We start from the raw sequence: 99,826 nt of genomic DNA, 5'->3' as shown, positions 1-99,826 counted from the left end.
AGATGCCGAAATGGGTCTGCAACCCGAAATAGGGTGAAGTGAGACACAAATACGGGGGTTTAGGTTCACTCTGACCCAAACAGAACAGCAAAACCCCTAGTCAACGCAGGATAAGCCTTCCAAAAGTTCTTCAAAAAAAGTTTAAAAACCTTCAAAAGACCTCGAAAACCTGCAGAAGCTCCCTATAGAGCCCATATAGAAGGGCAGAAGAGCCTCTCAGCATCAAGAAGATGGGAAGAGGGACTCCGCCCCTCCCCCCATCTCTGGAATCTTTGCATCACCTGCATTTCTGTACCGCTGCACTTCCCCGTTCTGCACCTCCCCCTCTGCAGCCTCCCTATATATGAGCCCCTACATATGGGGGAGAGCGCAGAAGAGCACAGAAAAGGAGGGCACCCCCTCACGGGGGCGCCCTCCTTATTCAAGCTATAGGGTTCAAGCTACAGCCCGTAGCTCGCAAGCTTCAAAACTCTAGTTCGCGGAAGCGCGACGACGAGAAACATCGTACAGAGTGATGCCCACAGCCATCGCTGCGTTCAAAGACTCCATCGCAGAATCAATCGGAATCGACACAATCTGATCGCAGTTCTCAGTCACCAGGCGGGACAGGCCCTTACCCTCAGAACCAACCACCACGCACAGCGGCTCATTCGCAAGCTCCAGAGCCGGCAACTCAATATCGCCACCGCCATCCAGACCAATCACGAAAATACCCTGCTCCTTAGCCTGCTGAATCACGCGAGTCAGATTAGTCGCCATCGCAACAGGAATACGAGCAGCCGCACCAGCACTAGTCTTCCACGCACCAGCAGTCACAGCAGCCGAACGACGCTCAGGAATAATCACGCCATCACCGCTAAACGCGGACACGCTACGAATAATCGCACCCAAGTTACGCGGATCAGTAATACCGTCCAAAGCAACAAACAGCGGCGGAGTCGACAGCTTACCCGAGTGCCAACGCTCCATAGTATCCAGCACCAGGTCAGTCGCATCCGGGTACTTGTACGGCGGAATCTGCATCGCAACACCCTGATGCACAGAACCATCAGTCAAACGATCCAGCTCGCTACGCGGAATCTCCAGCATCGGAATATTGCGCTTATTCGCAATAGTCATGATCTCGCGAACGCGGTCATCAACCTCAACACGACTCATGATGTACAAGTGCTTCGAGGGAATCTCAGTACGCAGAGCCTCAAGCACCGCATTACGACCAGTCACCAGCTCATCGCTAGCACGCTTACCGCCCAGACGAGTCTGGAACTTACGGTTCGTACCGGTAGCAGCACGACGCTCCGCCGCGCGCTTCATCTTATACGCCTTGTGATAAACGCGGTCCTCAGCCTTCGGAGTAGGGCCCTTACCCTCAAGCGCCTTACGGCCGTGACCACCAGTGCCCTTAGTAGCACCCTTCTTCTTGCTGGTAGCGCCCGGGCGCGAACCTGCCTTAGCCATTCTTCTCTTCCTTCGTCAAAGTAATGAATACGAGTCTACGCGAGAGAAACCCGCACGACCTAAGCCTTACGCACAAACGCGGGGCACATCACCCTCTAGCCAACGCTCCAGCTCGAACCATTCGCGCCATCCTTCACCTGCACACCAGCAGACGCCAACAGATCACGCATCGCATCAGCCTTCGCCCAATCCTTCTGAGCACGAGCATCAGCACGCTCCGCCAACACAGCCTGAATCAGCGCATCCAGAGCCTCATGCTCAGCACCCGAAGTGCCCTCAGCATTAAAGCTCATCAGCTGCGCCAGACCCAGAACCTCAGCCATAGCCATCACAGCATTCGCCGCCTCCGAAGCATCCTCACCAGCAGCAAGCGCCGCATTACCCGCACGAGTCTGCTCATGCAGAACCGCCAAAGCACGCGGAATATTCACGTCATCATCCATAGCCTCAGCAAAAGCCTCCGGAACCTCACGGCCCGGCTTCAGCACATCCTGAGTTGCAGCAAGGAACGCCTCAACACGCTCAATAGCGGTTGCCGCCTCCTGCAAAGACGACGGACGGTAATCAAGAATCGAACGATAATGCGCACTACCCAGGTAATAACGAACCACCAGCGGACGAGCCATCTGCAGCATCTGCGCCGGCGAAATCGTATTACCGATAGACTTCGACATCTTCTCACCCTCATAGGTGACCATGCCGTTATGCATCCAGAAATTCGCGAAATCATCGCCAGCAGCAGTCGACTGCGCCAGCTCATTCTCATGGTGCGGGAAACGCAAATCCAAACCGCCACCGTGAATATCGAAACGCGAACCCAAATACTTACCAGCCATCGCCGAGCACTCCAGGTGCCAGCCCGGACGGCCGCGACCCCACGGAGACTCCCACGAAGCAGTCAGCGGCTCACCCTCCTTATAACCCTTCCACAGGGCAAAATCGCGAGGGTCACGCTTACCGCGCGGATCAGCATCCGCAGAATCCTGCATATCCTCAACGCTCTGATTCGTCAGCGCACCATACTTACCCCACGAACGCACGTCAAAATACACGTCACCAGAATCATCCAGCGCAGGATACGCGTGGCCACGATCAATCAGACGCTGAATCAGAGCAAACATCTCCGGAATATGACCGGTCGCACGCGGCTCATACGTCGGCGGATCAATACCCAACGCCGCATACGCCTGAGCAAAAACCTTCTCAAAACGGTACGCGAGCGCCCACCACTGCTCATTCGGGAACTCACCCTCAAAACCGGGCTCCATAGAATCAGCAGACTTCGCCAAAATCTTGTCATCAATATCAGTGACATTGCGGACCGTCGTCACCTTCAAACCGCGGTAACGCATCCAACGGCTCAACTGGTCAAAAACCAACGCCGAACGGATGTGGCCCAGATGCGGTTCACCCTGCACCGTAGCACCACAATAATAGATACGCGCCTCACCGGGCACGACGGGCTCAAACTCGCGAATAGTCGCGGAAGCTGAATCATAAAAACGCATAGTCACACTCTCATTCTACGGGGTCGGCTCAGACGCCGGGGCGGTAAATCAGCGATAGGTTACAGAATGGCTCGAAGCAGCCAAACACCTACGAACGCGGGTACACCAGCGCCGTCGCAATAGCAGCCACACCCTCGCCGCGGCCCGTCAAACCCAGACCGTCAGTAGTCGTCGCAATCACCGTCACCGGAGCACCCGCCGCCTCGCTCAGCACACGGTTCGCCTCATCACGGCGCGGAGAGAACTTCGGGCGGTTACCCACCAGCTGAACACTCACATTACCAATCTCAAAACCAGCAGCACGCACAATCGCCGCAGCCTCAGAAAGAATACGAACACCAGAAGCGCCCTTCATATCCGGGCGGTCCACACCAAAATTAGAGCCCAAATCCCCCGTGCCGGAGGCAGCAAAAAGAGCATCAGCGGCAGCATGAGCCACCACATCACCATCAGAATGGCCGCTCAAACCACGCTCACCCGGCCAATGCAGACCAGCAATATACAGAGGAGTGCCCTCCTCACCAAAAGCGTGGACATCAACACCGGTACCAACACGAGGAATAACAGTCATCACAGGACCCTTCAATCGATCAAAAATCTTCTCAGCAGCAGTGCCTCCGCAAAAGAGGCATTAGGCGGCAGGGTTAAGCAACAGAAACACCAAACAGCGCGCGAGCAACCCGCAAATCCATCGGAGTCGTCACCTTAAACGCATCCGCATCACCGGCAACCGTCAACACCGGCTCACCCGCCGCCTCCATCGCCATCGCATCATCAGTCAACAGCTCAGCCTCCTCAGCAGGCAGGGAACGGCTACGCTCATGTGCCGCCAACAGGGCAGCCACCTCAAAACCCTGAGGAGTCTGCACCGCACGCATCTGCGCACGCGAAGGAGTACCCGTCACCAAACCAGCAGAATCCACAGTCTTCACCGTATCCACCACCGGCAACACAGGAATCACCGCACGCACAACACCCTGCGGGCTCGCAGAACCCAAACCCTCAAGCACGCGGTGATACACCTGCGGCGGAGTAAAAGCACGAGCGCAATCATGAATCAGCACATAATCCACCGGAACCTGCGCATCCTTCAAAGCATCCAACGCCGCAACCACCGAAGCAGTACGCGTATCACCACCGGCAGTAATCAACGCACCGGCACGGCGGGCATCCTCCAAAAGCTCCGGGCAACTCGCCGAACAATCAGCAGGAACAGTCACCACCACATGCTCAGCAACACCCGAAGCGAGCGCACCCTCCAACGCATAATCCAGCAGGGTACGACCATGCACACGCACAGCGGCCTTCGGGATCGGCTCACCCAGGCGAGTACCCGAACCAGCCGCCAAAACAATCACAGCAGTATTCGCCGCAGAAGCAGAACTCATCAGTCTCAAGCCCGCCTACGCCTCGAACTTATAGCCCAAGCCGCGAACCGTCACCACATACTGCGGGGCAGAAGAATCCGGCTCAATCTTCGAACGCAGACGCTTAATATGCACATCCAGGGTCTTCGTATCACCCACATAGTCGGCGCCCCACACACGCTCAATCAGCTGGCCACGAGTCATCACACGACCCACATTGCGCAGCAGAATCTCCAGGAGCTCAAACTCCTTCAGCGGCATAGAAATCTCTTCACCATTAACCGTCACCACATGGCGGTCAATATCCATACGCACCGGGCCGCCCTGCAGCACCGACTCAGTAGCAGAATCAGTCTCCGCCGAACGACGACGCAACACCGCGCGGATACGAGCAATCAGCTCACGCGCAGAATACGGCTTCGTCACATAGTCATCAGCGCCCAGCTCCAGACCCAGCACCTTATCCAGCTCAGAGTCCTTAGCGGTCAACATGATAATCGGGACCGAAGACACCTCACGCAGCTTACGGCACACCTCCATACCGGACATGCCCGGAAGCATCACATCCAGAAGCACCAAATCCGCGCCCTCGCGGTCAAACACCGGCAGAGCGTCCAGACCGTTGTCCACAACAATCGTCTGGAAACCCTCACGACCCAGCAAAAACGCAAGGGGATCCGAGAGGGCCTCTTCGTCCTCAACAATCAGAATTTTAGACATCAATAACTTCCTTCGATTCCATAAAACCTATACCGCTAACACTACACTGCGGCCGGAGGCTCATTCAGCGGCAACGCCAACGTAAACGTCGAACCTTCCTGCGGCATCGACCGAACCGTCACGCTACCACCGTGCTGAGTCATCACATGCTTCACAATGCTCAAGCCCAAACCAGTGCCGCCCGTCTGACGCGAACGAGCCGGATCAACCCGGTAAAAACGCTCAAAAATACGCTTCTGCTCGTCCTCCGGAATACCCACGCCCTGATCAGCAACCTCAACCAGCAGCTGATCAGCCACACGGTGCACCCAAATATCCACCTTCGTATGCTCCGGCGAATAACGCACCGCGTTCTCCACCAGGTTCTGCACAGCAATACCGAGCAGCTCGGCGTCACCGTACACCTCGGGCACCTCCTCGATGCGGGTAGAAATCTGAATGTCCTTCTCCTCCGCCACAATATGCGAACGGTCCACCGCATCAGTAACCAAAGAAGGCACCGACACCGGACCACCACGCGCAATCACATCGGTCGACTGCAGACGCGAAAGCTCAATAATGTCACGCACCAGCGCAGACAGGCGGCGCGTCTCCTTATGAAGACGCCCCACAAAATACTCAATCGCCTCCGGGTCATCACTCGCCTGCTCAATAGCCTCAGCCAACAGACTCACCGCACCCACCGGAGTCTTCAACTCATGCGACACATTCGCCACAAAATCATTACGCATACGCTGCACACGAGAAATCTCAGTGCGGTCATCCGCGAGCACCAAAATGTACTCGTCCCCCAGCGAAGCAACACGCACATCCAAGACCAGCGCCTCACCCTCACCGCGGTCAATCTCAAAAGTACGCTCCGCAAAAATACCGCGATGACGCACCGTGCGAATCATATCCGCCAACTCATCAGACGCCACCGTATGACCACGCACCAGACCCATCGCGTACGCACCCGGAGAAGCCTGAACCACGCCGCCCACCTCATCAATCACCAGGTAGGCGCGACCAATCACAGCAAGTACCTGAGCGGCACCATCACGCAGCGCCGGCGCCGACACCAAACTACGCTCCTGCTCCCGCTCACTACGCGCCACCGCATTCATGCTCAGGACGCCCACCAGCAGACCTATCATGCCCGCAATAAAGGCGATCAGACCGGCATCCATGTACTTCCCTTCCATTCGGGTACCCCATAAGTATAAATGTGGCCGATACCCAGCACTCAGGCGAATGCTCTTCTTCTCAGGCACGCTCCCCGTACAGAAACCTTGCAGACAACGCAATGAGCCGCCCACCTTACCGGTGAACGGCTCATCACAATGACAGGGGTGAAACCCTGCCGGAGGTATTACTTACCCTGGTTTGCTACGGCAGCAATAGCGTCCTTAGCAGCCTCGGGGTCCAGGTACTCGCCGGGCTTGACGGGCTGGAAGTTCTCATCCAGTTCGTAGTACAGCGGAATACCGGTGGGGATGTTCAGGCCAGCAATGTCCTCGTCGGAAATGCCCTCGAGGTGCTTGACCAGCGAACGCAGGGAGTTACCGTGTGCAGCAACCAGAACGGTCTTGCCTGCTGCGAGGTCGGGCTTGATGTCCGACTCCCAGTAGGGAAGCATACGGCCCAGAACGTCCTTCAGGCACTCGGTGCGAGGAGCGTTCTCGACATCCGCGTAGCGGGGGTCGTGTGCCTGCGAGTAGGGGTCGTTGTCATCCAGCGGGGGCGGCGGAACGTCGTAGGAACGACGCCAAGTCATGAACTTCTCGTCGCCGTATTCCTCGCGAATCTCGGACTTGTTCTTACCCTGCAGAGCGCCGTAGTGACGCTCGTTCAGGCGCCAGGTGCGCTTGACAGGAATCCACAGACGGTCTGCTGCATCCAGTGCAAGGTTTGCGGTGTTGATTGCGCGACGCTGCAGGGAGGTGTGAACAACATCGGGGAGGATGTTGCGCTCTGCCAGCAGCTCGCCGCCGCGCTTAGCCTCAGCGCGGCCCTTATCGGTCAGGTTAACGTCCACCCAGCCGGTGAACAGGTTCTTCTCGTTCCACTCGGACTGGCCGTGGCGCAGGAGTACTAGTTTGTAAGTCATACCTCTATTTTTTCATTTACCCGCCGGTTTGTCATGCCTTAGAGCCTAGAAAATATGCATTCTCCCAAAAATTTATAAGGGTCTTTTCTACCAGAACGAAAGGCTCAAAAACCCCGCCAGAAATAGGGAAAAGCCCCGCACACCATCCGACCGGGACAAACCCGTCAGACAGCGCACGAGGCTTCACCATCTATCGCACAAAGCGAGCGCACAAGCTAACGCTAGAAACGGCGGCGACCCACCGAAGGCCACACACCAGCCAAGAACACACAGCTAATCACAGCAGCAATCAGCTGAAGAATCAGTACAGTATTACCGCCGCCAGTCACCGCAGCAAAAACGCTAAACAGCGACACCGCAGCAGAACCACCGGTCAAAGCCAGCCACGTGTTCTTCGGGCGCTTACCGGCAAAATCGTACGCGTTCGCCGGAGACATCCACGCACGCACAAAAGCCAGCACACCAACCACAGCGCCGGCAACAGCCAGTAGCACATCGATAAGAGTGGTCACATAGATGACCAACAGAATAGGAGACATAGTATTCCTTAGAATCAGCAGCTTCTCTAGACAACCCTAGCAAAGTGCCTAGCGGACAACCTTAAAGGCCTCAACCAAGTCATTGTAAAGGTCATCCACGTTCTCAATACCTACCGACAGGCGCAGCAGGGATTCGGGAATCGAATCCGGCTCGTTACCGTGGCGACGACGACGCTCCACGAGAGACTCCACGCCGCCCAGAGAGGTTGCCGGGGTCCACAGCTTCAACGCCTCCACGACGTTACGGGCACCAGCCGCATCGGTATCCAGGGTGACGCACAAAATCGCACCGAAACCGTCCATCTGCTTCTTCGCAACCTCGTGGCCGCGGTCGCTCTCCAGACCCGGGTAACGCACCTCAGTCACGAAGGGGTGCTCGCTCAGACGCTCCGCCAGCACCTGTGCGTTCTGCACAGCACGTTCCACGCGCAGTGCCAGGGTGCGCAGGCCGCGCAGACCAAGCCATGCCTCCACGGGGCCGGGGATTGCGCCGTTGGTGATGCGGTGGTGCAGCATCGCCTTGTACAGTTCCTCATTCGAGGTGAGGGTCATGCCCAGCAGAACATCAGAGTGACCCGCCAGGAACTTCGTTGCAGAGTGAACCACAACGTCAGCACCCAAATCCAGGGGACGCTGCAGAATCGGGGTCGCGAAGGTGTTGTCCACCGCGGTCACAATGCCCAGGCGGCGAGCAGCAGAAAGCAGGGCAGGCAGGTCAGCGACCTCAAGCATCGGGTTCGTGGGGCTTTCCAGCCACGCCAGGACCTTCGGTGCCGAGTAGTTCACGTTCTCGGGAGTCACGCCGGCGCGGGATGCGGCATCCTCCATAGCGACGATAACGCTCTCGGTGTCTTCAATGTCCACACGAACGAGCTCAATGATGCCGCGGCGTTCCAAATCCTTGCACAGGGTCACCGATGCCATGTATGCGTGCTTCGGAATCAGCACAATGGAACCAACCGGCACCAGGTCGATGACGGCAGCAACGGCAGCCATGCCGGAGGGGAACAGCAGACCCGGCTGGGTAGCGTTCTCCAGCTTGGCAACAACCTCTTCCATGCCCTCCCAAGTGGGGTTCGAGAAGCGGGCGTACACGCGGTCCTGCTCAATGTTCACGGCGTCCACGCCGCGGTAGGTGGAAGAAAGAACAATCGGAGGGTTCACCGGCGCGTCATGCTCGTGTGCCGGGCGGCCGCCAGAGACGACGAAAGTCTCTGCGGAGTAATTCATGTCGTGGTTATCTGCACTCATGTCTTTAAGCCTGGCACACCCGCGCCCAGAACGCACGCCCGCACGGGTGACGGTACGCAGGATTTACATGTTTTTTACCTTGATACGCGCTCAATCCCACGCGGAGGTATCACCAAAACCGCACCGGTGCTGCTAAGAGACCCGGTACCCTTAAAGGTGATGGATACTCTCAGCTACACCCCCGATGCACAGAATCTTCCCGACGACCCGACCGGTCGCCGCGGGCTTTTTATCGTGGTCGAAGGAGGCGACGGCGCCGGCAAAACCACCCAGCTCGCCCTGCTGAATGAAGCACTCAGCGCCCGCGGATACCGTGTCATCACCACCCGCGAACCCGGCGGCACCGAGATCGGCGAGAAGCTGCGAGCCCTCGTCCTGGAAGCAGGTCAGGGCACCATTGACGACCGCACCGAGGCGCTAATCTTTGCGGCATCCCGCGCGGCTCACGCCTCCCAGCTGATTCGCCCGGCGCTCGCTGAGGGCGCCATCGTGCTCAGTGACCGCTATATTGATTCTTCCGCCGCGTACCAGGGTGTTGGCCGTGATCTGGGTATTGAAACCATCGTCGATTTGAGCCGCTGGGCTACCGCCGATCTGGTACCCGATGCAACCCTATTGCTGAGCGTGCCGCTGAGCGCCGAGCAGGAACGCATGGACCAGCGCGGCACCGTCGACCGTATTGAGGCTGAAGGCGCCGCGTTCAAGGCACGTATCCACGGTGCCTTCGAGCAGATTGCCCGCGAGGACGCTAACGGTTCACACCGCCTTATTGATGGTGTGGGAACGATTGAGCAGGTACACGCGCGCGTGCTCGAGGTGATTGAGCCTCTACTTGCCGCTCGCGAGCTGGTCCGCACCGGTAAGGAGGACTCATGAGCCTCTGGGATACCCTGCTGATTCCCGCCGATAAGCTCCAGCAACTACACACGGATGCCGCCGCCGCCCGCCCCACGCACGCTTGGCTTTTCACGGGCGCGACCGGTGCGCCTCACCGTGAGGCTGCAAAAATTTTCGCTGCCGCGCTACTGTGCGAGCAGCCCGACCCGCAGAACCGCGGATGCGGCCAGTGCAAGGGCTGCGTGACCGTCATGAACGGTTCGCACGCAGATTTTACGCACTTTAGTACCGAGGCGACGTACATCAGCATTGATGAGGCGCGCGAGCTGGTCATGAAGGCTCAGGACCGCCCGACCGTGGGTCGCTGGCGCGTGATTCTGGTGGAGGACACCGAGCGCATGCCGGAGCGTACCTCCAATGTGTTGTTGAAGGCGATTGAGGAGCCGCCGCCGCATACGATTTGGTTGTTGACGGCGCCCTCCCCCACCGATGTGCTGGTGACGATTCGTTCGCGGTGCCGTCCGGTGCAGTTGCCGGTTCCTACCGATGCGCAGGTGCACGAGTATTTGTTGGCGCACGGTGTGGTGGATCCTTTGGCGCAGCGTGCGGCGCGTCTGGCTCTGGGTGATGCGCAGGAGGGGTACCGTTTGGCGACCGATGAGCAGGCGATGGCTCGTCGGGAATTGATTACCTCCCTGATTCTGAATGTTCGTTCTATTTCTTCGGCTTTCAACGCAGCAGAGAAGCTCACCGACCTTGCCGACCAGGACGCACAGGCTGTCTCTGCTCTCAAGGATGAGCAGGAACGCCAGGAGCTTCTGGCTCTGCTGGGTATTCGCGAGGGTGAGCGTGTTTCTCCGTCCTTGCGAGCGCAGGTTCGCCGCCTGGAGGAGCAACAGAAGCGCCGCGCTAAGCGTGTTTCCTCCGATACGCTGTTGCGTTCTGTGGCTCAGGTTCAGACGGTTCTGCGTGATGCGTTGACGGTGGCTCTGTCTGCGCAGGCTCCGCTGGTCAATGAGCATTTGCGAGAGCCTCTGGAGGCGTTCTGCACCCGCCGTTCCGCCCAGCAACTGCTGGAGGATGTGCAGGCGGTCGAGCTGACTCTGCGTCGCCTGAAGACAAATGCGAATGCGCGTCTGGCGCTTGAGGCGTTGATGAGCCGCTTCGTGTACTAGAAACGCTCGAACAAGCGTCTTTGGATCTTCAATACAACACAAAATGGGGAGGCACCGAAGAGATGATCTTCGGTTCCTCCCCATTTCTATTGGTTCGCAGTGCCCTTAGAGGTTAGTTGCGGAAACCGTGAACCGGCGACGGAATACGACCGCAGCGGGCGATGAACGCCTCCGCGCTGGGGGTGTGGGTGGGCATGACGGGTGCTCGACCGAGCAGGCCGCCGAACTCAACCATGTCGCCTACGCCCAGACCAACCGCCGGGATGACGCGGACCGCGGTGGTCTTGTGGTTCATCACACCGATTGCTGCTTCGTCGGCAATCATTGCTGCGAGGGTGGCGGCGGGGGTATCGCCGGGAACCGCGACCATGTCCAGACCCACCGAGCAGATGGCGGTCATCGCTTCAAGCTTGTCGAGGCTGATGTGTCCGGCGGCTGCGGATTCAATCATGCCGATGTCCTCAGAGATCGGGATGAAGGACCCGGAGAGGCCACCGACGTTCGAGCACGCCATGAGGCCGCCCTTCTTCACCGCGTCGTTGAGCAACGCGAGGGCCGCAACAGTGCCGTGGGTACCGACGGTTTCCAGACCCATCTCTTCGAGGATGTGTGCGACCGAGTCGCCAATCTCTGCGGTGGGTGCCAGAGAGAGGTCGATAATGTTGAACTGCACGCCAAGGCGTTCAGCGGCGAGGGTACCGACCAGTTGACCGACGCGGGTAATCTTGAAGGCTGCCTTCTTGATTTCTTCGGCGCAGGTGTCAAAGGATTCGCCGCGGACCTTCAGCAGGGCGCGGTGTACCACGCCGGGGCCAGAGACACCTACGGAGATGGTGGTGTCTGCCTCCTGCACGCCGTGGAATGCGCCCGCCATGAAGGGGTTGTCGCTGACGGCGTTCGCGAAGACGACGAGCTTGGCGCAGCCGAAGCCGTGTGCGTCCGCGGTCAGGTCTGCGGTGGCGCGGATGGTTTCACCCATGAGCTTGACGGCGCTCATGTTAATGCCGGCGCGGGAAGATCCAATGTCTACGGAGGAGCAGACCACATCGGTTTCTGCGAGCGCTCGCGGGATGGAGCGAATCAGCTTTTCATCGGCGGGGGTCATGCCCTTGTCGACGAGAGCGCTGAAGCCACCGACGAAGTTCACGCCGACTGCCTTAGCAGCTGCGTCGAGGGTGCGGGCGAACTCCACGTAGTCCTCATCGTTGGAGGCGCCTGCCACCAGTGCGATGGGGGTGACGGCGATGCGCTTGTTGACAATCGGGATGCCGAGTTCGGCTTCGATACCTTCGCAAACGCTGACGAGGTTTGCCGCGCGGCTGGTGATCTTGTCGTAAATCTTGCGGCGGGCTACCTCGCCGTCGGAGTCGGCGCAGTCGAGCAGGGAGATGCCCATGGTGACGGTGCGAATGTCGAGCTTCTGCTCCTCGATCATTCGGATGGTTTCAAGAATATTGTCATTCATCATGGTGGCCACCTAGATGGTGTGCATTGCCTTGAAGATGGATTCTGCCTGGATGCGAATCTGGACCTTCTGTTCGTGTTCGACACCAACCATGGCTTCCTGCAGGTCGATGAGGTTCTGCTGCTCTTCGTCGAAGGAGCAGTGCATAATCATGGTGAAGTATTCGCCCATGATGGTCTGGGAGACGTCGAGGACGTTGACCTTGCGCTCGGCGAGGGTTGCGGTCACGGCGGCAATAATGCCTTCGTGGTCGATGCCTGTGACGGTGAGGATGATCTTCACGGTGTTCTCCTAGTGGTTTGGGGCTGCGCACCCAATGAAGAGGTGCATAAAGGCACAGGTACACGCATATTTATAAGAGCAATTATAGGTTACCCAGAACACACTGTGCAGGGTAGACACAAAAATATCCCCTGCATCCCATATTCGGGGCATAAAAAATCCACGTCTCCCCCGGCCTGAATAGATACAGGGAAGAACGTGGATTCTTTATTATGTGCCAGTCTTGAAGTATCTTTCGACACTCCTTATATCTGGCTAGTTATAACTGTCTAGAAGTTTTAGTTATCGAGGATTATTTCCTAAACATAAGAAGCGATGTACAGCTCGCCATTACCGCTCAGAGTTGCCGCCGAGGGCTCACCCACGTGCAGTACCGACTCGGTGGCGCCCAGAACGAACTCTTCGGTGCCGTTGCCATCTGCTGCGTGAATAGTGATTTTGCCGGATACGCTCAGCGCGGCGCTAATGCCCTCGAAGGTGTATTCCTGCGGCTTGCCCTCTTCAACGCGGATGCGGGTCACGCTCATGCGCTCGTCCCACATGGCGTAGGTGCCGACGGGTGCATTCTCGGGGGTGGGACGCTGAATAACGGGTGCATCCTGGCCCTCGCCGAGCACCTTGATGAGCTCCTCGGTGTCGATGTGCTTTGCGGTCAGGCCCGCGCGCATCACGTTATCGGATGGGTTCATCAGCTCAATGGCGGTACCGGAGACGTAGGCGTGCACCTGACCGTCGGGGGTGAAGGCGGATTCGCCCGGTGCCAGGTGAACCAGGTTCATGACGAAGGCGACGAGCAGACCGCGGTCACCGGGGTACTTGCCGGCAACGATCTGCACGAGCTCAGCTGCGTCAGCGATGCGTGCGTTGTCGGAGCCGGTCAGCTGTGCCGCCGCCTCAACGAGCTGCTCAACAGCCGCGGTGGCGGTCTCTTCGGGCATGCGAATAATCTCAGTCAGCAGCTGCTTGGGGGTTAGCTCCACACGCTCTGCCAGCCAGTCCGCTTTGAACGCCTCGGCAAGTTCTGCCAGCTGCTCGGAGGTGCGCACACCGGTGAGCACGCGCATCTGGGTCAGGGCGATGACGGTTTCAGGCTTGGAGTAGCGGTCCTTGTAGTTGCGGTGCGGCGCGTCAATCGCGATGCCGCGTGCCTGCTCATCCTCGAAGCCGGCAATAGCCTGCTCGGGGGTGGGGTGCACCTGAATGGACAGCGGCGCATCAATCGCAAGAATCTTAAAGAGGAAGGGGAACCAGTCGGAGGTACGGTCCGGGCGCAGGAAACGGGAGGGGTTCTCCACAATCAGCTCGTTGAGCGGGGATTCAGTGCCATCAACGGTGGCACGGGAAGGTGCAGCCGGATGCGCGCCAACCCACACCTCAGCCTCAGGCTGTTCGGTGGGGACAGGCACGCCACGCATGCGTCCGAGAATTTCGCGGGAGCCCCACGCATAATTCTGAATCTGGTTTTTTAGGGAAAAAATCTCACCCATGGGGGAAAATACCTCTCGACGTGAGTTGTTTGAAGCAAGTGACGTGATAAAAAACCCATACATTCAGCAGAATTTATAAGGTTTTACCTGCCCATTATAGAGGCTAATTACACTTCTTTACCGCTAAAATAAAAGGCGTGACTACTATTAATCTACATGACTCATTCAAAGCGTACGACGTGCGTGGCATTGTCGGCGAGACCATTACCGCAGAGACTGTTCGTGCCACTGGCGCGGCTTTCGTAGATATTCTGGGCCTGGAGGGCCAGACCATCCTGGTCGGTGGCGACATGCGCCCCTCCTCCCCCGAATTCATGGATGCATTCGCCCAGGGTGCAACCGCTCGCGGTGCAAATGTTGAGAAGATCGGCCTGATCTCCACTGACGTTCTGTACTTCGCATGTGGCGTTGAGAACGCTGCCGGTGTTACCTTCACCGCTAGCCACAACCCCGCAGAGTACAACGGCATGAAGATGGCTAAGGCTGGCGCTGTTCCCCTGTCTTCCGAGTCCGGTCTGTTCGATATTCGCGATCTGGCTCAGAAGTACCTGGATTCGGGCGAGATTCCTTCGGTGGAGAAGGTCGGCACCGTTTCTGAGAAGGACATTCTCAAGCCTTACGCAGAGTACCTGCGCAAGCTGGTTGATCTGTCTTCCATCCGCCCCCTGAAGGTTGTTGTTGACGCTGGTAACGGCATGGGTGGTATGACCACTCCCGCTGTTCTGGGCGACACCATCCTGCCGGGCCTGCCCCTGGAAATTGTTCCCCTGTACTTCGAGCTGGACGGTACCTTCCCGAACCACCCGGCTAACCCGCTGGAGCCGGCTAACCTGGTTGACCTGCAGAAGGCTGTTGTTGAGCACGGTGCCGACATTGGTCTGGCATTCGACGGCGACGCTGACCGCTGCTTCGTCATCGACGAGAAGGGCGAGCCCGTTACTCCTTCGGCTGTGACCGCTCTGGTTGCTGAGCGCGAGATTGCTCGTGCGAAGGCTGAGGGCAATGAAGAGCCCGTCATCATTTACAACCTGATTACTTCGAAGGCTGTTCCTGAGCTGGTTGAGAAGCTGGGCGGCCGCGCAGTGAAGACCCGCGTGGGCCACTCCTTCATCAAGGCTGTCATGGCTGAGGAGAACGGCGTTTTCGGTGGCGAGCACTCCGCTCACTACTACTTCAAGGACTTCTTCAACGCAGACACCGGCATGCTCGCTGCAATGCACGTGCTGGCTGCTCTGGGTGGCGGCGACAAGCCCCTCTCCGAGATCAGCGCGAAGTACTCCCCGTACGTTGCTTCCGGTGAGATTAACTCCGAGCTGGAAGACAAGGCTGCAGCTGTGGACCGCGTTCGTGCACACTACGCTAACGCTCCCGTGGTTGTTGAGGACTCTGACGGCACCACCTTCACCAACACCGAAGAGGGTTGGTGGGTTAACCTGCGTCCTTCGAACACCGAGCCTTTCCTGCGCCTGAACCTTGAGGCACCGGATGTTGCGACTATGGAGCGCGTCCGTGACGAGGTTCTGGCTCTGGTTCGCCAGGGCTAAGCGCTAGCTAGCTACTAAAAAGTCCCGCCCCGCAGATTCGTCTGCGGGGCGGGACTTTTTAGTTTGAGTTCTAAAAACCCGGCTAGGTTCTTCTGTCTAAGAGGAGAACCTAGCCGGGTTTAAGGAACCTAGCGGACGAGCCGGCTTACGGGGTTTTTACGCTTCGCGAGCCTGGTCGTGGAGCATCCACTGGTCGGGGCCGAAGATCTCGTAGTTGATGTTCTTGCCGGGGACGCCTGCCTCCACCAGTGCGGAGCGTACGCCCTGCATGAAGGGCAGCGGGCCGCAGAGGTAAACGTTAGCGTCGGAGGGCACGTCCAGCTTGGACACGTCGACACGGCCGGCGAAGTCGCCGCCCTCACCCTCGATGAACGAGATGAGGCGTGCGTTGGGCAGCTTGTTGACGAGCTCGGTGAGCTCTTCGCGCAGGGGCCAGGTGTCCAGGCTACGGTCCGCGTGAACTACGGTTACGGGGCGCTGGGAGCCCTTCTCAATCAGCTCGGAGAGGAAGCTGAGCATGGGGGTGGTGCCGATACCTGCGGAGAAGAGGTACAGGGGTGCCTCGGGGTTGCCGAAGCCTTCCAGGGTCAGGTCACCGTAGGGGTTGGAGATCTCGACGACGTCGCCGATCTTCAGTTCGTGCAGGATGGAGGTCATCTCGCCGTTGGGGTCGAGCTTCACACCGATGCGGCGCTGGTTCTTTTCGCTGGGCAGCAGGGTGTACTGGCGTGCCTGGCGCAGACCGTCACGTGCGGGAACTACGATGGAGATGTACTGGCCGCCCTTGGACTCGGTCATGGGGGTTTCGTCGGCGGGCTCGAAGGTCAGCACGACGACGTTCTCGCCGGTCTCCTTGCGGTCAACGAGCTTGAAGGGTGCGAACATGACGTCGTTTGCCTGGGAAGCGTACAGGCCCTTCTCCAGCTTGATGAGGGCGTTGCCCATGAGCCAGTAGACCTCGGTCCATGCCTCAACGATTTCGGGGGTTGCCAGATCGCCGAGGTTAGCGGCGATTGCCTCGAAGAGGTACTTGTAGACGGTGGGGTACTCTTCTTCCTTCAGGCCCAGGGAGGCGTGCTTGTGAGCAACGCGGGAGAGGACTTCGTCGGGGTAGGAGTCCGGGTGCTCAACGATGTAGGAAGCGAACACAGCGATGGAGCCTGCAAGTGCGCGGGGCTGGGTGCCTTCGAGCTGGGAGGAGCGGGAGAACATGCCGTCCATCAGGTCGGGGCGAGCGGCGAACATTCGACGGTAGAAGTCGGGGGTGATGTCGTTGATGCGCTCAGCAATGATGGGCAGCGTTGCCTCAATAATGGGGCGGGACTTCTCGGAGAGCATGTCTTGCCTTCTTCCTGTGTGGTCACCTGGTCGTTGTGATGATGCCCTTGATATGTGTGATGCTGGGGCGTTCACTCGGACAGCTCAGTTGGTGACGAAGTGTTTATAAAGCACCCTTACCGTAGCATTTTGCGGGGTGCTTGCGCTGTGTGCAGGTCATGCTCTGAGGGTTATTTGGCACTGTGGATGCGACTTATGGTTCACCCTGACTCAAAGATAGAGTTGCGCGTCACACTATATATTTTCAGCCGCACTTCTACAATCGGCGAGTGACCAGCCTGGAAACATGTATAAAAATACCGGAGTGAAAATATATTTACCCAGGAAAGTATGCAGTGTGGTGCAAAAATGAATATGGTCACATTTTCTGCATTTGAAAAGCAAATTTGCAATATTCTGCATTTACTGCACAAATTTTAGATTCAACCGAACACTGCTCGCTGTACGTCAAGAGGTAAAAAGACCCTCCCAAAAGGACCCCGCAAGCACACCGCACACAGCAATCCACCCCCATACCGGCAGATAAAGCGCCATAAAAAATAGGGTGGAGCCTCCTATTAGAAAGCTCCACACATACTAAAAAGTTATCGGGTCAACGATTTAGCGCACAGTCAGCGCATTCTCCGGAGGCGCGAAGCCTAGCTCCACAAATACCGGACCAACAGGGCGCGCACCAGCGGTCAACTCGCTAATGATGACCGAATCAACCGATGCGTAGAACGCCTCACGAGCCTTCGCCAAAACATTGCGCAGGCGGCAGAACTTATCGAGGGGACAGTGACCGTTCTCATCCTCGCACTCAATCATGGGGATATCGCCCTCAGTAGCACGAAGAACAGTGCCGACGGTCGCAGAGCGGCCCGCATCCGAGAGCATAACGCCGCCGGAACGACCGCGGGTCGAATCCAAATAACCCATGTTCACGAGGAAGGCCACAGCCTTCGCCACATGGTTGTAGGGGGTATCCACTCCCTCAGCAATCTTCTGGGTAGAAAGCTTCTGACCGGGCTCCAGGGCAGACAGGAGCATCAGAACGCGGAGCGAGACATCCGAGAATGCTGTCAAACGCATGGATACTCCTTCTATCTTTCTCGTGATACCGCCGCTTCTACATCAACGGCAACAAATGCTCCGAACCAGCCAAGGCACAGAGCGCTCAAAATCTTACATTGGCATTGTATCGGTGCAGTGAGAGTGCAAGAAATCAGGATTACCCACTATCGTATTCTCGCCACCCTCCCAATGTCTTTAGAGTATTTCTCAAGAACAAGTAGACTGCATAGCCTTACACTCATAGCTCCAAGAGAAACTCGGCGGTTCCCATCTGACGGGGATTCAAAACCTTCCCATAAAAGGAAGGAAGGAGCGGAACCTCACAGTGAGATTCCACCCCTTCCAAACGCTCAACCATACGGCTCAGCGAAGAGTTTTAGTTCCTTCGAAGGATTAGTCCTCCAGGGCCTTTGCCAGAGCATCGCGCTGCTCGCGAACCTCGGCGGGAAGCTTGTCGCCGAACTTAGCCAGCCACTCGTCGATGCCGGGCAGCTCAGCAGCCCACTCGTCCTTCGAGACAGCCAGAGCAGCCTTCAGCTCCTCCTCGGAGATCTCCAGACCGGTCAGGTCCAGGTCTTCCTTGGCGGGAACGGTGCCCAGGAAGGTCTCCTCGCCGCCAGCCTTGCCGTCCAGGCGGTCGAAGATCCACTTCACAACGCGAGAGTTCTCGCCGAAGCCGGGCCATGCGAAGCCACCGTCGGGGGTGCGGCGGAACCAGTTGACGTAGTAGACCTTCGGCATGTTCTCAGCGCCGTGCTTCTTGCCCAGGTCAATCCAGTGCTTGAAGTAGTCACCAGCGTTGTAACCGATGAAGGGCAGCATAGCCATCGGGTCGCGGCGAATCACGCCGACGGCACCCTTAGCAGCCGCAGTGGTCTCAGAGGACAGAGTGACAGCGCGGAACACGCCCTGCTCCCAGCTCTCAGACTCAGAAACCAGCGGGATGGTGGTCTTGCGGCGACCACCCAGAACGATAGCGCTCAACGGCACACCCTCGGGGTCGTAGTACTCGGGAGCGAGCATGTCGACCTGGGATGCGGGGGTGCAGAAGCGGGAGTTCGGGTGAGCTGCCGGGCGGCCAGACTCGGGGGTCCAGTCCTTACCGGTCCAGTCAATCAGGTGAGCGGGAGCCTCGTCGGTCTTGCCCTCCCACCAGACGGAGCCGTCGTCAGTCAGTGCAACGTTGGTGAAGATGGTGTTGCCCTTAGCAATAGCCTTCATAGCATTCGGGTTGGTGGAGTAACCGGTACCCGGTGCCACACCGAACAGGCCAGCCTCGGGGTTGACCACGCGTGCCTGGTGGTTCTCGTCGAACTCAATCCATGCGATGTCGTCGCCGACCATCTCAGCCTTCCAGCCGTCGATGGTGGGCTCCATCATTGCGAAGTTGGTCTTGCCACATGCGGAGGGGAACGCTGCGGAGATGTAGCGAACCTTGCCCTCGGGGTTGGTGACCTTCAGGATGAGCATGTGCTCTGCCATCCAGCCCTCGTCGCGGCCGATGACGGATGCGATACGCAGTGCGTAGCACTTCTTACCGAGCAGTGCGTTACCGCCGTAACCGGAGCCGAAGGACCAGATTTCGCGGGTCTCGGGGAACTGGACGATGTACTTCTCGGGGTTGCAAGGCCAGGGAACATCTTCCTGACCGGGCTCCAGGGGTGCACCGACAGAGTGCAGAGCCTTGACGAAGAAGCCGTTGGTCTCGTTCAGCTTGGCAAGAACGTCCTTACCGATGGTTGCCATGATGCGCATGGAGCAGACAACGTATGCGGAGTCGCTGAGCTCAACAGCAATCTTGGGGTTCTTAGCCTTCAGGGAGCCCATGACGAAGGGAATGACGTACATGGTACGACCGCGCATGGAGCCCTCGAACAGACCGGTCAGGGTCTGCTTCATTTCGACGGGGTCGCGCCAGTTGTTGGTCGGGCCTGCGCCTTCTTCAGTCTCGGAGCAGATGAAGGTGCGCTCCTCGACACGTGCAACGTCGTCAGGATCGGAGAAAGCTGCGTAAGAGTTCGGGAATTCGTGATCGCTCAGGCGAACAAAGGTGCCAGCGTCGACCAGTTCCTGAGCGAGGCGGTCGTATTCTTCCTGGGTGCCATCGACCCAGTAGATGTGTGCGGGCTGGGTCAGGGCCGCAACTTCGCGAACCCAGTCCAGAAGGCCCTGGTGGGTAGTGGGTGCGCTCTGCAGCTCCTTTTCGAGCTCAGCAGAGAGAGTACGAGTTGAGGTGTCAGCCATTGACGTTTTCCCCTTCGATTGGTGGCCCGGATACTACGTTGATCCGGATAGGTCTGCGGTAACAAAGAAGCAGTTAAACACTACAAGCGTGCAAATAATGGTAAATATGCACGCTTGGACAGTCTCCACTTCCTCGTGATGCTTACAGAATAACGCATTAATGGTCTGCAGAGCTTTCTATGACGCCATTTCTTACGTTCTGCGCATCACATTCTTAGAGTACGAGAGGATTTCTGTAAAGGATTTTTAGGGCGCACGGCGGAATCCTTCGGGGATTTCAGGGACCTGCAGCGCCAGTTTTGGGTCGGAACAAAAATATTTTGAAAAAATTTTGCGAGCACAAAAACCCCGGAATCATGCGGTAAAACGGGGTGCTTTCGATCCCTGCGGAGGGGATTTTGGGTAAATTTCGAGTTTTTCGGCTTGCACACATCCAAGGACATCCGTATAGTAGTACCTGTTGCCGCGACGGGTTGAAGAAATCCGAAGCGAGGAACATGCGCCTGTAGCTCAACGGATAGAGCATCTGACTACGGATCAGAAGGTTGGGGGTTCGAATCCCTTCGGGCGCACCAACAATCCCCGGTTCTTCGGAACCGGGGATTTTTTGTATCCCCATAAATCAGAAAATGCCCCGCCGAAAGCGCCGGACCCAGCACAGGCGACCACGCACACGGCAGACGTTATCTAGAAACTACGACGTATAGAAGCTACAGCACGCAGTGATACCTGTATAAAGGTGGAGCAAGGACGCTCCACCGACTAACGCCGCGCCCAAAAGTGCGCCTCAACCTGTGAATCCACAGATTTACGCTCCCAGATGACGTGCTCCGGGGCACACCCGCCAAAAAAACGCCTAGGATGGAAAGAAGACCCTCCACACATAGGCTGGAGAGCATACAACGCGAAGGAGCACTATGGCACAGCTATCCATTCCGCAGTCCCTGATAGGTGCGCTCATCGATATAGCCGACCTGGGAACACTCGACTACTTCCCGCCCACCGAACGATGCGCCCACTGGTCCCTCTACGACGCGCAGCGCCAGGAGATCCTCTGCCCCTGCGCACCCGCCACCAACACCACCGCGGAGAAGCTCTTTGAGGCCGCGGCGAAGATTCTCTACGAGAATTTCCCCCGATATATCGACTCTCCCGAGGAAATCATTCCTTATACTTCCCGTCAGGAACTCGTTGCCGCCCTACGCCGCGGTGAGGAAGAGCCTGTTGATGAGGAACAGGGCGAGTTGCAAGAGCAGTCAGCTGAAAATACTGTAGAGCCTACGGCTGATGTTGAAACTAGCCCCGCCAAACCTGCAGTAGTTGAGGGTACGGAAGTGAGTGCTTCTGTTGCGCCCAAGCCTGCAGCCCCGAAGCCCGCGCCTTCCCCCGCGCTCTTTGCCGCCCGCGCGGCACAGGCACCCGCCCCGGCTCCCGCCCCGGCTCCCGCATCGGCTCCCAGCGTGCCGGAAGAAGCGCCCGTGGAGGCACCCGCAGAGGCGACTACAGAAGAGACGGTTCCGACGCCCACCACGGTTGCTCCCGTAGCGCCCAAGCCCGCTGTGCCGAAACCTGCAGCACCCAAGCCCGCTGTGCCGAAGCCTGCGGCCCCGACTCCCGGTGCTCCCTCCCCCGGTATGTTCCGCAAGTCCACGCTAACCTACCGACCGCCGCGCATCGAAGAGTACCTGGAGGGTCTGCGTGCCCGCCAACAAGCTGCCGAAGCCGCAGAAGCTACCCATACGGCAGTATCTAGCGAGCAGGCACCTGTTGAAGAGTCGCCCGTACTCAGCCAGTCCCTACCGGGCGCACCCGCAACTCCCAAGCCGAGCGCGCCGAAGCCCGCTGCGCTGAAACCCGTTGCACCGGAACCGGGTGCACCGATGCCTGCCGCACCCACCCCGAGCACTCCGGCAGCAGAACCGGTAGCCGCCGTACCTCGCGCCATTACCGCCGAGGACCGCGAACGCAGCTACCGTCTGCGCCCGAGCCTACGCGCCCGCCTCGAACGAGAAAATATCAGCGAAGAGCTCGTGCGCACCATCCTGCGTGAAGGCGCGGCAGAACGCCTCAACGACTGGACGATTCGCTTCACCCACGACGACTACCGAGTGGACGTAAACACCGCCTCCGCCGAAGTTATCACCGTCATTGACGAATACGACGCCGAATACAACGAAGCGGTACAGGCATCCCTGGCTCAGGGCGAATACACCTCGCTCAACGCCTTGGAGCTCGAATTCAGCGAGCGCGCCCGGACCTTCCTGAAGAAGAACCCGCCGTTCGTTTTCGACCTGATGCTTCAGGCACTGAGCAGCCCCGAGAGCGTGCGCATGGCTGAAGGCTGGACCCGCATCTACGCGGCGCAGGGTCTGGAAATTGCGGTTTCGCCCGATGAGCGGACCGTTCTTGCCCTGGCGAAGACCCCGGATTTCCATGTTCTGCACGCGGAGAACCTGCGCAAGGCACAGCTCGAAGAGCTCAGCAACACCCTGGCGAAACAGGCAGAAGATAAGGCAGCCCAGGCAGAAAACACCACCGAGGAGGAGAAATAATGTCCGCTAAGCAGATCACTATTCCTCTCGAGGTGTACGTTCGTCTGCAGGAGCTTGCCTCCCTCGCCGCCTATAGCTACCGCGATGAGCAGGGCTCCGAAGAGAACACTGCAAGCGATAAGCCGTGGGATTTGCTCTCCAAGGATGGCGCCTCCCTACTCGATGAGAACGGCGCGCTCAAGCCCGAAGCGGCAGAGCTCTACTTCACCCTCCTACCGCTCATTGCCCAGGAATTCATGGAGCAGCAGCAGGCACTCGTGGACGCATACCGTCAGGCGCCCAAGCCCGCCGCCGCACGCGCCAAGATTCGCCCCTCCAATCAGCGCCTCATTCCGCTGACCGAGGTGCCGCTGGAGAACCAGCGTATTGCCGCGCGCATCGAGAAGGAATTCTACGGTGACGTGCCGCCGCGCCGCCGCATCTACGGCGTGCTCCCCGGCGTCATGGATTACATGATGCGCCACGGGCTCACCTACGAGCTGCTGCTGGACATCATCGAATCCCCTGTAAGCACGGTGGTTCAAGAAAGCGCGCAGGAGAACCGTTACGGCCGCGAAGTCACCCTCTACACGCATGAAGAGGAAGGCTACCAGGTGGTGCTCAACCCCCTGACCGCCGAAGTTCTCGCGCTACGCCCGCTGCAGGCTCTCGCTGGAGGCTACCAGCTCTCCCCCGATGCTCAGGCACAGCTGAAGGCGCTCGGCCTGACCGGCGAGTACATTGCCCGCATCCTGGATGAGGCCGAGGACCGCCGCCCGATTCCCGGCAGTAGCCGCACCGTGTACTCGCTCAACGGCTACCAGGTGGAGTTCTCGCACTCCGACCAGCAGGTAATCCGTATTAGCCGCGGCACCGCGCCCAGCCGCAACCCCTTCGAGTCGCAGCCGAGGATGAGCGGCACAAAGAGGCAGCGCGGCCGCAAGATCCCGCACGATGTGGATGCGTTCGTGCAGCTGTTGCAGGAGCACGGCTTCACCATCACCATGGGCGGTAAGCACTACGATATTCGCCACGAGAAGCTGGCTCCGGGTCAGAAGGCGGTCACCTCGGTGACTCCGTCGGATTCGCAGCGTTGGCACCTGAACTCGGCACGCCAAATCCGCAATACCTTCGGTATCGACCTGCGCTACGCCGATCCGCGCGATAGTGTACGCGGTATTGTGCGCGGCCCCGGAGGAAGCGTCCAGAACGCCGATAACCACAGCGCAGAAAAGCAGGACACCGAGAAGACTGCGGAGAAGGAATCAAAGTAGGTCTTCGTCACCGTTAAAGCGCCCCTGCGTGCCGGTTCTTTATACTGCCCCCAGCATGTCTTTGCATCTGGGGGCAGTATTCATTAGCACCAATATCCCGCATTGTCAGGGCAATACGGGGTAGACTGGGGGCAATACATACATGCTATTCAGCATAAAAATTAATATGCGTTCCCGTGATATGCGTGACGGTAGGGTTGGGGATGCGCCACAAAGTACGGTGATTAACAGCCCCTACCTCTACAATAGAAACGCATCACTACAGAAGAAGGAGAACGCATGGGCGTAACGATTAAGGTCACTGACGAAGCAGGCGTAAACTACGACATTCAGTGGGAAGACCACCACACCCTCCTGGAAACCCTCCAGGCTAACGGTGTGCCGGTCCTCGCAACCTGCGGTGGTAACGCATCCTGCGCTACCTGCCACGGCTTCATCGACCCCGAGCACTTCGAAGCTTCCGGTGAGCGCACCGAAGCTGAGCAGGACCTGCTCGACATGGTCGATGACGTCGCCAACGAGTACTCCCGCCTGTGCTGCCAGGTCGAGTACGCCCCCGGTATGGACGGAGCAGAAATCCAAATGCAGGCGGCGATGTAATCATGTTTAAATCGGCTCAGGTACTCGCATCAACCACCCTCCTCTGCGGCGTGCTAGCGCTCAGCGGATGCGGCGCGTCCCAGGCCGGTCAGGAAGCTGAAGGCACCTCGGCGCAGCCGAGTGCTTCGGCTTCGGTCAAGCCCGGCACGATTCGAGTAGCTTCTGACGGGGCTACCTCTTCGGTGACCCCGGGCTCTATTACCGTGGTGAACTCTCCCGATGCGGAGAACCACGGCTCTTCCTCTGAGCACTCCGAGTCTTCTTCCCATGCTGAGACTCACGAGTCGAAGCAGAACTCGGACTCTCACTCTTCTGGGTCCTCCCACGAGGGTTCCGAGCAGAACAAGTCAGACGACTCTGCAGATTCTCAGCAGGATTCCCAGAAGAGCTCAAACTCGTCTTCACAGTCGGGTTCTCATTCGTCGAACGGATCCTCCCATTCTTCGGAGTCTTCACGTTCGTCGAGCTCATCGAATTCGTCAAACTCGTCGAATTCCTCGGATCGTTCTTCGAACTCCTCCAACAACACTGCTGAAGGCCCCGGCCAGTGCGATCTGGACGACCTGAACATTTCGGTGTCCATTGGAGATGGCTCCCCCGGCGCCCGAAACTACACCCTGTACTTCCAGAATTCTTCGGATTCTTCCTGCACCCTGCGCGGCTACCCGCGCGTGGTGCATGCGGGTCCTTCGGGCACCTGGATCGGTCGTGAGGCTTCCACCTCTGATGAGTACATGAACTCTGCGGGCGTGACCCTCAACCCCGGCGATAGCACCACCGCGGTGTTGCGTTCGGTGTACCCGGCACGCTTCGGTGACGCATGTGGTAGCCGCCCGGTTCAGGGCTTCCTGGTGGGTCTTCCCTCCGGTTCCGGTGGCGTGATTGTTCCGCTGGATACGACCGCGTGTTCCTCGTCTGTTCCGCAGCTGTCGGTGGGTCAGTTTGGTGCCCGCTAACGCGGCATTTCAGGGTTAAGAAACCGGCGCGTATAACGCACATATAGTTCAAGGGCGGTTCCCCGTGATGGGGAACCGCCCTTGAGCTGTCTATAAGTCTGAATCTAGGGTTTAGCTTTAGTCATACCATAGCTGCGCGCTCTTAGAGGGAGCGAGTAACCTCATCGTGGCTGAAGCGTGCACCGCGCGGGTATGCGGGAGCCTCGCCGTGGCCGAGGTTGACGATCAGGAAGGGGATCTCTGCGTTGTCCGCGAAGAATTCCTTTTTGATGCCGGCGAAGTCTGCGCCGGTCATGGGGCCGGCATCCAGGCCGAGGGCGCGGATTGCGGTAATGAAGTAGCCTGCCTGCAGGTGAGCGCTCAGCTCAGCGGCGGGGGTGGCGAGCTCCTCGGTGGTGTAGAAGCCCTTGATGAAGCCGGCAGCGTTGGGGTTGAAGGTGTCGGCGTGCTCTACCCAGTTTGCGTCTGCGGAGAGGATTGCGGTCACCGGTGCCGCCTGGGTCTTTGCCTTGTTGCCGTCTGCCAGGTGTGCGACGAGGCGCTCGCGTGCCTCAGGGCTCTTGACCCAGGTGATGCGCAGGGGCTGGCTGTTGAAGGCGGTGGGGCCGTAGTAGGTCAGTTCCTGGATGCGGCGCAGCTGCTCGTCGGTGACGGGTTCCTCGGTGAAGGAGGAGACGGTGCGCGGCTCGTGGAAGAGGCTGATGAGCTGTTCTTCAGTCAGGCGGGTCATGGTGGTGCTCCTTTGTGTTGTTCTCTCAGTCGATTACTTTACGGGTAAAACATTACATACTCTGTAGAGACACTGTCAAGCACATCTTCCTCCCCCAACCCCCAACAATTCAAGAGGCGCACACCATAAACCCCGCCATAATAGATACATGACCGACGCACTCTCCCACTTCTCCACCCCCGTACGCGACTGGTTCCGCGCTACCTTCAGCGCACCCACCGCCGCCCAAGAAGGCGCCTGGGAGAGCATCCGCAACGGCAACAACACCCTCATCATCGCCCCCACCGGCTCCGGCAAAACCCTCGCCGCCTTCCTCTGGGCACTCGACGCCCTGCACCGCGAACACGAAGCCGGAACCGCAGGCGGCACGCGCATCCTCTACATCTCACCCCTCAAAGCACTCGGCGCCGACGTCGAACGCAACCTACGCGCACCACTGACTGGAATCACGCGCCTGAGCGGAAACAACACGGGCGAACCGAACATCAGCGTGGGTGTGCGCAGCGGCGACACCCCCGCACGCGAACGCCGCCAACTCATCAGCAACCCGCCCGACATTCTCATCACCACCCCCGAATCCCTCTACCTCATGCTCACCAGCGCCGTCCGCAACACCCTCGCGGGCGTCACCACCGTGATCGTGGACGAGATTCACAACCTCGCCGCCACCAAACGCGGCGCACACCTGGCGGTCTCCCTCGAACGCCTCGACGCGCTCCTCGAAAAGCCTGCACAGCGCATTGGGCTCTCCGCAACCGTCGAAAACCCGGAGGCGGTCGCCCGCTTCCTCGGCGGCATTCAGCCGGTAACCATCATGAGCCGCCCGGTCGCCAAAGAATGGGACCTGCGCCTGAGCGTGCCCGTACCCGATATGGCGGCACTCGGAGGTGCCAACGACTACGGGCAGGGGCTCTACGCGCCCTCAGAGATGCAGGGAGGCGGAGGCTCAGCTTCTACGAGCTCGCCGGTAAGTGCGGCGCAGCCTATCTCTAGTGCCGTAGACATCCCGGCAAGCGCTCCCTACACGCTCGAAGACGCCATTGGCGTGTTCCCCGGGCAGGAAATCGAGCAAGCAAACCCAGTGCAGGAACCCGCGCAAGAAACCGGGCAGACAAACCCGGCGCGACAGGGCGATACCGCCGCGCCCAAAAATACGCTCACCATCTCGGAAGAGGCATTGCGAGAAGGGGCACTGCACGAAAAGGCGCTGCGAGACACCCCCGATAGCGAGCGCCCCGAGACCTCCATCTGGCCGCGCGTGCAGGAGCGCATCGTAGACCATATCGAGAACAACCGTTCTACGATTGTTTTCGTTAACTCGCGCGGACTAGCAGAAAAGCTCACCGCGGCACTCAACGATATTCACCTACACCGCGTGCTCGCAAAGCAGGGCATCAGCCCCGAAGACTACGCGGCAGGCATCTGCGACATCGCCGAGGTGCCACCGCTCGCCCGCGCGCACCACGGCTCCGTGTCCAAGGAACAGCGCACCCTCATCGAGGAAGCGCTCAAGGGCGGAACCCTACGCTGCGTGGTCGCCACCAGCTCCCTGGAGCTGGGCATCGACATGGGCCACGTGGACCTCGTGGTTCAGGTGGCGACGCCTCCATCGGTTGCCTCCGCACTGCAGCGCGTGGGCCGCGCCGGACACCGCGTGGGCGAAATTTCGCGCGGATTCTTCTACCCCAAGCACCGCGGCGACCTGCTCGGCGCAACCGTCACCCTCGCCGGAATGCGCAGCGGAACCCTCGAGCCGCTTGCCATCCCCACCAACCCCCTGGACGTACTCGCACAGCAGACCGTCGCCGCCTGCGCGTTGGGCCCCATCAGCGTGGACTCCTGGTACGAGGCGCTACGCCGCAGCGCACCCTACGCCGAGTTGCCGCGCGCCCTCTTCGACTCCGTGCTCGAAATGCTCGCCGGACGCTACCCCTCCGACGAGTTCGCCGAACTGCGCCCGCGCATCATCTGGGACCGCACCCCCACCGAGGAAGCCCCCTCCGGCAGTATTGAGGGCCGCCCCGGTGCTCAACGCCTCGCCGTCACCAGCGGCGGCACGATTCCCGACCGCGGCCTCTTCCCCGTCTACCTGGTCAGCGGCGATGAAGAGCGCGGCCCCAAGCGCGTGGGTGAGCTCGACGAGGAAATGGTGTACGAATCCCGCGCCGGCGAGGTCATCACCCTCGGCGCGAGCAGTTGGCGCATCGAAGAAATTACGCACGACGCGGTGCGGGTCTCCCCCGCACCCGGTCAGCCCGCGCGCCTGCCCTTCTGGCACGGCGACCGCATGGGCCGCCCCTACGCCCTGGGCATGCAGACGGGTGCGTTCACGCGCGCCCTCTCCAGCCTGGACGCCACCGATAGCGCCGCCGCCCGCCAGCAACTCGAACAGCTCGGACTGGACACCTGGGCGGTCGATAACCTGCTCGCCTACCTGCGTGAGCAGCGCGAATCCACCGGGGCGGTCCCCTCCGACACCCGCATGATTGTAGAGCGGCACCGCGACGAACTGGGCGATTGGCGCGTGGTCCTGCACTCGCCACTCGGCTACGGGGTGCACGCGCCCTGGGCGCTGGCGGTGCGCGCCCGCATTGAGGAGCAGTACGGGGTGGACGCCTCCGTCATGGCGAGCGATGACGGCTTGATTCTGCGCCTGCCCGCCGTGGAGGATGTGCCGCCCGGCGCTGACCTGTTCCTTTTCGACCCGGACGAGCTGGAGGCGATTGTCACCGAACGCGTGGGCGATTCGGCGCTTTTTGCGTCTCGGTTCCGTGAGAATGCGGCGCGTGCCCTGCTGTTGCCGCGCCGTGATCCGGGCAAGCGCACCCCGCTGTGGCAGCAGCGTCAGCGTGCGGCGCAGCTGTTGGATGTGGCGCGTAAGTACCCTGATTTTCCGGTGCTTTTGGAGACGGCGCGCGAGTGTCTGCAGGATGTGTACGATGTTCCGGCGCTGGTTCAGGTGCACCGTTCGTTGCAGTCTCGGACGGTGTCCATGCTGGAGGTTGAGACGAACGACCCTTCGCCTTTTGCGCGCACTCTGCTCTTTGAGTACGTTGCCGAGCACCTCTACGACGGCGATGCGCCCGCCGCCGAACGTCGCGCCGCCGCGCTGTCGCTGGATCCGGCGTTGCTGGCTGAGTTGCTGGGGTCGAGCGGTCTGCGTGACCTGCTGGATCCGGCGGTTCTGGTGCAGACTCAGCAGCGTCTGCAGCGCACGGGTGAGCGTTACCGCGCCTGCGGTGTGGAGGGCGTGGCGGATCTTTTGCGTCAGCTGGGCCCGTTGAGCGCGCGGGAGTTGAGCCTGCGCTTGCGGGCTGACAACCCGCGGACTGAATCTGCGGCACACGGTTCTCAAGATTTCGGCGAGTCCGAGGATTCTGAAAACTACGGCGAAGAGTCCGGCGAGGAGTACGGCGCGCACGCCAGCACGACTGAGGCGCGTGAGCTGGCGGAAGAGCTGGTGCGCTCGCGCCGCGCGTTCTCGTTCATGGGAGCTGCCGACATGGGAGCCGCCGATGGTTCCGCCGAGCCGCAGCTGTACTATGCGGTGGTTGAGGATGCCGCGCGTCTGCGCGATGGGCTGGGCATTATGCCCGCCGCGGCGCTTCCTGTAGCCCTTCTGGAGCCGGTCGCGGAGCCTTTGGAGGATCTGGTTTCTCGCTATGCGCGCACCCATATTCCCTTCACGGCGCAGCAGGCGGCGGAGCATTTTTCGCGCCTGACCCCGGTGGGTGTGGGCGTGCTGACTCCGGTGTTGCAGCGTCTTCAGCAGCAACGCCGCCTGAGCTCCGGCGAGTTCCTGCCCGAGGTGCTGCGCACTCCCGGGTCTGCCGGTGTTGAGTGGGTGGATGCGCAGGTTTTGCGCACGATTCGTGCCCGTTCTCTGGCGGCGTTGCGTGAGGAGATTGAGCCGGTATCGGCACAGGTCTATGGCGTTTTCCTACCTTCCTGGCAGAACGTTCGTTCTTTATCCGTGCGGGTTGCTCAGACCCTGCCGGAGGCGAGCGCCTACGGTGCGTTCATGCCCTCCCGCCGCGCCACCACTGTGGTGGGCGAGAGGGTGGCGCCCCTCAGCACAGCGGCACCCAACCCGTTGGCTGAGCACGGCGCAGAACATGCGGCTCAAGATTCCGCCTCCGCCACGGAGGATCTGCTCACCGCCATCGACCAGCTGGCAGGTGTGCGCGTACCGGCTTCCGCGCTGGAGACGCTGATTCTTCCGGCGCGCGTGCCCGGCTACCAGCCGCACATGCTGGACGAGCTTATGGCGAGCGGCAGGGTGTTCTTCACCGGAGCCGGGCAGCTCGGCGGCGGTAGCGCGCAGAAGTCTGACGGCTGGATTCGCCTGCATTTGAGCGAGAGTTCCTCGCTGACTCTGGGTGAGGACTACCCGGAGCAACTGTTGCGCGCGGAGAACCCCGAGCTTTGGGAGGCGCTGCAGGCTCCGGGCACGCTGGAGCACGCCATCCATGAGGCGCTGGCTCACGGCGGCCTGTTCGTGCCGGCGCTGCGTGAGCGGGTGGCGCAGCTGATGAGCGCTGCGGCACCTGCCGGTCAGGTGGTGACTTTCCCGGATGCGGCGGAGGTTTCGGCGGCGCTGTGGCGCTTGGTGTGGGCTGGTGCGGTGACGAACGATAGTTTCGCGCCGGTTCGGGCGATGCTGGCGGGCGTCCGCAGTGCGCATCCGACTCCGGCGGCCCCTGCGCGTCTGTCGCGGGTGGGTCGCCGCGGTGCGGGTCGTATTGCGGCGGCGCGCGCCTCCATGGGTAACGGCTTGGCGGGCGGCTACGGCGCTGATAGTTATGGTTCCAGCGGCTACTCTGCACCTGCCGCCGGGCGCGGTCTGCGGTCTTTGCGCAACAGTTCCCTGCGCGGCGGGCTCCATGCCGTCGCTCCCGCCGTTGCCCCGCAGGACAGCGGCCGCTTCTCGCGCGTGGACACACTGTTGCAGGAGCCGGTGGAGGCGACGGTTACGGCGCTCGCACGCGCCGACCTGCTGCTGGACCGCTACGGTGTACTGACTCGCGGGTGTCTGCAGGTGGAGGATTCTGTCGGCGGGTTCTCGCAGCTGTACCGGATCTATTCGGCGGCTGAGGATCGTGCGCTGGTGCGTCGCGGCTACTTTATTGAGGGTTTGGGCGCGGCGCAGTTTGCCGCCCCCGCGACGGTGGACCTGCTACGTTCTACCGCTGATAGCCTCAGTGTTCCCGCAGGTCCACAGGGTTTTGGTGCAACACAGGGTTTTGGTGCGAGCGCCTACACCCCGCAGCGTACCGATACCGAGCAGGTGTACGGCACATTCACGGTGACCCTACTGGCGGCGACCGACCCGGCGAACCCGTACGGTGCGGCGCTGAGCTGGCCCGCGATTCCCTCCTTTGCACACGAGGGGACTGTGAAGCACCGTCCGGCACGCAAGGCGGGCGCCTGCGTGGTGCTGGTGGATGGCGCCCCGGTGCTGTATGTGGAGCGTGGCGCGAAGACCCTGCTGGCGTTCACAACCGACCCGATACTTCTGGAGGCGGCAGCCCCCGCCCTGGCGCGCCTGGTCTCTGCCGGTGGTACGGAGAAGATTTCGGTGGAGAAGGTCAACGATGTGGAGCTTTTGGGCACCCATACTTTGAGCGCCTCCGGTAGCGAAATTGTGGAGCATCCGGTGGAGGCTCTGCGTGCGGCACTGCAGGCGCAGGGGTTCTACGCGACGGTTCGCGGACTGTCGCTGCGCCGTTCCATTTAGGCTGCGCCGTTCCATTTAGACTGGGCAGAACCTCAAGCTTAGCCTCAGGGTAAAACTATTTTCTTCAACCTCAACCTGAGCATCATAATGCCCCGCACCCTCACGGAAGGGGGTGCGGGGCATTATGTTTCCCTACTCACGAACCGGGTGGTGTTCCCGGATTCCGCCACGTCGCAAGCGGCGTAGCGGAGGAGTAACCGCCCGGATGTCCACGTCGCCTTTGCCGTGGAGCACATAACCAAACATCGGAGCGGGAAGTCCTACGCTGACCTGTTACCTCTTAGGGTGACAGGTGGCTAGTAACCGCCGGTGAGGGTGTCAACGGCACCCAGGCACAGGTCGATAGCTTCTTCGAGCCCGAGCCCGCGGGAGCGAACGGTGCGCTGATCGCGGGGGTTGAGCTGCACGACGTGCATGGCGAAGTAGTCGACGAGCTGCAACCAGCCTCCGAGGATGACGCGAGTGCGGTCATTAATCGGCATGCCGGTGCGTTCAAGCATCCATTCGAGGTAGTCGGTAGGGTTGTTCGGGAAGTCCTCCCCACCGGGGGTGGGAACGCCGGCTACAACGAGAAAGTACGTGCGTAGCGCATTGCGTAACGCCTCTTCGGGGTTTTCGTGATGCTCGCCCAGGGCCTCAAGGACTGCGTTGGCTTCGCGTCGGGTGACAGCGGCCGCCAGGGAGTCCTTGCCGGGGAAGTAGTGGTAGAGCAGGGCGCGGGTAATGCCTGCATCGCGGGCGATAGCGCTCATGGAGGCACCGAGCACGCCGCGGCGAGCGAAATGTTCTGCAGCGATTTTCAGAATTTGCTCTTCGCGTTCGTGCGGCTCCATACGCAGGGCACCGGTGCGAGGCTCCGCATTCTTTTGTGAATGTTCCATAACCTCTCCTATCGCATTTTCCGGTGCTTTGGAATTGTCCGATTGCACCGCTGTCATCGGGGGTGTTCCTTTAACCTCTGCATCCTTGCGCTGTTTCTGTCCCATTTCGACCCCTTCGTTCGAAATATCGAACTTCTGTGTCTTAATCGTACCGCTTTAAGGCTACTTTCGGCCTTTATTAAGGCGTTTATGACGTAGGGTGCCCAGGTTAGCATGTCTTTAATTGCTTTACATCTTTTATACTTAGAAAAACCAAAGGGGCTAAATTGAGGGTTATTGATTTATGATTTGACAGCATTTTCGAAAATACCGCACTTAAACGCTGTTTTTTGTAAAATTAATGTAGTTTTTTTAAATTAAATGTCCAATAATTTCAAAAATTTGTGAAGTTTTCGTTTTCTATTCCACATATTCACACAAACATTCATGAGTGTCAGACAAAACTGTCTTCTGCAACCCCACACCCAAGCCCACGGTAATATTTCCACCCGCACGTAGCTCAGCCCAACTCACTCAGTACGCCTCCAGCTTGCCTCCGAACCTACCCCGCCCAGGCGGTAGAGTAGAGCCATGCCCGCACAGAACACCGCACGCCCGCAGCCTATCGCACACCCCGATACACAGCAGGGAATACAGCCCGCCTATCAGGCAAAGCCTGCACGCCGCACGCATCGCCGTCTGCTGACCCCTCCGCTGGCTCAGAAGAACGGTATCGACCCGATTCAGCTGATCCTGCCGCGCGTGGAGGAGCTCCCCGCCGAGCTCGCCCCGAACAATACGGCTCCGGCGACCATTGCGGATTACCTGATTACGCGCTTCTACCCGAACGACCCGCAGATTATTTACGCCCGCTTTAATACCGGTGAGGTGCGCCTGGACGACGGCACGATTCTGACCGGCGATAGCCCGTATATGCCGGGTGAGCGCATCTGGTATTTCCGTGAGCTTGCGGATGAGCCGCAGCTACCCTCCGACATGCCGGTGCTCTACGAGGATGAGCACGTGCTGGCGATTGATAAGCCGCATTTTCTGCCGACCACCCCGCGCGGTTCCTATATTGCGCAGACCGCGCTGACCAAGCTGCGGGTGCGTGAGCAGAACCCGCTGCTGATTCCGATTCACCGCCTGGATCGCCCAACCGCGGGCGTGCTGCTTTTTGCCAAGACCGTGGAGGCGCGCCGCCCCTTCCAGATGATGTTTCAGCACCGTCAGGTGTCGAAGACTTACCGTGCCGTGGCGCCGGTTCCCGCCGATGCTGCCGCCGCCGAGCAGGCGTTGAGTGCGGAGGGCCTGCAGGTGCGTTCGCATATTCAGAAGATTCGTGATCAGCTGCAGGTTCAGCAGCTTTCTGAGCAAGAGTGCGCGGCGCAGGGTGTGGAGCCGAATACGCTGACGACCGCGAAGATTCTGCGGACTTTTACCCCGAGCGCGCAGGCGGTTGCTGGTTGGCGCGCGGAACCGAATAGAGAATGGGCGCTCTATGATTTGGCGCCTCACACCGGCAAAACGCACCAGCTGCGGGCGCACCTGAATATGCTCAGCTCCCCCATTCTGGGCGATGTGCTCTATCCGCAGGTGCTACCCGACGCGCCAGACCGCCCCGAGTACCCACTGCAACTACTGGCGTACAGTCTGCATTTTGAGCATCCCATCACCGGCGAGCGAGTGGATCTGTACAGCGGGCGTTCGCTGACTGCCGCCTCCTAACCGGTTTTTGAGTGGCGTTCACTCCGTTCCCTGCGGTGCATGTTCTCGGCGGGCTCTTGAAAAGGAATCACACCCGAGAGCCCGCCCACAGTATTCGGGCGTTCAGAGGGCAAAAAGTGGGATAATTTCAGACGTAATACTTCACCGCAACTACAGAGGGTCCATGAATTCCCAGCCGTCTTCCCACAACGCGCAGTCTCTGGAGTCGATTAGCGAGTACGCCGAGCGCACCTCCTCGCATGCCGCTGCCGCAGCCGCCAGCGTCACCGACACCTTCGTGCACCGTATTCTTGGCGTTCCCGGCGCCCTCATCGGTTCGGTGCAGGTGCCCGACCCGCGACCGCTGAGCCAGCGCCTGAACGCTTGGCACTACTGGTGGCAGGCGCACCTGCTGGATTGTGTGATTGATGCCGGTCAGCGTCACCTGCGCGAGGGCGATATTACTGCCGCCCAGGAGGAGCTACACCGTGCCCGCGCGCTGTTGCGCGGCATTAACGTGCGTAATTACGGCCGCTTCGCGAACGACTACTTTGACGATATGGCGTGGCTGACCCTCGCGGTGGGCCGCATGAACTCCTTCTGCATTGAGCTGACCGGCGCGAATGATGTTGCCGCCCAGGATGCTGGCGCGGCCCTCTTTGAGCAGTTGGCGAAGGGTTTCTCCCCGGTGGGTGGCATGAGTTGGCGCAAGTCCAAGCGTGATTTTGTGAATGCTGCGGCGACCGCGCCGACTGCTCTGGCGTATGTGCGGGCGGGCGACCCGAAGACTGCCGCAGCGCTGATGGACTGGATGAACGAAACTCTCTGGGATGCAGAACGTTCGCTCTATATTGACGGCGTGAACGTGCGCGGCGACGAGTACGAGTACGAGCGCGGCGAATTCACCTACAACCAGGGAACCGCCCTGGGTGCGCTGCTGAGTTTGGCGGCATCCGGTGTGCCCTGCGAGGTGGATCCTGCCGAGCGCGCCGAGCGCCTCATCGTCGGTATCGTCAAGCACATGACCGAAGAGGTGGAGTTCCTCTCCGGTGCTCGCCGCCGCATCCTCGTCTCTCACGGTGACGGCGACGGCGGCCTGTTCACCGGCATTCTCGTGCGCTACCTGGGCATGGCGGCATCCTCGCCGCTGCTCAGTGATGAGGCGCGAGCGCTCGCCTCGACCCTGGTGTACTCGACCGCACGCGCCCTGTGGGAGGGTCGCCGCGAGTTTGACCCCGACCTGCCGATGAATGAGTACGGCATTGACCCGAATGAGATTCGCGGTAAGGCGCTCGTGCAGTTCTCCCCGCGATTCACCGAGCCGATGAGCAAGGTTGTGAAGCCCGGCGCGCCGGTGGAGCTGTCCGCTCAGGTGCAGGCGTGGACTATTTTTGAGACGGCGGCGCGTCTGGCGCATGCGCGGTACCTCGCCTCCCACAGTTTCTAAAGTACGGCTTCTAAAACCCTGCTGTTCTTTATCCCCAGCCCTAATCTTCTCCCAGCGGTGCGTTCTCCCAGCAGCGCAGAAGGTTAGGGCTGGATTCATTGCGGGGGCGTACACACGGGCGTACGGTGAGTTTTATGTTTGCACCAGAATCACAACAGGTCACTGCCAGCCCGAACGCTAACACCATTTTCATGGTGTGGAAGTTCAAGGAAGACATCAGCCAGGATGCGCTCATTGAGGGGTTCCAGAACCTCTGCGGGCTCGTTATTAACCTCAACCACACCGCCGCGAACCGCTACTCTCCCGAGAACGCCAGCGTTGTGCTGGGTATCAGCCACAGCGCGTGGCTGACCCTGGATCTGCCCAAGCCGCTGCCGCAAGAGCTCGTGGAGTTCGAGGAGATTAGGGGCCCTAAGCACACCGCGGTGTCCACTCCCGGCGATCTGCACTTCCACATCCGCGCGACCCAGCCGTCCGTCGCCTACGATATGGCGTCCGCTATTACCGCGGCTCTGCGCGATGTTGCCGAGGTACTGGATGAGGTGCACGGCTTCCGCTACTGGGACGGCCGCTCCATCATCGGTTTTGTGGACGGCACCGAGAACCCGCAGACCCCCGCGGCACGCGAATACTTTGGCGTCATCGGTGACAGCGACCCCATGTACAGGGGCGGCAGCTACCAGTTCGTGCAGAAGTACATCCACGACATGACCGCGTGGAACGCCCTGCCCGTCTCCGAGCAGGAGAAGGTCATTGGCCGCTCCAAGCACGACGACATCGAGATGAGCGAGGACGAGAAGCCCGCCAACTCGCACTCCGCTATTGCCAATATCGGTGACGATTTCAAGGTTATTCGCGACAACATGCCCTTCGGCACCGTGGGTAACAACGAGCTGGGCACCTACTTCATCTGCTACGCCAGCACCTTCTCGACCGTCCGGAAGATGCTCATGAACATGTTCACCGGCGTGGATGGCGCCAACTACGACCGTCTGCTGGATTTCAGCACTGCGGTGACCGGCACCCTCTTCTTCGTGCCGACTGTGGATATGCTCGGCGACTTCGCCGGCTAAGGCGAGCTAAACCCAGCTACCCTCAGCTAAATTCTCGTGAACCCCGCCTCCGGCAAGAGAGGCGGGGTTTTCCGGTAGGCTAGGGTGTAGACATTCAGACGGAAAGCAAACAATCGAGAGAAGAATGAGCGTTCTAGATAACTCTTTCCCCACCGAGGACTTTGGCTTCACCATCACCAGCCGCCTGGCGGACACCGCCTCCCCCAGCGCTGAACGTGTAGAAGCCAACGGCGGACAGTTCCGCGGACGCACCGGTGTCATCACCACCCCGCACGGACAGATCCAGACCCCCGCCTTCACCCCCGTGGGCACCAAGGCAACCGTCAAGGCGGTCCTGCCCGAATCCATGAAGGAGCTCGGCGCTCAGGCTCTGCTCTCCAACGCCTACCACCTGTACCTGCAGCCCGGCCCCGAAATCCTCGACGCGGCAGGCGGCCTGGGCGCATTCATGAACTGGGACGGACCCACCTTCACCGACTCCGGCGGATTCCAGGTCATGAGCCTGGGCTCCGGCTTCAAGAAGGTAATCGACATGGGTACCGTCGCGGACGCTAAGGGCGCCGACGGCCGCCCCCTCGGCGACGACGACGTGGCGAAGGGCAAGGAACGCCTCGCCCACATTGACGACGACGGCGTGAACTTCAAGTCGCATATTGACGGCTCGATTCACCGCTTCACTCCCGAGGTGTCCATGCAGGTTCAGCACCAGATTGGTGCCGACGTCATGTTCGCCTTCGACGAGCTGACCACCCTCTACAACTCCCGCGGCTACCAGGAGGAGGCGCTCGAACGCACCCGTCTGTGGGCGCTGCGCTGCATCGCTGAGCACCAGCGTCTCACCGCAGAGCGCGTGGGCAAGCCCTACCAGGCACTGTTCGGCGTGATTCAGGGCGCCCAGTACGAAGACCTGCGCCGCAAGGCATGCCAGGATCTCGGCTCCATGCCCTTCGACGGCTTCGGCATCGGTGGTGCACTCGAGAAGGAAAACCTCGGTACCATCGTGCGCTGGTGCGCCGAAGAGCTGCCCGAATCCAAGCCCCGCCACCTGCTCGGCATCTCCGAACCCGACGACATCTTCGTCGGCATCGAGAACGGCGTGGACACCTTCGACTGCGTCTCCCCCACCCGCGTGGCACGCAACGCAGCCGTCTACTCCCCCACCGGCCGCTACAACATCACCAACGCGCGCTTCAAGGCGGACTTCTCGCCCATCTACGAGGGCTGCGACTGCTACACCTGCACCCACTACACCCGCGCCTACCTGCGTCACCTCTTCAAGGCGGACGAGCGTCTGGCGGCGACCCTCGCCTCCATCCACAATGAGCGTTTCATCGTGCGCATGGTGGACGACGCCCGCGAAGCCATCAAGGACGGCACCTACTTCGAGTACCGTGACGAGTTCCTCGGCAACTACTACTCCGGCAAGAAGCCCTAAACCCGCTCTTCAACCCGTTTAAGGAGAACCCTATGAGCATCACTCATGTTCCCGATGAGGAGCTTCTCGTCTTCGACCACGAGATCGCAGCCCCGGTCGAGGACGTCTTCGGCGCCTACCTGGACCCCGAACTGCTGGTCCGCTGGTACGGCCCCGCCGGCTGGCACGTGCGCCCCACCGACGTTGTCGTGGAGCCTGTCGTCGGCGGCATGCAGCGCCTGTCCATGATTAACGAGGTTGACCCCTCGGTGTCCTGCATTCTGCAGAGCCGCTTTCTGAGCATTGAACCGTTCAAGGAGCTCGAATACGCCGAGCAGCTGCCCGACCACCTGGGCAACCCCGGTAGCGTGCTGGTGTACCAGCGTCACCGTTTCTTCCCCGAAACCGTGATTACCGCCGACGGCGTGGGTTCCGGTACCCGCATCGTCATTGAGATTGGTCCCATGCCCGCCTCGGTCCACGAGGAGGTGCGCACCACCTGGCGTTCGACCTTCGCCCGCCTGGATGACGTGCTCGCCACCCGCGCACACGGGGAGCTCTAAAACCCGCCGCGCCAGCTGCTTGAGATAGCTTCGAGACACGAAAGCGCCGCGTTGACGAATGATTCGTCAACGCGGCGCTTGTGATTACTGCCTAAAACTTTGCCGAGGTTGAGCCGCAGGCTAGTTGGTCAGCTTCACGGTAATGACGGTGCTGCCACCATCCAGCGACACGCACTCAGGGGTCGCACGATCCGCGCCGTCGCCCGGCTTCCAGTAGCAGCGCGCCGACATGACGGTACGCTCACCATTCGCCTTATCGGTCACCTCGGCGGGGTTCTGCACCACAAACTGGCGGATCAACTCACGCGCAAACAGGCAATCCACCGCACCCGAGGCCACCTGAACCGTAGCATTGTGCTTCAGGTAGCCGGTAGCGTCCATACTGCCGCAGCTACCGCCCGCAGACTGAACATCCGAGCTAGACAGGCTCGCGGTGCTCGACGCCTTCGCCACCGCACTCGCCGAAGTATTCGCCTTAGCCGATGCGGAAGGGCTCGACGCCGCGCTCGCCTGCGCGGTCGCCGTGGGGCTTGCGGTGGTGATGGTTCCGGGGCTCACGGTAGCCGCCGCGGTGGGGGTGTGCACGGTACCGGCAGTCGGGGTGCTTTCAGTGACCGTTGCGGTGCGGGTGGGGCTGGCGGTTGCCTTCGCGCTCGTAGCGCTGGGGCTAGGGACTACGGTAGCGTTCGGAGAGGCGGTGGTAGCGCCTCCGGAGCATGCCGACAGCGCCAGCAGCAGCGTGGCACCGAGTGCTACGGGGCTGTAGCGCTTAGCGGTGCGGAGCGTAGTAGAACGAGCCTGGGTAGAGTGCTTCTGTGCCGGATGCATGGTGACCTTTCTGCGTCATCGGTTCGGGTTCCTAACCAGTATTCTAAAGACGCTACCTGTGAGCTAGCTATATGGATATGACATCTCAAGAACTCGCGAGGTAGCCCCAAGAGCACGAAAGGAGGGGCGCCCCGGGATTGCGGGGAGCCCCTCCTTAGCTCTTCACAACTCATTGATAGCTCGTTAGCAACTCAATAATTCTGACGCGGGCGCTTAGCCTTCGTGCCTGCCACGCACCAGAATAGTGTGGCCGTTTCCGTCATGGCAGGTCATCGAGCCAGTCTCACTCTCACCGAAGCAGGTCAGCTGCTTACCCTCAGCAGCGGGCACAGTCACCACATCCAAGGCGTGCATCATCTTCGTGTTTGCGGTGGTGGTTTCCGCATGCAGAGCCGAGGACTCATTCACGGTATTCACCTCGCTGGCGCCGGTCTTGAAGTTCATGCGAGTTACCTCCACCGGGCCGGCAAACGTACGACCGACCGCGCCGTTACCGTTGCCGGTCTGCTCACCGGTGCGGCGCTCGCACACCAGGGTTCCGTCCGCGGGATTCAGCTCGCAGAGGGTGCGCTCGTCATCGCTCTTGAAACGGTAATAGCCAGCGCCAGAATCATAGTAGGAGGGCTCCATGAGGAACGGAATCTCGGGGGCGTCCGGATTCTGCAGGCGCGCCACGAAAGCGACATCCTCGCCAATGGTGCATTCGGGGGCACCGCGATCCTCGCGACGGTTCTCAGCCATCTCGTACTGCGGGTTCCAGTAGCAGGTGGCATCCTGAACCTTCGCCACCTGGTGCTGGGTCAGGTTGTCGTCGGCACGCGGGGTGGTGACGTATTCGGTCAGCACGTCCAGGGCGTGGGCGCAGTCCACGGTACCGCGCAGCACCATGATTTCCGCGCCGGTCTTCAGGTAGCCCTTGCGTCCGATGTGTCCGCAGCGCTCGCCGGCGGAGGCGCGCTCAGCCTCCACCTTCTCGGGCGCACGGGGAGTGTCACCGGTGGGGGTTGCTGCCGCGACGGGGGTTGCCTTTGCATCAGCGAGTGCGGAGGATTCGGACGCCTTCGCCTCGGCGCTCTCGCTGGGGGCGGGTGCCTGAGTCTCGGTGACGGTCGGCTCGGTCTTCTTCGTCGGCGTCGGGGACGCCGTGGAGGAAGGAAGCGGGTACTTCGAGTGGTTAGCCGTGCTGGAGGGGCTGGGGGTCGACGAGGAGTTTTCGCTCTGAGAACCGCCGAAGCAGCCGGTCAGAGCGAGGAGCAGGGCGGCGGCGCATCCAGTGGCGCGCATCGTGCGGCGACCCCAATCGGCGGAGCCTACCTGAGTGTGGTGAAACGACATTGTTATCTCCTGGAGATGAACCTTTTGCACCCTTTGCAGAAGGTAGTTAAAGCATACGCTTATCCCCGTTCAATGCCGTTTTATTACAGCGGAGCGCCGGTATCTACCCCTACTTCTGCGGCAGGTAGGAGCTCAGCAGTTCACGCTGCTCGGGGCTCAGACGGGTCAAACGCCCCGCCACGGAATCCCAGAACGCCAGCACGGTGAAGGCACGCACGCATTCGCGGCCGTCCACCGGGGAGAGAATCGAGTAGCCAATACGCACGGATGCGGCGCTGACCTTCTCCACGCTCAGGCGCACCGGCACGGGCTCACCGGTGTAGGGCAGCTGAGCCAGGTAGCGGATGCCGTGCTCGGCAATAAGCGCCTGCACGCCCTCGGCAACCAGGTCGAAAAGCGGAATCGGAGGCTGCGGTGCCACAGCAGGCTTCTGACCGGAAGACGGCGGCGGACCGAAGAGCGCCACACGGGCTTCTTCCATGATGGAGAGGATGGCGACGTTGTTGACGTGGCCGTAGGCGTCCATATCGCCCCAGCGTGCGGGTACGTGCACCAGCAGTTCGTCGGTGGTACCGGCCTCAGAGGCGGAGGTCTTTTCGGGGGTGTTTTCGCGGTTCTTTTCGTGGCTTTGCATGGTTTTAACTCTACTCCCCCCACCGCTGTGAGGCGTCCATTCGTACGAATCCGCAAGGTACAGCAAATGAATCAGCTGATAATGATTCGGGGGCTAGAAATATATTTGATAGTTAAAGCGATGAGGCTCGAAAGCTACGATGCTTTCGAGCCTCATCCAACACACAGACATTTGAACGCATACAAGATCATACGGTTCACTGTCCATGATAGACCCGCCCTGAGGGCCAACTGCATTTTTACGGTTTTATTACGAGGAATTCCAGAAATTTTCCGTATTTTTCGTTTATTACCTTCTTGGAGTCTCTACAGACCCCAACGCCGGCCCTCCCGGCAGCTACAGAACCTTAACGGCCCAGCTTTGCCGCAGTCTCCAGGGCATGATCAGCGTCGTACTTCATGGCGTCATACTCGGCAGTTGCCTGCTGAGCCTCCACGAAGGTCTGCTCATCAATCACGTGAGTGTGGCGGATACGAGCAAAGTACAGCAGGCTCAGCACCACAAAGTAGCCCACGCCCACAATTGCCGGAACCATGGAACCGCGCACCATGAAGAGCGCAACCCATACCGCGAAGAGCACCAGAACGCCAACCGCCGCGGTGAACTGGCCACCCCACAGGCGGAAACCATTGGTTGCAGGCTCAACACGCTTGTACACGATGTAAGCAAACAGAATCAGAACCCATACGGTCAGCGCGCACACCATAATCACAAAAATCATGGAGAGGAACGCTTCCTTCGGGCTGTACAGAGCCAGCAGAATAGCAATGACCATGCCGCTGGTCGACAGCCACACCGCACGAGCCGGAACGCCGGCACGGTTCACCTGAGCCAGCTGGCGAGGCGCCATACCGTCAGCCGCCAACGAGTGCAGCAGACGCGCGCCCGCGTACAGGTTCGCGTTCGCACTCGACAGTGCCGCAATCAGCACCACAAAGTTCACGAAGTGTGCCACACCGTGAATGCCAAGCTGTTCAAAGACCAGAACGAACGGGGATGCCTCCACAGCGTCGCCCAGACCTGATGCCGAACGCCACGGAATAACAGCCACAACAATTAGAACCGCCAGCACGTAGAAGGTCGCCAAACGAACCATCATCGCCTTCGCCGAGGAACGCACCGAACGGGAGGGGTCCTTCGCCTCCGCAGCAGAGATTGAAATCATCTCAATGCCGCCGAATGAGAACATCACCACAGCCAGCGACAGCCACACCGACTGGAGGCCGTTCGGCATGAAGCCGCCGTCGTTGAAGAGGTTCGCGGTACCCACCGCAGCGTGGCCGGGCAGACCGAAGAAAATCAGGCACAGGCCCACCAGCAGGAAGGCAATAATCGAAATGACCTTAATCGAAGACAGGAAGAACTCCAGCATGCCAAAAGACTTCACGCTGGTCAGGTTCAGCACGATCAGCGCCACACCAAACGCGGCAATACCCGCCCACAGCGGAAGCTGCGGCCACCAATAATTCAGGTAAGTCGCCACCGACACCAGCTCAACGCCAGCAATCAGAACAGTCGCCGTCCAGTATGCGATGCGAGTCAAAAAGCCCGCGAAGGGGCCCAGGTAGCGGGTAGCGATAGTGCCAAAACCGCCGCGGACAGGGTAGCGAACCGCCATTTCACCGGTTGCCGCGCCAATCACCGAAGCGAGCGCAGAACCAATAGCGTAGGTGAGAATGACTGCGGGACCAGCCATCGCAATGGCGGTGCCCGAACCCAAGAAGAGGCCCGTACCGAGCGCGGAACCCATCACGATCATGGTCATCTGTCCGTGGGACAGAGAACGCTTCAGGGTGCGCGATCCGGCGGTCCCCGCTGCAGCGTGGCTGCGGGTATCGTCGTTGTGGGACACGAAGGTGCCTTCCGTCAGTACGCCTTAGGGGCGTGATGTGCAATGTGTGCTCGCACCCGGCTTCTGCGGCTTCTAGCCTCGTTGACGGGTACGAATAGTTAACTATTCTACGGGCACACTCACATCGCTCAGAACGGCGCCGTCTAGAGTACAGAAGCGAAAAGGCACCGAACGGGGGTGCTCCCCAATCCGGCGCCTTTTATGTTTTAGCCTCGCGAGGCTTTCACGCTATTTAGTGCTGTGCCGCGTTGGTGTTCTCGTCGGCGTGCATAGCGTCCAGGTCGGGGCGCTCATAACCGCCCTGAACCTTCGACGAGATGGCGTAGCCAATAGAAATCAGCACGAAGAAGATGATACCGACCATGATGGATTCCTGGACGCCCGAGCCGGGCAGCATGAACATTGCCGCCAGGGTCGCCAGGACACCCGCCAGAGCCAGACCTGCGGTGACGCGGCCACCCAGCACGGTGAAGGAGGAGGCGTCCTTTTGGTCCTTCTTGTACGCCTGGTAGGTCAGCAGAATCATGATCCACACAATCAGGATGCACAGGGTCACCAGCGCCATGAGCAGGGCGAAGATGTCGCCAATCTTGGCAACAGCCATCACGGTTGCCACGACAACGCCGGTGAAGGAGATGAGCAGAGCCATGACCGGCACGCCGCGCGAGGAGGTGCGGGCAGCCACTGCGGGAGCCATACGGTCAGAGCCCAGGGCGTGAAGCAGGCGGGTTGCCGCGTACAGGGAGGCGTTAGCGCCAGAGAGCGCAGCAACGAGCACCACGAAGTTCATGATGTCCGCCGCGAAGGGGATACCCAGTTCAGAGAAGACCAGCACGAACGGCGACTCGGTCAGCTCCGAGTTCTGTGCGGCGGTCTGCCAGGGCACCAGGCACAGAATAATTGCCATGGACACCACGTAGAAGGTGGACAGGCGCCAAATCATTGCCTTCACGCTGGTTGCCACCGAGCGTGCCGGGTCCTTCGCCTCCGCGGCGGAGAGGGAAATCATTTCCACACCGCCGAAGGAGAACATGACAACAGCCATCGAAATCCAGATGGATGCGGGGCCGTTGGGCAGGAAGCCGCCGTCGTTCACGAGGTTTGCGGTACCCGCAGCGGTGTGACCGGGCAGACCCACGAACACCAGCAGTACACCAATCACCATGAACACGATGACGGCAGAAACCTTAATCGAAGAGAGCAGGAACTCCAGGGCGCCGAAGGACTTCACGCTCACCAGGTTCAGCACCAGAATAATCGCGCCGAAGAGAGCAACGAACACAGCCAGGGGAACGTCCGGGAACCAGTACGCCATGTAGTGACCAACCGCCACCAGCTCAGCGCCAGCCAGCGGCACGGTGCACGCCCAATACGCCCAGCGAGTCAGGTAGCCGCTAAAGGGGTTCAGGTATCGGCTCGCAATGGTGCCGAAACCGCCCTGGACGGGGTGACGCACGGACATTTCACCCGCACACGCAGCAATGGTTGCCGCAATCATCGAACCAATAGCGTAAGAGAGGATTGCGCCGGGGCCCGCAATTTTAATGGCGGAGGAGGAGCCCAGGAACAGGCCCGTACCCAGCGCCAAGCCCATCGCAATCATGGTCAACTGGCCGTGGGAGAGGGAACGATTCAACGAGTCGTTCTTCTCCGACTGCTCGGGGGTGTTCCCCTGCAGTTTAGACATAACGTATCTCTTTCTTAGACATGCTGTGTATTGAATAAAGCTGAAATGGCAATGCCGCCCAGGCGTTAGGCCGGGCGGCTCTGCACATCAGCTGTCAGGAGGTTAGCTTATGACACGTACTCGAGTTCGTGACGCTTGAACCAACCAATAATCGGGTAGCTGATCGGCATGAGGATCACCTCGACCAGGCACTTATAGATATAGCCGATCAGTACGTAGTTGATGAATGCTTCCATGGTGTCGATACCGAGCACCGGTGCCGCAATGGAGCAGAAGATGACGGTATCGAGCAGCTCACCGACCAGGGTGGAGACGATCATACGCAGCCACAGGAAACGGCCCTTGCTTGCCTTCTTCATCACCACCATGACCCAGGCGTTCAGGGTCTGACCGAAGAGGTAACCGAGCAGGGAGCCCGTAAAAATCTGCCAGACCGGGCCGAGAACCTGCGCGAACGCCTCCTGGCCGGTGTAGAAGCTCGCAGCGGGCAGGTGCACGATCAGCAGGAAGCACAGGGCAGCAAAAGCGGCTGAGGCGAAGGAGGCCACAATCGCGCGGCGGGCACGCTTGAAGCCGTACACCTCAGAAAGAAGGTCGCCAATAACGTAGGCGAGAGGGAAAAGGAAGAAACCACCGTCGGTGACGATGGTGTTACCAATGAGGGGCAGTTCGAAGGGCAGCGGACCGAACTCCACGCCCTTAGTTGCACCAATATTCGAAATGATCAGGATGACGCAGGATGCGCCCAGCAGCAGATCAAAGTAGCCGCGGCGACCAGCCCAGGGCACCTTGACGGTGCTCGTCTGAGCCTTAGATTCGCTAACGGGTTTAGCCATTACTTTCCCCAAGTCTTTCTTCATGCGATGTGTTTCTTCACGCAAGGTACGAGCCCTCACGTGTGGTGGGTGAGTGCGCTATGCAGGGCGCTACTCACTGGCTCGTCTGCCACCCGAGCCTATCTAATAGTACCTATATGCCGTGGCAGCGGCAGGTTTACGGGCTTCGTTCAAGAGTGTGGACGCTCATGACCACCCCGCCAGCCTTCCTGACCGCACATTTACAATAAATGTATGAAGAATCTGGGCCACGGAATTCACCGCACTGAGCAGGTGGTATCCCTGCTGGGGGCGGGGCGTGCGCTACGCGCCTCGCTTCGGCGGTCGGTACGGGGTTCTTCACAGCAGGTGCGGAGGCGGCGGCACCGTAACCAGCGGCGGCTGAGCGCGCATATTCCGCGTCTGCATCCGCTGTTCACCTATGCGGCGCAGGCTGTGCGCACCGGTCTTTCCCTGCTGGAGCCGATGTTTCTGGCTTCGTCTGAGCTGCTCGGTTACCGATCGTTTACGCATCGCGGGCGCAATATCTACTATCGGGTCGATAACCTGTATCTTCTGACCGATTCTGAGTCTGCGCCCGGTGTGCTGTTCTATTTTGATGGTGATCATCTCTCGCGTGCCGGTAGCCGCCTGTTGCGCCGAACTTCCCCCCTGCGTGCCGAGCTGGCGCAGGTGGCGGCTGAGTTCAACTTGCTGTCGGTGCCGGTGCTGTCGCCGGGTAGTCTGCGGGAGCCGCGCCTGACCGATGGTGATTCTTATGCGCCTCCGCTGACCTACAACTGGTGGGTTCGTGCCCGCTCGAACGGCAGGATGGTTCGCGCCCTCATTGAGGAGATTGCCCTGGCGTACAAGGTGGATACGAGCCGTGTCTGGCTTGCGGGCTATTCAGGTGGTGCGGAGTTTCTCAGCTACGAGCTGCTGTCGCACGATATTGACTGGATTCGCGGAGGCGGCGCGACTTTCATCGGTGGCGGCGGCGCTGACGGCGTGCCGGCTCGGGTGCGTGAACAGGCTGCGCTGAATCTTTCCTCGCATGAGCATCTGTTGATGAGCTGGCATGTGGGTGTGCTGGATGGGCGTTCGCCGTCGGGTCGTCGGCGTATGGCGACAAGTTCTGAGGGGAGTTGGTCGGCGCGTATCGCGGTGCAGGAGGGTAGTGCGTTCTACGAGGGTTTGGGTGCACGGACTGTGTTGCAGGTGACTCCGGGGCGCGGCCATACGGGGTATCCGATTGCGTCGTTGGTGGGTGCTGATTTGGCGGCGGCTACGCGTTTAGGCTTCTTGTAGTGCCGGTTGTTCTGTCATATTTGTGAAAATTCGCATGGATTACGCAAATTTCTTGGTGACACATTCAATAAATTCGTCATTTGCTGACGATTTGGGGTAGAGTGTCACTATGCCTCGTATTTCTGCAGCAACCAACGCCGCCCAGCGCGAAAACACCAAGCGCGCCATCCTCAACTCCTTCGGCGAGATCCTTTACGCCCGCGGCCTGTCCGGCCTAACCATGACCGACGTCGCCAAGAACGCCGGCATCGGCCGCACCGCAGTCTACAACTACTTCGCCGACATGGGCGAACTGCTGGTCGCCTACGCCCTGGACGAGACCGAACGCTTCCTCAACGAGCTGCGCGTCGGCCTGGAGGGCATCGAAAACCCGATCGACCAGCTCGCGGTCTATATTCGCTTGCAGATCAACGACCTGGCGCGCCGCCACCTGCCTCCGGGCCCTGCGATGCGCTCCATGCTCTCCCCCGAGTCCTACGCGAAGCTCGGCAAGCACGTTCACGAGCTGCAGATGGTGCTCGCGCATATTCTTTCTGCCGCCATTGCCGAGAACTACATTCCGAAGAACGACATTCGCGAACTGGCGATGCTCGTGCACGGTTCCCTCTCCTCAAGCGCCGGTCGTGCCGAGGATGCACCGGATGAGGAGACCCGCGAGCGTCAGATTCTGAATACTATCCGTTTTATTCAGATGGGCCTGGGCGCGCGTTTTGACGCCGAGGGCAACCCGGTTCGCCTGGATTCCGAGGAGTCCCTGCCGGAGCAATCCCCGGTGCAGGAGGCGGGCCTGAAGGTCGCATCCTAAGCGTGGCACCTCTGAACCGTGGAACCTGAACCGCGGAACGTAGCTCAGTTATACGTCACAAAAATGCCGCGGACCTGATGCTTCTTTGCATCGGTCCGCGGCTTTTTCTGTATTCGGGTGGGTTTTTACGCGCCGGGCAGTAGCGCCGGTGAGATGGAGTCCAGGTCCAGTACACGCGCGTACATGACGGCGCGGCGGTGCAGGGCGTTACGTAGCGCGCGGTGCACGCCGTCTTCGAGGTAGAGTTCGCCGCCCCATTTGACCACGTGCGGGAAGAGGTCGCCGTAGAAGGTGGAGTCTTCGGCGAGTAGGGTCTCAAGGTTGAGGGTTTTTTGGGTGGTGATGAGGGTGTCGAGGCGTACCTGCTGCGGCGGGATTCCTCCCCAGTCGGCGTGGGTCATGCCGTGCTGGGGGTAGGGGCGGCTGTCGCCTACTTTTTTGAAGATCATGGTGGTGCTTTCTGCAGGTATGGGGCGCCTCGGCGGCACGTGTAACCGTGGGGTTCTGAAGAAATAGTACCAAGGGGCATAAAAAATCCCCGGTCTTAGAATCTAAGACCGGGGATCGGTGGCGGAGGATGGGGGATTTGAACCCCCGAGGGCTGTTAACCCAACACGCGTTCCAGGCGTGCGCCATAGGCCGCTAGGCGAATCCTCCAGCTATGTTTTCTACGCATTGCGTAGGCAACGAATAAAACTTTACTACGCTTTTGCGAAGCACGCAAGCCCTGGATGGAAAAAGTAACAGAAAGCACATTTGTGGATGCTTGTGCCCCTGTTTTTGGGCGGAGCGCCAGAGGAGCGGGCACGCGGTGCATATGACGGGTGCAAGCTACCCAGGTACCCGTTTTTGAGCATGAAAAAAACCTCCTACGCAACCGCTGAAACCCAGGATTCTGAGCGAGCGAACTGAGGCGCAGGATTCCGAGCGCGCGAGGTAATAAATCCTGCGTCGAAGCCGCCGAGCCCTAACGAGGCGGAATCCTGGGTTGAAGCCGTCGAACGACAGTGAGGCGGACATGACGGGTGCATGACTATGTAGTTACCCGTTTTTGGGCATGAAAAAAACCTCCTACGCACCCGTCATAGCTCGAATACCCTTGCTACCTTCCGGTCCTGGGGGAGTTTTCCAAGATAACGCCACGTAAGAGGCAAGAACCAGTGTACCGGATTTTTGAGTTCTTGGGAATTCGGCGCGTCTGCAGTATTTCTGTGGGCGTACATGCCACTCGGGTAAGCGTCCGGGTGAGCGCCCATAGTAGGTGTCACGGTGGCGGTGTTGTGCTGGGGTGCTGTAGCAGCGTGTTCGCCGGTGACTGTCAGCCGCTCGGACCGAGGGTAAAGCGTCTAAAATGGTAGGGATTGTCCTATCCGCACCCCGAGTTGAAGAGGTTGCCGTGAGCACTGCCCTTTATCGTCGTTATCGCCCCGAGACCTTTGCTGAGGTTATTGGGCAGGAGCACGTGACCGAACCTCTTATGGTCGCCCTGGAGAAGAACCGTGTGAATCACGCGTACCTGTTTTCGGGTCCGCGTGGTTGCGGTAAGACCACGTCGGCGCGTATTTTGGCGCGTTGCTTGAACTGTGCGCAGGGTCCGACTCCTACTCCGTGTGGTGTGTGCGATTCGTGCCGTGAGCTGTCACGTGATGGTGGCGGTTCTCTTGACGTGATTGAGATGGATGCGGCGAGCCACGGCGGCGTGGATCATGCCCGTGATTTGCGTGAGCGCGCTACTTTGGCACCGGTGCGTGACCGTTACAAGATCTTCATTATTGATGAGGCACATATGGTGACCCGTGAGGGTTTCAATGCGCTGCTGAAGATTGTGGAGGAACCGCCGGAGCACGTGAAGTTTATCTTCGCGACGACTGAGCCGAATAAGGTGCTGGGTACGATTCGTTCGCGTACTCACCATTACCCGTTCCGTTTGGTTCCGCCGGAGGTTCTTCTGCCGTTCCTGCAGGGCCTGTGCGATCAGGAACAGGTGCCGGTTGAGCCTGGTGTGTTACAGCTGGTGATTCGTGCTGGTGGCGGTTCGGTGCGTGATTCGCTGTCGATTCTTGATCAGCTGATGGCTGGTGCGTCTTCGCAGAACGGTATTGAGTATGACCGTGCGGTGGCGCTGCTGGGTTATACCCACGCGCAGCTTCTGGATGAGGTCATTGAGGCGTTGGGTGCGAAGGATGCGCCGACTCTCTTTGGTGCGGTGTCTCGTGTGGTGGCTACCGGTCAGGATCCTCGCCGTTTTGTGGAGGATCTGCTGGAGCGTCTGCGTGATTTGATTGTGGTGAAGGCTGTTCCGCAGGCTGCGGGTCAGATTTTGCAGGGTGTTCCGCAGGATCAGTTGGAGCGTTTGGCTCAGCAGGCTCAGGCTCTGGGTGAGCGTGAGCTGACGGTTGCTGCGGGTACGGTCAATGAGACTCTGAATGGTATGACGGGTGCGGCGAATCCGCAGCTTCAGCTGGAGTTGCTGTGTGCTCGTCTGCTTCTGCCTGCGGCGGAGGGTTCTGCCGGTGGCGCTGAGGTTGCGGCGTTGGCTTCTCGCCTGCAGGTTTTGGAGCGCCGCGTGGCTTCTGGTACTGCTGGTTCCTCGGGTTCCGCTGGTTCTGCCCCGGCGCAGGGCGGCATGTCTGCGGCTCGTGCGGCGGGTATGGCGGCGGCTGGCCTGACTCCTAAGACTCAGGCACCTAATGCGCAGACTCCTAGCGCCTCTGTTCAGGAGGCGGCTGCCCCGCACTCTGCCCCTCAGCAGAGCGGCTCTCAGCAGGGCGGTTCTCAGCATGCCAGCGCGGGTGCTCCCCCGCTGGCTGGCGCACCCCTTAGCGCCGCCCCCTTGGCACAGACCGCGCAGGAGTCTGCGGCTGGTGCTCCCCTAGCGGGTAACACCCCGGCGACACCGGATACCCCCGCTTCTTCTGTAGCTGATGCCGCTGCGGCGGGTGCCCCCTCCGCGCCTCTGAAGCTTGACCCGAACGATCCGCTGGCTGCGGTTCAGGGTAATTGGCGTGCCATTCTTAACCGAATGAGCGTTCCCGGTGCGGCGGAGCAGCTGATGAAGGTTCGCCCCGCCCGCATGGACGGCGCAACCCTGTACGTGAGCGGCGACATTGCGACTTTGCGCGCGGTCAAGGGTTTTGTGCCCGAGCTGACCGCCCGTGTGAGTGAGTTCCTGCGCCGCCAGGTGACCATTCACGCTCAGGTGGCGAAGCCCGGTGAGCAGGTCAAGCCTGCAGCGCCCAGTGCTCCCGCTGCGCAGCCTGCAGTTCCGGCGGCTGTTGCCCAGCAGGCGCCTCAGCAGCCCGTTCAGCAGACTCCCCCGCAGCCCGTTCAGCCGGCGCCTCTGGCTGATGGTCCGCGCGGCGGTGAGGATGCGTGGCGTCGCCACGGTCAGCCGCTGACCGGCGCAAACGCCCCCGAGTCTACGAGCGTGGATGCGCCCCTGGGTGCGTGGGAGGTTGCCCCGATTCCGCAGAGCGCCCCCGAGGAGGCACCTCAGCAGGCTGTCCAGGCGGCAGTGCAGGCACCGGTTCAGGAAGCCCCGGCTGGCCCGCTTGCGCCTGAACCTCCGGTTGCTCCGCAGGTTCCGGCAGCTCAGCAGGTTCCGACTGCTCCGGCGGGTGGTTTTGGTGAGCGTGATTCCTTTGCCGCATCCGGTAGCGGAGTTCCGCAGCAGGAGAGCGCTCCTGAACCCCAGCAAGCACAGGAACCCCAGTACGCGCAAGAGCCTCCGTTCTCGCAGGAGCCCCCTCACGTAGAGGAACCTCCGTATGAGGAGGAGCCCCCTTTTGAGGATGAGCCTGCCTACGCTGAACCGGTTGAGGCACCCGCTGCACCCGCAATGCCGACTGCGCCTGTAGCACCGGCAGGCCCGCTCGCTACTCCGGTTGAGCCTGCTGGTCCCCTCGTTACTCCGGTTGCACCGGCGGGACCCCTCGCGCCGGCAGGTCCGTTGGCGGAGGCACCGCAGGCGGCTGCGGCTGATAACGCTCCGGCAAGCGATGAGAAGCCCGCAGCGCAGGCTTCTAACGCACCTGCCACACCGACTCCTAACGCGCCGACTCCTAACGCACCGGCGGCACCGGCTCGCCCGGCACGCGCCGCATCCGATGAGGACTACGTCTCTGAGGATGACGAGAAGGTCGAAAATAGCACCTTCATCGGTCTGCGCGCTATCGAAAAAATTATTGGTGGCACCGTCATTGACGAACGCCCCTTGCACCAGCCCTAATCCGGGGTTGTAGGTGCCGCGCCCGCCATTGCACCGATGGCGGGCGCACTCATTCCAGCCGCATACTCGCTATGCGAAACGCCCCTAAACTGTCAGGGGTTGGGTGCATACTCATAACGTCGCCCAAGAACAGCGCACCAGCACAAAGCACCAGCACAGCACACCGCATCTGAAGGAGAAGCCATGTACGAGGGAGCAGTTCAAAACCTCATTGACGAGCTCGGCCGCCTGCCGGGTGTGGGCCCCAAGTCGGCTCAGCGCATCGCTTTTCACATTCTGAATGCGGATGCTGCCGATATGGCGCGCCTAGCCAACGCCATTTCCACGGTGAAGACCAGCGTGAGCTTCTGTGAGGAGTGCGGTAACGTCTCCGAGACGAAGCTGTGCACAATCTGTCGTGATGAGCGCCGCGACCCGTCCGTGCTGTGTGTGGTCGAGGAGTCGAAGGACGTGGTGGCGATTGAGCGCACCCGTTCCTTTACCGGCCGCTACCATGTGCTTGGCGGTGCCATTAACCCGCTGGCGGGTGTGGGCCCGGAGCAGCTGCGTATTCGTGAGCTGGTGTCCCGCCTGGCGGATGAGCGTATCCAGGAGATTATTCTGGCGATGGACCCGAACCTTGAGGGCGAGGCAACCGCAACCTACCTCTCGCGTATGCTCGTGCCGCTGGGTGTGCGTCTGTCGCGCCTGGCGTCGGGTCTTCCGGTCGGTGGCGACCTGGAGTACGCGGACGAGATTACCCTGGGCCGTGCGTTGGAGGGCCGCCGCGTCATTAGCGAGGGCACGGCGGTGGCTCATACTGCCGCCGAGGATTTTGAGCGCGTGAACCGCGAGGAGGAGCAGGAGCGTGAGCAGGCGGCTCAGGTTCAGGCTCAGGAGGCAAAGCAGAGTCGTCGCCGCTGGAATTCGAGCATGTTTGATGACCTGGATTCTGCCGTTTCTGCCCCGGAGGCGCCCGCCGGCGTGCAGGGCACCGTGGATGAGCAGCTGATTGAGCAGGTTCTGCAGGAAGCTGAGGAATCCGGCAACAAGGAATCCGGCGAGGAAGAATCCGGTGACGAGGAATCCCGCCCTGAGGGCTCCCCTGCCAATTCTGGTGCGGTCTCTACGTCTGAAGCCACAGAAGCAGAATCCGCCCCTGACCTGGGCGAAGACTCCGGCGAGGAGGCTCCGGCGAGCGCCGCCTCCGAACCCGCTTCCGAACCCACTGAGGCACCCGTAACCGAGCAGGCGGAGGATGCTCCGGAAGTGTTCCGCACCCCCGACTATGAGGAGAAGATCCGCTCGATTCAGAACGCCCCGTTGCGCACCCCGAAGCCGGATGTTCCGCCACTGCCGGGTGTCACTTATGTGAACCCGTGGACCTAGAAACCAGCCCTCTCAGGCTTGCTGTGCCCGCCTCCGCGCCTTCGCCTCCATACCCTGCATCGCCACCGTGTAACACTACGTAATATTTCACGGGGCAATACATACGGGTGCACAGTTCGCCGCTTGTACTGAACGCCGTCTACTATAAATGAGGAGCCGGCGTCTGCCGGTGGCACACAAGTAACTGACCTGGAGAATTCTATGAGCCTGATCGTCCAAAAGTTCGGCGGTTCCTCCGTAGCTGATGCGGAGGGCGTAAAGCGCGTTGCCCGCCGCGTCGTGGACACTCAGAAGGCAGGTAACGATGTGGTCGTCGTGGTGTCCGCTATGGGCGACACCACCGATGAGTTGCTCGACCTTGCCGCAGAGGTCACCAGCAATGTCGTTCCCTCGCGTGAGCTGGACATGCTGCTGACCGCCGGTGAACGCATTTCGACCGCCGTCCTGTCGATGGCCATTAACGACCTGGGCGCTAAGGCGCAGTCCTTCACCGGTTCGCAGGCTGGCATGATTACCGACGGCGTGCACGGTTCGGCGCGCCTCGTGGAGGTTCGCCCCGATCGCATCCGTGAGTCCGTCGAGGCCGGAAATATCGCGATTGTTGCTGGTTTCCAGGGCATGAACCGTCAGAGTGGCGACATTACGACCCTGGGCCGCGGCGGTTCCGATACGACCGCCGTTGCGCTGGCCGCCGCGCTGAACGCCGATGTGTGCGAGATTTACTCGGACGTGGACGGCGTGTTCACCGCCGACCCGCGCATCGTGCCGACCGCGCACAAGCTGGATACCATCACCAGCGAGGAAATGCTGGAGATGGCGGCGAACGGTGCAAAGATTCTGCACCTGCGTAGCGTCGAGTATGCTCGTCGTTTTAACTTGAAGCTTCACGTGCGTTCTTCGTTCTCGGACCTTGAAGGCACTATCGTGGTTCCGGAGGAGTCCGCGGAACTGACCCCCATTCATCTGAAGGAGATTCCCTTGGAGCAGCCCCTGATTTCCGGTGTCGCGCACGATCGCACCCGCGCAAAGATTACCGTTGTTGGCGTTCCGGACGTTCCCGGTTCGGCCGCTAAGGTGTTCGGCCTGATTAACGAGGCGAAGGTGAACCTGGACATGATCGTTCAGAACGTTCCCACCGACCGCCCCGGCGTGACCGATATTTCCTTCACTCTGGATCAGGCTCAGGGCGATGCTGCGCTGAAGGCGCTGAAGGCTGCGCAGGCTGAGTTGGGTTTCCAGGAGGTTATTTACAACGAGTCGGTTGGTAAGCTGTCGCTGGTTGGCGCGGGCATGAAGACTAACACGGGTGTTTCGTTCACTTTCTTTGAGGCGCTGTCTAACGCTGGCGTGAACATTGACATGATTTCGACTTCTGAGATCCGTATTTCGGTGATTACTGAGCTGAGCAAGCTGGATGAGGCTGTTCGCGCGGTGCACACTGCGTTCGGTCTGGACGCTGAGGGCGAGGCTACTGTTTACGGTGGTACTGGCCGCTAGGGTTTAGCTCGTTTGTGAGCTGTACGCTTCGGGAGGGGCGGTGCTGGTTTGATCCGGCGCCGCCCCTCCCTTTTGTCTGTGTATAGGTGAAATAACTGAAACGCTTTACAGTTATTTCAGATAGGGGTAGGGTTGTATCAACCACAATGAGCCTCCAACCGAATGATATGCACCCCACCGACGTGGCATCTTCGGACGTTGACTCTGCCGGCAACAGCACCAAGGAGAAGATAATGACCACCACCCTAACCAACCCCCTGGAGGAAGATACCCTCAGTCAGGCTCGCGCAGAGGCGCGGGAGATTCTCAAGAATTCTGAAGAAACCACCATTGAGCTGACCGTTTCGGGTCGAGAAAGCCAGCAGCTTGGCGATGCCCTCAACCAGGTCATTCAGCACGTCCTGCATGCCTTGGCTAACGGGCAGAGTATTGATGTTCAGCCTGTCCCCCAAGATTTGACGACGACCGTTGCGGCGCAGCGTATCGGTATTTCCCGCCCCACGCTCATGAAGGCTATTCGCTCTGGTGACCTCCCGGCGCATAAGGTGGGTAGCCACTTCCGTATCCGCACCGAGGATGCTGATGCTTTCCGTAAGGGACTTCTCAAGAAGACCGTTGCTCAGAAGGAGCAAGCTCTCAAAGAGCTCTGGGAACTCGAGGATGAACACGGTCTTGTTGATACCCTCGGAGGGCCCGCATGGTAGCCTCCAAATATTCTGTTCTGCTGGATACAAATATTCTGATGTCCAAAACTCTTCGGGATTGGATTTTATTGTTGGCGGTGAAGAGTGAATACGAGTTCTTTACGCCTCACGTCTCCAGTGGAATTATGGATGAGTTCGGCTACCATGTTCGTCGAGCCAATCCATCGATAAGCGATGTTGTCCTTGAAAACTGGAAGCAACAAATCATCAGGTCCTGCATCTCGTGCATCTCCGGGTTTCCTGTCGAAGCTCCTGTTTCCTTCCCCGATACGGATGATCTTCACGTACATGCCGCTGCCCAACATGGCGCCATGCACGCATTAGTCACTGATGACCGCAAACTGCTCGATTATGCTTCCACGGAAGAAGCTCAGAATATTCAAAATTATGAGACGCTCAGCGCGGATGATTTTCTGATGCAGCTCACCGAATACGCTCATCCCTCCTTATTTGCGGAGGTCTATCTTTTCCAGGAATCCTACGCTCGCTCTAAGGGGTTCACGGAGATTGATATTCCTCGCGCACTTGAACGAGCAGGGGCGGGTCAATTTGCCCGATATCTTCGGACAGTGGTGATTAATAGCCCACAGTTTGTCGATTTTGAACGTGAGTTTAAAGCCCGGTCTTCTAATAAATAGATAGACATTGCTACGTCCGCTACCTCGTCGCGGCATCGTTTAGGCTAGAAGCATGAGTAGTGTTGTTTTTTCCCAGGTGATGGATGCCCGCCATTGGCGTGCCGCAGAGGCGGCGCATGAGGCGCGTGCCGGCCGATACGCCGACCCGTTTGCGCAGCGTCGCGCCCGCCACGAAGTGCACCCCGTGGAAGACTTCCTCTTCACCTACTACACGCTCAAGCCCGGCCAGTTCAAGCGCTGGCACCCCGGCGCCGGCGTCATTCTGCTGGATGCGCCCGAGCGCGCCTCCTGGCGTTTCTACCGGCCCGCAACCGAGCAGGAGCTCCTTGACGCTGGCTGCACCCCGCAGGTGGCGCGTGCCCAGGCGGATGCCGCCTCCGCCGTCACGGTGGACGTCACCGATTTTGTGGAGCGCCGCGCTACCGCCCTCGCCTTCACCCACGAGATCCTGCGCAACACTACCACGAAGAAGGGGCAATTCGGTTGCTTCGGCATGCACGAGTGGGCGATGGCGTACAAGTCGGTGGAGAACAACATCCGCCACGACTACCTGGAACTGCGCCTGGGCGCGGAGGGTACGGACCGCGTGGTGGAGGAGCACCGCATCCGCTGCTCGCACTTTGATGCGTTCCGTTTCTTCATGCCGCAGGCAGCACCGATGAACGAGCTGCAGCCGACCCGCGAATCCCAGCGTTTTCTGGAGCAGCCCGCCTGCCTGCACGCGAATATGGACGTGTACAAGTGGGCGTATAAGTTGCTGCCGCTGGTTGATTCGGCCCTGGTCATGGATTGTTTCGACCTAGCGTGGGATGCGCGCGAACTGGATATGCGCGCAGCCCCCTACGATATTCGTGACTGGGGGTACGAACCGATTCCGGTGGAGACGACCGAGGGTAAGGCCGAATACGTGCGGATTCAGCGTGAGCTGTCGGAGCGTTCGATTGAGCTGCGTGAGCGCCTGCTGCAGGTGTGCGAGCGTTACCTGCCGCCGCTGAGTAGTGAGTAGGCTGAGCGGCGAGTAGACCGTGCGGTGAGTAGCTGGTTGGTGGCGCGGGCTAGTTGCGTTTTTGGCGCTGTGGCCTGTGGGTTTGGTGCCCAGCGCGTGAGAAAAGGGTGACTTGGGGCTCTCTATTTGGTAATTGGTGGTCTCGTCATCTCACTTTCCGCTGTACTGGGGTAGAATGAGATACGGCTCATACAGAACCCACGCACCCAAGGAGTGCCCACACATGGCCCGTATTGTTGTTGATGTTATGCTCAAGCCCGAAATTCTTGACCCGCAGGGCAAGGCTATTTCTCACGAGCTGCCCCGTATCGGCGTTGATTCTTTCGTCGATGTTCGCCAGGGTAAGCGCTTCGAGCTGACCGTCGAGGGTGAGGCAACCGAGGAGCACCTCGCGGCTGCCCGCAAGGCTGCTGAAGAGTTGCTCTCGAACCCCGTCATCGAAGACGTTGTGAACGTTTCGGTTCTGGAGGACTAATACCTATGGCAGAGTCCCTCGCACCCACTGAAGTCCCCCTGGTTGGCGACTTCTCTAGCTACTCCCCGAACCCCGCCTTCGCTGATGCACGCGTTGGCGTGGTGACTTTCCCCGGCACCCTGGATGACCGTGACGCTGCGCGCGCTGTCCGTCTGGCTGGCGGTACCGTCGTTGAGCTGTGGCACGACGACGCTGATTTGAAGAACGTTGATGCCGTCATTATTCCTGGCGGTTTCTCCTACGGTGACTACCTGCGTGCTGGCGCTATTGCTGCGAAGGCTCCCGTGATGCGTTCGGTGATTGATGCCGCTAACGCTGCTGGTACCTCCGGTTCCGCTCCCCTGCCTGTTCTGGGTATTTGCAATGGTTTCCAGATTCTGACTGAGTCTCACCTGCTGCCCGGTTCGATGATTAAGAACGATCACCGCAAGTTCATTTGCCGTGACCAGGTTCTGCGCATTGAGAATAACTCCACCTCCTGGACGAGCGATTACGCTGCTGGCCAGGAGATTGTTGTCCCTCTGAAGAACCAGGATGGTCAGTACGTTGCTGACGCGAAGACCCTGGAGGCGCTGGAGGCTGAGGGTCGCGTGGTGTTCCGCTACGTTGGTTTCAACCCGAACGGTTCCCGTAATGACATTGCTGGTATCAGCAATGAGCGCGGTAACGTGGTCGGTCTGATGCCGCACCCGGAGCACGCTGTGGAGCCTGGCTTCGGTCCTTCCTCTTCCGGTTTTGGTGAGGTTTCTCTGCGCGGTGGCGCCGATGGTCTCGGCGTGTTCACCTCCGTTCTTGCCAACCTGATTAACGCCCGCTAACGCACGACAAGGATTCTAAGAAGTTATGAGCGAAAAGCAGTTTAACCTCGACACCGTCGAGCACGCGGCGGCAACCCCGGACACCGAACTCCCCTGGGCTGAACTGGGTCTGAAGGAGAACGAGTTCGAGGATATTAAGGAGATTCTTGGTCGCCGTCCTACCGCGGCTGAGCTGGCAATGTACTCGGTCATGTGGTCCGAGCACTGCTCCTACAAGTCTTCTAAGGTTCATCTGAAGCAGTTCGGTGCGAAGGTCACCGATGAGATGAAGAAGGACCTGATGGTCGGTATCGGTGAGAACGCCGGTGTGACCGATATTGGTGACGGCTGGGCTGTTACCTTCAAGATTGAGTCCCACAACCACCCCTCGTACGTGGAGCCCTACCAGGGTGCTGCGACCGGTGTGGGCGGTATTGTGCGTGACATTATTTCCATGGGTGCACGCCCGATTGCTGTGATGGATCCGCTGCGTTTCGGCGCGATTGATCACCCGGACACCGCCCGCGTTATTGGCGGCGTGGTTGCCGGTATTGGTGGTTACGGTAACTCCCTGGGCCTGCCGAACATCGGCGGCGAGGTTGAGTTCGATTCCTGCTACCAGGCAAACCCGCTGGTCAACGCACTGGCTGTGGGCATTATGCGTCACGAGGACATCCGCCTGGCGAACGCATCGGGCGTGGGCAACAAGGTTGTCCTCTTCGGTGCACGCACCGGTGGCGACGGCATCGGCGGTGCGTCGGTGCTGGCGTCCGAGTCTTTCGATGACACCAAGCCCTCGAAGCGTCCTGCCGTTCAGGTGGGCGACCCCTTCGCTGAGAAGGTTCTGATTGAGTGCTGCCTGGAGCTGTTCAAGGGCTCCGTGGTTGAGGGTATTCAGGACCTGGGTGCTGCGGGTATTTCCTGCGCAACCAGCGAGCTGGCTTCTAACGGTGAGGGCGGCATGCACGTCGACCTGACCAAGGTTCTGCTGCGTGACCCCACCCTGACCCCGGGCGAGATCCTAATGTCTGAGTCTCAGGAACGCATGATGGCTGTTGTCTCCCCCGAGAACGTGGAGCGCTTCGAAGCGATCATGAACAAGTGGGGCGTGGAGTACTCCTTCCTCGGTGAGGTCACCAACTCTGGCCGCCTGGTCATCGAGTGGGACGGCGAGGTCATCGTGGATGTTGACCCCCGCACCGTTGCGCACGACGGCCCGACCTACGAGCGTCCTTACGCACGCCCCGAGTGGCAGGATGACGTTCAGGCTAACCACTTCACCGGTTCGGCTGCCGACGATTCCCGCCCGCGCGGTAAGGAGCTGGGCGAGGCAATCAAGGCGTTCATGGCGTCCCCGAACATGTGCTCCAAGTCCTGGATCACCAACCAGTACGACCGCTACGTTCAGGGCAACACCGCCCTGTCCATGCCGGACGACGGCGGCGTGGTGCGCGTGGACGAGAACACCAACCTCGGTGTTGCTCTGGCGACCGACGCCTCCCCGCGTTTCACCTACCTGGATCCGTACGAGGGTGCTCGCGCGTCCTTGGCTGAGGCGTACCGTAACGTTGCGACCGTTGGTGCACGCCCCGTGGCTGTGTCTGACTGCCTGAACTTCGGTTCTCCCGAGGATCCGGACGTCATGTGGCAGTTCGCTGAGGCTGTTCGCGGCCTGGCTGATGGCTGCATGGAGCTGGGTGTTCCGGTGACCGGCGGTAACGTGTCCCTGTACAACCAGACCGGTGGTAAAGCTATTAACCCGACCCCCGTGGTGGCGATGATGGGCGTGATGGATGACGTCACCCGCCGCACCCCTTCGGGTTGGGCTCCTGAGCATGACGGTCAGGCTATCTACCTGCTGGGTACCACTCGCGATGAGCTGGACGGCTCCGAGTGGGCTCGTTTCAAGGGCCACCTGGGCGGTCAGCCGCCGAAGGTTGATCTGGCTCTGGAGCGTCAGCTGGGTGACATGCTGGTGAACATGTCTCGTGACGGCATGATTGATGCCGCGCACGACGTGTCTGCTGGTGGTCTGGCTGCGGCTCTGTCGGAGGCTTGCCTGCGTTTCAACACCGGTGCCCGCATTGGTCTGGGTGAGGTTGCTGAGCGTGACGGCCTGGACCTGTTCACCCTGCTGTTCTCGGAGTCCCTGGGCCGCGTTGTGGTTTCGGTTCCGCGTTCTGAGGAGGTGCGCTTCAAGGATATGTGCACCGCTCGCCAGTTCCCCTTCGCACGTATTGGTGTGGTGGATGCTGCGTCGAACGCTCTGGACTTCCAGGATGAGGTTTCCATTGACCTGGATGAGCTGCGTGCAGCTCACGAGGGTACTCTCGCTTCTTACTTCGGTGAGGTTGCGAAGGGCTAGTCTTCGACTAGTTTGAGACGAACGCCGAAAGGGGCGGATGCTTGTGAAAGCATCCGCCCCTTTTGTTATGCCCGCGGGCTTGTGTATTGAGCGTTTAGGCGTTGTGCGTTGAGGTGTTCGGTGTTTATGCGCGTTCTGGGTTTATGCCTCGGCGACCTTGCGGCCCAGCTGCGCGAACAGGGAGGCGTTGATGCGGAAGCCTTCGATGCACTCTTCGATGAGGGCTTCGCGCTGTTCATCGGTCAGGGGTGCGTTGTCGAGCAGTTCGCGGTAGCCGTCCTTGAAGACCTTAGGCTTGGGCAGTTCGGTGAAGCGGTACATGCTCAGCGCTTCGGCGGGGATGCCGTAGTGGCGGGTGACGAGCGCTGCGACTGCCTGGCCGCCGGAGAGGTCGCCGAGATAGCGCAGGTAGTGGTGTGCGAGGTAGCGTTCGGGGGAGTTGATGGTGGCGCGGATGCGCTCTACGTATTCTGCGGTTGCGGGCAGGGGCGCGTCGATGTCGCCTTCCTGGCCGAGTGCGCGGATGTCTGCACGGATGTATTCTGCGCGGTCGAGGCCGGGGTGGGTGAAGGGTTCGGTGATGGGGCTGGGTTCTGCGCGGTAGTGTTCGGAGACTGCTTCGAGTGTTTCGTAGATGTGCACGTACTGGTTGATGAGGCGCAGGTATGCCTCGGTGTTGAGGGAGCCGCCCATGAGATCTTCCATGAAGGTGGAGTGTTCGGCGTTGTCGTGGACGTGCTTGGTGCTTTCCTTCAGGCGTGCGGAGAAGCGTTCCTGGGTGGTTTCGGGGGCGGTAATAGTCATGGTGAGTTCCTAAAGTGGCTTGTGGGTGAACAATAAATGTTTTAGTGACACGATGTCACCAAAACCTGTTAATGACATATTGTCACCAAAAACCGGTTTTGGCAATAGCTCTCACAAAAAATTTGCTAAGGTAAACCTCATACACAAGTCACCCTAGGCATTAAGTTACACAAACATAGGCTAATAGGGCTAGACTTGATACGAACACCACAATCACAAAATTCAAGGAGACACCGAATGTCTACCCCTTCTCTCACCAAGCGCACTTGGGCGTTCTTGGCTTCGGCAACCATCGGCCTCAGCGGCGTCGCCGGCGTACCCGCAGCCTTCGCAACTGAAACCAACTCCCACGTCAGCGCCGGTGAGGTAACCGCAGCCTCAGAGCAGAGCCTGCAGGACGTCACCGTCAACTGGGGCCTGAAGAAGTCCTTCCGCTCTTACATCAACGGCGCCTTCTCCCAGGGCTCCCAGGAACTGACCGGCGTCACCACCAACGAAGACGGCTCCTACCACTTCACCTCCGCCGAAGGCACCGTAGCCAACGGCGAATACTCGGTCACCTTCACCGGCTCCTCGATTCACTACACCGCACACCACGGCCTGCTGGAAGTCATCATCTCCGACCTCTCCGTCACCATTAAGGACGGCGTGGGCACCGTGCGCGCCAACGTTCAGTCGCGCCCCTACAACGGCAACACCACCCCGAACGACCTGGTCGAAACCAAGAACATGACCATCGGTACTTTCAACGCCTCCGGCCTGAAGGTTGAGGGTAACACCATCACCCTGCCCAGCGTTGACGAGGAAAACGGCACCCGCGTCAAGCTTTCCGAAGAGGCAACCGGCGCCTTCGCGGGCTTCTACAAGGCAGGTCAGGAGCTGGATGCACTCGGCTTCTCCGCAACCATCGTGACCAAGGAAGCACCCGCGCCGAGCCCTGAGCCCAGCACTGAACCCAGCGCCGAGCCGACTGCTGCGCCGACCGCAGAGCCCAGCAGCGAGCCTTCCTCCGCACCGACCAGCGAGGCGCCCAAGCCCGCAGAGCCCACTTCTGCAGCGCCGAGCGCAGCCCCCACCTCCGCTGCACCCTCTTCCCCCGCCGCAACCACCGAGCCCAAGCGTGAAGAAAAGGTCACCGGCAACGTCGTCGAGTCCGGCACCCTCAGCTGGGATATCCGCGAGTCCTTCCTGAAGTACCTGACCGGCTTCGCGCACGGCTCCGTGAACGTTGAGGGCATGGAGAAGACCGCGGCTGGCGGCTTCAAGTACACTCAGGCATCCGGCGTGTACAACCCCGAGACCAAGACCGGTCAAATCAACTTCGCGGGCACCGCAGAGTTCACCGGCCACAACGGTCAGCTCAAGAGCACCATCAAGAACATGCGCCTGGTCGTCGTCAACGGCAAGGGCACCCTGGTCGCTGATGTTGACGCGCTGACCCGCGACGGCAAGTCCGTTTCTAAGACCGGCCTGGCTATCGCCGAGGTAGACCTCTCCGGCGCGAGCGTAAAGGACGGTGTCTTCTCGGCGCAGAACGCGGCAGTCGCGCTCACCGCTGAAGGTTCCGAGGTGCTCTTCGCGGGCCAGTACCGCGGTGCCGACAACGCCATGGCACCGCTGAGCTTCTCTGTAAAGCTCAGCGAGCAGACCGCGGAGAACACCGTTGAGGTTCCCCGCGTCTCTGAGAGCAAGTCCTCCGATAACAAGGGTTCTGAGAACGGCTCTTCCGATAACAGCTCCTCGAACTCCTCCGGTAACTCCGGCGCTAACGGCTCCGGTTCTAACGGTTCGGCAGGCACCTCCGGCAGCGTCTCTAACGGCGGTTCTTCCTCGAACGGCTCTGTCAGCAACAACCCGGCACAGCCGGTCTGCGTACCCGTCACCCGCACCCGCGAGGTGCAGGAGCAGGGCGCGTCCGACGGCACCATTAAGAGCGCAAACCTTGGCTGGGGCGTGCGTGATTCCTTCCGCAACTACGTGCGCGGCGGCATCGCGAACGGTAGCTGGGAGCTGAACGGCACCTCCTACTCTTCGGATGCGTTCAACTGGTCTAACGGTACCGGCACTTTCAAGGGCGGTAAGGGTTCCATCTCCTTCAGCGGTTCGGTTCGTTTCACCGGTCACCACGGCATTCTGGACACCACCATTGCGAACCCGCGCCTTGAGATTAACGGCAATTCCGGCACTCTCTACGCAACCATGAACAGCAATGACCCCTCCGGCAAGGCAACTAACTACGGTGAGGTGGCACTGCTGAAGGTGGATCTTTCGGGTCTGCAGAGCTCCTCTGACGCTGTGAGCGTCAACGGTGCGGCAACCACCCTGACCGCTGAGGGCGCGAAGGCGTTCGCTGGCTTCTACGATGCCGGTAAGGACATGGCTCCGCTGAGCTTCTCCGCGGCGATTAACGGCGCGAAGACCACCACCAAGACCGTGTCCGAGACCGTCTACGAGGGTGAGGGTTGCGACCCGGTCACCGGCAAGCCTCTGGCTTCCACCGGCGCCTCCGGTGTTGAGGGCACCCTAGTTGCAGGCTTCATCGCTGTTGCAGCCGGCGCGGGTACCGTCGTGTACACTCGCCGCCGCAAGAAGGCATAACGGTACCTCACGAGGATGCCCACACTGTCGGCTCGCCCGTGAGACTCAACCATGAGGTTCACCGGTAAGCCGACACGGCCCGTGCGGGGGTGCAGATTTTCACTGCACCCCCGCTTCAGGTGCCAGGTTTTACCCCGGCGCCTACCCCAGTTTTTCTAACTCCCTTTTTTCTGTGAGACGACGATGTTTTCTTCCCTTTCTTCTTCTGCCCTGAACCGCCGCGATGCAATGAAGTATGCAGCGTTCTCCATCACTTCCGCTTTTCTGCTGAGCTCTTGCGGTGTGGGTACTCAGAACCCGGCCGCTTCTTCAAGCACTTCGCAGGCTGTGGTGGATGAGCAGAGCACCCGCACCGTTTTGGAGAACCTTGCCGATCAGCTGCGTTCTTCTATTGCCCCTGATCAGAAGGCTCTGCGCGGCCCCAATAGCGCCGCAGATACCCCCGAAATTCAGCCGATGGTCGATACCCCCACCCCGGCTTTCCCCGTGACGTTCAAGGATTTCAACGGCACCGAGGTGACCGTTAAGTCCGCTGACCGTGTGCTGGCGCTGGACCTGTACGGCACTCTGGCTCAGCAGATGATTGCGCTGGGTCTGGGCAGTCGCCTGGTCGGTCGTGTCACCTCCTCGACGGAGCAGTCGCTGGCTCATCTGCCGCTGGTGACCCAGAACGGTCACGACCTGAACGCTGAGGCGATTCTGGCGACCTCCCCGGACCTGGTGCTGTGGGATAAGAGCAACGGCCCGATTGAGATTGTGGATCAGCTGCGCGCAGCGGGCGTGACCGTGGTGGTCTTCGATCATGAGCGTCGTATGGATAAGATCATTCCGCAGCTCAAGGCTGTTGCGCAGGCGCTGGGTGTTCCGGAGGCGGGCGAGCAGGTTGCTGCTCGCGTGCAGAAGGACCTGGATTATGCCCTGCAGGTACTCAAGGACGTCGCCCCGAAGGGTGCACAGCAGGTGTCGTTCGCGTTCCTGTACGTGCGCGGTACCGCTGGCGTGTTCTTCGTGCTCGGCAAGGGTTCGGGCGCTGACGATTTGATTCAGGCTATTGGCGGCAAAGATGTGGCGTCTGAGCAGAACGCGACGAATATTATTCCGGCGACCAGTGAAGCGCTGGTGAAGCTGAACCCGGACGTCATTCTGACCATGAGCGGCGGTATTAAGTCCACCGGCGGTTTGGATGGTTTCTTGGCTCGCCCGGGTGTGGGTGAGACGACTGCCGGTAAGAATAAGCGCATTATCGATATGGGTGACGGCCAGATTCTGTCCTATGGACCGAATACTCCGGCGGTGCTTTTGTCGCTGGCTAAGGCTGCGTACTCGACTCCTGCGGGGGGTCAGTAGTGGCTGCCGTGAAAAGTGCGGCGGGTGCGCGGGGTTATCGTGCTTCGCGTCGGCGTCGTGCCGGTCTGACGTTTACGTTTTTGGCGGTGGCACTGTGCGTTGTGATGGTTCTGTCTGCGGGTTTGGGTCAGTACAACATCCCGATTGATCAGGTGGTTGCTTCTGTGGGCCGCCGTCTGGGTCTTGCGCCGGAGAACCCGGCGATGCAGCTGGCGGATAGCACTCTGTGGAATATCCGTTTCCCGCGTGTGCTGTTGGGTGTGCTGGTGGGTGCCGCTTTGGGTACTTCCGGTGCGGTGATGCAGTCGGTGTTTGGTAACCCGTTGGCTGAGCCGGGCGTGATTGGTGTTTCCTCGGGTGCGGCAGTTGGCGCGTGTTTGTCGATTGTGTTGAACCTGCAGTTCTTCGGTATTTTCACGACTCCTGCATTCGCGTTTGTGGGTGCGTTGGCGGCTACTGCGCTGGTGTATTTCCTGTCGCGTTCTTCGGGTCGTGCGAAGGTCCTGTCGATGATTTTGACGGGTATTGCGGTGACTGCGGTGGCGAATGCAATTATTGCGTTCCTCATGTTTATTGCTGATACGACGAGCCGCGATCAGATTGTGTTCTGGCAGATGGGTTCGCTGAACGGTTCCACGTGGAAGGCTGTGGCGAGCGTGTGGCCGGTTATTCTGATCGGCTTGGTGGCGTGTTTTGTGATGGCTTCTTCGCTGGATGTTCTGGCGTTGGGTGAGCGTGCGGCGCAGCATTCGGGCGTGAACGTGGAGCGTCTGCGTGCGGTGTCTATTGCGGCGACGGCTTTGTTGACGGGTGCTGCGGTGGCGTATGCGGGCATTATTGCGTTTATTGGTCTGATTATTCCTCACCTGTTGCGCATGATTTTGGGTCCGTCGAATCGTGTGTTGTTGCCGGCTTCGGCATTGGGTGGCGCGCTGTTGATTGCGCTGTCTGATTTGGGTGCGCGTACGCTGGTGCCTTTTGCTGATTTGCCGATTGGTATTTTTACGGCTTTGGTGGGCGGCCCGACGTTCTTCGTGTTGTTGCGTCGTTCCCTGGGTCAGGGCGGAGGTGCTTCGTGAGTGAGTTGTTGAGCCTGTCCGGTGTGTGTTTTAACGCTGGTGGGCGTCAGATTTTGAATGATGTGTCTCTGTCGGTTGCTGCGGGCGAGGTTGTGTCGCTGATTGGTCCTAATGGTGCCGGTAAGTCGACTCTGTTGGGTGTGATTGCTGGTGATATTGCGCCCAGTAGCGGTGAGATTCTGTTGGATGGCACCCCTCTGGGTTCGATTCCTGCCCGCCAGATGGCGCGTCAGCGTGCGATGCTGTTGCAGAAGTTGAACGTGGCGTTTTCGTACACGGTGCATGAGGTGGTTCAGATGGGCCGCACCCCGTGGAAGGGCACGGAGCGCGCTGAAGAGGATGACGCCGTGGTTGTTTCGATGATGGAGCGTACGTCGGTGACTCACTTGTCGGATCGCGATATTACAACTCTGTCCGGTGGTGAGAGTGGCCGTGCGCATTTGGCGCGTGTGTTCGCTCAGCAGACTCCGCTGATTCTTTTGGATGAGCCGACTGCGGCGTTGGATATTACGCATCAGGAGCAGACGTTGCGGGTGAACCGCGAGTTGGCTGCTGAGGGTGCTGCGGTGTTGACGGTGCTTCATGACTTGGATGTTGCGGCTGCGTATTCTGACCGTATGGTGTTGTTGCGTGGTGGCGAGGTGGTTGCTTCGGGCGCCCCTGAGCAGGTGTGTTCGGCGGAGTTGTTGTCTGAGGTGTATCAGCATCCGATTGAGGTGTTGAGGCATCCGGTGACGAATCGTTTGTTGATTCTGCCAGAACGCTGAGTCTGCTGGTGCGTTGAGTTTGCTGGCGCGCTGATTTTACGGGGCGTTAGCGAAGCATCCCGCAAACACTTTCCATCTCAAAATATGCCAGTATTCGCATATATTAAATCTCCGTTCTGGAATGGCTGTAAATATCAGTTCATTACAGGGCGGAGATTATCTTTATCCCCTCCTGCACGGATACACTGAAAGGTAGTGTCCGCAATACTGAACTCTATTCAGTTCAGCATTCCATCCATTCGAGAAAGAGACCCCCGCATGGATCCTCAGCAGAAAACGGCAGCGCCTGCCATTGCCGGCTACATTCCCGAATATTCTGAAACACCGCATAGCGGATCTTTCGATATTGCCCAGCACGGTTTGAGCAGCGATGATGTTGCTCGCCTGACTGCTGAGGGTAGGGTCAATACCCAGAACAATAAGTCTTCTCGCACGCTGTGGAGCATTATGCGTGCGCACCTGTTCACGGTCTTCAACTTTGTGTTGGGTGCCTGTGGTGCCGTGGTGATCATGTACCAGCGTTGGGCTGATCTGCTCTTCCTGGGGGCTGTTATCGCTAACGTGGTGATTGGTTTTGTGCAGGAGTACAAGGCGAAGCTTGAGCTGGACCGCATCTCCCTACTGGACCGCTCCCCCGCTACTGCCGTGCGTGACGGTAAGAGCGTTGAGGTTCCGATGGAGCAGCTGGTTGAGGGTGACGTTGTCATCCTCAAGCGCGGCGATCAGGTTCCCGCGGACGCTATTGTGCTCACCTCCGATTCTTTGGAGCTGGACGAGTCCCTGCTCACCGGTGAGAACGACCCGATTGCTAAGCGCCCCGGCGATATGGTGCTGTCGGCGTCGAGTGTGCTGGGTGGTACCGGCCGCGTCCTGCTCTCTCACGTGGGTGCGAATTCTCGTGCAAGCAAGATTTCTGATGAGGCACGTCAGTTCTCGCGTATTCAGTCTGAGCTGCGTGATGCGCTGAACCGTGTGGTCCGCTGGATTACGGTGGGTCTTGCGGTCATTATTCCTGTGGTGTCGTGGGGTCAGATTCAGGCTGCTGGCGGTCTGGAGACTGTGCAGCAGAACCACCTGTGGGAGCAGGTTTCTATTGCTGTGGTGTCTTCGGTTGCTTCGATGATTCCGCAGGGTCTGGCGCTGATGACTACTCTGGCGTTTGCGGCGGCGGCTGTGGCGCTGGGCCGTAAGCACAACATTCTGGTGCAGGAGCAGCCTGCGGTTGAGGTGCTGGCTCGTGTGGATGTGGTCTGCTTCGATAAGACCGGCACCCTGACTGAGGGTGGCGTGATTTTTGATTCGGTGCGCCCGCTGGACACCGTTGCTGAGGCTGAGGGCCCCGACGCTGACTCGGCGGAGCACACTTCTTGGCGTGCTTCTCTGCCCGCCGGCTGGAATGAGGCGCTGGCGTGGTTTGGTCACGATGAGAACGCGAACCCGACCGCGGCGGCTCTGACCGGCGGTTTCCCGGATGCTTTTTCGGCGTCGGTGAGCGGTATCGTGCCGTTCTCGTCGGCTCTGCGTTTTAGCGCGATTGAGTTTAAGGATTCGGGTGCGTGGCTTCTGGGTGCTCCGGAGGCGCTTCTCGCCAAGGGCACCGCTGAGCGTGAGCGTGCGGCCGAACTGGCGGCTCTGGGCCTGCGTACGATGGTTTTGGCGCATGCTTCTGCGGTGGTCCGCAATGAGAAGGATGAGCCGATCCAGAAGATCCCGTCGGATGCTACCCCGGTTCTGTTCGTGATTTTCCGTGAGAACGTGCGTGCGGATGCGCCTGAAATTGTGGAGTATTTCCACCGTCAGGGCGTGACCCTGAAGGTCTTCTCGGGTGATAACCCGTTCACTGTGGCTGCGGCTGCGAAGACTGCGGGCATGGATACTTCCGCGGGCGCGGTTGACGCTTCGACTCTGCCTGAGGACGGTCCGGAGCTTGCTGAGGCTGCGGCTACTCACAATATTTTCGGTCGCGTGTCGCCCGAGCAGAAGAAGAACATGGTGATTGCTCTGAAGGAGCGCGGCCATGTGGTTGCGATGACCGGTGACGGTATTAACGATGCTCTGGCGCTCAAGCATGCAAGCTTGGGTATTGCGATGGGTAACGCAGCTCCTGCGACGAAGGCTGTTTCTCGCCTGGTTCTGCTGGACGGTAAGTTCTCATCCCTGCCGGCTGCCCTGGAGCAGGGCCGCCAGGTCATTACGAACATTGAGATGGTGGCGAACCTGTTCTTGACGAAGACCGGTTTCGCGATTCTGCTGGGTGTTCTGTTCAGCCTCTTCGGTTTGACCTTCCCGTTCTTGCCGCGTCAGTACTCGACTGCGGACTTCTTGATTGTGGGCGCGTCGTCCTTCGCGTTGACCCTGCTGCCGAACTCGCGCCGTTACGTGCCGGGCTTCCTGCGTCGCGTGCTGAATTACACGGTTCCGAACTCGATTATTGTGGTTGCGATGCTGCTGGCGGTGACGTTCACGGCTCGCGGCATGGGCGTTGAGGATATCCGCCAGATTCAGACGGCTTCGTTTATCACCCTGGTGATGATGGGTCTGTGGAACTTGGCTGCGGTGGCTCGCCCGTTCAACCGTGCTCGTGTTCTGCTGTTTGGTGCGTTGCTTGCGGTGTTCTTCGCGGCGTTGTTCGTGCCGATTCTGGTGGAGTACCACCAGTTCGTTACTGTGCTTCCGCACCTGCTGTGGACGGCTCTGGGTGCCGGTGCTCTGGGTGCCGCGCTGATTGAGGTGAATGCGCATCGTAACCGCCGTTGGCAGAAGCGTAATTACCCTGAGTTGGAGGTTGCTCCGCTGAATTTCTTCCCGACTAAGTAGCTAGTCGGAAAGGTAGCTGCTTCGGTAGCGTGTGGGCCCCGTATCCTGTGGATGCGGGGCCCTTTCGTGTCTTCGCAAGCATCCCCTCCGTAGTGTTCCGGAATCAGCCGGAGTACTCCTACTAGCAGCACCGAGGGTGTGTCTCAGCTATCACTTGGGTGAAACATTTAACAGCTTCTGATAGCTTTTGCCTCTCACCTTGCTCTTAACCTGGGAAAACCCTTAGAGTTACAGGGAACTATTTGAGAAGGGAAACCTTCTTCAGGGTTGTTACTGGTTTGGCAGGCAAGACCTGAGTTACTCAACACCGTATGGGACGGCAGCATATATCTGCCGAGAATCCCCTCTATTTGCTGTACCGAAGCTCCATAGTGGGCACGAGTGTAGTGCTTCCGGTGGTCGAGAGACTCGGGTCTTTTGTGTTTTCTGGCCGTGTTTTCCGGGGCTTTTTCGGCCACCGCAACGTCAGGTAGGCACAGCCTCCGGCAACAACCGTATAGACATTGACCGCATATCTAAGGAAGTATCGTGAATAACCGCGAACTTGGCGAGAAGATTCTTGACGGCCTGGGTGGCCCCGAGAACATCGCGCACATTACTCACTGTGCAACCCGCCTTCGTGTCACTCCTGTGTCTAACGATGCAGTGCAGAACAAGAAGATTGAGAGCCTGCCCGGCGTTCTCTCTGTGATTGAGCAGTCCGGCCAGACTCAGGTTGTTCTGGGCGAGCGCGTTGAGGCTGTGTACAACGAGATCAACGCTCTGCCTTCTATGTCTGGCCACGCTGAGGGTGACACCAAGGTTGAGGCTGAAGGCAAGAAGTCCGGCTGGCTTACCAACGTCTTCGACGTTCTGTCTGACTCCTTCCGTCCTCTGCTGTGGGCACTTCTGGGTACCTCGATGATTCTGACCCTGATTGTGTTCCTGCAGCAGCTGGGCTTCTTCGGCCAGTACACTGACTTGACCGGTCAGAGCGTGAACATTGACATCATTAACGGTGCTCGTGTGGCTGACCCCGAGGCTGCTAAGGCGCTGAACACCCAATGGATGCAGCAGTTTGCTTTCTGGTACATCCTGAAGGCTGCTTCGCTGTCGGTTCTGAACTTCATGCCTATCATGCTGGGTGCTACCGCTGCTAAGCGTCTGGGCGCGAACATGTGGGTTGGTGCGGCTATCCCCGCTGCACTGATGACCGGTACCTTCACCGATCTGACCGCTCTGGCTGACCCCGCCACCAAGATTCTGAACGTTCCGTTCTTCGGTATGGATCTGCCGCTGTACGCATTCAGCTACACCGGTCAGGTCTTCCCCCCGCTGCTGGCTGTTGCTCTGCTGGCTCCGTTTGAGCGCTTCCTGAAGAAGGTTATTCCTTCGATGCTGCAGATGGTGTTCGTGCCGATGATTTCGGTCATCGTTCTGGTTCCGGTGACCGCGTTCCTGGTTGGCCCCATCGGTATCGGTGTTGCTATGGGCATCTCTGACTTCCTGAAGATGGTTAACGACCAGGCTCCGGCTCTGGTTGGTGCTCTGATTGCTGGCCTGTACCTGTTCATGGTTCCGCTGGGTCTGCACTGGCCGCTGAACGCTGTCATGATTAACAACCTGCAGACCATGGGTACTGACTTCATTCAGTCCCCGATGGGTGCTTACAACTTCGCTGTGTTCGGTGTTGTGACCGGTGTGGCTATTAAGGCTAAGCACGACCGCGAGCTGCGCCAGACCGCTGTTGGTGCGTCGATGTCCGGTCTGCTCGGTGGTATTTCCGAGCCGTCCCTGTACGGTGTTGTGCTGCGTTACAAGCGCGTGATCCCGATTATTCTGGTTCCCGCTGTTATTGGTGGCGCTACCATTTCCTTCCTGGGCGTTAAGTCCTACGCGTTCGCGTTCACTTCGCTGCTGTCGATTCCGGCTATGCAGCCCTCGTACCTGTACGTGATTGGTCTGGCTATTGCGTTCTTCGGCGCTATGACCGGTGTTCTGCTGTTCGGTTACGAGTCGAAGGCTGACGCTGTAAGGCACGCTGCGGAGCGTAAGGCTGAGGATGCTGAGGCCGCTCCTAAGGCTGAGGCTGTTGCCGCTAAGGCTGCTCCGGCTGCTGCCGCTACTGCGACCGCTGCTGCTGCACCCGCTGCTTCCGCTGGTGAGGTCATTGAGCTGCACGCTCCGATTGAGGGTACTGCTGTTGCTCTGTCTGATGTTCCGGACCCGATTTTCGCTGCAGGCAAGCTGGGCGAGGGTGTGGCGATTGAGCCGACCGGTACCACTGTCGTTGCTCCCGCAGCCGGTAAGGTTGCTGCAACCTACCCCTCGGGCCACGCTGTGGGTCTGAAGCTGGAGAACGGCATTGAGCTGCTGATTCACGTTGGTCTGGATACCGTGAACCTGGACGGTAAGGGCTTCAGCGTGAAGGTTGCTAAGGGCGATGTTGTTGCTGCTGGCGACGCTCTGATTGAGTTCAATCCTGAGGTTATCAAGGAGGCGGGTTACCCGCTGATTACCCCGGTTATCGTGACCAACACCCGCAAGTTCGCTGAGGTGAAGGGTCTGCCGGGCGTTGCTCACCAGAACCTGAGCACTGTCCTGAAGGTGACCACTAAGTAGTTCGCTTTATAGGCTCTAAGGGGCCCCACCATTGTGGTGGGGCCCCTTTCCTTATGCCCTGTTTCCTTATGCCCTGTTTCCTGATGTGCTGATTCTTTGAGCCGGGTTTGCTGGGCAGGGTTTGCTGGGGTTTAGGCACTACCCTGGGGTATTTCTGCTAATGTAAGAATACGCTCAACAAGGAAGTTCTCAAGTGATAGGGAGTACGATGATGTCTTCTGATACTAGGACATGGGATACCGGAGCGTGGGAAGAGCAGCAAAAAGAGCTACGCGCTCTTTCTCCTGTTCGGCGGCTGATGCGCCGGCTCAATCTTGAGGCGCTCGTCTATGAGTCCGCGCCGTTTCCGGTTCTGTTGCGTAAGCTCTCCGCGCTGATTCCAGCCTGCCTTCTGTGGTGGGTTATCTACGAGCCGCACCGGCTTGCTTCCTCCACCAGCCTCCCCGAGGGTACTCACGCTATTACACTGCTCCCCGGAGCCTGGGGTGACCCCGCTACGGGGGCTTATGGAGGTCTTCCTGAGCTACCGGGGGTCCTCGTGCGCTGGGTGCTGTGCATCGCGGCAATGGTGGCTGTCGTTCATGTCTGCGGCGTCAAGGCGAAGGGTCAGAGCTTCACCATTCCTCACGATGCCCGTTCACGGCTGATTGCTCTGATGCAGGCTCTCGGCATTTTCGGTGCCTTCGCTCTGGTGGTCTGGATTGAGTACATGATGACTCCGCTGACCCTCATGTTTGAAACCGTGTACGCTGGCCCGACCGCCGTCTATAGCGGCGACGGCGTGATTCCCCTGCACCTGTTCCTATCTTCGTCGTTGAGCGCTATTTTCTTGGGCTATTTTTGTGTGAACATTCTTGCCTCGCTGAATATCCCCGGGTACCTGGGCATCCCCGCAATTATTTACGTGGGGGCGCTCCCTTGGGCTCAGGCGGAGCGGCACCAGTTCACGTTGGCGCTGGCGTGGGTTATTGCGGTGGCGCTGGTGAGTTGGCTCGTGCGCGGCATGTGGGGCACTCTGCTCGCCTGCGTGGGCTATTCTCTCTGGATTGTGCTGGTGGCAACCAGCGGTGATCCTTTTGACCTGTCCGCCAATATGAGCCGTGTGCTCGTGATTTTGGGTTTCCCGCTGGCTTTCATCGTCGCTGGAGGCGGCATTTACCGTATCTTCTATCTGCGGCAGAACCCGAAGATGTTGAGGTACCTGCAGGAGCGCGCCCTGTACCTGGGCGAGTGGTAGCAGCCGGTTAGAGTGGCGCTTCCCTAGTTTTTGTAATTACATATCCCGCTAATGTATCCAGCTAAAGGACGCAGAACAAGCGGGACAGAAAAATCCCGGGCACTCTCTCGTGAGAGTACCCGGGATTCTGTTGTCCTACAGGACGGCTAGAGCGTTACCGCAAGCGGTACTACTCCTGCCAGCCAACGTTGACCCAGTAGTCAGCGCTGGTGTAGCTCTGCTTGAACAGGGACGGACCGTAGTTCGCAACCTTAGCCTTGACAGCGGCGTACATCGGGCCGTTTGCGTAGGGCAGGTACACTGCGACCTTCTCGTAGTAGAGCTTCTCCGCCTCGTTAGCGATCTTGATGCGCTCGTCTTCCTTCTCGGTGTTCTGCAGCTTCTCGATGAGCTTATCAACTTCGGGGTCGCCGACTCCGAACACCTCGGTGGTGAAGAAGTAGGGTGCCGAGGAAGCCAGGTCGGGCAGAACGCCCCAACCGGTGAAGATTGCTTCGTAGCTCTTCTGGCCGAGCACGGAGTTGGAGTTCGACTGCGGCTGGTTGTCAGCGCTCAGGCGGATACCTGCGGACTTCAGCTGCTGCTCCAGAATCTGGTAGACCGCCTGGTAGACCGCCTCGGAACCGAAAGAGGTCAGAGCGAAGCCAGCAACCTTGCCGTTCTTAGCGTAGTAGTCGCCGGACTTGGAGTAGCCTGCGGCCTCCAGAATCTTGCCAGCTGCCTGTGCACCGGTGTCACCAGCGTAGTTGTTCTGGTAACCCTTCTGGAACGGCATTGCGATGATGGAGCCGGGCAGCGGCTCGGTCCAGCCGAGCTGCGAGAAGTATGCCTTAGCGATCTGCTCGCGGTCCACAGAAGCAAGGATTGCGCGGCGCAGTGCCAGATCCTCGATGCGCTTGGGGTTCAGCTGAATGATGTTGACGTTGGTGTTCTGGCTCTGGCGAATCTCGGTGCCAGCCTGGCCCTTCACAGCGTTGTAGCTGGTTGCACCCACGAAGGTGAAGGCGTCCAGTTCGCCGTTCTTGAAGCTTGCACGGATTGCTTCGGAGTCCATCTGACGCCAGATGATGCGGTCCAGGATCGGCTTCTCGCCCCACCACTTGTCGTTCTTGACCAGGGTGAGCACCTTCTGGGAGGAGTTCCACTCGCCAACCTTGAAGGGGCCAGCCCAGTACTGGTCGAGGGGCTTGTCAACGAAGCCTTCGTTGAAGAGGTTGACGTCTTCCAGTGCGGGGTGGATTGCGAAGGCACACAGACCCTCGGAGGGGTAGTACGGAGCCTTCATGGTGACCTTGACGTGGAAGTTATCACCGTCCACAGCCTCGATGCTCTCAACCTGCTGCCACATGGTGTTGTCGGTGATGTGGTAGGGGTTGTCGGTGGTTGCGCGGTAGACCTTCCACATGGCGCGAACAGCGTTCACGTCCATGGGGGTGCCGTCGTTGAAAGCAGCCTTGGGGTTGATCTTGAAGGTCGCGGTCTGCACGCCATTGACGGTCTCGGTCTTGTGCTCGGTGCAGAACTCGGGGTTGAGGGTGCCTTCGCCTTCGGGGCTCATGGTGTAGAAGCCCATCACGGCGGGAATGTTGCAGGGTGCCAGTGCGTCCAGGTTGCTGGAGGTGTAGCCGCTCTGGGTCTGCAGGTTGAAGTTCGGGCCCAGGGCGGTAGCCGCGAGAGTCAGGGTACCGCCCTGCTTGAGGGAGGAACGGTCCTGCTTGTTGACCTGAAGGTTCTTCAGAATATCTTCAGCGTTGTTAGCGGCGCTACCGCCAACCTTTTCCTTCGAGCTGCCGCAGGCAGCCAGTAGACCAACGGTGCCGAGGGCAACGGTGCCGGTCAGGAGGGTACGGCGAGAGACAGACATGCTCTTCATGGAATTTCTCCTAGAGTATTCGCAGTGTTGTGGAGGCGGCGCGCGAACGGTGCGCAACTAACACTCCAACCCGGCGGGAGGACAGTCTCTGCCGGGGTCGCGGGCAGAATGCCCGCATTTGTTTTAAGTATATCCGTGCAAATCTCTGAGGAACGGGAAAGCGGCGTGCTCCAGAAGGTTTTAATCCTTCTGTAACACGCCGCTGTAGCGCTTTTACCCCTTATGGAGTGTGTGAGCGGTGCTCAACGCTTAGATTTTTACTTCTCCCAACCGACGTTGATCCATACGTTCGGGTTGTAGTAGGGCAGACCGAAGAGCATGGGGCCGTAGTTTGCCAGGCCCTTACGGCACGCCTTGAAGTTCGGGCCGTTGTGGGTGGGCACGTAGATGGCGACCTCGTCCAGGTGGCGCTTCTCCAGCTCGTTCATGATCTTGAGCTGTTCCTTCGGGTCCTCGGTGGACATCATGGTTGCTGCCAGCGAGTCCAGATCCTTACCGTGACCGTTGTTGGTCTCGGAGATGTAGAAGTAGTTCGCTGCATCCACCGGGGAGGTGGTGATGCCGTAACCGCCAGTCTTAATCGCGAAGTTCTTCGAGGAGATGATGCTCGACATTTCGGAGGCACCGTGGTTCTCGATGGTCAGTTCAACGCCGATTTCCTTCATCTGCTGGACGAGGAACTGGGCGGTGGAGCTGACAACCGGGTCGCTACCGAAGGTGATGACCGGGTAGGAGACCTTAGCGCCGTCCTTGGTGTAGTAGTCACCGGACTTGGTGTAGCCTGCGTCCTCGAGGATCTTGGTGGCGACATCCTTGCCAAGCTTGGTCGGGTAGTTGTCCTGGTAGCCTTCCTGCATGGGCAGCATGCACATGGAGCCGGGCAGGGTTTCCTTCCAGCCGAGCTTCTCGTAGCGCAGCTTCTGCAGCTGCTCACGGTTGAGGGCTGCAACGAATGCGCGGCGGACGGGCAGGGGCACCTTTTCGGGGTTGATTTCGTAGTTACCCACGCTGAGAGCGCTGCCCTTGCGAATGTCGGTGTTTGCCACGCCGGAGAGCTCGTTGTAGGAGCTGAGGGTACTGGCGTCCACGTAGTCGATTTCGCCGTTCTTGTAAGCTGCCTGCTCTGCCTGGGAGCTCATTTCACGCCAGGTGATGCGCTCAAGAGCGGGCTTCTGGCCCCACCACTTCTCGTTGCGGACGACGGTGAGCACCTTGGAGGAGGAGTTCCACTCGCCGACCTTGAAGGGGCCTGCCCAGTACTGGTCGAGGGGCTTGTCGTTCAGGCCGTCGTTGAAGAACTTGGGCTCGACGAATGCCGGGTGCAGGAAGGAAGTGAAGCTGCCTTCGATGGGGTACCAGGGCTTGGACATCGTGACCTTCACGTGGCGGGTATCGCCGTCCACAGCCTCGACGCTTGCGACCTGCTCCCAGATGGGCGAGGGGGTGATCTGGTAGTCCGAGCCGGATGCCGCGGCGGTGTAGATGGTCTGGTAGCTCTTGACGGCGTTCACGTCGATGGGGGTACCGTCGTTGAAGACTGCCTTCGGGTTGATCTTGAAGGTCACGGTCTGCACACCGTCAACGGTCTGCGCCTTGTATTCGGTGACGTAGTCCTCGTTCATGTGCGACTCGCCGCGGAAGTCAGCGTAGAAGCCGCCGGTGAAGGCGGAGTTGATTGCCGCCTGAATGTTCAGGTTACCGGCGGTGTAGCCGTTGGTGTTGAGGATGTTGAAGTTCGGGCCAATGCCGTCTGCACTCAGTCGCAGCTCGCCGCTGTCCTTGAGGGCGGAGCGGTCCTTCTCGTTGTAGGAGACTGCCTTGGAGAGGTCGTCGCCGGCGGAGAGAGCGCTGGTTTCGTTCTTGGAGGAGTTGCCGCCGCAGGCTGCGAGCAGGCCGACGGTGCCCAGGGCAACGGTGCCGGTGAGCAGGGTACGACGGTTGAGAGTGAAAGTGGTCATTAGTTTTCCTCAGTTAGGTGGGATGCTGAATTTTTGTACGCGGGGGAACACAACCCGCACACCTTTGTGACAGCACGCACATTTTGCATTGGCAATAGTATACACACATTTCCCACGCACTATGACCTAGTTCACCGTTTTAGGGAAAATATTTCAGCCAATCCCCGAAATCACCCCACCACAAAACCACCCATTAAAAACACAGAAAAGTCCCGCAGCACCCCGTCTCTAAGCCGGAATACCGCGGGACTTTACCCTTCTGGAGACCTGAACCGGCGCCTCCAAAAATTCAGAAGCTACCGACTAGAACCCCAGAAACTAGCCTGTGGCTTTAGTTCTGCCAACCCACATTGGTCCAGCGCTTGGGGTCGGTGTAACTGGTTGCGAAGAGGGAAGGACCGTAGTTAGCCAGCTTCTCCTTCACAGCTGCGTAGCTGGGGCCGTTAGCGTAGGGGAAGTAAATAGCGACCTTCTCCATGTGCTGCTTCTCAGCCTCAGCAGCCATCTTCAACTGCTCCTCGTGGGATTCCTTCTCGTAAATGGACGCGATGAACTTATCCAGCTCGGGATCGCCCACACCTTCGTTGATTTCGCTGGTGTAGAAGTACTGAACACTGTCTGCGGGGTCAGCACCAATACCCCAGCCGGAGAAGGCGCAGTCGTACTGCTTAGAGCCCATCACGGAGTTGAACTGGGACTGCGGCTGGTTATCCTGCTCGAGCTTAATACCTGCTGCCTTGAGCTGCTGCTCGAGGTTCTGGAACTGAGCCAGGGAGGTTGCATCCGAACCGAAGTAGGTGATGGAGAAGCCTGCAGTCTTACCGTCCTTGGCGTAGTAGTCGCCATTCTTGGAGTAGCCTGCTGCTTCCAGGATCTTTGCCGCAGCCTCGGGGCCGGGGTTAGAAGGCATAGCGTCCTGGTAGCCCTTCTGGAAGGGCATAGCAATCATGGAGCCGGTCAGGGGCTCTTCCCAGTTGATCTGGCCGAACTTGACCTTAGCCAGCTGAGAGCGGTCAACCGCGGCGAAGACTGCACGGCGCAGGGCGGTGTCGGTCACGCGGGTCGGGTTGAACTGCAGGTTGATCACGCCGACGCTCTGGCCGGAGCGAATCTGGACACCGGGCTGACCCTTGACGGCGTTGTAGGTTGCCAGGCCAGCAAAGCCGATGCTGTCCAGCTCGCCGTTCTTGAACGCTGCGCGCTCTGCTTCGTCGCCCATTTCACGCCAGATAATGCGGTCCAGCAGCGGCTTCTCACCCCACCACTTGTCGTTGGGCACGAGGGTGAGGGTCTTAGCCGAAGAGTTCCACTCGCCAATCTTGAAGGGGCCGGACCAGTACTGATCCATGGGCTTGTTCACGAAGCCGTTGTTGAAGAGCTCCTTGTCGGTCAGTGCGGGGTGCAGACCGAGCAGGCCGAGGGTTTCGGCAGGATACAGGGGCTTGGACATAACAATCTTGACGCGGGTCTTGTCGCCATCCACGGGGTCGATGGACGCTACCTGCTGCCAGAAGGGAGCGGCGATGACGTTGTAGCCGTCATCGGGGTTGCGATAGACGGTCCACGCGGCGCGGATTGCCTCAATGTCAACGGGGGTGCCGTCGTTGAAGACAGCCTTAGAGTTGAGCTTGAAGGTGATGGTCTGCACGCCGTCAACAGTCTCAGCCTTGTAGTCGCTGACGTAGTCGTCGTTGAGGCTGTAGTCGCCGGCAGGGCTTAGGGAGGTGAAGCCGATAGCGGAGGGGATGTTGCAGGCGCCACCGAATGCGGTGAGGTTCTCGGTGGTGTAGCCGCTCTGAGTCAGAATGTTGAAGTTCGGGCCGACTGCGGAGACGCTACCGCGGAACTCGCCACCCTGCTTGAGGGAGGAGCGGTCCTGCTTGTTGATTTCGAGGTTCTTGACGATTTCCTCGGTGCTTGATGCAGCCTTACCGCTGATCTTCTTGTCAGAGCCGCCACCGCATGCAGCGAGCAGGCCGACGGTACCCAGGGCAACGGTGCCGGTCAGCAGGGTACGGCGATTAATACGTAGATGAGTCATGTATTCTCCTCATGCCGGAGGGCTCAGGTGCTATTTGATAAGCGCACCGTGTTGTGCGCCGATTTTGCGGGAGCGCCGAAGCTCCCGCCCATCACCTTTGTGAGAGCCCCCACATTGTTTGTGGTTGAAACACAGTATACCCCCAAAAGAAGCGACGCAGACCACAGTCCAATCCGTGGACGAACTATACACCGTCTAAAAATCACGGGTTCAGCGCCCGAACCCGCATCATCACGCGGAAGCCGCGTGCGAAAACTAAAAAATGAAATATTATGTCGCATTGGCGCGCGAGCGCGTCACACCCGGTACTTTGAGAGTCGTTACAAGTTACAAGCACAGCGTCGGGGCAGCTAAAGCGCGCTGAACCCTCCACAAGAAAAAGCTCCCCACCCCTATACGACACTGCGAAAACGTATAGGGGCGGGGAGCTTAAAACTGCGGCTTATGCCATCCAGCCAACGGTAGACCAGTCGGTGGTCTTGAAGAGGAACGCACCGTAGTTAGCGAGCTTCGGGCGGCATGCCTTGAAGTCCGGGCCATTGAGGAAGGGGATGAAGAGGCAAACCTCGCTCATGTGCTTCTTCTCAATTTCGTTGCACTTCTCGGCGCGCTTAGCGTCATCGAGGATGGTGACCATCTCGTCGACCATAGCGTCGATTTCGGGGGTGCCGACGCCGTTCCAGTTCTTGGAGTGGTAGAAGTACTCGGCTGCACTGGTCGGCTCGGAGGTCACGCCGAAGCCCGAAATGCTTACGTCGTACTCGCGGTTACCAACAACCTTCGAGAATTCAGACTGTGCACGCGAATCGAGCTCGAAGTTAATGCCGATTTCCTTCATGCTCTGGATGAAGGTCTGTGCCTGGCCCTTGGTGGTGGCGTCATCACCGAAGGTGGTCAGCTTCAAGGTGATGGTCTTGCCGTCCTTCGCGTAGAAGTCGCCGGACTTGGTGTAGCCTGCCTTCTCCAGGACCTTGCGTGCTTCCTCCGGGTTACGTGCCGGGTAGTTGTCGCGGTAGTACTGGGAGGAACCCAACAGAAGCATCGAGCCGGGAACTTCTTCTTCGTAGGGCAGACCCTGGAAGCGAATCTTTGCCAGAGCACCACGGTCAATACCCAGGAAGATTGCCTTACGGACAGCAACATCAGTGATGTGCTCTGCGTTCAGGTTCATGCCGCCGGCGAAGAGGCGGCGACCGCGGCGGATTTCAGAGTTTGCAACGTCCTTCATCTCGTTGTAGGCGCTGAGGGTACGTGATTCCACGACGTCCAGCTCGCCGTTCTTGTAGGCGGCGCGAGCTGCAGCGTCTGCCATTTCACGCACGACGATGCGGTCCAGCTTGGGCTTCTCACCCCACCACTTGTCGTTGGGCACAGCAGTGAAGGTCTTCTCGGAGGAGTTCCAGCCGTTGGGTGCCAGGGTGAAGGGGCCGCAACCGAGCTCGGGGTGGGGGTTGTCCACGAAGCCTTCATTGAAGAGGTTTACGTCGAGCATCGCCGGGTGCAGGATTCCGCCGAAGAGCAGACCCTTGACGGGGTTGTGCGCAGTCTTGAAAACAACGCGTGCGTGGTAGCGGTCGCCATCGATAGCTTCAACGCTTTCGATGTACTCGTAGATACCTGCTGCGGCAATCTTGTATTCACCGTCGGGGTCACGCTGGATCTGCCAGGTTGCCTTGAGTGCATCGATGTCGATGGGGGTGCCGTCGTTGAAGACTGCCTTGGGGTTCAGACGAACCTCTGCGGTGATCTTGCCGTCTACATCCTTAGCTTCGAAGCCGAGGCAGTAGTTGGGGTCGAGCTCATCTTCGCCCTTGAAGGTGCTGCGCCAGATGCCGGCACCGGCGATAACGCCCATGGTTTCGGAGACGGAGGTGCTCGAGCCGTTCTGGGAGAAGCGGTTGAAGTCCGGACCAAGGGAGTAAGTGCTCAGGTTCAGGGTACCGCCCTGCTTGAGCTTCGAGGCATCCTGCTCGTTGATTTCATAGAACGGGGTTTCGCTTGCCTTGTGCTCGGTCTTGGAGGACGAGGAGCCACAAGCGCTCAGTACGCCGGCAGCAGCGACGGCGGTTGCGCCGCCGAACAGTACGCGGCGGCTCATGATCGGGTTGAATCCGGAGAGGGAGGGGATGGGGTGGGGGCTCATGATGGGCTCCTTGTGGGTGTGGACTGCGCTGATGCAGTGTTTGCAGTGTAGAGTGGGTGGCTTGCGTGCTCTGGAGGCGGGGTTTCCGTCTGCAGGAGCGCCTGCTATCTGCGGTGATGGGCGGGCAGGTCAAGCCATGCAAAATAATGTGACCTAAAGCTATGTTCTAAGCCACATTTAATATTTTTAGTAGTGTACACCACATAAATCACTACAGGTGCGCAACACGATAAATATTTCTCAATTATTACGCCCGACCCTAATGCAGCGGGCCTAAATCCATATCGACACAACCCCACTATCCTTCGCGCAACACCCCTCCCCCACCTCCAGAAATAGCCAACGGGCACAGCAAAGCGGGCCGAACGCGCACACACGCATTCGACCCGCTCGCAAGACAGGCACCTTTTAGGAGTTCATCCAGCCCACAGCAGTCCAGTCCATCGACTTGTACAGGCGCGGACCGTAGTTAGCCAGAGTCTTCTTGACCATCACAAAGTCAGGACCGTTCGTAATGGTGCCCAGGAAGGCGAACTCCGCCATGTGCTTCTTCTCAATCTCGTTGCAGGCGAGGTTACGTTCCTTGTCGTCCTCAATGAGGGTCATGGCGTCGATGAGGGCATCGATTTCCTTGCTGCCGATACCTTCGTTGTTCTCGGAGTAGTAGAACTGTTTGGTACTCTCGGTCGCGTCAGCAGAGACCGAGTAGCCGCTGAAGGAAATATCGTAGTCCCAGTTGCCCAGAATGGTGGCGAACTCGCTATCGGCGTGCTGATCAATCCGGATCTCGATACCGACATCCTTCATCTGCTGAGTGAAGGTCTGAGCCTTACCCTTGTTGGTCGGATCGTCACCGAAGACCACCACTGCGCAGCCAGCCTTCGTGCCGTCCTTCTCGTAGTAGTCGCCGTTCTTGGTGTAGCCGGCGGCCTCCAGAATCTTCTGCGCCTCCGAAACACTATTATTCGGGGTCGGGTAAGAATCCTGGTAGTAGGGCGAGAAGGGCATATGAATCATCGAACCGGGGATAGCTTCCTCGTAGGGCAGACCCTGGAACTGAATCTTTGCGAGTGCTTCACGGTTGGTGCCGACGAAGATTGCCTTACGCAGGGCAGCATCCTTGACGCGGCGGGGATTGATATCCAGGCCACCGGCGTAGAGGCGGGTGCCCTTACGCAGTTCGGTACCCGCAATGTTCTTCACCTCGGCATAGGTGGAGGAGGTGCTCGCACCGATAGCGTCAATTTCATCGTTCTTGAACGCGGCACGTGCAGCGCTGGACTCCATCTGGGTAAAGACAATCTTGTCCAGCAGGGGCTTGGTGCCCCACCACTTGTCATTGGGCACAACACTGAAGGTCTTCGCGGTGGAGTCCCAGCCCTTATCCGCCAGGGTGAAGGGGCCAGCCCAGTACTCGGGGTGGGGCTCATCCACGAAGCCGTTGTTGAAGAGCTCGACGTCTTCCAGTGCGGGGTGCAGAATCTCAGAGAAGAGGCTCTGCAGCGGGTAGAAGGGCTTGGAGAAGGTGATGGTTGCGCTGTAGTCGTCTTCGCCCTTTTCTACGGATTCAACGAATTCGTAGATGCCGCTGGTGACGATGTTGTAGCCGTTATCCAGGCTCTTGAAGATGTTCCAGGTGGACTGGAGCGCCTTGTAGGTGATGGGGGTGCCATCGTTGAAGACAGCCTTGGGGTTGAGCTTGACGGCAACCTGAATCTTATCGTCCTTCTTGCTGTGCTCGAAGGAGACAGCGAAGTCGGTGTTCAGCTTGTAGGTGCCGTCAAAGTCGAGGTTCCACATGCCGGCCTGGCTGATGGTGCTCATAACGTTGACGTTATCGCTGGTGTTACCGCTCTGGGTGTAGAAATTGAAGTTCGGACCGATGGATCCGGCGGGCAGGCGCAGGGTGCCGCCCTTCTTCAGGCTGTTCACGTCCTGAGCGTTGATGTTGTAGAGGTCTTCGATATTGGCACCGGCGCCGGCTGCCTTGGTCTTCTCAGAGCTTGCGCTGCCGTTGCCGCAGGCACTGAGCAGACCTACAGCTCCCAGAGCCGCGGTGCCGCCAATGAGGGCGCGGCGGCTGAAGCTGTTCTTGGTCGCTTCGTGGCTGCTCGCGGTGTATGCGGGGTTGGCGGTCATGGGAGTGGTTTCCTTCTGTCTTGTGCGGGCGGGTTTATCCCGTATCCCCGAAGTAATGATTATTTATACATAGCACTGCATAATTTTGTATGACTCCACTGTAGCGCACCTCGGGAGCGGAAACCAAGCATTTTCATAATATTTCTTAATATTTATCGTATTTTCTGAATATTCATACCATGAATACCCTGTTTTTGTGCGAATTTTTCGGATTTTTCCGGATAGCTATACCACCACTCCCCCGCATCGGTACACAAAAACACCCAAAGCGCTTCCTCCAGATATGCAAAAAGTGTCCACCCAGATAATCCGGGTGGACACTTTCAATAGCTCTAGGCTATTCACCTAGCAGGTGAAGGGATAAGGACTTACTTAGCCCAACCGACCTTCTCCCAGTGAATGCCGGTGCCCTGGAAGAGGGACACGCCGTAGTTGCGCAGACCCTTCTTCACGAACTTGTACTCGGGGCCGTTGATGAGCGGAATCAGCACTGCGAACTCAGCCAGGTGCTTCTTCTCGATCTCGTTGCAAGCCAGGTTGCGTGCCTTGTCGTCAGCAATGAGCTTCATCTTTGCAATCATCTCATTGATCTCATCGGAACCGGCTTCCTCGGGCTTACGACGCATGTAGAACTGCTCGGTAGCCTCGGTAGCATCCGGGGAGCTCGGAGCAAAACCGGAGGAGGTTGCGTCGTAATCCTTGGAGGACATGGTCTTGTTGAACTCGCTAACAGCACGGGAGTCGAGCTCAGCATTAATGCCTACGGACTTCAGCTGCTGAACCAGGGTCTGACCGACAGCCTTGGAGGTGGGATCCTCACCGAAGATGGAGAACTTGAAGGCAGCCTGCTTGCCGTCCTTCTCGTAGAACTCACCGTTCTTGGTGTAGCCTGCCTCTTCCAGAATCTTGGATGCAGCAGCAGCATCGTTGTTCGGGGTCGGGTAGGTGTCCTGGTAGTACTCGTTGAAGGGCATGTGAATCATCGAGTTAGGAAGCTTCTCTTCGTAATCCAGGCCCTGGAAACGAACCTTGGCGAGAGCCTCACGGTTCAGACCAGTAACCACAGCGCGGCGCAGAGCAACATCCTGCATGCGGGCGGGGTTCATGGTCACGCCACCGGAGAACAGGCGAGAGCCTCGGCGAATCTCGATGTTAGCAACGTCCTTGAGCTCCTTGTATGCAGAAGCGGTGGTAGCACCAATCGCATCAAGCTCATCGTTCTTGAACGCTGCGCGCTCAGCAGCAGTATCCATCTGGCGGAAGACAATGCGCTCCAGAACGGGCTTCTCACCCCACCACTTGTCGTTGCGGGTCAGGGTCAGGGTCTTCTCGGTCGAGTTCCAACCACCTTCAGCAATGGTGAAGGGGCCAACCCAGTACTCGGGGTGCGGCTTGTCAACGAAGCCTTCGTTGAAGAGGTTCTTATCCAGCAGAGCCGGGTGCACAATGCCAGCGAAGAGGGTATTCAGCGGGTAGTAAGGTGCGGAGAAAGTTACCTTCACCTTGAAGTCATCACCGTCGCGCTCCACGGAAGCAATGCTGCTGTAGATGCCGCTGCTTCCGACCTTGTAGTCACCATCGGTGCTCTTGAGGATGTTCCAGGTAGCCTGCAGAGCCTTGTAGTCGATGGGGGTACCATCGTTGAACTTAGCCTGGGGGTTCAGCTCAATGGAGACGACGGGCAGACCGTTTTCTTCGACGACATCGAAGCTCTTCGCAAACTCAGGAGCCAGAGTGCGCTTACCCAGGGGGTCACTCTGCCACAGGCCTGCGTAAGCCACGGGGCTCATAGCGGTCTGGGTGTACAGGGAGTTGCCGTCCGCGCTGAAAAGGTTGAAGTCCGGACCAATACCCGGAATAGCCAGGCGCAGAGTGCCGCCATCCTTCAGCTCAGATACAGCAGCCTCACCAAGGTCATAAAGCTCCTTGGCATCGGTGCCCACGGTTGCACCCTTGGTGGTTGCCTTGGAGTCCTTGGACGAGCCGCACGCAGCCAGTACGCCCACGGTACCCAGTGCTGCAGCGCCACCGAGAACGGTACGACGGTTCAGGATGAAATTCTTCTCCATGAGAGTGTCCTCTTATACGTTTGACCCTCAATAATCCTGCAGGAAAGCGTCAAGGGTTCCCTGCTCATGCGCCGCAATAGGCTGCGGTGAGCGATGAATTAGTGCCGGTCTATGAATGTGTTCCTTGAGGTACGCCCCTAGCGGCGCACCCACAGGCTTAATTATGGCTTACCTGCGGTATAGAAGCTCGCCTATAAATATTCATATCTTGAATGGTGAGAAAGGTTACGCCTAGTCAGTGCAGTTTTTCCTGTTTTCTTGCTGGTTTCAGGGCCAAGCGCCACATTCTGAGGCTCCCGCCGTCTCACCAGGTGACAATCTCAAGCTGCACGCGCCTCACCAGTACCGGGCATTAAAAAACCCGAGGGACGAATATTCAACGAATATTCGCCCCTCGGCACACATGCGACTTATTCAGCCGACTCTAGAGCTACACCGTAGCGGCCTCAGCCTCCGGGAAGTAGCAAGCATAACCGTGATCCTCACCCTCAACGTGGGTCAGTTCCGGCATCTCCTCCAGGCAACGACGCTTCTTGTCCTCAGGCAGCAGCTTGAAGACCGGGCAACGGCTCGAGAAGCCACAACCCTTAGGCGCGTTCACCGGAGTGGGCAGGTCGCCCTCAAGCATAATGCGGTGGCGCTTTGCCTCAACCTCGGGATCCGGGACCGGAATCGCCGAGAGCAGTGCACGGGTGTACGGGTGGATCGGGTTGTCGAACACCTGGTCGACGTCACCAATCTCAACAATACGACCCAGGTACATCACTGCAACGCGGTCGGATGCGTGGCGAATCACCGCGAGGTCGTGAGCAACCATCAGGTAGCTCAGGCCCAGGTTTGCACGCAGCTCCTCCAGCAGGTTAATCACACCAGCCTGGACGGACACGTCCAGTGCGGACACCGGCTCATCCAGAACCACGAGCTTGGGGTTCACAGCAAGCGCACGAGCAATACCGATACGCTGACGCTGACCGCCAGAGAACTGGTTCGGGAAGCGGTTCACGTGGTCAGGCTGCAGACCCACAATGTGCATCAGCTCGATGACGCGCTTCTTGATGTCTGCCTTGTTCATGCCCTGGTTTTCCAGCGGCTCAGCAAGCACCTCGTAAACGGTGAAGCGCGGATCCAGAGCACCGGTGGGGTCCTGGAACACCATCTGCTGATTCTTACGCAGCTCAAGAATCTCACCTGCGGACTTGCCGTCCTTGGTGGAGGTTCCGTTAATCAGAATCTCACCGTCGGTGTTCTTGTTGAACTCCATGATTTCCAGCAGGGTGGTGGTCTTACCACAACCGGACTCACCCACAATGGAGAAGCACTCGCCCTCACGAATATCGAAGGACAGGCCGTTCACAGCCTTCACAGTGCCCACGCGGCGCTTAATCAGCGCACCCTTCATGAGCGGGAAGTGCTTCTTGACGTTGCGGACCTCCAGGACGGGGGCACGCTCCTCACGCGGAATACCGTCGTACTTCGATACCGGGGGCTCCGGAACCGGGTACAGCTCGTCAGCGGTCTTACCGACCAGCTCCTGAGAGATGGTGCAGGAGGAGTAGTGGCCCTCGCCAACGCCTTCCAGCAGCTGCAGATCGGGCTCGCCGTTGGAGTCCTGGCAGCACTGGCCACCGCTCTTAGCGATGGGGCAACGCGGGCGGAAGGAGCACGCGGTCACCGGGTTAATCAGGTTCGGAGGGGTACCCTCAATCGGAACCAGGGAAACCTTCTCGGAACGGTCCACACGCGGGACCGCACCCAGCAGACCGATGGTGTACGGGTGGGAGGGATGCTTGTACAGGTCTTCTGCCTTCGCAATCTCCACCGGCTTACCGGCGTACATCACCAGAATGTCGTCAGCCATACCAGCCACAACACCGAGGTCGTGGGTAATCATGATGGTCGCTGCGCCGGTCTCTTCCTGAGCCTTCTGCATAACCTCCAGCACCTGCGCCTGAATGGTCACATCCAGTGCGGTGGTGGGCTCATCGGCGATGAGCACGCGGGGGTCATTCGCAATCGCCATAGCGATCATGATGCGCTGACGCATACCACCGGAGAACTCGTGCGGGAAGGAACGCAGGCGGTCAGCCGGCGAAGGGATACCCACCATACGCATCAGCTCGATGGAGCGGTCCTTGATAGCCTGCTTGCTCATGCCCTTGTTGTGGACCTTGAGCACCTCGGCAATCTGATCACCAATGGTGTACACGGGGGTCAGGGAGGACAGCGGATCCTGGAAGACCATGGAGATCTCCTTGCCGCGGTATGCGCACATTTCCTTATCGCTCAGACCCAGCAGCTCGGTACCGTTGTACTTAATCGAGCCGGTGATGTCAGCAGTGGTCGGGTGCAGGCCCATAATCGCCATGGAGGCAACGGACTTACCGGAACCGGACTCACCCACGATACCCAGGGTCTTACCGGGGTACAGGTCAAAGTTCACACCGCGAACAGCGTGCACGACGCCATTCTCAGTATTGAAGCGGACGTTGAGGTCCTTAACGCTCAGAACGGGAGAGGTACTCATTAGTTCTTCGCCTCCTTTGCAGCGGCAGCAGGTGCCTCTGCCTTCTCGTTCTTCTTGGACTTCTTGATCTTACCGACCGACATCGAAGTCGGGTCGAATGCGTCACGCAGACCGTCGTTCATGAGGGCCAGCGGACCAACCAGCAGGAAGAAGAACAGAACCGGGAACCAGAACATGTGCGGCAGGGTGTTAATCTGCTGCGAAGCATCCGAAATCAGCGAACCCAGCGAGTAGTTGGGGTACTTAATACCGATGCCGATGAAGGAGTAGGCAACCTCAGAAAGCACAGCGTTCATGATGCCGCTGGTGAAGTTCAGAACCAGCAGGGAGCCGATGTTCGGAACCAGGTGGCGCATCACAATCTTGAAGGGGTGCACACCCATGTAGCGCGCAGCCTTCACGAAGTCGCGGTTGATGAGGGACTGTGCCATTGCACGAATAACACGGGCGCTACCCATCCAGCCGAAGGTAATCAGCACAGCGGAGAGCAGAATCCAGGTGGGGACGCTCTTCTGAATCTGCTTACCGACCTGACCGTTGATCAGAATAGCCAGAATCAGCAGCGAGGGAACCATGATCAGGGTCTCGAGGATGAACAGCATGATCTTGTCGATCCAGCCACCGAAGTACGCCATCACACAGCCGTAGACTGCGGAGATGAGCACGGTGACGAAACCAACGATCACACCAATTTCGAGAGAGGTCCAGACGGCCTCGACCATCATGGCGAACACGTCGTTACCCGCGATGGTGGTACCGAACCAGTGGTCAGCCGAGGGGCCTTCACCTAGCGCCATGTAGTCAATGTCGTTGGGCTTGTACTTGGTCAAGTGCTTACCGAACAGGCCGAACAGACCCATGCCGATAAACACGGACAGGCCGAAGACTGCAGCCTTGTTACGCAGGAAGCGGCGCAGAATAATAACGCTCTTGTTGATGACCTTGAAGTCACCGTTCTCCTGTACCACCGGTACGGAGGAAGTTGCAGTTACCTGGCTCATGAGATCCTCACTCGGGGGTCGACGATGGTGGTAGCGATATCAGCGATGATCGCACCGACAGCGAACAGTGCAGAACCGTACGCGAGGGTCACGGTCGCAGCGTTCACGTCCTGCGAGGAAATGGAGTCAATCGACCACTTACCGATACCGGGCCATGCAAAGACGGTCTCGGCGAAGAATGCACCCGCAAAAATCAGCGGAATCCGGTACGCGATGGACTGTGCCACGGGGATGAAGGAGACACGCAGTGCGTGGCGAGTAATCGCCTGGTTGCGGGTCAGACCCTTAGCACGAGCGGTACGCACGAAGTCAGCGTTCACGTTATCGAGCAGGTACTGACGCTGTGCAATCTGGTAACCAGCCCAACCGAAGATGGTCATACAGAAAGTCGGCACGATGTAGTGCGCCGCCATATCGATGGTGATTTCCCAGAATCCGGTCAGACCCGGAGTCGAAATACCGGTCACATAGAAAATCTTCTCTCCACCATTAGCAACGGCAATGTTGTTGATAGTGGTCGCGCCCTGCTGCACCACGAAGTAAGCAACGGGAGCGGGGATGATGTAGACCAGGTAGGAGTAACCGGTGATAACACGGTCAGAGAACTTGTACTGGCGAGCTGCCGAGTACACACCCAGGGCAATACCAATCACAATCGAGAGAATGGTAGCCACCAGCAGCAGGCGGGTAGAAACCCACACGCGCTGGCCAAATTCCTGGTTAATGTACGCGCCGTTGGGGCTACGGCCCCAATCGAACTTGGTGACCACATTGGTCAGCCACTGAACGTAGCGGTCCCAGGGGTTCATTTCGGGATCGAGACCCAGGGACGCGAAGTTACGGTTCACCTGCTCGGGGCTAGGCTTCGGAACCTTTTCCTGCTCCAAGAGGGCAGGCTTCAGAGCAGTAACCGCAGCAAAGTAACCCATCGTGGTCGTAATAAAGACCATGACGAGGTACGTCAGCGATCGCTGGAGGATGTACCTAAACATGGGACGGTTCCCCTCCTTGTGTAGATGTCGGTGTTAAGGCATGTGTGTCATGCTGTCCCAGTGCACTGCTTCGTGATGACTGTCACTAGGAGCATATTTACTTTATCTTATATAGCCTGTAACACTTCCACCAAACCCACATTGGGCACTTTCACCCCTTAGAACAGCCTGTATGCAAGCTAAAAGGGAGCTGGGTAAAAAAATGCCCCGGAATACCGGGGAAAAGGGGCGGATTAACAATTTTTACGAAAATTTTACATCCGAAACAATTCTCTCGACATAGGGACGTAATAACCTTTTCGATAAGCGCTTTAACAGGGTAAAACACCACGTAAACCCACCGTTTAGGGGACTAAACCAACACTTCCAACCCCTAAACCAAGCACTAAGGCACACCTCTTAAGCGCGCTATTTAAGGCAACTCAGCCAAAAACAGCGCCCCGGCATGAGCACACGACTCGCACCGGGGCGCCACTTATATAGGAAGGCAACGCCTCCGCATCTAGTGCTAAGACCCTAGCTCTTAGCGTTAGGCTCCGAATCCGGCGAATCCGGCGAAGCCTCCGAGCTCAACGACTCGGCAATACGAGCACGAGCAGAGCCGTGCATGCTCTTCAAAGCCTGCGCATCCTTAGCAGCCATCTCCGGAGTAATCACCGGAATCGCACCGGTCGCCGCACGAGCAATATCAACAGCCGGCTCAGTCTCCAGGGTCGTCGCCAACGCATCCTCACGAATGAAGAACAGAAGCAGCGTAGACACCAGACCCAGCGGCACCAGGTACAGGAACAGCGGAATCAACGCATCGTTATAGGCATTCACAATGATGCCGTGCACCGGCTCCGGCAAAGACGCCACCAGCTCAGGAGTCAGAGACGAAGACGCATGGCTACCCGAAGACTGCAGCGCCTGCTGCGGCATACGCTCAGAAATCAGCGAGGTCAGACGCGAGGTAAACAGACCACCCACCAGCGAGGCACCCACAGTAGCACCCACCTGACGGAAGAAGTTATTCGACGCCGTCGCGGTACCAACCACACTCACCGGGAACGCATTCTGAACAATCAGAGTCAAGAACTGCATGGACATACCCAGACCGGCACCCATCACCGCGAGGTACACACAGAACAGCCAGGTCGGAGTCTCAATAGTCACGGTCGACAGCAGGAACAGGCCCAGCGCCACAATCGCGGTACCGCTCGTCACGTAACGCTTGTAGCGACCGCTCTTCGACACCACGCGGCCCGTCACAATCGACACCACCAGCATGACACCCATCATCGGAATCATCAGCAGACCGGCCACCGTAGCGCTCACACCCAGCGCCATCTGCAGATAAGTCGGGATATACTCCACCGCACCAAACATTGCCACACCCAGCGCCAGCGAAGCGCCCAGAGTCAGCAAGAAGTTACGGTTCTTGAACAGGTACATGGGCATGACCGGCTCAGCCGCACGGTTCTCCACCGGGATGAACACCAGCGCAGCAACCACCGAGAAAATCAGCAGACCAATAATCTGCGGCGAAGCCCACTCGTACTGGTTACCGCCCCAAATCGTGGCAAGCACCAGCGCACTCGTACCCGCCATCAGAATCAGCGAGCCAAGGTAGTCGATGCTGTGCTTCTCACGCTCACGGAACGGGCGGTGCGGCAGCAAGAAAATCACCGCAAGAATCGACAGAATAGCCAGCGGCAGGTTCAGCCAGAACGCCCAACGCCAACCCGGCCCCTCAGTAATCCAGCCACCAATCAGCGGACCAGCCACCGACGAGAACGCAAAAACGCCACCGATAATACCCATGTAGCGGCCACGGTCGCGGGGAGGAATCACATCAGCAATCACAGCCTGAGAAAGAATCATCAGACCGCCGCCGCCCAGACCCTGCAGGGCACGAGCAAAAATCAGCCAGTTCATGTCCTGAGCGAGCGCACCAACAATCGAACCCGCCATGAAAGCGACAATCGCAAAAATCAGGAAGGGCTTGCGTCCGAACTGGTCAGAAAGCTTGCCGTAGACCGGCATCGTAATCGTCGAAAGCAGGATGAAAATAGTAATCACCCAGCTCATGTGCTCCACGCCGTGAAGCTCACCCACAATCGTGGGCAGCGACGGCGCCAGAATCGTTTGGTTCAGCGAGGACATGAGCATCACAATGACCAGGCCCAGGAACATGGCGCGGATGCGGTTTTTACTTTCCTGCTTAGCCTCGCCGGCTGGCGGCTGAGGTAGCTTCTTTTCCTCTGTACTCATCGATAATCCTTAGTTACGTTCTATATATATCTGTTGTGAGTGTCCGCCGGGCTCTGGATTCGGTTGCCTCGATTCGGGGCCTCGGATTCGGTTTCCGGCGGGCTTTTGTAGTTTGTAGCAGTGAACCGCCGCTAGATTGCCGGTCGGTTCTGCTCAAAAAGCAGGAACTGGAAGGTCTTCACCGTCTGGCGGATATGGCGGGCAATATCCTCTTTATCTTCCAGGTCGCGGGCGAACTCCAGCTGACGAAGCACCGCGGAGGCAAGCTGGACCTTTGCGCGTGATCGCTCCCGGAAGTGATCGGTCAGCGGGTCAGCGGGGGTTCGGCGCGGGAAGGGGCCGCGGCGACCGGCCGCGTCAAAAGCCACCCAGTCAATAGTGTTCAGGTAATCGGTGAGCACCTGTTCGCACTTCATGTAGTGCATTTTCATTCGTTTCGCGGACTCGGGGAACTCCTGAAAGGGAGCTCGGGGGTCCTTGCCATTGGCGTAGTGGAAGCTCTGGAAAATGACCTCCCAGAGAAGGTGGGTTACACGAATGATGGTGTTGTCATCCTCGTGGGCGCGGTCTGTTTCGAGGATTTCCTCGCTGACCACCGGTTCACGCAGACCCAGAACGGCGTCCTCTTTGGAGGGGAAGTAGTTGAAGAAGGTACGCGGGGAGACGCCCGCCTCCTGGGCGATTTCTTCAACGGTGGTTCCGCGCATCCCATGGTCGCGGACGCGTTTGAGGGCTGCTTCGTGGATTGCCGTCCAGGTTTGTTCGCGGCGGCGTTCGCGAAGGCTCTGTTCCTTTTTCTGCATAACTGCAATTATTTCACCACTGCACACAATGCTCAAGTGCATTTTTAGCGTTAAGGCTCACAGCATAGCCGGCTAAACTCCGGCCCCGCCACTGGCACACAACACCCGCACACAATACCGACACATCACATACGAAGCGGCAAACCCACTCCCCCCCCCAGCCCCACACGAAATACTGGCATAATAGACGGGTGAACTTGTTTGCCCCCACCTCCCTCGACTTCCTGCCCGACTGGCTGCGCCTCGCACTCGGCATAGCCGATATCCTCATCCGACTCGCAGCCCTCTTCTGGCTCCCCTACAACCGCAAACCCGTGGTTGCGCTGGGCTGGCTCATGGCAATCTTCTTCATCCCCTTCGTAGGGTTTATCGCATTCCTCGTCTTCGGCTCCTCGCGCCTGCCCGCCTACCGCCGCGCACGCCAACACGCCATGAACGACATGATTCGCGATGTCAGCGAAAACAAACCCTTCCTCACCCGCACCGATGACCTCTCCGACCCGGCAAAGGTAGCCAGCCAACTCAACTACACCCTCGGCTCGCTCCCCCTGGTCGGCGGCAACCAGTTCACCCTCCACACCGACAACCACGACGCAATGGTCGCCATGGCGGAAGAAGTCGACCGCGCCACCAAATACGTGCACTTCGAGTTCTACATCACCGCCTACGACGAGGCGAGCGCAGTCCTCTGGGACGCCCTCTTCGCCGCCCACAAACGCGGTGTACAGGTGCGCGTACTCATCGACCACATCGGCTCCCGCAAATACCCGTCCTATAAGAAGCTCGTGAAAATGCTCAACGACTCGGGTATGCAGTGGCGCCTCATGCTGCCGCTCAAACCGTGGAAGCTCAAGTGGCAGCGCCCCGACCTGCGTAACCACCGCAAGGTCCTCGTCGTGGACGGCCGCGTCGCGTTCTCCGGTTCGCAGAACGCTATTCACCGCTCCTATGATCTACCCGAAAACGTCAAGAAGGGTCTGGAATGGAAGGACCTGACCTTCTCCTGCACCGGCCCCATCGTTGAAGAGCTCAACGCCGTTTTCGTCTCCGACTGGTACTCCGAAACGAACCAGCTGATCCTGGCAGAAATTAACACCACCATCCCCTACTACGAGGATGGGATGCGCGCCCAGGTTGTTCCCTCCGGCCCCGGTTTTAAAACCGAAAACAACCTGCGCCTCATCAACTACTTGATCTACAATGCCGAGCGGCGTATCACCATCTGCTCGCCCTACTTCGTGCCCGAAGAGACCCTGCTGCAGGCACTCACGAATGCCGCATACTCCGGTATTGAAACCACCGTGATTGTGTGCGAGAAGGGCGACCAGTTCCTGCCGAACATGGCGCAGCGTTCCTACTACGAGCAGCTGTTGCAGGCGGGTGTGCGTATTCTGCAGTACCCCAGCCCGACCGTGCTGCACTCCAAGTTCATGATGGTCGACGATGAAATCGCGTTCATTGGCTCGTCCAATATGGACCCGCGTTCCTTCTCGCTGAACATGGAAGTGTCAACGTTCGTCATTGACCGCAAAATGGTGGCGATGCTGGATGAAGTATGCGCCGAATACGAGCAGGTCTGCACCGAGCTGCTGTACACCCAGTGGGCGGAGCGCCCGCGCCGCATCAAGATGGCGGAGAACCTCTGCCGACTGTGGTCATCGCTCCTCTAAATAAAACTGCCCACCCGGATAACCCCGGGTGGGCAGTTTTATTGTATGAGGCGCTATCGCAGGATGCGCCAGGCCACAAGCTAGAGCACGGATACGTATTAGAGCAGACCAGGGGCTACATCGGTTCGCCCGGGCCCACCAAACCGGCAGAATGCATCCACCACACGAAGAGCGCCACCGCAATGTAGAGGACCGTGCACAGGCTCAAGGTGATGATGTGGCGGCGGCGCGTCATGCTCAAATACCCAATAAACTCACGGATAAAAGCATTCACCGCAAAATACACCTTCGTACGAGCCCCCGCGCCCCAGCATTTCAGGCCCAGCGAACGCGCCAGCAGCAACGCACGGAACAGGTGGTAGCTGGTTGTTGCCACAGCAACTTTCGGGGTTTTGCCCTCGGCAACCTCCGGCATCAGGGCGTAAGAGAAGAGCAGATTCTCGCGGGTGTTCACCGCGCGGTCCTCCACAATAATGTCCGCCTCGGGAATACCGCGGGATACAGCGTAGCGAGTCATCGCCACACCCTCAGGAACCTCTTCATCCGCGCCCTGACCGCCAGACATAATCAGCTTCGAGCCGGGGTTCTTACGGTAAATTTCAATGCCTCGATCGATACGACCCGCCAGCAGCGGAGTCACCTGGTCACCAATGAGACCCGAACCGAGCACCACCACATAGTCAGCCTGTTGACGGAAATTCACCAGGTTCAACACTGCCGACACAGTAAAGCCCACCGCGTAGATGGTGAAATAGGTCAGCACCAGCGAAAAATAGAAATAAATAGTGCCCCACACGCCGCCCAACGGAGTGTTCTCCGCCGGACCGGGAATAAAGAACGGACCCACAATAAGGGCAATACCGGCAGCTAATGCCAAAGAATTAGTGAGCGAAAAACCCTCACGAACAATAAGACGCACACCGCTATATAGGAAAAGACCGGTCAAACCCAAAGGCGTAAAAATCGAAAGGATCGCCGGAACGATAACAATGAGGAACGCCAACACCAGCAAAATCTGGTTCTCTGCCACAATCGCCGTTACGCCCAGGCTCGTACCCAGCAACCCCACGGTCGCAATCAGCAACCAGCCGACAAACACACTACGGCGTTCCCGCAGGTAGAGGCAGATAAAGAGCACCAGCGAAAGCGCCGTCAGCGCATACAGCACCACCAGCGGAATATATAGAGGAGAATCAGGAGGAGGGAGAAACTGCATAAATTGGGTCCCAAAAAATAGTGTGCACCCGCTAAAAATCGGGAGAATCGAAAAATTCTTCACACAATTTTATCCCCGCCACTGTGCATCTATCGCTGCAGACCCACCGCACACAAGCACACACAGAACAAGCACACACACAGAAAAGGGCAAAAAGAAACACGCGACACCTCCGACATCGCATACCCTCGTATGCGGCGAATGCATCGCGCGTTCATTTCTACCCTGGACTAGTTTAGCGCCATAAACGGTTTCCCGTGTGGATTGAAGAAGGTTTAATCTGCAACCACTCCGGCGCAAGCAGGCGAACAGCCTTCGCACAACCCGACAAAGCAGTAATAATCGACTCGCAACGCTGATTAAACTCGCTCTGATGACGCTTATCCACAATCTGCCCCGGAAAATGGCGATGCATCTTCGACACAGAGTCGCTACTCTCCTGCAAACCGTGGCCCGTATGACCCGGAACATGCTTCACCAGCACACGCTTCTCGCGGATAGCCTCCGTCAAAGCACGCATCTGAGCCACCACGCGCTCATCCTGAATACCCTCAGAAACCCACGCCTCAAAAGCCCAACGGCTATGCGCCAAACGCAACACAAACGTCAACGCACCCAAAGAATCCGTATGAATAATCAGGCGGCGCGAACCGCTATGGAACACCGTATAAGCCGCCAACATCGCAGACAGCTCACCGGTCATAATATTCACGCCATCATAGTGGGCATGAAAATAGAAGCCGTCCTCACTCACGCCGGCGATACCCATACGGCCGCCACGCTGATACTTCTTATTGTGAGTCGAACGGAACGAACAATCCGTGAAAACGCTATAGTCCTGCAGCTGATCCAGCGGTCGAGGGGTCAGTGCCTCCTCCACCATCTCATCCACGGCGGTACGTGCCGCACACACCTCAGCCTGCATCCGCTCATACGCGGGCGTGCCAGCAAGCTTCACATGCACTTCACCCAAAGAATGGTTATCGTACGGGTCCAGCACCTTCTCAAAGGCGCGGTACTCCATAATCCCCTTCAACTGGTCGCAATCACGGAAAAGATGCTTCAAATTCTTACGGTCAGCAGCAATCGTCACCAGGTTCTGACGGTACTGCTCAGGAACCACATCCCACGCAGAAAGCACGGCACGACCCAGCAGACGCGGATGCACCTCATCACAGCACTCCATCAGGGAATGAACGTGAGTGAAAAGCATCGGCTCCTCATTCACCACAGTGCGGGTGCCGTCCTGCTTAGAAATAAAAACCACCGTCGACAATGCCGAATAACAAAAACCCTGCGCCTTACGATGCTCCTGAGCCACCGCAATCACAGCAACGCCCTGATCCGTGTACCCGGCAGGGTACGAGGCGCTATAGTCGGGCGCCTCCCAGGTCAGGGTGCATCGTTTGATATGCGCCGGTGAAAATCCCATGAGTGTCACCCCCCATGTGTGCCATACCGCGTCTCCTTCCATTCATACGGTATATCGTCCTCATTCTTTTATAGGTCGAAAAGAAAGGGGCACGCAAATATAAAACACCTTTTTTACAGTTAGCGAATGGAATAACCGCAACTCCTCTCACGCACCGGCACAACACAAAACCCAGCACAGAACACAGCGCGAGAAACCCCCGCGCATACCTCACCGAGGCGTGGGGAAAGGTGTACGGTAAAAGAGTCATATACGACGCGGCAACCGCCGCACCACCCGATAAGGAGAGCCCCATGATTGGTGTTTACGCCGGAGTATCCGTCAAGCCCGAGCACGTCGAAGAATTCCTCAAGACCATCGAACCGCTCGTGACCGCAAGCCGCCAGGACGAAGGCAACGTCAGCTACGACTTCGGTGCCGTCTCCGACACCGACTTCGCATTCATCGAGCGTTGGGAATCCCAGGAACTGCTCGAAAAGCACATGGGCACCGAACACTTCCAGAAGGCTGTCGCCGCATGGGAGCCGCTGCTCTCCTCCGAGCTGGACGTTCGCATCGTCAACTTCCGCTAAGCAACGTTAAATACCGAAGGTGCCCGGCACCCCCTAAGTGAGGGGTGCCGGGCACCTTCGTATGTCAGCCATGGAGGCATACCAGCCTTGGAGGCGAGCGCGGCTACTAGCGGCGCTCTCGGCTTATCGGCGCTCTAGGCCGACCTCCATCGAATCAAGTGTGAAACCATTCGTCGCGCTCACGCAATGCACCTTACCGGTATTCACCGACTTACAGGTGTAACCGTACGCAGTCACCACCTGACCGGTAGACAGGGCAACAATACCCTCAGTATTCACCGGCTCCGGGGTGGCGGTCT

Annotated in this window: 72 protein-coding genes, 2 tRNA genes and 1 other RNA gene (1 of these 75 running past the window's edge); 34 read left to right on the top strand and 41 right to left on the bottom strand. The window is 59.1% G+C overall.

What is annotated here, in order from left to right; all coding sequences use genetic code 11:
* Positions 1-471: 471 nt before the first annotated feature.
* From rlmB to HMPREF2884_RS03375, 9 genes are all read right to left on the bottom strand, one after another.
* A complete protein-coding gene (gene rlmB, locus HMPREF2884_RS03415; protein ID WP_005507146.1) occupies positions 472-1,458 on the bottom strand; it encodes a 23S rRNA (guanosine(2251)-2'-O)-methyltransferase RlmB in 987 nt (328 codons plus the stop codon).
* 95 nt (positions 1,459-1,553) lie between these two features.
* Positions 1,554-2,972, bottom strand: a complete 1,419-nt coding sequence (gene cysS, locus HMPREF2884_RS03410; RefSeq protein WP_070615672.1) for a cysteine--tRNA ligase — start codon at positions 2,970-2,972, stop codon at positions 1,554-1,556.
* An 82-nt stretch (positions 2,973-3,054) separates the two neighbouring features.
* Entirely contained in the window at positions 3,055-3,537 is a 483-nt protein-coding gene (gene ispF, locus HMPREF2884_RS03405) for a 2-C-methyl-D-erythritol 2,4-cyclodiphosphate synthase (protein WP_005509302.1), read from the bottom strand.
* Positions 3,538-3,610: 73 nt separating this feature from the next.
* Entirely contained in the window at positions 3,611-4,354 is a 744-nt protein-coding gene (gene ispD / locus HMPREF2884_RS03400; RefSeq protein ID WP_049346706.1) for a 2-C-methyl-D-erythritol 4-phosphate cytidylyltransferase, read from the bottom strand.
* Between the two features lie 15 nt (positions 4,355-4,369).
* On the bottom strand, positions 4,370-5,053 hold the full coding sequence (locus HMPREF2884_RS03395; RefSeq protein WP_005507150.1) for a response regulator transcription factor: 684 nt from the start codon (positions 5,051-5,053) through the stop codon (positions 4,370-4,372).
* Positions 5,054-5,094: 41 nt separating this feature from the next.
* Positions 5,095-6,237, bottom strand: coding sequence for a sensor histidine kinase (locus tag HMPREF2884_RS03390; protein ID WP_246823468.1), 1,143 nt, complete (start codon positions 6,235-6,237; stop codon positions 5,095-5,097).
* A gap of 167 nt (positions 6,238-6,404) precedes the next feature.
* The gene (locus tag HMPREF2884_RS03385) at positions 6,405-7,142 is read right to left on the bottom strand and encodes a phosphoglyceromutase (protein ID WP_005507152.1); all 738 of its coding nucleotides are present in this window, start codon (positions 7,140-7,142) and stop codon (positions 6,405-6,407) included.
* 221 nt (positions 7,143-7,363) lie between these two features.
* A complete protein-coding gene (locus HMPREF2884_RS03380; protein WP_005509299.1) occupies positions 7,364-7,681 on the bottom strand; it encodes a DUF2516 family protein in 318 nt (105 codons plus the stop codon).
* Positions 7,682-7,729: 48 nt separating this feature from the next.
* Positions 7,730-8,932, bottom strand: coding sequence for a trans-sulfuration enzyme family protein (locus HMPREF2884_RS03375; protein WP_070615670.1), 1,203 nt, complete (start codon positions 8,930-8,932; stop codon positions 7,730-7,732).
* A gap of 159 nt (positions 8,933-9,091) precedes the next feature.
* On the opposite strand from HMPREF2884_RS03375, the gene tmk reads away from it, so the two are divergent.
* The gene (gene tmk, locus HMPREF2884_RS03370; protein WP_083309141.1) at positions 9,092-9,808 is read left to right on the top strand and encodes a dTMP kinase; all 717 of its coding nucleotides are present in this window, start codon (positions 9,092-9,094) and stop codon (positions 9,806-9,808) included.
* A complete protein-coding gene (locus HMPREF2884_RS03365) occupies positions 9,805-10,944 on the top strand; it encodes a DNA polymerase III subunit delta' (protein ID WP_070615667.1) in 1,140 nt (379 codons plus the stop codon). Before tmk ends, HMPREF2884_RS03365 begins: the two co-directional genes overlap by 4 nt.
* Positions 10,945-11,056: 112 nt before the next feature.
* Here the strand turns inward: HMPREF2884_RS03365 and HMPREF2884_RS03360 are convergent, their stop codons facing one another.
* The 3 genes from HMPREF2884_RS03360 to manA form a co-directional block, all read right to left on the bottom strand.
* The gene (locus tag HMPREF2884_RS03360) at positions 11,057-12,412 is read right to left on the bottom strand and encodes a PFL family protein (RefSeq protein WP_049357748.1); all 1,356 of its coding nucleotides are present in this window, start codon (positions 12,410-12,412) and stop codon (positions 11,057-11,059) included.
* A 9-nt stretch (positions 12,413-12,421) separates the two neighbouring features.
* Positions 12,422-12,691 carry an ACT domain-containing protein gene (locus HMPREF2884_RS03355; RefSeq protein ID WP_012904166.1) on the bottom strand — a complete coding sequence of 90 codons (270 nt, stop codon included), beginning with the start codon at positions 12,689-12,691 and terminating at the stop codon, positions 12,422-12,424.
* A gap of 299 nt (positions 12,692-12,990) precedes the next feature.
* The gene (gene manA, locus HMPREF2884_RS03350; protein WP_070615664.1) at positions 12,991-14,178 is read right to left on the bottom strand and encodes a mannose-6-phosphate isomerase, class I; all 1,188 of its coding nucleotides are present in this window, start codon (positions 14,176-14,178) and stop codon (positions 12,991-12,993) included.
* Between the two features lie 137 nt (positions 14,179-14,315).
* Between manA and HMPREF2884_RS03345 the strand changes: the two genes are divergently transcribed.
* Positions 14,316-15,722: a phosphomannomutase/phosphoglucomutase gene (locus HMPREF2884_RS03345; protein WP_049357755.1), complete on the top strand. Its 1,407-nt coding sequence runs from the start codon at positions 14,316-14,318 to the stop codon at positions 15,720-15,722.
* A 156-nt stretch (positions 15,723-15,878) separates the two neighbouring features.
* Here HMPREF2884_RS03345 and HMPREF2884_RS03340 read toward each other — a convergent pair whose 3' ends face one another.
* The 3 genes from HMPREF2884_RS03340 to HMPREF2884_RS03330 form a co-directional block, all read right to left on the bottom strand.
* Complete coding sequence (locus tag HMPREF2884_RS03340) at positions 15,879-17,060, bottom strand: FAD-binding oxidoreductase (RefSeq protein WP_070615660.1); 1,182 nt, start codon at positions 17,058-17,060, stop codon at positions 15,879-15,881.
* Between the two features lie 600 nt (positions 17,061-17,660).
* Positions 17,661-18,131 carry an RrF2 family transcriptional regulator gene (locus HMPREF2884_RS03335; RefSeq protein WP_005509289.1) on the bottom strand — a complete coding sequence of 157 codons (471 nt, stop codon included), beginning with the start codon at positions 18,129-18,131 and terminating at the stop codon, positions 17,661-17,663.
* Between the two features lie 375 nt (positions 18,132-18,506).
* Positions 18,507-20,357 (bottom strand): phosphoenolpyruvate carboxykinase (GTP), encoded by a 1,851-nt coding sequence (locus tag HMPREF2884_RS03330; RefSeq protein WP_070615657.1) that lies wholly within the window; start codon positions 20,355-20,357, stop codon positions 18,507-18,509.
* A 499-nt stretch (positions 20,358-20,856) separates the two neighbouring features.
* Between HMPREF2884_RS03330 and HMPREF2884_RS03325 the strand changes: the two genes are divergently transcribed.
* The 5 genes from HMPREF2884_RS03325 (at position 20,857) to HMPREF2884_RS03305 (ending at position 25,718) form a co-directional block, all read left to right on the top strand.
* Positions 20,857-20,932, top strand: a tRNA-Arg gene (locus HMPREF2884_RS03325).
* Positions 20,933-21,274: 342 nt separating this feature from the next.
* On the top strand, positions 21,275-22,909 hold the full coding sequence (locus tag HMPREF2884_RS03320; RefSeq protein ID WP_070615653.1) for a DNA repair protein: 1,635 nt from the start codon (positions 21,275-21,277) through the stop codon (positions 22,907-22,909).
* Positions 22,909-24,162 (top strand): cell wall biosynthesis glycosyltransferase, encoded by a 1,254-nt coding sequence (locus HMPREF2884_RS03315; protein WP_070615651.1) that lies wholly within the window; start codon positions 22,909-22,911, stop codon positions 24,160-24,162. The genes HMPREF2884_RS03320 and HMPREF2884_RS03315 overlap by 1 nt, the downstream gene beginning before the upstream one ends.
* A 279-nt stretch (positions 24,163-24,441) precedes the next feature.
* Entirely contained in the window at positions 24,442-24,762 is a 321-nt protein-coding gene (locus HMPREF2884_RS03310) for a 2Fe-2S iron-sulfur cluster-binding protein (protein WP_005509285.1), read from the top strand.
* A 2-nt stretch (positions 24,763-24,764) separates the two neighbouring features.
* Positions 24,765-25,718 (top strand): DUF4232 domain-containing protein, encoded by a 954-nt coding sequence (locus HMPREF2884_RS03305; protein ID WP_070615646.1) that lies wholly within the window; start codon positions 24,765-24,767, stop codon positions 25,716-25,718.
* 142 nt (positions 25,719-25,860) lie between these two features.
* On the opposite strand, the gene HMPREF2884_RS03300 is transcribed toward HMPREF2884_RS03305, so the two are convergent.
* Positions 25,861-26,448, bottom strand: a complete 588-nt coding sequence (locus tag HMPREF2884_RS03300; RefSeq protein ID WP_070615643.1) for a malonic semialdehyde reductase — start codon at positions 26,446-26,448, stop codon at positions 25,861-25,863.
* Positions 26,449-26,596: 148 nt separating this feature from the next.
* On the opposite strand from HMPREF2884_RS03300, the gene HMPREF2884_RS03295 reads away from it, so the two are divergent.
* Positions 26,597-32,185: a DEAD/DEAH box helicase gene (locus HMPREF2884_RS03295; RefSeq protein WP_070615639.1), complete on the top strand. Its 5,589-nt coding sequence runs from the start codon at positions 26,597-26,599 to the stop codon at positions 32,183-32,185.
* 296 nt (positions 32,186-32,481) lie between these two features.
* Here HMPREF2884_RS03295 and HMPREF2884_RS03290 read toward each other — a convergent pair whose 3' ends face one another.
* Positions 32,482-33,066, bottom strand: coding sequence for a TetR/AcrR family transcriptional regulator (locus tag HMPREF2884_RS03290; RefSeq protein ID WP_005507171.1), 585 nt, complete (start codon positions 33,064-33,066; stop codon positions 32,482-32,484).
* A gap of 570 nt (positions 33,067-33,636) precedes the next feature.
* Here HMPREF2884_RS03290 and HMPREF2884_RS03285 point away from each other — a divergent pair.
* From HMPREF2884_RS03285 to HMPREF2884_RS03265, 5 genes are all read left to right on the top strand, one after another.
* Entirely contained in the window at positions 33,637-34,773 is a 1,137-nt protein-coding gene (locus HMPREF2884_RS03285) for a pseudouridine synthase (RefSeq protein WP_083309670.1), read from the top strand.
* Between the two features lie 163 nt (positions 34,774-34,936).
* On the top strand, positions 34,937-36,199 hold the full coding sequence (locus HMPREF2884_RS03280) for a glycoside hydrolase family 76 protein (RefSeq protein WP_070615636.1): 1,263 nt from the start codon (positions 34,937-34,939) through the stop codon (positions 36,197-36,199).
* Between the two features lie 134 nt (positions 36,200-36,333).
* Positions 36,334-37,272, top strand: a complete 939-nt coding sequence (locus tag HMPREF2884_RS03275) for a Dyp-type peroxidase (protein ID WP_070615632.1) — start codon at positions 36,334-36,336, stop codon at positions 37,270-37,272.
* 124 nt (positions 37,273-37,396) lie between these two features.
* On the top strand, positions 37,397-38,707 hold the full coding sequence (tgt, locus tag HMPREF2884_RS03270; RefSeq protein WP_044150805.1) for a tRNA guanosine(34) transglycosylase Tgt: 1,311 nt from the start codon (positions 37,397-37,399) through the stop codon (positions 38,705-38,707).
* A 32-nt stretch (positions 38,708-38,739) separates the two neighbouring features.
* A complete protein-coding gene (locus HMPREF2884_RS03265) occupies positions 38,740-39,249 on the top strand; it encodes an SRPBCC family protein (protein ID WP_005509277.1) in 510 nt (169 codons plus the stop codon).
* A 120-nt stretch (positions 39,250-39,369) separates the two neighbouring features.
* Here the strand turns inward: HMPREF2884_RS03265 and HMPREF2884_RS03260 are convergent, their stop codons facing one another.
* The 6 genes from HMPREF2884_RS03260 to HMPREF2884_RS03235 form a co-directional block, all read right to left on the bottom strand.
* The gene (locus tag HMPREF2884_RS03260) at positions 39,370-40,077 is read right to left on the bottom strand and encodes a hypothetical protein (protein ID WP_070615623.1); all 708 of its coding nucleotides are present in this window, start codon (positions 40,075-40,077) and stop codon (positions 39,370-39,372) included.
* Positions 40,078-40,290: 213 nt separating this feature from the next.
* Complete coding sequence (locus tag HMPREF2884_RS03255) at positions 40,291-41,412, bottom strand: RAD23 family protein (RefSeq protein WP_070615620.1); 1,122 nt, start codon at positions 41,410-41,412, stop codon at positions 40,291-40,293.
* Positions 41,413-41,521: 109 nt separating this feature from the next.
* The gene (locus HMPREF2884_RS03250; RefSeq protein ID WP_070615617.1) at positions 41,522-42,046 is read right to left on the bottom strand and encodes an acyl-CoA thioesterase; all 525 of its coding nucleotides are present in this window, start codon (positions 42,044-42,046) and stop codon (positions 41,522-41,524) included.
* Positions 42,047-42,392: 346 nt separating this feature from the next.
* Positions 42,393-43,898, bottom strand: a complete 1,506-nt coding sequence (locus HMPREF2884_RS03245; protein ID WP_070615613.1) for an amino acid permease — start codon at positions 43,896-43,898, stop codon at positions 42,393-42,395.
* A gap of 232 nt (positions 43,899-44,130) precedes the next feature.
* Complete coding sequence (locus HMPREF2884_RS03240; protein ID WP_070615610.1) at positions 44,131-45,585, bottom strand: amino acid permease; 1,455 nt, start codon at positions 45,583-45,585, stop codon at positions 44,131-44,133.
* A gap of 107 nt (positions 45,586-45,692) precedes the next feature.
* Complete coding sequence (locus HMPREF2884_RS03235; RefSeq protein ID WP_070615606.1) at positions 45,693-46,421, bottom strand: queuosine precursor transporter; 729 nt, start codon at positions 46,419-46,421, stop codon at positions 45,693-45,695.
* Between the two features lie 234 nt (positions 46,422-46,655).
* Between HMPREF2884_RS03235 and HMPREF2884_RS03230 the strand changes: the two genes are divergently transcribed.
* Positions 46,656-47,708, top strand: coding sequence for an alpha/beta hydrolase family protein (locus HMPREF2884_RS03230; RefSeq protein WP_070615603.1), 1,053 nt, complete (start codon positions 46,656-46,658; stop codon positions 47,706-47,708).
* Between the two features lie 109 nt (positions 47,709-47,817).
* Positions 47,818-48,513: a TetR/AcrR family transcriptional regulator gene (locus HMPREF2884_RS03225; protein ID WP_049361824.1), complete on the top strand. Its 696-nt coding sequence runs from the start codon at positions 47,818-47,820 to the stop codon at positions 48,511-48,513.
* A 125-nt stretch (positions 48,514-48,638) separates the two neighbouring features.
* Here the strand turns inward: HMPREF2884_RS03225 and HMPREF2884_RS03220 are convergent, their stop codons facing one another.
* The 3 genes from HMPREF2884_RS03220 to ffs all read right to left on the bottom strand — a co-directional run bounded on the left by HMPREF2884_RS03220 (position 48,639) and on the right by ffs (position 49,669).
* Positions 48,639-48,962, bottom strand: coding sequence for a type II toxin-antitoxin system VapB family antitoxin (locus HMPREF2884_RS03220; RefSeq protein ID WP_005507186.1), 324 nt, complete (start codon positions 48,960-48,962; stop codon positions 48,639-48,641).
* A 119-nt stretch (positions 48,963-49,081) separates the two neighbouring features.
* A tRNA-Ser gene (locus HMPREF2884_RS03215) sits at positions 49,082-49,170 on the bottom strand.
* Positions 49,171-49,572: 402 nt separating this feature from the next.
* An RNA gene (gene ffs, locus HMPREF2884_RS03210) (signal recognition particle sRNA small type) lies at positions 49,573-49,669 on the bottom strand.
* A 240-nt stretch (positions 49,670-49,909) separates the two neighbouring features.
* Here ffs and HMPREF2884_RS03205 point away from each other — a divergent pair.
* The 9 genes from HMPREF2884_RS03205 to purL all read left to right on the top strand — a co-directional run bounded on the left by HMPREF2884_RS03205 (position 49,910) and on the right by purL (position 61,591).
* Positions 49,910-52,741 carry a DNA polymerase III subunit gamma and tau gene (locus HMPREF2884_RS03205; protein WP_070615600.1) on the top strand — a complete coding sequence of 944 codons (2,832 nt, stop codon included), beginning with the start codon at positions 49,910-49,912 and terminating at the stop codon, positions 52,739-52,741.
* 183 nt (positions 52,742-52,924) lie between these two features.
* Positions 52,925-54,109 (top strand): recombination mediator RecR, encoded by a 1,185-nt coding sequence (gene recR / locus HMPREF2884_RS03200; protein ID WP_070615597.1) that lies wholly within the window; start codon positions 52,925-52,927, stop codon positions 54,107-54,109.
* Between the two features lie 201 nt (positions 54,110-54,310).
* On the top strand, positions 54,311-55,606 hold the full coding sequence (locus tag HMPREF2884_RS03195) for an aspartate kinase (protein ID WP_005509257.1): 1,296 nt from the start codon (positions 54,311-54,313) through the stop codon (positions 55,604-55,606).
* 233 nt (positions 55,607-55,839) lie between these two features.
* A complete protein-coding gene (locus HMPREF2884_RS03190; protein WP_070615684.1) occupies positions 55,840-56,310 on the top strand; it encodes an excisionase family DNA-binding protein in 471 nt (156 codons plus the stop codon).
* Entirely contained in the window at positions 56,304-56,948 is a 645-nt protein-coding gene (locus tag HMPREF2884_RS03185) for a PIN domain-containing protein (protein WP_005509255.1), read from the top strand. Before HMPREF2884_RS03190 ends, HMPREF2884_RS03185 begins: the two co-directional genes overlap by 7 nt.
* Before the next feature lie 52 nt (positions 56,949-57,000).
* On the top strand, positions 57,001-57,954 hold the full coding sequence (locus tag HMPREF2884_RS03180; protein WP_070615594.1) for a 3-methyladenine DNA glycosylase: 954 nt from the start codon (positions 57,001-57,003) through the stop codon (positions 57,952-57,954).
* A gap of 223 nt (positions 57,955-58,177) precedes the next feature.
* Positions 58,178-58,429, top strand: a complete 252-nt coding sequence (purS, locus tag HMPREF2884_RS03175; RefSeq protein ID WP_005507194.1) for a phosphoribosylformylglycinamidine synthase subunit PurS — start codon at positions 58,178-58,180, stop codon at positions 58,427-58,429.
* A gap of 5 nt (positions 58,430-58,434) precedes the next feature.
* Positions 58,435-59,247, top strand: coding sequence for a phosphoribosylformylglycinamidine synthase subunit PurQ (purQ, locus tag HMPREF2884_RS03170; protein ID WP_070615591.1), 813 nt, complete (start codon positions 58,435-58,437; stop codon positions 59,245-59,247).
* Between the two features lie 25 nt (positions 59,248-59,272).
* Positions 59,273-61,591, top strand: a complete 2,319-nt coding sequence (purL, locus tag HMPREF2884_RS03165; protein ID WP_070593556.1) for a phosphoribosylformylglycinamidine synthase subunit PurL — start codon at positions 59,273-59,275, stop codon at positions 61,589-61,591.
* Positions 61,592-61,732: 141 nt separating this feature from the next.
* Here purL and HMPREF2884_RS03160 read toward each other — a convergent pair whose 3' ends face one another.
* Positions 61,733-62,395, bottom strand: coding sequence for a biliverdin-producing heme oxygenase (locus HMPREF2884_RS03160; protein WP_070615588.1), 663 nt, complete (start codon positions 62,393-62,395; stop codon positions 61,733-61,735).
* A 237-nt stretch (positions 62,396-62,632) separates the two neighbouring features.
* On the opposite strand from HMPREF2884_RS03160, the gene HMPREF2884_RS03155 reads away from it, so the two are divergent.
* The 7 genes from HMPREF2884_RS03155 to HMPREF2884_RS03125 all read left to right on the top strand — a co-directional run bounded on the left by HMPREF2884_RS03155 (position 62,633) and on the right by HMPREF2884_RS03125 (position 74,841).
* Positions 62,633-64,993, top strand: coding sequence for an HtaA domain-containing protein (locus HMPREF2884_RS03155; RefSeq protein WP_070615585.1), 2,361 nt, complete (start codon positions 62,633-62,635; stop codon positions 64,991-64,993).
* Positions 64,994-65,176: 183 nt separating this feature from the next.
* Complete coding sequence (locus HMPREF2884_RS03150) at positions 65,177-66,340, top strand: heme/hemin ABC transporter substrate-binding protein (RefSeq protein ID WP_070615583.1); 1,164 nt, start codon at positions 65,177-65,179, stop codon at positions 66,338-66,340.
* The gene (locus HMPREF2884_RS03145; RefSeq protein WP_070615580.1) at positions 66,340-67,419 is read left to right on the top strand and encodes a FecCD family ABC transporter permease; all 1,080 of its coding nucleotides are present in this window, start codon (positions 66,340-66,342) and stop codon (positions 67,417-67,419) included. The genes HMPREF2884_RS03150 and HMPREF2884_RS03145 overlap by 1 nt, the downstream gene beginning before the upstream one ends.
* A complete protein-coding gene (locus HMPREF2884_RS03140) occupies positions 67,416-68,186 on the top strand; it encodes a heme ABC transporter ATP-binding protein (RefSeq protein ID WP_070615578.1) in 771 nt (256 codons plus the stop codon). The genes HMPREF2884_RS03145 and HMPREF2884_RS03140 overlap by 4 nt, the downstream gene beginning before the upstream one ends.
* A gap of 258 nt (positions 68,187-68,444) precedes the next feature.
* On the top strand, positions 68,445-71,003 hold the full coding sequence (locus HMPREF2884_RS03135; protein WP_070615573.1) for an HAD-IC family P-type ATPase: 2,559 nt from the start codon (positions 68,445-68,447) through the stop codon (positions 71,001-71,003).
* A 528-nt stretch (positions 71,004-71,531) separates the two neighbouring features.
* Positions 71,532-73,604, top strand: a complete 2,073-nt coding sequence (locus HMPREF2884_RS03130; protein WP_070615571.1) for a glucose PTS transporter subunit IIA — start codon at positions 71,532-71,534, stop codon at positions 73,602-73,604.
* 208 nt (positions 73,605-73,812) lie between these two features.
* On the top strand, positions 73,813-74,841 hold the full coding sequence (locus HMPREF2884_RS03125) for a dihydrodipicolinate synthase (RefSeq protein WP_246827913.1): 1,029 nt from the start codon (positions 73,813-73,815) through the stop codon (positions 74,839-74,841).
* A gap of 169 nt (positions 74,842-75,010) precedes the next feature.
* Here HMPREF2884_RS03125 and HMPREF2884_RS03120 read toward each other — a convergent pair whose 3' ends face one another.
* The 11 genes from HMPREF2884_RS03120 to HMPREF2884_RS03070 form a co-directional block, all read right to left on the bottom strand.
* A complete protein-coding gene (locus HMPREF2884_RS03120) occupies positions 75,011-76,714 on the bottom strand; it encodes an ABC transporter family substrate-binding protein (protein ID WP_070615568.1) in 1,704 nt (567 codons plus the stop codon).
* Positions 76,715-76,971: 257 nt separating this feature from the next.
* Complete coding sequence (locus HMPREF2884_RS03115) at positions 76,972-78,672, bottom strand: ABC transporter family substrate-binding protein (RefSeq protein ID WP_049354463.1); 1,701 nt, start codon at positions 78,670-78,672, stop codon at positions 76,972-76,974.
* Between the two features lie 331 nt (positions 78,673-79,003).
* Positions 79,004-80,713, bottom strand: coding sequence for an ABC transporter family substrate-binding protein (locus HMPREF2884_RS03110; protein ID WP_070615565.1), 1,710 nt, complete (start codon positions 80,711-80,713; stop codon positions 79,004-79,006).
* Positions 80,714-81,155: 442 nt separating this feature from the next.
* On the bottom strand, positions 81,156-82,856 hold the full coding sequence (locus HMPREF2884_RS03105; protein WP_070615561.1) for an ABC transporter family substrate-binding protein: 1,701 nt from the start codon (positions 82,854-82,856) through the stop codon (positions 81,156-81,158).
* Positions 82,857-83,264: 408 nt separating this feature from the next.
* On the bottom strand, positions 83,265-84,995 hold the full coding sequence (locus tag HMPREF2884_RS03100) for an ABC transporter family substrate-binding protein (RefSeq protein ID WP_070615557.1): 1,731 nt from the start codon (positions 84,993-84,995) through the stop codon (positions 83,265-83,267).
* Positions 84,996-85,363: 368 nt separating this feature from the next.
* A complete protein-coding gene (locus tag HMPREF2884_RS03095) occupies positions 85,364-87,064 on the bottom strand; it encodes an ABC transporter family substrate-binding protein (protein WP_070615555.1) in 1,701 nt (566 codons plus the stop codon).
* A gap of 430 nt (positions 87,065-87,494) precedes the next feature.
* Positions 87,495-89,588, bottom strand: a complete 2,094-nt coding sequence (locus HMPREF2884_RS03090; protein ID WP_070615551.1) for an ABC transporter ATP-binding protein — start codon at positions 89,586-89,588, stop codon at positions 87,495-87,497.
* Positions 89,588-90,589 carry an ABC transporter permease gene (locus tag HMPREF2884_RS03085; RefSeq protein WP_070615548.1) on the bottom strand — a complete coding sequence of 334 codons (1,002 nt, stop codon included), beginning with the start codon at positions 90,587-90,589 and terminating at the stop codon, positions 89,588-89,590. The genes HMPREF2884_RS03090 and HMPREF2884_RS03085 overlap by 1 nt, the downstream gene beginning before the upstream one ends.
* Complete coding sequence (locus HMPREF2884_RS03080; RefSeq protein WP_070615545.1) at positions 90,586-91,581, bottom strand: ABC transporter permease; 996 nt, start codon at positions 91,579-91,581, stop codon at positions 90,586-90,588. Before HMPREF2884_RS03080 ends, HMPREF2884_RS03085 begins: the two co-directional genes overlap by 4 nt.
* Before the next feature lie 516 nt (positions 91,582-92,097).
* Positions 92,098-93,834 (bottom strand): MDR family MFS transporter, encoded by a 1,737-nt coding sequence (locus HMPREF2884_RS03075; protein ID WP_070615535.1) that lies wholly within the window; start codon positions 93,832-93,834, stop codon positions 92,098-92,100.
* A gap of 131 nt (positions 93,835-93,965) precedes the next feature.
* Positions 93,966-94,637, bottom strand: a complete 672-nt coding sequence (locus tag HMPREF2884_RS03070) for a TetR/AcrR family transcriptional regulator (protein ID WP_239662189.1) — start codon at positions 94,635-94,637, stop codon at positions 93,966-93,968.
* A gap of 191 nt (positions 94,638-94,828) precedes the next feature.
* Here HMPREF2884_RS03070 and cls point away from each other — a divergent pair, with 191 nt between their 5' ends.
* Positions 94,829-96,307 (top strand): cardiolipin synthase, encoded by a 1,479-nt coding sequence (cls, locus tag HMPREF2884_RS03065; protein ID WP_070615531.1) that lies wholly within the window; start codon positions 94,829-94,831, stop codon positions 96,305-96,307.
* 115 nt (positions 96,308-96,422) lie between these two features.
* Here cls and HMPREF2884_RS03060 read toward each other — a convergent pair whose 3' ends face one another.
* Together HMPREF2884_RS03060 and HMPREF2884_RS03055 are read right to left on the bottom strand one after the other, a co-directional pair.
* The gene (locus tag HMPREF2884_RS03060) at positions 96,423-97,523 is read right to left on the bottom strand and encodes a YdcF family protein (RefSeq protein WP_246827912.1); all 1,101 of its coding nucleotides are present in this window, start codon (positions 97,521-97,523) and stop codon (positions 96,423-96,425) included.
* Between the two features lie 235 nt (positions 97,524-97,758).
* Positions 97,759-98,955 (bottom strand): RNase H family protein, encoded by a 1,197-nt coding sequence (locus HMPREF2884_RS03055; protein WP_005509232.1) that lies wholly within the window; start codon positions 98,953-98,955, stop codon positions 97,759-97,761.
* A 293-nt stretch (positions 98,956-99,248) separates the two neighbouring features.
* On the opposite strand from HMPREF2884_RS03055, the gene HMPREF2884_RS03050 reads away from it, so the two are divergent.
* Entirely contained in the window at positions 99,249-99,527 is a 279-nt protein-coding gene (locus tag HMPREF2884_RS03050) for a putative quinol monooxygenase (protein ID WP_044150828.1), read from the top strand.
* A gap of 123 nt (positions 99,528-99,650) precedes the next feature.
* Here the strand turns inward: HMPREF2884_RS03050 and HMPREF2884_RS03045 are convergent, their stop codons facing one another.
* Positions 99,651-99,826, bottom strand: partial view of a 2-oxoglutarate dehydrogenase gene (locus HMPREF2884_RS03045; RefSeq protein ID WP_070615528.1) — the 3' end only. Its footprint extends 859 nt past the window's final position; the window shows 176 of its 1,035 coding nt (coding positions 860-1,035); its start codon lies beyond the right edge, outside the window; it ends in the stop codon at positions 99,651-99,653.

Origin of the sequence: Rothia sp. HMSC073B08 (assembly GCF_001812975.1) — a bacterium.
In the GTDB taxonomy this organism is placed as follows: domain Bacteria; phylum Actinomycetota; class Actinomycetes; order Actinomycetales; family Micrococcaceae; genus Rothia; species Rothia mucilaginosa.
This window is presented reverse-complemented; position numbering and strand designations above follow the sequence as displayed.

What these genes read in the sequence shown, in the direction of transcription:
- rlmB (WP_005507146.1), bottom strand. Translation starts at nt 1,458, where the DNA reads ATGGCTAAGGCAGGTTCGCGCCCGGGCGCTACCAGCAAGAAGAAGGGT.
- ispF (WP_005509302.1), bottom strand. Translation starts at nt 3,537, where the DNA reads ATGACTGTTATTCCTCGTGTTGGTACCGGTGTTGATGTCCACGCTTTT.
- ispD (WP_049346706.1), bottom strand. Translation starts at nt 4,354, where the DNA reads ATGAGTTCTGCTTCTGCGGCGAATACTGCTGTGATTGTTTTGGCGGCT.
- HMPREF2884_RS03395 (WP_005507150.1), bottom strand. Translation starts at nt 5,053, where the DNA reads ATGTCTAAAATTCTGATTGTTGAGGACGAAGAGGCCCTCTCGGATCCC.
- HMPREF2884_RS03390 (WP_246823468.1), bottom strand. Translation starts at nt 6,237, where the DNA reads ATGGAAGGGAAGTACATGGATGCCGGTCTGATCGCCTTTATTGCGGGC.
- HMPREF2884_RS03385 (WP_005507152.1), bottom strand. Translation starts at nt 7,142, where the DNA reads ATGACTTACAAACTAGTACTCCTGCGCCACGGCCAGTCCGAGTGGAAC.
- HMPREF2884_RS03380 (WP_005509299.1), bottom strand. Translation starts at nt 7,681, where the DNA reads ATGTCTCCTATTCTGTTGGTCATCTATGTGACCACTCTTATCGATGTG.
- HMPREF2884_RS03375 (WP_070615670.1), bottom strand. Translation starts at nt 8,932, where the DNA reads ATGAGTGCAGATAACCACGACATGAATTACTCCGCAGAGACTTTCGTC.
- tmk (WP_083309141.1), top strand. Translation starts at nt 9,092, where the DNA reads ATGGATACTCTCAGCTACACCCCCGATGCACAGAATCTTCCCGACGAC.
- HMPREF2884_RS03365 (WP_070615667.1), top strand. Translation starts at nt 9,805, where the DNA reads ATGAGCCTCTGGGATACCCTGCTGATTCCCGCCGATAAGCTCCAGCAA.
- HMPREF2884_RS03360 (WP_049357748.1), bottom strand. Translation starts at nt 12,412, where the DNA reads ATGATGAATGACAATATTCTTGAAACCATCCGAATGATCGAGGAGCAG.
- manA (WP_070615664.1), bottom strand. Translation starts at nt 14,178, where the DNA reads ATGGGTGAGATTTTTTCCCTAAAAAACCAGATTCAGAATTATGCGTGG.
- HMPREF2884_RS03340 (WP_070615660.1), bottom strand. Translation starts at nt 17,060, where the DNA reads ATGCTCTCCGAGAAGTCCCGCCCCATTATTGAGGCAACGCTGCCCATC.
- HMPREF2884_RS03335 (WP_005509289.1), bottom strand. Translation starts at nt 18,131, where the DNA reads ATGCGTTTGACAGCATTCTCGGATGTCTCGCTCCGCGTTCTGATGCTC.
- HMPREF2884_RS03330 (WP_070615657.1), bottom strand. Translation starts at nt 20,357, where the DNA reads ATGGCTGACACCTCAACTCGTACTCTCTCTGCTGAGCTCGAAAAGGAG.
- HMPREF2884_RS03320 (WP_070615653.1), top strand. Translation starts at nt 21,275, where the DNA reads ATGGCACAGCTATCCATTCCGCAGTCCCTGATAGGTGCGCTCATCGAT.
- HMPREF2884_RS03315 (WP_070615651.1), top strand. Translation starts at nt 22,909, where the DNA reads ATGTCCGCTAAGCAGATCACTATTCCTCTCGAGGTGTACGTTCGTCTG.
- HMPREF2884_RS03310 (WP_005509285.1), top strand. Translation starts at nt 24,442, where the DNA reads ATGGGCGTAACGATTAAGGTCACTGACGAAGCAGGCGTAAACTACGAC.
- HMPREF2884_RS03305 (WP_070615646.1), top strand. Translation starts at nt 24,765, where the DNA reads ATGTTTAAATCGGCTCAGGTACTCGCATCAACCACCCTCCTCTGCGGC.
- HMPREF2884_RS03300 (WP_070615643.1), bottom strand. Translation starts at nt 26,448, where the DNA reads ATGACCCGCCTGACTGAAGAACAGCTCATCAGCCTCTTCCACGAGCCG.
- HMPREF2884_RS03295 (WP_070615639.1), top strand. Translation starts at nt 26,597, where the DNA reads ATGACCGACGCACTCTCCCACTTCTCCACCCCCGTACGCGACTGGTTC.
- HMPREF2884_RS03290 (WP_005507171.1), bottom strand. Translation starts at nt 33,066, where the DNA reads ATGGAACATTCACAAAAGAATGCGGAGCCTCGCACCGGTGCCCTGCGT.
- HMPREF2884_RS03285 (WP_083309670.1), top strand. Translation starts at nt 33,637, where the DNA reads ATGCCCGCACAGAACACCGCACGCCCGCAGCCTATCGCACACCCCGAT.
- HMPREF2884_RS03280 (WP_070615636.1), top strand. Translation starts at nt 34,937, where the DNA reads ATGAATTCCCAGCCGTCTTCCCACAACGCGCAGTCTCTGGAGTCGATT.
- HMPREF2884_RS03275 (WP_070615632.1), top strand. Translation starts at nt 36,334, where the DNA reads ATGTTTGCACCAGAATCACAACAGGTCACTGCCAGCCCGAACGCTAAC.
- tgt (WP_044150805.1), top strand. Translation starts at nt 37,397, where the DNA reads ATGAGCGTTCTAGATAACTCTTTCCCCACCGAGGACTTTGGCTTCACC.
- HMPREF2884_RS03265 (WP_005509277.1), top strand. Translation starts at nt 38,740, where the DNA reads ATGAGCATCACTCATGTTCCCGATGAGGAGCTTCTCGTCTTCGACCAC.
- HMPREF2884_RS03260 (WP_070615623.1), bottom strand. Translation starts at nt 40,077, where the DNA reads ATGCATCCGGCACAGAAGCACTCTACCCAGGCTCGTTCTACTACGCTC.
- HMPREF2884_RS03255 (WP_070615620.1), bottom strand. Translation starts at nt 41,412, where the DNA reads ATGTCGTTTCACCACACTCAGGTAGGCTCCGCCGATTGGGGTCGCCGC.
- HMPREF2884_RS03250 (WP_070615617.1), bottom strand. Translation starts at nt 42,046, where the DNA reads ATGCAAAGCCACGAAAAGAACCGCGAAAACACCCCCGAAAAGACCTCC.
- HMPREF2884_RS03240 (WP_070615610.1), bottom strand. Translation starts at nt 45,585, where the DNA reads ATGTCTAAACTGCAGGGGAACACCCCCGAGCAGTCGGAGAAGAACGAC.
- HMPREF2884_RS03235 (WP_070615606.1), bottom strand. Translation starts at nt 46,421, where the DNA reads ATGGCTAAACCCGTTAGCGAATCTAAGGCTCAGACGAGCACCGTCAAG.
- HMPREF2884_RS03230 (WP_070615603.1), top strand. Translation starts at nt 46,656, where the DNA reads ATGAAGAATCTGGGCCACGGAATTCACCGCACTGAGCAGGTGGTATCC.
- HMPREF2884_RS03225 (WP_049361824.1), top strand. Translation starts at nt 47,818, where the DNA reads ATGCCTCGTATTTCTGCAGCAACCAACGCCGCCCAGCGCGAAAACACC.
- HMPREF2884_RS03220 (WP_005507186.1), bottom strand. Translation starts at nt 48,962, where the DNA reads ATGATCTTCAAAAAAGTAGGCGACAGCCGCCCCTACCCCCAGCACGGC.
- recR (WP_070615597.1), top strand. Translation starts at nt 52,925, where the DNA reads ATGTACGAGGGAGCAGTTCAAAACCTCATTGACGAGCTCGGCCGCCTG.
- HMPREF2884_RS03195 (WP_005509257.1), top strand. Translation starts at nt 54,311, where the DNA reads ATGAGCCTGATCGTCCAAAAGTTCGGCGGTTCCTCCGTAGCTGATGCG.
- HMPREF2884_RS03190 (WP_070615684.1), top strand. Translation starts at nt 55,840, where the DNA reads ATGACCACCACCCTAACCAACCCCCTGGAGGAAGATACCCTCAGTCAG.
- HMPREF2884_RS03185 (WP_005509255.1), top strand. Translation starts at nt 56,304, where the DNA reads ATGGTAGCCTCCAAATATTCTGTTCTGCTGGATACAAATATTCTGATG.
- HMPREF2884_RS03180 (WP_070615594.1), top strand. Translation starts at nt 57,001, where the DNA reads ATGAGTAGTGTTGTTTTTTCCCAGGTGATGGATGCCCGCCATTGGCGT.
- purS (WP_005507194.1), top strand. Translation starts at nt 58,178, where the DNA reads ATGGCCCGTATTGTTGTTGATGTTATGCTCAAGCCCGAAATTCTTGAC.
- purQ (WP_070615591.1), top strand. Translation starts at nt 58,435, where the DNA reads ATGGCAGAGTCCCTCGCACCCACTGAAGTCCCCCTGGTTGGCGACTTC.
- purL (WP_070593556.1), top strand. Translation starts at nt 59,273, where the DNA reads ATGAGCGAAAAGCAGTTTAACCTCGACACCGTCGAGCACGCGGCGGCA.
- HMPREF2884_RS03160 (WP_070615588.1), bottom strand. Translation starts at nt 62,395, where the DNA reads ATGACTATTACCGCCCCCGAAACCACCCAGGAACGCTTCTCCGCACGC.
- HMPREF2884_RS03155 (WP_070615585.1), top strand. Translation starts at nt 62,633, where the DNA reads ATGTCTACCCCTTCTCTCACCAAGCGCACTTGGGCGTTCTTGGCTTCG.
- HMPREF2884_RS03150 (WP_070615583.1), top strand. Translation starts at nt 65,177, where the DNA reads ATGTTTTCTTCCCTTTCTTCTTCTGCCCTGAACCGCCGCGATGCAATG.
- HMPREF2884_RS03135 (WP_070615573.1), top strand. Translation starts at nt 68,445, where the DNA reads ATGGATCCTCAGCAGAAAACGGCAGCGCCTGCCATTGCCGGCTACATT.
- HMPREF2884_RS03125 (WP_246827913.1), top strand. Translation starts at nt 73,813, where the DNA reads ATGATGTCTTCTGATACTAGGACATGGGATACCGGAGCGTGGGAAGAG.
- HMPREF2884_RS03120 (WP_070615568.1), bottom strand. Translation starts at nt 76,714, where the DNA reads ATGAAGAGCATGTCTGTCTCTCGCCGTACCCTCCTGACCGGCACCGTT.
- HMPREF2884_RS03115 (WP_049354463.1), bottom strand. Translation starts at nt 78,672, where the DNA reads ATGACCACTTTCACTCTCAACCGTCGTACCCTGCTCACCGGCACCGTT.
- HMPREF2884_RS03110 (WP_070615565.1), bottom strand. Translation starts at nt 80,713, where the DNA reads ATGACTCATCTACGTATTAATCGCCGTACCCTGCTGACCGGCACCGTT.
- HMPREF2884_RS03105 (WP_070615561.1), bottom strand. Translation starts at nt 82,856, where the DNA reads ATGAGCCCCCACCCCATCCCCTCCCTCTCCGGATTCAACCCGATCATG.
- HMPREF2884_RS03100 (WP_070615557.1), bottom strand. Translation starts at nt 84,995, where the DNA reads ATGACCGCCAACCCCGCATACACCGCGAGCAGCCACGAAGCGACCAAG.
- HMPREF2884_RS03095 (WP_070615555.1), bottom strand. Translation starts at nt 87,064, where the DNA reads ATGGAGAAGAATTTCATCCTGAACCGTCGTACCGTTCTCGGTGGCGCT.
- HMPREF2884_RS03090 (WP_070615551.1), bottom strand. Translation starts at nt 89,588, where the DNA reads ATGAGTACCTCTCCCGTTCTGAGCGTTAAGGACCTCAACGTCCGCTTC.
- HMPREF2884_RS03085 (WP_070615548.1), bottom strand. Translation starts at nt 90,589, where the DNA reads ATGAGCCAGGTAACTGCAACTTCCTCCGTACCGGTGGTACAGGAGAAC.
- HMPREF2884_RS03080 (WP_070615545.1), bottom strand. Translation starts at nt 91,581, where the DNA reads ATGTTTAGGTACATCCTCCAGCGATCGCTGACGTACCTCGTCATGGTC.
- HMPREF2884_RS03075 (WP_070615535.1), bottom strand. Translation starts at nt 93,834, where the DNA reads ATGAGTACAGAGGAAAAGAAGCTACCTCAGCCGCCAGCCGGCGAGGCT.
- HMPREF2884_RS03070 (WP_239662189.1), bottom strand. Translation starts at nt 94,637, where the DNA reads ATGCAGAAAAAGGAACAGAGCCTTCGCGAACGCCGCCGCGAACAAACC.
- HMPREF2884_RS03060 (WP_246827912.1), bottom strand. Translation starts at nt 97,523, where the DNA reads ATGCAGTTTCTCCCTCCTCCTGATTCTCCTCTATATATTCCGCTGGTG.
- HMPREF2884_RS03055 (WP_005509232.1), bottom strand. Translation starts at nt 98,955, where the DNA reads ATGGGATTTTCACCGGCGCATATCAAACGATGCACCCTGACCTGGGAG.
- HMPREF2884_RS03050 (WP_044150828.1), top strand. Translation starts at nt 99,249, where the DNA reads ATGATTGGTGTTTACGCCGGAGTATCCGTCAAGCCCGAGCACGTCGAA.